Genomic DNA, 110,689 nt, shown 5'->3' with positions numbered 1-110,689 from the left:
CGATGTCCTGGTCGGTCTCGGCTGCGAGCCGGGCGTAGTACGAAAAGGTGAGCGAGCGTCCTTCGACCGGCATCTCGGCGGTGATGCCTCCGTGTCCAAGACTCCGGTGCCGTTGGTCTACCTTCCGCAGGTTGGCACGAGCTACCTCATCAAAGTCGAGACCCAGACCATTCGCCACCACCGTGCACCAGCGCACCAAGCGGCCGACCGCTCGTTCGATGGCACGTGTTCGGCCTGCAGCAGAGAGAGTATTTCGCAGGAACCTCTGCTGCGCATCAAGGATCGCCCCGACATGCGCACCCGTGCCAAGCAAGGGCACGAGCTCGTGAGCTGTGTCGTCGTCGGCCTGAGCGTCCGCGACGACCTGCTGATAGGCGGCGATCTCCACGTTGGTGAGGCTAGCTGTGGGCGCCGACACTTTTGCCGAAATCGGCAACGTCGCGACGCGCGGGGTGTGACGTCTCCTGGCGGACGAGGCGCTCGCTGAGGACTTGATGGACAGTTCCCCGCGCGTGCATCTCTTCAAGACCATCGAGTAAGGGATTCGTTCCCGCGTCCTTGCCGAGCATTCCGCATATTCGTGAAGCGGGTGTCGACCAGACCCGGGGCAGACTCCCCGGGGCTCCAAGACTCTGTGGGCCAGACCGCGGACCTGCGAGCGCCCGCCCGCCGCCTGCCGCCGCAACTGGTTTCCCGCCGATCGCGGAGCAGCCCAATGTTGACGGCCGGCGCAGAGTAGGAGCGGGTGACAGCGAGCGTGCTCAGACGGTGACGTCGAGGCTGACCAATTCAGCGATCTTGGTGGCGATGACGTCCATCGAATCTTCCGCAGTGTCCAGGCCGTTCCGCGAGCCGAGTAGCGGGCTTACCTTCCGAATCTCCTCGTATGTGGTGCCATGAACGACGGGGATAAGGAGGTCGCGAGACAGCAGCTCGGACAGCTCCTTGTCCGACACCCCGCCGCCGTCGACGCGCTTCAGAAAGGACGGCGTGATGAGGGCGAGGCCGACGCGGGAACGCGCCAGGCCACGGTCGATCTCGCGCATGAACGGCTGGCCAAGCAGAATGTCCTTCTCGCTGAACCAGACCGAGACGTCGTTCGCAATGAGGGCATCGTGAAGCTCCATCGCGATACTCTGCCGGTCGTCCCACGCATGGCAGAGGAACAAGTCGCGGAGGTCAGACTTGATCCCTACGGTCTCGACCGTCGTGCGGTAACGGTCAAGGGCCTGTACCTGTTCGGGCGTGTACGCAACGGTCGAGGTACTGGAGGACCAGCGCGGTTTGGTACCACCGCCCCCTCCCGAGCCGCCTCCGCCGGTCGCCCGCCGGGTTGGCGACTGGCTGTAGTAGGTCGCGGGCGAATAATAGGACTGCGATCGGCCGTAACCGTGAACCGGGCAATCGGCACCGCCGCCACGGATGTGGCCGCGGACTGGCGCTGTGCATCCGCCGCTATATCGACTCATGCCCGGAGTCTAGGCCCGACCACCGACAGTCTGGGGTACAAATACCCGTGTGCTCCCAGCTCACGCCTAATAGCGGTGCGGTGCGCATCCGCTTACGTCCGCGATGACCGCCGAGCCCGGATGCGTCATTCCGCCGCGTTTGACGCGGGTGTGTCAGAGCCAGCGCCGCAGGTACGCGCGCAGGGGCTCGTCACAGACGTAGACGTACGTGCCGAGCATGCCGCGGGTCAGCAGCACGCCGTAGATGTTGCGGACGAACTGCAGGATGTCGTCGTCGGTGTAGACGATCCCGAGCGCGCGGTTGTTCGTCGTACCGCGGGGGTCGAAGTACTGCTTCCGGTCGAAGACCGGGCGACCCAGTTCGGGGTCGAAGCGCAGGTCGCGGCCGATGATGACGCCGGCGTAGTTGAGGTCGTAGCCCTGGATGGTGTGGATCGAGCCGACCTCGTCGGGTGAGGTCTTCGAGGACACCCAGTCGACGTCGGTCGAGTTCCAGCGGAGCTTCACGCCGTCGAGCTCGATGTCGAAGCCCTCGGGGTCGTTCTTCGTCTTCCACGGCCACGCGAAGCCAGCGACCATCCGGGCGAGGCCGGCCTCCTTCTCGCGCTTCCGGATCTCGTCCTGCAACTCCCCCGCGTCGTCGATGAGGCGCAGGTCGTACTCGCCGAACTCGCGCCGCTCCGTCACCGTCCCGTCGAGCACGCTGCGGATATAGGCGACGTAGTCGTCATCAGCCTTCACCCGCATCTGCGAGCGAAGTACGTAGTGACGCTCTTCGGCCCGGGCTGACTCGACCAACGCACGCACCGTGTGGGGCGCGAGGTCTGCCGGGCGTACGGACTGCTCGCCGTCGACAAGGAAGATCTGGTGCCGGCTCTTCCTCATGATCCAGTCAACCTGCGTGAGCTGGACGTCGTCCTCGCCGAACAGGGCCTTGTTGATGTCGGCGAACATACGGTTCAGCGGGCCCGCTGCCTGCGCCGCGCGCTGGTTGAGGCGATGCGCCTCGTCGACGATCAGCAGGTCGAAGCCCTCAGCCCGTCCGCCGACCTGGAAGGGGCTCAGCACCTGACTGCGGTGAAGGCCCGGAGTCTTGCTGAAGACCCGCTCGATCGACCGACGCAGCGACTGCTGCGGGACCACCAAGCCCACGCGGAAGCCCTGCAGGAGCTCGCAGTACCCAGGCTGGAAGAAGTCCGACAGGCGCTCGTCTCCCTCGACAACCTCGTCCTCCGAGGAGTTCTGGATGTCGCTGAGCAGCTTCATCAGGTAGATCGCGACGACCGTCTTGCCGGTGCCGGGTGCACCCTGGATGACGATCCGACTGGACGTACCCGCGGCGAGGTCCTCGAAGAGCCCCTCGACGATGACCTCGACGGCGCCCGCCTGGTCCTCGGTCAGCTCCTTGAACGGCGAGAGCTTGAAGAGGTCCGAGTTCTTGATCTCTGGCATCGTCCGCGTGAAGAGGCCCGCCTCCCGCAGCTCCTCGAAGATCGCGTCGAACGTCGCCTGGTAGTCGTCACGGCGGTAGTAGTCGCGGTCGGAGACGCCGATGTTCTTGTTGAGCACGCTGAACGTGCCGTCGCCGGCAAACATCTGGATGAGGAACGACTCAAGGTCCAGGCAGACGGACTTGTTGAACGTCGGGTCGACGACGACGCGGGCTGCACGCAGCGCCGCCTTCTCCTTCGAGTCGAGGTGCTGCCGCAGCCTCGACGCGCCACGCGAGGACTCGCCGACATACACGTGGTTCGGGCCGTCGAGCGCGTAGACGACCGGCCAGTTCAGGTGCTTGGGATCCGTGCCCGCCCAGGCCTCGAGGTTGGCCCGGTCGAAGCGGAACCGGTCAATCCGGAAGCTGGTCATACTTCTCGCTCCGGCCGCGCGCCTTCTCCACCGGGTACTTCACCCGCGTCTCCTCGAGCTTGTCGAGCACGATCTTGTCCGGGTCGAGGTCGAGCTTCATGGCCAGCAGGTAGCAGTACGACAGGACGTCGGCCAGCTCGGCGGCGACGTCATCACGTGGGGCCTCATCGGTCCACTGGAAGAGCTCGAGCAACTCGCCGGACTCGATCACGACGCTCTTGGCGAGGTTGGCGCCCGAGTGGAACTGCGCCCAGTCGCGCTCCTCGACGAAGGCGGCGAGTGCTTCCAGGACGGCGGTCGATGGCATGTTGCAACCGTAGTGAACGGACGCTGGCCGTGCGTGTGTTCGGCCGGGTCAGTTCCGGTTGAGGCCGAACTCGCGGCTCATCAAAGCGCGCTTGAAGTGCGACTCGGCTGCGTCGACCTCGGCCATCGGCGTGGACGGGCCGAATACCCGCAGGATCGACCACTGGAAGTGGCGCGAGTGCTCCGCATCCACGCTCTTCAGGTCGCGGAGCGCCACGTTGCCGCCGTGTCCGTCGCGCCCATACTCAGCCCATCGGCCCAGCAGTCGATCCGAACCGTCGGCCTTGCCGACGTAGTGCTTTCCAGTGCTCGTGTCGGTGATCAGGTAGATCCCCTGCACACTGCCGAGAGCGGTCCGCCAGGCGGCGTAGCGGGAGTCTTCGAGGACCTCCCGCAGTGCGGGGCGATCGAGAAGGACGTTGTCGTACCCGGGGAAGGGCACGACTTCAGGATCGGCGATCTCGACGACCGGGAACGCGGCTGCTACTTCGCCCCTCTTCGCCCAGTTGATCGCGTCCTTGGACCATTCGGTCACGAGGCGATTTGCCAGCGACGACAGTGCCGTCGACGGCCGCAGGTCGAAGAAGCGCCCCTCGTGGGTGCGTTCGTCGACAGATTCACCGAAGTTCTCGAACGCACCCCAGTAACGGCAACGACGCCCCGATTCCGCCAGGAAGTTGAGCCAGATCCGCGGCTGGTCGGCGTTGAACTTGAGGCGCTGTTCTCGCGCATAGGCGAGCACCTTTTCGGGCGTCGTCTCCCCGCGCACCAGACCGTTGACGTTGTAGGTGTGCCGGACAACGAGAACGTCAGCGGGGTCCAGCCCGGCCGCAGCGAACAGGTGGCCGAGATTCAGGTCGCCCGCAGGAGAGATCGTCACGCTCGAAGGGTAGGGAGAAGAGCCGACACTGTCGACGCATTGCGTTGGCGTGGGAGCGTCAGGATCGACCGGTAGCTGAGCCGGCCACGCTGGGCGGGTGCGACGTTGGCCCCTTGTGTCGGGCGCTTCGTCCACCCTTCACCCATGGGCGAGATCGAAGACGGAACGCGATGCGGGTGCCCGCTGTGTAGCTGCGCGTGCGGCAACGATGCCGACCTGCTTGCGGCTGATGGCACTCCCCTGTGCGGCTGCTGCTACGCCGACTGCCCGGACGTCCACGACCAGACCCATGTCGTCGTCGCGCGGGCCGTGCCGTGGGCAGGCGGCTGGGAGCTCCACGTCGACGGCGTCGGCGTCACGCAGGCGGAGGACCTGAGTGACGCTGCTGACCAGGTGCGGGGACTGCTTGTGGCGCTCGAGCATCCGTCAGCCAACGAAGCCAGGGTGAAGGTCCTTCGCACGGCTGGCCCGGCTGGGCTTGGATAAGCCCGTGAACCCCGCACTCTGAATCGTGGCCGGGTTGCTGGCGATCATGCTCGTCGGCATCGGCGCGCGCAACCGCACCAAGCCGAATGCCGACCGGCGCCGAATCACTGGTGGACCGAGGTCGACCGGACGCAGGCCCACCAACCAGCAAGGGAGTCGGCACCATGAACGACATCGACACGGCTCGGGCACAGCACCTCCGCAGGCACCTGATGACGCCGGAAGCGCTCGCGCACGCGGCCGTCATCGGCCAGCGTGCCGACCTCACGCGCCACCACGGGCAGGGCAACGGGATGCGGGTGCACGTCTTCTACTTCGCCGCGGTCTCCCTCGTCGCCCTGGCGATGATGATCGCCGCGGTCGTCGTCGCCAACGCCACGCCGTGACCCGGGCGCTCGTTTGTCCGGCCGTGCCACGGGTACGTCGCGAGCCCTGACACACCGGCTCAGACGACGACAGGCGGGGAGACCATGACGGACCGCTCGGGGACCATGACTGGCGCTGTCGATCGGGCCATGGCGCTGCCCGCGCGCGTCGGTGGCGCAGCGCTGGCGACGGCCGTGCGGGGATTGAAGCTCGCGCGGCCGGACGAGAAGCCGCTGCACCCGCGCGGTGACTACTTCCGGGGCACCGTGACTCGCTTCGGCGGCGGCGACTCCGGCGTTCCCTGGCTCGACGACACCGGCACCGACGAGGTGGTCGTGCGGATGTCGCGGGCCATCGGCCTGCCGCGTCCCTGGCCCGACGTTCGAGGGATCGCGCTCCGCCTGCAGCTCGGCGACCGCGAGTCCGACCTGCTGTTCGCGACGACCGGCTGGGGCCGGCTCACCCGCTTCCTGCTGACCGCCGCGTGGAAGGCAGACCGGCAGCCGTACACCACGTTGCTGCCGTACCGGACTCCGCAGGGGCCCGTCGTGCTCGGCCTCCGGCCCGACGGACAAGGGGTGTTCCACCTGGAGCGCGCCTTCGGCACGGGCGAGTGGAAGCCGTTCGGGCGCCTGGTGCTCGACGGTCGGTACGCCGGCCCGGCGCTGTCGTTCGACCCGATCGCGGCACCCGTCCCCGGCCTCCCTCCGTACGCGTGGGTCGCGGCGCTGCGCCGGCCGTCGTACCGCACGGCCCAGAAGGGACGGAGCGGGGCTGCTCAACCCACGCCCGGCGATCACACGGAGAGGGGCGGCCCCGTCTGACCCGAGGGCGACCCCATGAATCCGGGCGTTCGCCGCGCGCCCTGCCGTCCGTAGGTCGAACATGGACCCACCGCCGACCGACGAGACGAGGCTGACGATGGATCTGCGATGGAGCACCGACGTGGTGCTGCTGTGTGCCGGGCTGATCTTCCTGTGGGCGCTGCTGCTGGGCGTCGTGAAGTACCAGCAGATGGCGACGTCTGAGGACCACCTCGCGCACCCGTACATCGACACGGCCCACCGCGCGGCGCTGCTCTACAGCTTCGCCTCGCTGCTGGTGGCGACCTTCGTGGAGCTGAGCGCGTGGAGCGACGTGGTCGACATGGTGGCTGCCGGCGCGCTGATCGTCTTCTTCGTCGGCGCCATCGCCGGCTACCAGGTCCACGGGATGCGAGCCCGGACGACCAACCAGTTCGCCGACCCCTACCCGAGCGCTGCCCTGCTGCACACCTTCATGTTCCTGTTGATCGCCGCGGAGATCGGCGGCCTCGTCGTCCTCCTTGCCGGGTTCGCGAAGGCGCAACTCTTCTGACGTCGCGCCCTACGATCGGCAGATGGAGCTCTCACCCCTGGGCGTGGTCGCCACCGCCGGGAGCCTCCGGGCTGCCGACGGCGTGCACCTGGCGCATGCCTGGACGGACGCCGGAGTGATCGCGGCACCGGTGACGAACGGCGCGCACGTCCTCCACCTGTCGGTCGCTCTCTGCGTCCTCAACGACACCTATCGCGAGGCGGCGGCGCTCGGCATCACCGTGGACGGAGTGCGGGTCGAGGCGGACGGTGCCTTCGCGGACGACTGGAGCTCGACGGGCATCACCTACCGCGTCACGCTCGACTCCCCCGCCTCCCCCGAGGACCAGCTGCGACTCCTGGACGTCGTGGAGAAGGTCGCCGAGATCCCCCGGGCGATCCGTCGCGGGGCGCCGGTGAGCCGCGTCCCCTGCGCGACGCCGTCTCCTGCTCCGTAGGATCGGGGCGCTTCAGCGCGACCTGCTGGGCACCACCAGGAGGACGCACATGCCGCACCAGCTCGTCGACATCCCGCTCGTCGTGGCCGAACGCCGCGAGGAGAACGCCGACCACCTGACGCTCGTCTTCGAGCGACCGCGCGGCTTCGATTTCGAGGCCGGCGACTGGATGGACCTCGAGTTCCCCGGGCGCGAGCTGGCGGGCGGCCGGACGTACTCGATGTCCTCCTCCCCCGGCGAGCCGGACATCGCGATCACGTTCAAGATCGGGCAGAGCGCGTTCAAGCGGGGCCTGCAGGAGGCGAAGCCCGGCGACACGATGCGGATGACGGCGTACGGCAACGACTACGACTTCTCGCTGCGCCAGCACCGCTCGAGCGTGCTGATCGCGGCGGGCGTGGGCGTCGCGCCGTTCCGCAGCATGATCGCCCAGATGGCCGAGACCGACAGCGCCGAGGAAGCGCACCTGATCTATCTCAACCGGACCGACGACTTCCTCTTCCGCGACGAGCTCGACGCCTGGGCCAGGCAGCTCCCCGGCGTCACGATCGACTACGTCGTCACCGCCGGCATGAAGAGCAAGGAACGCCGCCGCATCCTCGCCGACACCGTCAGCGATGCCGTGCACTACTACTACATCGCCGGGCCGCCGGCGATGATCGAGGCAACCGAGGTCGTGTTGATGGACGCCGGCGCGGACCACGACGACATCCGCATCGACTCGTTCGGCGGCTACTGAGCCGGGCGCCTCACGAGTAGCGGTGGCTCTTGGCGCTGTGGCCGTGCTCCCGCGTGCAGGTGCGGCCGCTCATGTTGCGGTGGCCGCAGAGCTCATCGGACGCCGGCACCGCAGCCTTGGCGACCTTGGCCGCCGGCTCGGCGGGCGTCGTCTTGAGGGGCTGGGGCCGACGGGCCGCCGTCGCCGGGCGCGCGGCCTGCTGCGCATAGCGCGCCTCACGGAGGGCGCGCAGGTCATCGATCTTGCTCATCGTCGCTTCACCCGGAGGACACTAGCGGCGCCCACCGACAGTCGCCCCGCGCCGGCCGCTTCGGGCGCGCAGGGACCGGGCACGCAGGGACCAAGGGCCCGCGCTGGTGTGCCGGTCGCTCCTGCCGGCGGGCGGTTCGTGCCGACGAGACTCGACCCGACGAGAGGAGCGGTCATGAGGCGAGTCATCGAGGTCGCGCTGGTCGCGGCAGTGCTGCTGGGAGCGGGCGCGGCTGCGCCGGCCCACGCGGACGACGCGTTCGGTCAGCACGTCCGCCAGTGCGAGAAGAACATGGGCTTCGACGGCGTGCACAACCCCGGGATGCACCACGGTGCCGCGGGCTGGGACCCGCAGCACGTGTGCTGATCCGTGGAAGCAGGCCACGGCAGCCGTCGGCGTACGGCCGTGACCGTGGACACGGGCGCGGCTATCGTCGACACGAGGAGGGACCACGATGAATCCTCTTGCCGAGGCAGGGCACGCGCTGCAGATGGCGGCGGCCATGGGGTGGGAGATCCTGTGGCCGTTGATCCTGGGCTTCACGCTCTCGGGCGTGATCCAGGCCGTCGTACGCCGCGAGCAGGTCACCCGGCTGCTCGAGGGCGACTCACCGCGCCACCTGGCGTGGGCGACGGGCCTGGGCGCCGCCTCGTCCTCCTGCTCGTACGCCGCGGTGGCACTCGCCCGCTCGCTCTTCCGCAAGGGTGCCTCGCTGAGCGCGGCGATGGCCTTCGAGATCGCCTCGACCAACCTGGTGATCGAGCTCGGGATCATCCTGGCGCTGCTGATGGGGTGGCAGTTCACGCTGGCGGAGTTCGTCGGCGGGCCGATCATGATCGTGCTCGTCGCCCTGGCCTTCCGGCTCTGGATGCGCGGCCGCATCGTCGACGCCGCCCGCGCGCAGGCCGAGCGTGGACTGACCGGCTCGATGGAGGGGCACGCCGCGATGGACATGTCGGTCAAGCGCGAGGGCACCCTGTGGCAACGGCTCTTCTCGGGTGACGGCTTCACCTCGGTGGCGCACTACTACGTCATGGACTGGGCCTCGGTGCTGCGCGACATCGTGCTCGGCCTGCTCATCGCCGGCGCCTTCGCCGCGTGGATCCCGACCAACTGGCTGCAGGCGTTCTTCCTCACCGACGACCCGACGGCGGCGAAGGTCTGGGGCCCGCTGATCGGCCCGCTCGTCGCCGTCGTCAGCTTCGTCTGCTCGATCGGCAACGTCCCGCTCGCGGCCGTCCTCTGGAACGGCGGGATCAGCTTCGGCGGCGTGGTCAGCTTCCTCTTCGCGGACCTGATCATCGTGCCGATCATCCTGATCTACCGGAAGTACTACGGCACCCGGGCCGCCCTGCGAATCACCGGCATCTTCTACCTCGCGATGGTCGGAGCCGGCTACGTCATCGAGCTCGTCTTCGCACCGCTCGGGCTGATCCCGGACGAGCGCAGCGCCAAGGTCGTCGAGGCCTCGTTCACCTGGAACTACACGACGTGGCTCAACATCGCCTTCCTGCTCCTCACCGCGGTGCTGCTCGTGCGGTTCGTCCGCACCGGCGGCGTCGCCATGCTGCGGATGATGGGCGGCAGCCCCGAGGCCCACGCGGGCCACCCGGGCCACCCGGGCCACGAGGGCCACGAGGGCCACCCGGGCCACCGGGGCCACGGGGGCCACGAGGACTAGGACGCCGTCGAGCCTGCGGCCGTGGCATCCGGCCAGGTCCGCGAGCGAGATCTCGACGGATCAGTCCGCACAACGCCTGCGAAGGCCCCCGGAGCCGTGTGACCATGGACGCCGGTGTCTCCGCCCCCTTCGCGTGCGGACACCGGAGAGCGGGGAGGGCTCATGTCACTGCGTCACGTCGTCATCACGGTTGCCGCAACCGCGGCTGCCGTCGCCGGCCTGTCGATGCCGTCGGCACACGCGCCGGCAGCGGCGGCGGTCACCGTCGACGCGAGCCATCCGTACTCCGACCCGGTCTGGTGGCCGCTGCGCGACTGGTCCCAGAACGACTGCTACAACACCAACTGCACCAAGGACGGCAAGCCCCACCACGGCACGTGGGAGATGGACCTCGACGCGATCCGCCAGAAGAACGGCGTCCCCGACACGCACGGCGAGTACCCCACCGACGACCCGGTCCACGCGATGGGCGCCGGCATCGTGCACATCGGTGCCCCGATGCCGTGCGACTCCCGGGGCAGCCACCGCGGCAACTGGGTCTGGGTCGACCACGGCAACGGCGTCACGTCGACGTACGGCCATCTGGGCTCGATCCGCGTCACCGAAGGCGCCTACGTCACCCCGTCGACCCAGCTCGGCACGGTCGGCCAGAGCGGCTCGTGCACGACCAGCACCATCCAGTACCTCTACCTCGCGGTCTCCCGCGGCGGCCAGCTGGTCGAGATCAAGACCATGAACGCGTGCCGCGCCGACACCGGTGCCCGCGTCACCTGGCCCGAGGAGCAGTACCCCGACGCCGTCAGCTACCGCAGCGGCACGACGGCGAAGACCTGGAACAACCTGCTCGTCCCCACGACCCAGCCCCACCAGTACTTCCCGCCCGCCGACGGCACGTGCATCCCCAGCGGAGGTACGCCGGACCAGCCGGCCACGCCGTACGCAAGCCGCCCGGCCTCGCACCAGCTCGCCTTCAGGTGGACCAAGGGCACCCTCGCGACGAGCAGCACCGTCGAGCTCCAGTCCCGGGTCTGCAGCTCCAGCGGCACGTGCAAGTGGATCGCCTCCCGCAAGGCGACCACGACCGGCAGCACCTACACCTTCGGCGCCCTCGACAACGGCCGCCGCTACCGGGCACGCGTCTGGCTCCACAACAGCGTCGGCTACAGCAAGCAGTCGGCCTGGAAGGAAGCCACGCCCAGCGCCTGACCGCTCCGCCCGGACGGTCGGCACGACGAGCTGAGCAGACTCGGCCGGGGCGGCGGCGTCCTCACCCGCGGTGGTACTCCAGCGCCGCGAGGACGCGGCGGTTCACGGTCGGATCGGCGTGGAGCCCCAGCTTGGCGAAGACGGTGCTGATCAGTGGCTCGACCGTCTTCACGCTGAGGTGCAGCTCCTGGCAGATCGCCGCATTGGTCAGTCCGCGCGCCATCAGCTCGAGGACGTCGCGCTCCCGCGGGGTCAGGTGCTCGAGGTGGCCGGCGGTGCGCTCGCGGCGTACGACCTCGGCCAGGGTGAGACGGTCCAGGAGGAGCGCGGCCTGGGCGACGAGGTCCTGCATCATCCGCTCCTCGCGGCGCGTGAGTCCCGCAGCACCCGGTACGACGATCGCACCGACGAGCGCCTCACCTGACCGCACCGGCCACACCCGGTCGGGCAGCCCGACGAGCGGGGCGGGCGCCGGGTCGGCGTCCGGCTCGGGCCACACGCCGACTGCGTGGAGGGCGGCTTCATCACCCATCCACACGCTCGTTGCGCCTGCGTCCAGCGCCTCCGCAGCCGTGCGGGCCAGCGCGGTCGGCAGGCCGACGGAGTCGTCGTGCGCGCCGGTGAGCCAGGACAGGGCGCGGTAGCGCGCGAGCACGTGTCCGTGGACGGCCGCCCACCCCGCAGCCAACGGCACCAGCGAGACCATCACCAGCCCGGGCCGGGGCGAGTGCGTGGCGATCAGCCCGGCGACGAGGACGACGAAGGCAGCCGCCACTCCCAGGAGCAGCCCCAGCAGCGGCGCACGGCTCCGCCCCGACCGCCAGCGCACAGCGACCGCGACGACCCACGAGAGCTGGAGGGTGAGGTAGAGCGGCAGGGCCAGCGCGTGCCAGAGCGTGTCGGCCAACCCGCGGCCGGGCAGGCTGAACGGCGGCGCGAGGGTCAGCCCTGCGGAGTCCCACTCGACGGGCCACAGAGCCGAGAGCAGGGCCGCAACGGCGGCGACGACACAGGCGACGAGCGCGGCCGGACGCCACCGCGGCCCCGGCAAATGTCCGTCGGGGAAGCAGACCACCGCAGCAGTCGTCGCGAGCATCCCGACGACGATCGGCCAGACGCCGAGCCAGCCGAGCCACGACGCCACCGTGCCGGTCGCCGTGTGCCCCACCTGGCGGCCGACGAACATGACCGCCTCGACCAGCCCGGCGGCGAGGAAGAGCACACCCTCGCGGCTCCGCGGACGCTCCGTGGCGAGCCAGGCTCCGACCAGCGAGAGCGTGATCCCGAGGATGCCGTTGTGCAGGTTGCTCCACCAGATCCCGCGCGTGAAGCCGAGCGCGACGAGCACGCAGGAGAGGCTCCCCACGAGCAGGGAGAGCGCCTCGCGCCGCACCTGTGTCGCCACGTCCTGATCGTGGCACAGCGCGGGGCCTCCCACCCCGGGGAAAACCCTGCCTCCCGCTTGCAGGGTCAGCCCCGTACCGGCCAGGCCCTCAGGCGGCGGACGTTGGAGGTCCCCACCCGAGGAGACCCTGATGACCACCACACTCGACTCCCCCACGCGCTCGGGCCGAGCCCTCGACAGCGCGACCATCGCCGCGCTGGTCGGCGCGGCCGTCGCCTTCAACGTCGGCGGCGCGCTGCACCCCAACGACAGCGGCACCGGGAACAAGGTCGCGCAGCTCCACGACATGCTGCTCGACGGCGCCTGGTACCCCTCCCACGTGGGGCTGCTGGTCTCGTTCGCCCTCTTCAGCGTCGCGCTGGCGCGGCTCCACCACCACCCGCTGGCACCGGCCACACGGCGTACGGCGGGGGTGATGGTGGTCGTCTCGGCGGCGACGACGGTCGCGATGGTGCCCCACCTGCTGGCACCGCTCGGAGCTGCGTCGCTCGCGGACGGGCAGCAGAGCGCGCTGAGCGTCTTCATGACGATCGACGAGACGCTGGCCGACGCACCGTGGGCCGTGGGCATCGCCCTGCTCGCCCTCGTCGGCGGTGTCGCGACCGATCTCGGGAACCGCGTGACGGCAGTCCTCGGCGTGGTCGGCGGCCTCTGCTTCGCAGCAGCGGCGGTGACGATCCCGTTCACCGACGCGCTCGACGGGCTCTTCGCGGTCGGTGGCCTGGGCATCACGCTCTGGGCGCTCGGCGTCGCCGCGGTGGGCGCGTGGCGCCGGCGAACTGCGAGGTGACAGCAGCGAGCGACCTGCGCGCCTTCAGCCGAAGAGCGCGTGCACGGCCCGTCGGCCCACCTCGATCGCCTCGGTGACGAGGTCGAGCGAGCCGCCCAGGCGGGCGACGTCGGCGGAGCCGAGCGGCGGACGCACCTGCAGGACCTCGCCGCCCACCTGCGCCGCGTCTGCCGCGGCGTACGTCAGGTGCCGGCGGCCGTGGCTGCGCCCCGCACCCCGTGCGAACGCCGCGAAGTACGGCGCGAGCAGCACTCGCTCCGCACGTGAGGTCGTCACGGTCTGGTCCTCGCGCCGCGTGCGCAGGACGAGGACGTGGGTGGCGCCCTGGCGGAGCGCGGTGAGGTACGGGATCGCCTCCGACAGACCGCCGTCGACGAACGCGCGGCCACCCAGCCGCACCGGCCGGCCCGCGATCATCGGCAGGCACGAGCTCGCCTTGAGCGCGGTCTGGAGCGTGGCCCGGTCGACGATGCAGGGATGGATGTCGACGGCCTCCCCCGTCGCCGCGTCCGTCGCCATCGGGTGGAAGCTGACCGGGTTGGCCAGGATCGCCTCGAAGTCCATCGGCGTGATCTGCTCGTAGACGTGCTCGATGAGCACAGAGAGGTCCACGAGCGGCCCGCCGCGCAGCAGGCGCCGGGGGTTCGTGACACCGGCGCTGGCCACCTCAGGAGCACCCCAGCTCGGCAGCCACTTCTGCGCCTCGCCGGTCAGCAGCCACGCGGCGTTGAGCGCGCCGCCCGACGTGCCGTAGACCGCGTCGAAGCAACCGGTGAGCCCGAGCTCGTCGAGGGCGAGCGCCATCCCCGCGGAGTACGCCGCACGGTTGCCGCCGCCCTCGATGGCGAGGGCGACGCGGTGGCCATCCGGACGCGCGCCGGGACCGCCCGGTCCGGACCGTCGTGCCCGCAGGATGTCCACGAGGTCGCTCATGTGGCGAGCGTGCCAGACCGCCGCCGACGCGGGGGCGCGGGGTGGGGCGTACTGTCACCGGCAGGAGCCATTCAGGCTTCCTCTCAGAGAGAACCCACATGAGCGACAAGTCGCCGCGCCAGAGCATGACCAAGAAGACCGGCAAGTCCATCAAGGAGAAGCGCGCCGACAAGCGCAACCTCGGGCAGCCGGAGACGCTCGCCGACAAGGTCCATCCGGGCAAGAAGAAGTGACGCTCGCGACGCTCGGCGTCATCGGGTCCTCAGCCAAGGAGAACGAGTTCCGGCTGCCGATCCACCCGGACCACCTCCCCCACCTCGACGCGGACCTCCGCGCGCGGATCACCCTCGAGCACGGGTACGCCGCGAAGTTCGGCGTCGCGGACGCCGCCCTGCAGCCGTACGTCGCGGGGTTCGCCTCGCGCGAGCAGCTGCTGGCGGAGTCGGAGGTCGTGCTGCTGCCCAAGCCGCAGCTCTCCGACGTGCAGGCGATGCGATCCGGGCAGGTGCTCTGGGGCTGGCCGCACTGCGTCCAGGACACCGCGCTCACCCAGGCGGCGATCGACAACGAGCTGACCCTGATCGCCTTCGAGGCGATGAACCACTGGACGCGTGACGGCGCCGTCGGGCTGCACGTCTTCCACAAGAACAACGAGCTGGCCGGCTACTGCTCGGTGCTCCAGGCACTCGAGCTCGCCGGGCTCACCGGCGACTACGGCCGCCGGCTGAGCGCGGTCGTCATCGGCTTCGGCGCCACCGCGCGCGGAGCGGTCACCGCGCTCAACGCGCACGGCGTGCACGAGGTCGCGGTGCTGACCAACCGCGACGTCGCGGCGGTCGGCTCACCGATCCACTCGGTGCGGATCCGGCAGTTCGAGCACGACCCGGTCAACGGCAGCGACGTGATCACCGAGCGCGGCCGCGAGCCGCTGCCGGCGTACCTCGCGGAGAACGACATCGTCGTCAACTGCACCTTCCAGGACACCGCGAACCCGCTCGTCTACCTGCAGGACGAGGACCTGGCGGCGTTCCGTCCGGGCAGCCTGATCGTCGACGTGTCGTGCGACCTCGGGATGGGGTTCAGCTTCGCCCGTCCGACGGGCTTCGACGACCCGACGTTCGTGGTGGGCGACAACGTCCTCTACTACGGCGTCGACCACTCGCCGTCGTACCTGTGGAACTCCGCGACCTGGGAGAACAGCAGCGCCCTCATCCCGTTCCTCCGGCGCGTGCTCGCGGGCGGCGCCGCGTGGGACGCCGACGAGACGCTGAGCCGCGCGATCGAGATTCGCGACGGGCACGTCGTCAACCCCGCGATCCTCGCCTTCCAGGGACGATCACCGGAAGCGCCCTACCGCGTGGCGTGAGGGCGCTCCGGTCGCGTCGTACGTCGGGTCAGGCGCTCTCGAACCAGGGCTGGTGCAGGTCGTAGAAGGTGGCCGACTGCATCGCGTAGGCGAGCTCGCGCTGGACGTCGGCGGGCGGAGGGATCTGCTCGCCGCGTCGCGCCTCGGCCTCACTCGTGAAGGCGACGGTCTCGGTGAACGTGCCGTCCGGCTCGAGTGCGAGCGTGGCCCCGATGACATCGGGGCGCGCCTCGTGCAGGGCCCGCGTGTCAGCCATCATCGCCTTGAGCCGCTCCGGGTCGTCGACCTTGCCGCGGATGATCTGGACGAAGCCGGCGTCGTCGGAGCCTCCGTCGAGCATCAGCGTGACGTCGTCGCAGTCGTGGAACTCGAGGGGTCCGTCCATGAGGGCGGTCAGCCGCTGTGCCCACTCACCCTGCTCCGGGCGCTCGGAGTTGGCGGTCGCAGCCTCGCGCGAGTCGAAGCGGACGACGCCGATCAGCTGGCCGTCGTCGGTGAAGCCGTAGGTGCCGCCCAACCAGCCGTCGGCGCCGGGCGCCAGGTCCCGACGCCACTCGTCGAGCAGCTGATGGACCTCGTCCTGCCGTGAACAGGGGCCTTGCACAACCTGGATGAACATCGCTTGCCTCCACGCTCGTCGGGATCGGAGGAACACCGGTCGAGGCGCGGGGCGGGCCCCGGCCGGGCCCATCCGTCAACGTACGCCGGGTGGCTGGCGGGCGCCACGGACCCCAGTGTCAACCCCCGTGCCGAACGGGTGGTGAGCGCCGGGCAGCCGGTGGGCTCCGGCCCGGGTCCGGCACCCCGGGCCACACCGGCCCCTGCCTAGAACGGCACGAACGTCGTCAGCAGGCCGTGGTCGGCGGCGCCCCGCCCGGAGACGACCCGGCAGAACTCCTCGGCATCGAGCGTGAACTGCTCCCCACCCACGCCGGCCGACCAGTGCCCACCGGCGGGGCCGGTCAGCGTCAGCTCGTAGGGCTGGCCGTGGCGCACCGCCCAGTCCTCCACGACGTCGGCCACGAAGACCCCGTCGTGCTCGGCCGTCAGCTGCATCGGGCGCCCGAGGGCGTGGGCGATGTCGCTGCGGTGCATCCACGGGTCGCGGGTGAGGACGGTGTCGATCAGGTAGCCCACCCGCCACCGCTCCGGGGTGGTGCCGTCGGGGCCGCTGTCGGTGATCACCTGGCCCCGCATGAGGCCCGGCCGGCGCCGCCGGCCCGCGACCGCACGAGGCCCGATCCGCTCCATCGCGGCCACCAGCTCGTCGTTGGCCAGGTCCTGGTGCTTGCGGACCTGGAGCTCGGTGAGCGCGTCGATCTGTGGCTTGCCGGTGCGCTTCGCGGTCCGGGAGGCGGCCATCAGCTGCCGTGCCATCTCCGGCAGGGACGCTCCGAGCTCGGCCATGCCGAGCGTGTGGCCGGCCATGTCGCGCACCGTCCAGCCCGGGCAGCTCGTCGGCGCCCGCCAGTCGTCGTCGGAGAGCCCGCCGAGCAGGCCGGCGAAGCGGGCGTACTCCTCCGCGGCGAGCGCCATCGCGGTGTCGCGGTCAAACCTGCTGTCGTACGTCGTGGGGCTGGGTGCGGTGCGCGTGGTCATGCCGGTCTCCTCAGAGTCCGAAGTGGTCGGCGAGCATCCCGACCGCCCGTTCGAGCTGCCGGGCGTAGCGGTCCCCGCCGGGGTCGTTGGCGAGCTGGGCGTCCACGAGGCCGCCCACCACCGCCGCGAGCAGGTCGAGGTCCGCCTCCGCGGTGACCCCGATCGTGGCCAGGTGGTCGCGCGTGAGCTGCCACAGGGCGAGGGAGGGCGCGTAGGCCTCCTCGCTCGGCTGGAAGTCCACGCTGATCCTGGCGTTCATGAGCTGGTTGCGCGCCTGGTCCGCCACGGCGTAGTCGAAGTAGGCCCGGATCATCACGAGCATGGAGGCGCGGGGCTCGTCGGGCAGCCCGCGCTCCCAGGTCGCCCTCATCTCGTCGAGGCAGCCCTGCCAGGCCTGGCCGAACATCGCGTCGTAGACGTGGTTCTTCGACGCGAAGTGCGTGTAGAGCGACGGCGGTCGCATGCCGACGCGCTCGGCGACGTCCTTGAGGGTGAGCGCCGCGATGCCCTTCTCGTGCGCCACGTCCCAGGCCGCGTCGAGGATCTCGCGGCGACTTGCCTCACGTCGTTCGGCAATCCTATCGCGCGTAGGAGTTCCTACCATGCTTAGGACGATGCGCCCGGCGGCCCCCGCTTGTCAAGGGCCGCCTACGATGACCGCGATGTCGACCTCTCCGAACGGCCGCCGGCTCCTGCTCGTCGTCGACGCCCCCTCCCTGCTGCACCGCAACCACCACGCGCGGGCGCACACCGGCATGACCGATCGCGCCGGCCGTCCCGCGTGGGCGCTGCACGGCATGCTGCGCCAGATCCTCGAGGCGATCGACACGTTCGCGCCGGACGCACTGGTCTTCGGGCTCGACGACCGCACCGCGTCGGTGCGCCGCGACTTCTACCCGGACTACAAGGCGGGGCGGGCCGAGAAGGACGCCAGCCTCGTCGACCAGCTCGAGCGGGCCGGCTCGCTGCTCGACGCGCTGGGCCTCGCCACCCTGACTCCCCCGGGCCTCGAGGCGGACGACGTCAACGCCTCGGCCGCCGCCTGGGCGCAGGCCAACGACTGGAACTGCGTCGTCGTCACCTCGGACCGCGACGCCTTCGCCCTGATCAGCGACCACACTCGCGTCCTCCGCCTGATCAACGGCGGCATCAACGGCTCTCCCCTGCTCACCCGCCGCAGCCTCCACGCGATGTACGGCGTCCACGCCGAGCGCTACCTCGAGTACGCCGCCCTCCGCGGCGACGCGAGCGACAACCTGCCCGGCGTGAGCGGCATCGGCGAGAAGACAGCGGCCGCCTTGCTGGCGCAGCTCGGGCCGATGGAGGGCGTCTGGGCGGACATCGACCACAACGGCGGCGCGGCGGTCGTCGCCGTCCTCGACGAGTGGGCAGCCGACACCGGCACCCGCAAGATCGGCAGCCGCGTGGTCAAGGCGCTCACCGCCGACGGCGCCCGCCAGCGCTACGACTTCAACGTGCGGATGATGACCGGGCGCTCCGACATCGAGCTCGGCCTCACCCCCGACGTACCCGGGACGCCGGGGCTGCTGCCGCTCCCGTGGGAGCGGGTCTCGCGCGTCGTCGACTTCCTCGGCGACCCGGCCACGAGCGCCCTCGCGCAACGGATCCTGAGCACCGACCCGGCCTCCGCCGCGCGCTGAGGTCCCGCGCCGCGCGGGCGACAGGTCACCTCGCGGCGGGGCCCAAGGTCCCGCAGGGACGGGAGGTCCGACCGTGGGAGCCGACCCTCCCCGCTTCCTAGCGTGGTCGGAGCCGGGCAACTGCCGGCCCGCCCTCCCGACCCGTGCCAGGAGCCTCCCGTGGACCCGACCGACATCGCGCGGTGGCAGTTCGCCATCACCACCGTCTACCACTTCCTCTTCGTCCCGATCACGATCGGGCTGTCGGCGATCATCGCCGGCTACGAGTTCACCTGGCTGCGCACCGGTGACGAGCGCTGGCTGCGGCTGACCAAGTTCTTCGGGAAGCTCTTCCTCATCAACTTCGCCATCGGCGTGGTGACCGGCATCGTGCAGGAGTTCCAGTTCGGCATGAACTGGAGCGACTACTCGCGCTTCGTCGGCGACGTCTTCGGCGCGCCCCTCGCCATCGAGGGCCTGCTTGCCTTCTTCCTCGAGTCGACCTTCCTCGGCCTGTGGATCTTCGGCTGGGACCGGCTGCCCGCGAAGCTGCACGCGGCCTGCATCGCGCTGGTGCACGTCGGCACCCTGTTCTCGGCGTACTTCATCCTCGCGGCGAACTCCTGGATGCAGCACCCCGTCGGCTACGCCTTCAACGCGAGGACGGGGCGCGCCGAGATGAACGACTTCGCCGCGGTGCTCTTCAACAAGGTCCAGCTGGTGACCTTCCCGCACGTCGTCCTGTCGGCGTACATGACCGGTGCCGCCTTCGTCGTCGGCATCGCGCTGTGGCACCTGCGCCGCGCCCGCACCGACGCGGACCGCACGCTGTACCGCCCCGCGGTGCGCACCGGCGCCTGGATCATGCTCGTGGCGGCCCTGGGCGTCTTCGTCAGCGGTGACCTGCAGGGCAAGATCATGACCGAGGTCCAGCCGATGAAGATGGCGGCCGCCGAGGGCCTCTACAAGACCGAGAAGCCGGCCGCGTTCTCCGTCTTCCAGCTCGGCTCGCTCGACGGCTCGCACGAGACGTTCTCGGTGAAGATCCCGGGCCTGCTCTCGTTCCTCGCCACCGGCTCGCCCAGCGGCGAGGTGAAGGGCATCGACGACCTGCGCGCGACGTACGAGAAGACGTACGGCGCCGACCCGGGCGCGGCGTACTACTCCCCCGGCGACTACACGCCGGTGATCCCGCTGACCTACTGGACCTTCCGGCTGATGATGGGCCTGGGCTTCGCGGGCGCCGCCGTCGGTGCGTGGGTGCTGTGGGCGACGCGCAGGGGGCGCACACCGCAGGGCCGGGCCGTGCTCGGAGCCGCGCTCGCCGTGCCGTTCCTGCCGCTCTTCGCCAACTCCTTCGGCTGGATCTTCACCGAGATGGGGCGCCAGCCCTGGGCCGTCTTCGGCCTGATGACGACCGAGCACTCGGTCTCGCCGGGCCTCACCACCGCCGAGGCCTGGACCTCGCTGCTCACCCTCACCGCGGTGTACGGCGTGCTCGCGGTCGTCGAGATCCGGCTGATGCTCACCTGGATCGCGAAGGGCGCGGAGGAGCTGCCGACCCCCGCCGACCCGGGCCTGAGCCCCGACGACCGTCCCCTCGCGTTCGCCTACTGACTGCCCCGAGAAGAGAAGACCATGGAGCTCACCACCGTCTGGTTCGTCCTGATCGCCGTCCTCTGGATCGGCTACTTCACCCTCGAGGGCTTCGACTTCGGGGTCGGCCTGCTGCTGCCGTTCCTCGCCCGTGACGACGCCGAGCGGCGCGTCATGATCAACACCATCGGTCCGGTCTGGGACGGCAACGAGGTGTGGCTGCTGGTCGCGGGCGGCGCGACGTTCGCGGCGTTCCCGGAGTGGTACGCCACGCTGTTCAGCGGCTTCTACCTGCCGCTGCTGCTGATCCTGGTCGCGCTCATCGTGCGCGGCCTGGCCTTCGAGTACCGCGCGAAGCGCCCCGAGGCGAGCTGGAAGGCCAACTGGGACCGCGCGATCATCATCGGCTCGCTCGTGCCGTCGGTGCTGTGGGGCGTCGCCTTCGCCAACATCCTGCGCGGCGTGCCGATCGACCGCCACCTCGAGTACGTCGGCGGCTTCTTCAACCTGCTGAACCCGTACGCCCTGCTGGGCGGGCTCACCACGCTCGCGCTCTTCGTCACGCACGGAGCGCTCTTCATCGCTCTGAAGACCGACGGCGAGATCCGCCACCGCGCCCGGCGCCTCGCGGTCCCCGCCGTCGCCGTCACCGCGGTGCTCGCCGTGGCCTTCCTGGGCTGGACCCAGCAGCAGACCGGCACCGCTGCGTCCGCACTCACCTTCGTGCTCGCCGCGCTCGCGCTCGTGGGCGCCGGCTTCACGGCCCACCTGGGACGCGAGGGCTGGGCCTTCCTCGGGACCTTCGTCACCATCGCGCTGGCCGTTGCCGGACTCTTCCTCGCGCTCTTCCCCGACGTCATGCCGAGCACCCTCGCCGGCGGCGCGAGCCTGACGACGACCAACGCCGCCGCGACGGCGTACACGTTGAAGATCATGACGGTGACCGCGGTGGTCTTCACCCCGCTCGTGCTGGCCTACCAGGGTTGGACCTACTGGGTCTTCCGCCAGCGCATCGCGACCCACCACATCCCGCAGGCGCCCGTCCCGGCCACCGCGGCGCGATGAGGCCCACCGACCCGCGCCTGCGGGCCCTGCTGACGCCGGCCCGGCTCCCGCTCGCCGGCGTCGTCGGCGCCGGGGTGGCCACCGGTGCCGTCGTGGTCGCGCAGGCGTGGGTCGTCGCCGGTCTCGTGGTCGCCGTCCTCCGCGGGAGCGAGCTGACCTGGTGGGCGGCCGCCGTGCTCGGCGTCCTGGCCCTGCGCGCCGCGTTCGGGGCGGTCGGCGACCTGTGCGCCGCGCGCGCGGCCTCGGTCGTGGGCACCGTGCTGCGGCACCGCCTCGTCCAGGCGTACGTCGCCCGGGCCGGCGCCAGCGACGGGAGCGGCGAGGAGGCCGTGCTCGCGACCCGCGGCGTGGCGGCCGCCGAGCCGTACCTCACCCGGTACCTGCCTGCGGTCGTCGTGGCCGGGGTCCTGCCGCCCCTCACCGTCGTGGCGATCGCCACCCAGGACCTCCTCAGCGCCGTCATCGTGGTCGCCACCCTGCCGCTGGTCCCGCTCTTCGGAGCACTCGTCGGGATGGCCACACGCGACCGTGCCGAGGAGCAGTGGCAGGCGATGGCCTCGCTGTCCGGCCACTTCCTCGACGTGGTGCGCGGCCTCCCGACCCTCGTCGCGCACCGGCGCGCCCGCGCCCAGTCGGCCCGGATCGCCGAGGTCACCGACCGGTACCGCCGCGCGTCCCTCCGCACCCTCCGCATCGCCTTCGCCTCCTCCGCCGTGCTCGAGCTGGTCGCGACCCTGTCGGTCGCCCTGGTCGCGGTCACCGTCGGCGTACGCCTGGCCGGCGGGACGCTCGACCTGCGCACCGCCCTCGTCGTCCTGCTGCTCGCGCCCGAGGCCTACTGGCCGCTCCGTCGCGTAGGGGCGGAGTTCCACGCCGCAGCGGAGGGCGCCGCGACGTTCACCGCCGCCCACGACCTGCTCGCCACCGGGCCCGCCTCGACCGTCGACCAGCCCGCCCCGGCCGGTGCCGACCTCGTGCTCGACCGGATCAGCGTCACCTGGCCGGGGCGCACCCTCCCGGCGGTCCTGGAGGTGTCCGCGGTCCTTCCCGCGCGCGGCCTCACGGCCGTCACCGGCCCCTCCGGCTGCGGCAAGTCGACACTGCTCGCAGCCGTCGCCGGCCTGCTCCCCCTCGATGCCGGCAGCATCTCCGCGGGCGGCTCCGAGATCGGCGGTCCTGCCTGGCAGGCGCAGGTGGCCTGGCTTCCGCAGCAGCCGTTGTTCGTCAGCGGCAGCATCGCCGACAACCTCAGGCTCGCACGCCCCACGGCCGGTGACGACCTGCTCTGGCTCGCCCTGGCGGAGGTCGCCCTCGCGGAGCGGGTGAGGGCCCTGCCCCGCGGGCTCGACACGCCCCTCGGCGAGGACGGCGCGACCCTCTCCGCCGGAGAGCGTGCCCGGCTCGCGCTGGCCCGCGTCGTCGTGGCTGACCGGCCGTGGGTGCTGCTCGACGAGCCCACCGCCCACCTCGACGACCTCACCGAGCAGGTCGTCGCCGACACGCTCGTGACCCTCGCCCGCGACCGCGCGGTGGTGGTCGTCGCCCACCGTCCGCTGCTCGTGGGGCTGGCCAGCCACCACGTCGAGCTGCCCGCTCCGCCCCTCGCCGCCCTGCCCACGACGGGCAGCGCAGCGCCCGATCCCGGCCGGCGCCCCGCAGCGCCGTTGCCTGCCTCGCCGTTGCCCGCGACCTCGGCAGCCCCGACGCCGACCGGCGGACGGGGACGCGGCGGCCTGGCCGGGGCGACCGTCGTGGGCGCCCTCGCCTCGGCCTCGGGCGTCGCCCTGACCGCCACCGCGGGCTGGCTGATCGTCCAGGCATCGACCCGCCCGGCGGTACTGACGCTGATGGTCGCCATCGTGGGTGTCCGGGCGTTCGGCCTCGCCCGTCCGGTCCTCCGGTACGTCGAGCGGCTGTGGTCCCACGACGCGGCCCTGCGCCTGCTGGCCCGCCGCCGGGTCGAGGTGTACGACGCGCTGGTGCCGCTGGTCCCCGGCCGGTTCGGCCGGCGCCGGGGCGACCTGCTGAGCAGCGTCGTCGACGACGTGGACAGCGTGGTCGAACGGCAGCTCCGGGTCCGGATGCCGCTGGCCCAGCTGGTGCTGGTCGGCCTGCTGGCCAGCGGTGTCGCGTGGTTCCTGCTCCCTGCGGCCGGACTGGTCGTGGCGGCCGCGGCTGCGCTCGGCGGCCTCGCCTTCCTGCTCGCGCGCCACGGGGCCCGGGCAGCCGAGGGCCAGCTCGTCGGCATGCGTGCAGAGCTGTCGGAGGCCGTGGTCGAGACCGTCCAGGTCGCGAGCGAGCTGCGGATGTGGCAGCGCTCGGTACCCGCGGCCGACCGCGCCGCCTGGCTCAGCGCGCGGATGGGCGAGCTCTCCACGGGTGCGACCCGCTGGCTGGCCGCGGGCCGGGCAGTGGTCCTCGCGGGCAGCGGCCTCGGCATGGCAGCCATGGCCGCGCTGACCGCCGGCCCGGTAGCGGACGGGACGCTCCCGGGTCCGGTGATGGCGCTCCTCGTGCTGCTCCCGCTCGCCCTCGCCGACGTCGCCGTACCGTGCGCTGATGCCGGCGTGCTCGCGGCGCGGACCGCTGCGGCCGACGAGCGGCTGCGGGTGCTCGAGTCGACGCCGCCGGCCGTCGCGGACGTGCCCAGCCCCCTGCTGCCGGACGGCGCGGCCGTCACCCTCGACCACGTCGCGGCCCGCTGGTCACCTCAGGCGCCGGCCACGAGCCCGGCCACGCTCGACCTCGGCCCCGGCGACCGCGTGGCCCTCGTCGGCCCCTCCGGCTCCGGCAAGAGCACCGTCGCCGCCGTGCTGCTGCGCTTCCTCGACCCGGTCGCGGGCGACGCCCGGCTCGGTGACGCTCCCCTCGCCCGCCTCACCCCCGACGACGTACGCCGGCAGGTGGGGCTGCTCGACGACCATCCGCACGTCTTCGCGACGACCGTCGCCGAGAACGTCCGCCTGGCCCGTCCGGCGGCGAGCGACGCGGAGGTGGAGGAAGCACTCCGCCGTGCGTACCTGGGACCGTGGCTGGACGGGCTCCCCGACGGCCTCGCCACGTGGCTCGGAGCCGGCCACGGCGGCCTCTCGGGTGGTGAGCGTGCCCGGGTGGGAGTGGCGCGCTCACTGCTCGCCGGGCACCCCGTGCTGGTGCTGGACGAGCCCACGGCCCACCTGGACAACCCGACCGCGGAGGCGCTCGCGCACGAGGTGCTGGGCGGGCCGCGCGAGCGCTCGGTGCTCTGGATCACGCACGGCAGCGCCGGTCTGGGCCTCGTCGACCGCACCGTCGACCTGACACCGCGAGCCGAAGGTCCCACCGCCCTCAGGGCGACGGACCGTGGCGGTGCCGCGGAGCCCGGCCGAGGCTGGATCCATGACCACGACTGAAGCCACCGGTGCCTACACCGTCCCTGCCAGCAGCATCGTCGTCGCGACCGACGGCTCCGAGCACGCCGGCCGTGCGGTGCACTGGGCCGCCGACCAGGCCGCCCTCGAGCGGCGCCCCCTGATCATCCTCACGCTGGTCCACGGAGCCGTGATGCCGGCGGCGGGCATCGGCGCCATGAGCGCCGTCTACTCCTACAGCCCGCAGGACCTGCTCGACAGCGGCCAGACCCTCGCCCGCGAGGCGATCGCCGCCGCGCGAGGTCTCCACCCCGGGCTCGAGGTGACGGGGTTCGCGCAGATCGGCGAGCCTCGCCACCTGCTGATCGAGCTCTCGCGCACCGTCCACATGATCGTGCTCGGCTCGCGCGGCCGTGGCCTCTTCTGCAGCAAGCTCCTCGGCTCGGTCAGCGCGGCCGTCAGCCGCGACGCATCCTGCCCGGTCGTCGTCTGTCGTCCCCAGCGCACCCAGCAGCACCCGGCAGCCGGGATCCTGGTCGGTGCCGACGGCACCCCCGAGTCGCTGCCCGTGGTCGAGTTCGCGTTCCGTCAGGCCTCGCTCACCGGCCAGCCGCTCACCGTGGTCCACGCGGTGTGGGACGCGGTGGCGGCCGCCCAGGGACCCGGACCGGTGTCCCCCGCCGAGACCGCCCTCGAGGAGTACCGCGTGCTGCTCGCCGAGAGCGTCGCGGGCATCGCACCGAAGTTCCCCGAGGTGGAGGTCGAGCTCCGGCTGACCCGCGGCATGGCCGAGGACTGCCTGCGCGACACCAGTGGGGAGTGGAGCCTCATCGTCGTCGGGCGGCACCCGGTCGACACGTTCGCGCGGCTGGTCACCGGAGCGGTGGCCACGGCCGTCGTCGAGCGGTCGCACTCGAACGTCGCCGTCGTCCCCGAGACCCGCTCCGACGCCGGGCACTGAGGGCGGGCAGATCCATGACCATCAACCCTCCCGCCATCACCGACCTGATCTCGCTCGCCGGACGGACCGCGATCGTGACCGGCGGCGCCATGGGCATCGGCCGCGGGATCGTCGAACGGCTCGCCGAGGCCGGCGCCTCCGTCGTCATCGCCGACACGGACCTCGCGGCCGCCGAGGCCACCGCCGACGCGCTCCGCGCCCAGGGACGTGACGCCTTCGCGATGTACGCCGACGTCGGCGACGCCGACGACGTGCACCGCCTGGTGGCCGACACGATCGGCTGGCGTGGGCGCCTGGACATCCTCGTCAACGACGCCGGCATCTTCCCGAGCGTGCCCGTGCTCGACATGACTCCGGACGACTTCGACCGGGTCATCCGGACCAACCTGCGCGGCACCTACCTGTGCGCCCGCGAGGCCGCGCTGCGGATGCGCAGCCAGGACTCGGGCGGGCGGATCATCAACGTGACCTCGATCGACGCCCTGCACCCGTCCGGTGTCGGTCTCGCCCACTACGACGCCTCCAAGCACGGCGTCTGGGGCTTCACCAAGAACCTCGCCCTCGAGCTGGCACCCCACGGCATCCAGGTGAACGCCGTCGCCCCCGGCGCGATCGCAACGCCCGGCGTCGCGGCGATGCAGTCCGGAGCGGACGCAGGTGTCGACCAGGCAGCAGTGCTCGAGGCCTTCCTGGCGCAGGTCCCGATGCGCCGCATCGGCGTCCCCGACGACATCGCGCGCGCAGTGCTCTTCCTCGCGAGCGACCTCGCGTCGTACGTCACCGGGACCCAGCTCGTCGTCGACGGCGGTCGCCTCCTCTCCTGAGGTGGCGGCGTCTCCGGCAGGGCCTTCCCCACGGAGACGGAGGCCGGCCCGCCGTCGCTGCCGCTGCATCCGTCGTGACGACGGCGGGTCTGTGGTCAGGGACCACCAGGACTTCGCGGCTGCCGGCGGGCCGGCGTGTGGATCCGACCGCCCGGAAGGACGGGGTTCGCCACGTCCTCCACGATCCTCGGGTCCGGTCGACGGCACCAGGTGCGGAGGTCACCGCTCGACCCACCGAAGGTCCCGGCCCGGCCGAACCGTGACCTTGGTCCCGGTTGTCGCGGAGCCCTCGCCCCTGCCACGGGCGCGGCACGGCGGTGTGCCATGGGAGGAGCAGGAGCAAGGCGGACGACACACCGGAGGTGAGCGCGATGGCGAGGTCCGTGGACGACAACCGGCCAACCGGACCACAGCAGTCCGCCGGCGTCGTACGCCGCGCGGTGCGGGCCCTGGCCCGCCGGACCGGCGTGGCGCAGAACCCCCTGCGCCGGCCCAGCGACCGTCTGGAGGCGGGTGCGCGCGTGGCAGCTCTCCTCCTGTCGGTGCTGGGCCTCTGGGCGGCCGTCGCGGTCGGCGTACTGGTGCTCGGCAGCGAGCACTCGGGAGCCGCGCACACCGCTGCGGCACACCACGCGGTCACGGCGACCATCGTGTCGACACCCCGGGCGATCTCCGTGCCGGGCCGGGCCGTGGCGGTCAGCACCGCCCGGGTCGCGTGGTCCACGCAGGCGGGCGTCGATCGGGTCGGCTCCTCGGTCGTCGCCCCCGGCGCCGAGCGCGGAGACCTGACCACGGTGTGGGTGACCGACAAGGGTGACCTCACCTCCGCGCCGCTGTCCCGCGGCGACGCAGCCGCCGTCGCCGTGCTCAGCGCGACCGCGGTCTTCCTGTCGACGGTGGGCCTGCTCGCGCTGCTCCTCGCCGGACTCCGTCGGCTGCTCGACCAGCGCCGCTACCGCGACTGGGCACGTGACTGGGCCCGTTTCGAGAGCGCCCAGCGGCGCTGAGCCGCAGGGTCACGACGGCGCAGGTGCCAGCCACTCCAGCTCGCCCGACTGGACGTCGATGACCCCCACCGAGTCATCCGAGACGGGTGTCCACCCGTCGGGGTCGATGCCGCTGGAGATCACCTGCGTGCCCTCCGGCGTACGTCGGAAGTCCATCGCGAAGTAGTCGTCGTCCGTGTGCCGGATCGGCTCCGCGGCGATGCCCATGCCGCGGAGGTCCTTGAGCATGGACGGCGGCGTCGCGCGACTGTTGACGTGGACCGCACGGAGCCGCCCGGGCGTCAGCAGCAGGGCGTTGAGGCTGGCGTGGGGGAACTCCGCGGACAGGGTCGTGACGGCCTCACCCAGGCCCGTGGCCTCGTCGCCCGCGGCCTCGATGCACTGCACGACGTAGCGGAAGTACCGCTCGCTGTCGGTGCCACCCAGCAGCTTCGCGCGGCTCGCGGGGGTCAGCAGCGCCTCCAGACGGTCGAGGGGAGCGATCGACCCGTTGTGCGCCATCGCGAGCTGCCCGTCGACGAAGGGGTGGGAGTTCTCCACCCGGATCGGGATGCCCGGCGTCGCCCAGCGCAGGTGCACGATCCCGACCCGCGCGAGCGGCTGCTCGGCCAGCTCGGCGTAGGACCGGTCGTTCTCGGCCGACCGCGCGGAGCGGGCGTGGTGGAGGCGGCCGTCGCCGGCGTCGTACCAGGCCATGCCCCAGCCGTCGTCGTGGACGGAGGTGAGCGCGGTGAAGGCGGCGAAGTCCTCGCGGCCGAGCAGATCGACGAGCGAGGTGGGCTCTGCGGTGACGTAGCCGAGCAGTCGGCACATGGGTGCTCCTGTCGTCGTGACGTTCCTGCTTCGACACTGGCACGCAGCATCACCCTGGACAACCGGGGCACAGTGGAGGCGTGCGAACCGTAGGCGTGGAGGAAGAGTTCCTGGTGGTCGATGCGCACCTCGACGACAGCCGGCCCACGGCCGCCGAGGTGCTCCAGCTCGCCACGCCCCTCGTCGGCAACGCGCCCGACGAGCTGGGCTCGCTGGTCGCCGAGCTCAAGCAGCAGCAGCTCGAGGCCAACACCTCGCCCCACGACACGATGGAGTCCCTGCAGGCCGAGCTCGTCTCCTGGCGTGCCAAGGCCTCCTCCGCGGCCCAGCGCGGCGGTGCGCTCCTGATGGCGAGCGGCACCTCGCCGGTGCCGGTCGTCCCGCTCGCGGTGCACAGCGAGCGCTACGACCGGATGACGCAGCAGTTCGGGATGATGGCCCGCGAGCACCTCACCTGCGGCTGCCACGTGCACGTCGCGGTCGACTCCGACGAGGAGGCGGTCGGCGTCCTCGACCGGATCCGGACCTGGCTGCCCCCACTGCTCGCCCTCAGCGCCAACTCCCCGCTCTGGCAGGGCGCCGACAGCGACTACGCCAGCTACCGCTCCCAGGTGATGGACCGCTGGCCCGCCGCCGGTCCGTACGACGTCTTCGGCAGCGCCGACGGCTACCGCACCGCCGTGGACCGCCTGATCGCGACCGGGGTGCTGATCGACGAGGGGATGGTCTACTTCGACGCCCGCTCCTCCGCCCACCACCCGACGGTCGAGATCCGGGTCGCTGACGTCTGCCTCGACGTCGGTGACACGGTGCTCATCGCTGCCCTGAGCCGGGCGCTCGTGGAGACGGCCGCGCAGGAGTGGGCCGGCGGCGTACCGGCTCCGGAGGCCTCGACCCAGCTGCTGCGCGTGGCGACCTGGCAGGCGGCGCGCTGGGGCACGCAGGGCGACCTGATCGACCCGCTGACCTTCAAGCCGGCCACCGCGCGCGAGGTGGTGGCCACGCTCGTCGACCACGTCCGGCCCGCGCTCCGCGCAGCGGGCGACGAGCGACGTGTCGACAACCGGGTCGAGCGGCTCTTCGCGCTCGGCAACGGCGCGGTCCGCCAGCGCGAGGTCTTCCGCGACTCCGGGCTCAACGCCGTCGTCGACCTGCTGGTGAAGGAGACGGTCGCCGCCCCCTGACCGGCCCTGAGGCCGGGGTCAGCGGCTGCGGCGCTCCTCGAGGCGCTGCTGCGCCGCGTCGACGTACGTCAGGCACGGGGCGTCGGCGCCCGGGTGCTTCTCGACCAGGTGGAAGGTCCAGCGGTCCATGGCGGCCATGTAGCCGTTGTCCTCGCCCCGCCGCCACGCGGACCAGCTCACGCCGTCGCGGACCGTGCACCGGGTGCAGCGGATCTTGTAGACGAACTGGTCGTCGTCCCCGAGGTCGATGCGCACCTGCGCCAGCGGGCCGGCCTCGGCGGCTGCCTTGCGCTCTCGGGCCGATCGGCTCGCCACCATGAAGTTCTCCCTTGTCCGGCACGCGCAGCGTACGCCGTCGGCCGGGGTCACAGCCCGGCAGGATGGCCCCGTGACTCCCCCGCCCGCGCTCCCCACCGTCCTGCCCGGCGAGGACCGCACCTTCAACCCCGCACCCGGCGGCGCGCCGCTCTTCGTCGACCTGGTGCCCGCGTCCTGCTGGTTCACCAACGTCCGGTCCCACATCGCCCCCGGCGACTGGGACCGCGTGCGCCGGATGGTCTACGGCCGGGCCGGCAACCGCTGCGAGGCGTGCGGCTCGCCCAGCGACCGGGCGAAGAAGATCTGGCTCGAGGCGCACGAGCGCTGGGAGTACGACGAGGCCCCGGCCGACGAGCCCTTCGTCAGCTTCGGCATGCCGGTGCAGCGCCTGCGGCGACTGGTCTGCCTGTGCACCCGGTGCCACGAGAGCACGCACCTCGGCCTGGCCGGGCTGCGCGGCCACCACGAGCGTGCGTTCGACCACCTCTGCGCCGTCAACGGCTGGAGTCGCGCGGAGGGGCGCGCGCACGTCGCGGAGGCCAACCGGCTCTTCGAGGAGCGTTCCCGCGTCGAGTGGCTGCTCGACCTCAACATCCTGCTGCTCGCCGGCGTGCAGGTCGTGCCTCCCGCCTGGTGAGCGGCCCCCGCAGGTGCGGGTAGCCTTCCGCGCATGACGGGGCCTGCAGCGGAGTCGGTGGACCAGCCCGAGCGGCCCGCGACCCCGAGCCTCGTGCCCGGCAGCATCGCTGACCGCGCGAGCTGCCTGCTGACCCGGCTGGGCCAGGTCACCTTCCGCCTGCAGGAGCGCGCGCTGCGTCCGCTCGGGGTCCGCGTGCGTCACTTCAGCGTCCTGCAGGCGCTGGCAGACCTGGGACCGACCGGTCAGGTCGATCTCGGCCGGCACCTGCGCATCGACCCCGCGACCATGGCCGGGACGCTCGAGCACCTTGAGTCCCTCGCGGCCGTGGCCCGTGAGCGCGACCCGTCCGACCGCCGGCGCTACGTCGTCGCCCTCACCGACGAGGGGGCGCAGCTGCTGCACCGCATCGTGGCGCGCCTCGTCGACGTCGAGGCCGTGCTGGAGGCCGAGCTCGGCCGGTCCGGCCTCGGCGAGCTGCAGGCGTCGCTCGACTCACTCGCGCGCAGTCATGCGCTCACGGCGGCCCTCGAGGCGCCCGAGGAGTGAATTCGTTCGCACTGCGAATGATATGTTCCGCGCATGATCGTCGCGCGCCAGTACGACCGCCTGTTCCACGACCTGCTCTCCCCCGCTGACGTCCTCGAGGCGCGCGTCCGGGCACGCGAGGTCGCCGACCGCGTCGTCGCGCCGGCGGCGGGCCAGATCGCCAACGGTGACGAGCAGGTCGACGGGTTCCCGCGCGAGGTCTTCGACGCGCTCGCCGCCGAGGGCCTGTACGGCGTCGGCTTCGGCGCCGAGGTCGGCGGGCACGGCCTCGAGCACCCGGCAACCGCGACAGCCGCGACCATCGAGGAGCTCGCCTACCACTCCAGCAGCATCGGCGCGGTCTTCGACGTCCACTGCATCCTGTCCGGCAACGCGCTCAACCAGGGCACGGACGAGCAGAAGCAGCGCTGGCTGACCAGGATCGTCAGCGGTGAGATCGTCGGCGCCTTCGCCACCACGGAGCCCGAGGCATCCACCGACCTCTCCATCGAGGCGCTGAGGACCGAGGCCGTCCGCGACGGCGACGCCTGGGTGCTCAACGGGCACAAGCGGTGGATCTCCAACTCGCCCGTCGCCGCCGAGATCGTCGTGCTCGCGAAGACCGGCGACCGCATGTCGATGTTCATCGTCGACACCTCGCTCCCGGGCGTCACCGTCGGCCTTCCCGACCGCAAGATGGGCAACCGTGGCCAGCTGACCGCCGACGTCCACTTCAAGGACGTCCGCATCGACCACAGGGAGCTGCTCGGCGGTGTCGAGGGCAACGGCCTGCGCCAGGCGCTGCAGACGCTGACCTTCGGCCGCATCGGCATCGCGGCGGCAGGTGTCGGCATGGCCCAGCGCGCCTTCGACCTGATCGTGGCGCAGGTGTCGACCCGCGAGGCCTTCGGCCGCAAGGTCGGCGCCAACCAGCACTGGCAGTTCCTGCTCGCCGACCGTGCCTGCGAGATCGAGAACGCCCGCAACCTCTACCTGAAGGCAGCCCTCCGGCTCGACGCCGGCAACCCGTTCCCCGAGCCCGAGGCGGCGATGGCGAAGCTCTACGGCACGCGCCTCTCCGTGGACATCGCCCGCGACGCGGTCCAGGCGTACGGCGGCTTCGGCTTCGCGCGCGAGCTCGCGGCCGACGGCACGCCGGGTCCGGTGGAGGCGCTCTACCGCGACTCCAAGATCGGGGAGATCTACGAGGGCACCAACGAGATCCAGAAGTGGGTCATCGCGCGCCAGATCCTCGGGCGCGACATCACCGGCTGACCCCGTCCGCCGCGGGTACCGCGGTGAGGTGACCTCGTCCCTGATCCTGCGTGTCGTCGCCGGCGGGCAGACCGGCGTCGACCGGGCGGCACTCGACGTCGCGATCACCCACGGTCTCCCGTACGGCGGCTGGTGCCCGGCCGGCGGCTGGGCGGAGGACCTGCCGGAGCCCCCGGGCGTGCTCGCGCGCTACCCGGGGCTGCGTGCGACGGAGACGGCCGACCCCGCGGAGCGCACCCTGCGCAACGTCCGCGACAGCGACGCCACGCTGGTCATCCGCCGCCCCGGCGTCACCTCCCCCGGCACGGACGTCACGCTCCGTGCCGCCGCGGACCAGGACCGCCCGTGCCTCGAGACCACCGACCCGGGTCAGGCAACGGCGTGGCTCACCGGGCTCCGCTCGCCGGACCTCACCCTCAACGTCGCGGGCCCGCGCACGAGCGAGGACCCCGCGGCGTACGACGTGGCGCGGTCGCTGCTCGAGTTCGTGCTCGAGGCCCTGCTCGACCGACCGGACGCAAACGCACGGATCAGGTAGCGCCCCGCGGGGTACAGCCCCAGCGTGATCGACGACGACGGACTCCGGGGTGGTCGGCGACGGGCGGTGGGGCGCTCCGTCGCCGGCCTCCTCGTCGCTCCCCTCCTGCTGACCACCGGCTGCGGCTTGGTGCCCGCCCGCCCCGACGCCGCCGCCTGGCGGGACACGGCGAGCACGGCGCTGGACGACGCGGTGGCGCTCGTGGGCACCGCGTCGATGGTGCTGCGCGAGGAGGAGCGCCAGCACGTCCTCGGCGGCTACGGCGTCGCCACGCTCGTCCACGCCGAGGACGCGATGGGCAAGGCGGTCGACAGCGTCGACACGCTGCAGCCGCCCGCCTCGATCGAGAAGGAGGCGAGCCACGTCAGCGACCTGCTCGCGGAGGCCGACGACGCCGTCCAGACGGCGCGCGAGGCGCTGGTGAGCGGCGACCAGGCGTCGTACCCGCGCCTGCGGCACCACCTCGACGCGCTCCATGACCAGCTGCAGAAGGCGGGAGGGACGCTGTGAAGAAGTACCTCGCCGTCGCCCTCGGCATCCTGACCGCCATCGGCGGCTTCGTCGACATCGGTGACCTCGTCACCAACGCCGTCGTGGGCTCACGGTTCGGCATGTCGATGGGGCTCGTGGTGGTGGTCGGCGTCCTCGGCATCTGCGTGTACGCCGAGATGTCGGGCCGCGTCGCAGCGGTCTCGCGCCGCGCGACGTTCGACCTGGTGCGCGAGCGGCTCGGCCCGCGCCTGGGCATGCTCAACCTGACCGCGTCGATGCTGGTCACCTTCCTGACCTTCATCGCCGAGATCGGTGGCGTCGCCCTCTCCCTCGAGCTGGTCAGCTCGGTGAGCTACCTGCTGCTGGTGCCGTTCGTCGCGTTCGTGGTCTGGCTGGTGCTGTGGCGGGCGAAGTTCTCCCACATGGAGAACGTGCTCGGCCTCCTCGGCCTCTGCCTGATCGTCTTCTCCGTCGCCCTCTGGCAGCTCGGCCCGGACTGGGGTGACTACGTCAGCCAGGCCGCGCGCTTCGCCAAGCCCGGCGGCGAGAAGTGGACGACGTGGGCCTACTACGCGGTCGCGCTCTTCGGCGCCGCGATGACGCCGTACGAGGTCTTCTTCTTCTCCAGCGGAGGCGTCGAGGAGAAGTGGACGCCGGAGGACCTGGGGGTGATGCGGGCCAACGTCTTCATCGGCTTCCCCCTCGGTGGCCTGCTCTCGCTGTCGATCGCGGGCGTCGCGACGGCGGTGCTGCTGCCCCAGGGCATCGGCGTCGACTCGCTGGGCCAGGTCGGGCTGCCCGTCGCGGTGGCACTGGGCAAGATCGGGCTCGCGATCCTCATCGTGGGCTTCGTCGCGGCCACCTTCGGTGCTGCGTGCGAGACCGGGCTGAGCGTGGGCTACTCGATCGCGCAGTACTTCGGCTGGCAGTGGGGCAAGTACGTCACCACGCGCGAGGCGACCCGGTTCCACGCGATGATCCTGGTCTCCACGCTGGCAGCGGTGGCTGTGCTGCTCACCGCCGTCGACCCGATCCTCGTGACCGAGGCCTCGGTGGTCTTCTCCGCCGTCGCGCTGCCGCTCACCTACTTCCCGATCCTCGTCGTGGCCAACGATCCCGACTACCTCGGCGAGTACGTCAACGGCCGGCTCGCCAACGGGCTCGGCCTCGTCTACCTGGTGCTCCTCACGGTGGTGGCGGTCGCCGCGCTGCCGCTGATGGTGATCACCGGAATGGGGGCCTGATGGCACGCCTGCACGGCCACCTCGACGCCGCCCTCCACCTCCTCGACCGCCAGGTGGTCGACACCGACGGCGCGCTCGTCGGCAAGGTGGACGACCTCGAGCTCACGGAGTACGCCGACGGCCGGCTGGAGGTCACCGGCCTGCTGCTCGGGGCTGCCGCCCTGGTGCCGCGGATGGCCCCGCGCCACGACGACCACGCCCTCGCCTGGTGGCACCGACTGGCGCCGCAGTGGCGGGATCGGGAGCGGCCGGGCTGGATCTCGATCGAGGACGTCAAGCAGCTCGACAGCGAGGTGACCCTGCGGAAGCGCCGCAGCGGCGTGGTGATCCCGCAGCCGGAGGCTGCGGAGGGGCTCGTGCTCCGCCGGGCGTCCACGCTCCTGGAGAGCGAGGTGACCGGGCCCGACGGGCCGCTGCGGGAGCGCGTGCGCGACTTCCGCCTCGAGCCCGGCGAGCACCCCACCGTCCACGCCATCATCGTCAGCCGCGGGCGACCCGGCACCCTGATGGGCTACGACCGCAACCGGGTCACCCGGCCGGTGCTGCTCGCGAAGACCCTGCGCCACTTCAACCGGCACACCGGCGAGCTCTCGCTCGACGACGTCACCATCGACTGGGACGGGCGCAGGGTGGAGGCGCGGACCAGGCCCGGTCCGCTGACGCGGCTCCACGACTGAGCCCGAGCGGCGGGCGGCGGGCATGCTGCTCTGGTCGTGAGCACCGTCCGGAGGCGGGAGAATGGTCACCCGTGACCACCTCGCCGACCGTCCTCCACGCCCTGCGCTCGCCGCGTCTGCTCCGGATCGAGGTCCTGGCCGGGCTGGTGACCGCGCTGGCGCTCATCCCCGAGGCGCTGTCGTTCTCGATCCTGGCCGGCGTCGACCCGTCGGTCGGACTCTTCGCGTCGTTCACGATGGCCGTCGCGATCTCGGTCTTCGGCGGTCGCCCGGCGATGATCTCCGGAGCCGCGGGCTCCGTCGCGCTCGTCATCGCCCCGGTGGTGCGCGACCACGGCATGGAGTACTTCCTCGCGACCGTGCTGCTCGCCGGCGTCTTCCAGGTCGCGCTCGGCCTGACCGGTGCCGCGCGCCTGATGCGGTTCGTGCCGCGCTCGGTCATGGTCGGCTTCGTCAACGCGCTGGCGATCCTGATCTTCCTGGCGCAGGTGCCGCACCTCGTCCACGTGCCGTGGGCGGTCTATCCGCTGGTCGCCGTGGGCATCGCGATCATCGTGCTGCTGCCCCGCCTCACCAGCGTCGTCCCGTCGCCGCTCGTGGCGATCATCGTCCTGACCGGCTTCGTCGTGCTGACCGGCCTCGACCTGCCCACCGTCGGCGACGAGGGCGCCCTCCCGCACGGCCTGCCATCCCTGGTGCTCCCGCACGTGCCGCTGACCTGGGAGACCTTCCGGACCATCGCGCCGTACGCCCTGGGTGTCGCGCTCGTCGGCATCCTCGAGTCGCTGCTGACCGCGAAGCTCGTCGACGACCTCACCGACTCCGGTTCCGACAAGACCCGGGAGACCATCGGCCAGGGAGCGGCGAACCTCGTCACCGGCCTCTTCGGCGGCATCGCGGGCTGCGCGATGATCGGCCAGACGATGGTCAACGTGAAGGCCGCCGGCGCCCGCACCCGGCTGTCGACGTTCCTGACCGGCGTCTTCCTGCTCGTGCTCGTCGTCGTGCTCGGCGAGGCAGTCGGCGCGATGCCGATGGCGGCGCTCGTCGCCGTCATGGTGATGGTCTCGGTGATGACCTTCGACTGGCACAGCCTGGTCAGCCTGCGCCGGATGCCCCGCTCGGAGACGACGGTCATGCTGACGACGGTCGCGGTCGTGGTGGCCACCCACAACCTCGCGATCGGCGTCATCGTCGGCGTGCTGGTCGCGACGGTGCTCTTCGCCCGCCGCGTCGCGCACCTGACCGAGACCCACCGCACGCTCGGCGAGGACGAGCACGGGCCCTACGCCCTCTACCGGGTCACCGGCGAGCTCTTCTTCGCCTCGAGCAACGACCTCTACACGCAGTTCGCGTACGCCGAGGACCCGGCGCGTGTCGTCATCGACCTGGGCGCCAGCCACATCTGGGACGCCTCGACCGTCGCCACCCTCGACGCGATCACGACCAAGTACGCCCGCCGCGGCGCCACCGTCGAGATCACCGGGCTCAACGAGGCCAGCGCCGAGCGCCACGAGCTGCTCAGCGGCCGCCTCGGCTGACCCGCCGGCCCGCGGAGACGAGGGTCCGGGCGGCCCTTGCGGGCTCCGTCGTACGGCGGGAAGGTGGTGGGCATGACCACCATCAGCAAGATCGGCGTTGCCATGTTCAGCGTCGCGGACCAGGACTCCGCGGTCGCCTTCTACACCGACAAGCTCGGCTGGGAGCTCCGCTCCGACGTCTCCTTCGGCGAGGGCGACCAGGCCGGCCGCTGGGTCGAGGTCGCTCCCCCGGGCTCCGATGCGCGCCTCGCCCTCAACCCGCCGATGAACGGCGAGCCGGGCGGCGGCGCGATCGGCGTCGAGACGCCCGACGTCGACGGTGAGCTCGCCCGGATGCAGGGCATCGACGGCCTCCAGGTCGGCGAGCCGATGGGCGGCGACGGCACGGTGCCGCGGATGTTCTCCGTGACGGACCCCGACGGCAACTGGATCTGGGTCGTGGGCGTCGACGCCTGACCTGACGGCGGGCGGAGCTGACGGCAGGCGCAGAAGGGCCGCGCGCGTCCGTGGCGCGCCCTATGCTGCGGAAATCACCCGGTGCCGATCCCCCCAGGAGCCTTCCGTGACTGCCTACGACTACGACGTCCTCGTCATCGGCTCCGGCTTCGGTGGCTCCGTCACCGCACTGCGCCTGACCGAGAAGGGCTACCGGGTCGGGGTGCTGGAGTCCGGCCGCCGCTGGGCGCCGGAGGACATCCCGAAGAGCAACTGGAACGTCCGCAAGTCGATCTGGGCGCCCCGTCTCGGCATGACCGGCCCGCAGCGGATCAGCGTGCTCGGCAAGTGCATGGTCTTCAGCGGGGCCGGCGTCGGCGGCGGCTCGCTGATCTACGGCAACACGCTCTACCAGCCGCTGCCGGCGTTCTACACCGACAAGGCCTGGGCGCACATCACCGACTGGAACGACGAGCTCGCGCCGTACTACGACCAGGCGGAGCGGATGCTCGGCGTCATCGAGAACCCGCGCACCGGACCTGCCGACGACCTGCTTCTGGAGGTGGCCCGCGACCGCGGCGTGGCCGACACCTTCCACCGCACCCGCGTCGGCGTCTTCTTCAACGAGGGCCAGGAGGGCGTCGAGGTCGACGACCCCTACTTCGGCGGTGCGGGGCCGCGCCGCGCCGGCTGCGTGCACTGCTCCGAGTGCATGACCGGCTGCCGGCACAACGCCAAGAACACCACCGTCACGAACTACCTCTACCTGGCCGAGCAGAACGGCGCCGAGGTGCACCCGCTGACGACCGTCACCGAGGTGCGCCCCGACGGCCACGGTGGGTACGTCGTCGAGACCGAGCGCTCCAACGGCAGGCTGCGCAAGGGCAGGCGCAGCTTCACCGCCCGGGAGGTGGTCTTCGCCGCCGCTGCGCTCGGCACGCAGAAGCTGCTGCACAAGCTCAAGGACGAGGGCACGCTGCCCGGGCTGTCGGACCGGCTCGGCGAGCTGACCCGCTCCAACTCGGAGGCGATCATCTGCGTGGCCAGCAAGAGCCGCGAGGACTTCGCGCAGGGCGTGGCGATCACCTCCTCGATCCACCCCGAGACCTCGACCCACATCGAGGTCTGCACCTACGGCAAGGGCCAGGGGGCGATGTACGCCCAGGCGGTGCCGATGATCGACGGCGGGGCCTTCCGGTTCCTGCGCTTCCTGCTCTTCATGCTGCTCCACCCGGGCCAGACGCTCCGCGCGCTCGACCCGCGCAAGGCGGCCGAGCGGACCGTCGTCCTGCTCGTCATGCAGGCGCTGGACAACTCGCTGACCTCCTTCCGCAAGGGCGGCCTGCTGAAGACGAGGCAGGGCACCGGCGAGCCCAACCCCGACTGGATCCCGGTGGCGCACGACATCGCCCGCCAGTACGCCAGGAAGGCGGACGGCGTCACCAGCTCGGTGGCCACCGACGTCTTCAACATCCCCGCGACCGCCCACTACATCGGCGGCTGCGCGATCGGCGACTCGCCGGAGACCGGTGTCGTCGACCCGTGGCAGCGGGTCTACGGCCACCCCGGACTGCACGTCGCGGACGGCTCCGCGGTCACGGCCAACCTGGGCGTCAACCCGTCGCTCACGATCACCGCGCAGGCCGAGCGCGCCATGGCGTTCTGGCCCAACAAGGGCGAGGCCGACCCGCGGCCGGCACTCGGCTCGGCGTACACCCGGATCGCGCCGGTCGCGCCGAAGGCGCCGGCCGTCCCTGCCGGCGCGCCCGGCGAGCTGCGTCTCCCCGTCGCCGGCTAAGGCAGCGCCGAGCGCTCACCTCGCGTCGCGACCGTCGGTCAGGGCCCGCCGTCGGGCGCGGTACTCCTCGGGGTCGAGGTCGCCCCGCGCGAGGCGCTGGTCCAGCACCTCGAACGGATCGGGCGCACGGTGCTCGAGGTGCCGGATCTCGTCCCGCACGGGATGGTCGCGGTCACGCCACGGCCAGCCGGCCGCCAGCTCGACGAACCACAGCGCCGCAGCGATGATCACCAGCACGGACGCCAGCATCATGAAGCCCATCCAGGCCCACCCGTGGGCGGCGTAGTCATGCCACATCGTGGTCTCCTTCCGTCTGCTGCCACGTCCAGACTGCTGCCCGCGGCCACGCGGGCACAGGGCGCGAGGTCCCTGCGGAAGAGGACCTCAGGCCCATGCGTACGCCGCACCCCCCACGCACGCTGGAGCCATGGACACCGAGCTGCGCTACCGCGAGTGCGTGGACCTGCTCGCCCAGGCGAGGGTCGGGCGGTGCGCGTTCAGCACTCCGCACGGGCCGACCATCGTGCCGGTCAACCACGTCGTGCACGACGACGCGATCATCATCCGCACCTCGCCGTACAGCCAGCTGGGCCTCCTCGCCTGGGGTGCCCGCGTGGCCTACGAGGTCGACGAGATCGACCCGCTCAGCAGGTCCGGCTGGAGCGTCGTCGCCACCGGTCGCTGTGATCGGATCGAGGAGCAGGGTGTCCGGGAGTTCCTCCACGCATTCCATGACCCCGACCCGTGGGCCCGGGGCGCCCGCACGCTCTACCTGCGGGTGCGCTGGGACCAGCTGACCGGTCGGCGGATCGGAATGACCCGCATGGATGTCCGTTCAGTGGGGTGAAAATCGCCCCCACGTTGAAAGAGGGTGCCACCATGGGCTCATGCCAGGGAGCGTGGAGGGCCTGAGCAGCGACGCGCGCGCGCTGCTCAACGCCGTGGCGGCGATGAGCTCCGACCTCGAGCTCGACAAGGTGCTGCGGCGCATCGTCGAGTCTGCGTGCGAGCTGACCGGCGCCCAGTTCGGGGCGCTCGGTGTTATCGGCGACCACGACGACCTCTCGGCGTTCATCACGCACGGAGTCGACGACGCCGGCCGCGCCGCCATCGGCGACGCGCCCCGCGGTCGCGGCATCCTCGGCCTGCTGATCCACCACCCCGGCCCGCTCCGCCTCGCCCACCTCCAGGAGCACCCCGCCTCGTTCGGCTTCCCCGCCAACCACCCGCCGATGACCAGCTTCCTCGGCGTGCCCGTGCTCGTCCGCGGCGTCGCCTACGGCAACCTCTACCTCACCGAGAAGGCCGACCGCGCCGAGTTCACCGAGCAGGACCAGATGCTCGTCGAGGCGCTCGCCAGCGCCGCCGGCGTCGTCGTGCAGAACGCCCGCGCCTACGCGCTCTCCGAGCGGCAGCGCACCTGGCTCGAGGCGACCTCCCGGCTCGACCAGGCCCTGCGCCCGGGAGCGTCGGTCCACGAGGCCCTCGACCTCGTCGCCGTGGCCGCGCGCATCGTCTCGCGCTCTCCCACCGTCGCCGTGCTCCACACCGGGCCCGACGGCAAGCCGGCGGTCCTCAGCACCGAGGGACGCGAGGCGGAGCGGGCCGACGAGGTGGTCACGATCGCCGCCGACGCCGTGCGCGCGGCGTTCGCAGGCGATCGTCCGGATCCGGTCCCGCTGGCCGACGAGCGACTCGCCGTCGCCGTGCCGATCCGCGCGGAGCTCTTCGGGCCGACGGTGCTGGTGGTCGAGCTCGACCCGCGCCAGGAGCGCGGCATGCTCAGCTCCGACCTCGACATGCTGGCCTCCTTCGGCGACCAGGCCAGCCTCGCGCTCGACCGTGCGCGGGCGGTCGCCGACCGTGAGCAGCTGGCGATCGTCTCCGATCGCGACCGCATCGCCCGCGACCTCCACGACCTCGTGATCCAGCGGCTCTTCGCGACCGGACTGCAGCTCCAGGGTGTGCGGGGCCAGGTCCTCTCGCCCGTCGTCGCCGAGCGCATCGACAGCACGGTCGCCGACCTCGACACGACGATCCGCGACATCCGGAGCACGATCTTCGCGCTGCAGCAGCGTGGCTCGACCTCGTTGCGCGCCCAGGTCACCGGGCTCGCGCTGGAGTACGAACGGGTCCTCGGCTTCGCCCCCGCCGTGCGCACGTCCGGACCGATCGACACCGGTGTCCCCGACGACATCGGTGACCACCTGCTGGCCGCTTTGCGCGAAGCGCTCTCCAACGCGGCCCGTCACGCGCACCCGGCGACGGTGACGGTCGAGATCTCCTGTGACGCCCGCGAGGTGACGCTGGTCGTCACCGACGACGGGGTCGGCATCCCGGCCGGCTGCCGCGAGAGTGGCCTGCGCAACCTCCGCACGCGTGCCGCGGACCTCGGTGGCCAGCTCGACCTCGTCCCCGCCCAGCCGCGGGGCACGATCCTGCGGCTGGCCGTGCCCGTCGCGCGCTGAGGCCGACGCGCCCTGGGGCCGACGCGCCCTGTCGTGCCCGGTCTCCGTCTGGGCCGGTCAGCGCAGCAGGCGCGCCGCGAGGACCGCAGCCTGGGTACGCCGCTCGACCCCGAGCTTCGCCAGCAGGCTGGAGACGTAGTTCTTCACGGTCTTCTCGGCGAGGAAGAGCTGCTCGCCGATCTGGCGGTTGGTGAGCCCCTCGGCGATCAGCGCGAAGATCTCGCGTTCGCGCTCGGTCAGGGAGTCGAGCTCCGACGGAGTCTCCTCCTTGCCACGCCGCACCCGCTCCAGCACGCGCATCGTCAGCGACGGGTCGATCAGCGACTGGCCGGCCGCCACCCGGCGTACGGCGTCGACCAGGTCGGTGCCGGTGATCTGCTTGAGCACGTAGCCCGAGGCGCCAGCCATGATCGCTGCGAAGAGCGCCTCGTCGTCGTCGTACGACGTGAGGACCAGCGCCCGGATCGAGGGGTCGACCGAGCGCACGTCACGGCAGACGTCGATGCCGCTGCCGTCGGGCAGCCGGCCGTCGAGGACAGCCACGTCGGGACGGAGCGCGGGGATGATGGCGGTCGCGCGGACGGCGGAGCCGCTCTCACCGACGACCTCGATGTCACCCGTCGCCTCGAGCAGCTCGCGGAGGCCGCGGCGCACGACCTCGTGGTCGTCGAGCAGGAAGACCTTGATCGTCATGTGACCGTTCTACCCGATCGACGTGTACGCGCGTGGGCGTTCGGGCTCACGGAAGCAGCCGCCGTCCGTCGATGTCGTCACCCTGGAGGCGCACCCAGATGTCGCGCTTGCCCCCGGCCCACGGCGACGGCCACTCCGAGCGGTGCTCGGGGAGCTCGTCGGACGCGATCCAGCTGACGCGGCCCCTGACGAGCACGCTCCAGCCCACCTGGTGGAAGTCGTCGAAGCCGTCGATCTCGTACGACGCGTGGCCCTCGCGCAGGGCCGTCGCGAGATGCGACCCCTCCCGCACACGGTAGTAGACGTCGGTGCCGTGGGACCGGCCGTTCACGGGCACGACCAGCGGCCCGCCGGCGCTGTTGCACGCCACCCGGCCGATCCGGCTGAGCGCCAGGAGGCGCAGGCAGTCCGGACGGGACACGGTCACGAGCTCGCCCTGGTAGAGCTTCCGCGCTTCGTCGATCGCACGCATGGTGGGGTCCTCTCAGGCTTTCAGTGGATGATGGCGACCGGACAGTGCGACCGGTGCAGGACGGCGTTGGCGACGGAGCCGAGCAGGAGGCCCGTGAAGCCGCCCGCTCCGCGACTCCCCACGACGACGAGGGAGGCGTTCGCGGAGGCGCAGGCGAGCTCGTGGGCGGCCGAGCCGCCCGGCGTACGCACGGTGGCCGGTACGCCGGGGTGCTGGGCGAGCGCCCGCGAGACGGCCTGGCTGACCTCGGCGTCGTGCTCCTCGAGCTCACGGACCAGCTCGGACGACGTGGCGCCCTCGAAGTAGGCCCAGCCCTCGAGCCGCGGCGGCACGTAGAGCACCTCCACCGGCACGCCGCGGGCCTCGCCCTCCCGGACGGCGAACTCCAGGGCACGCAGGCTCAGCGCCGAGCCGTCGACACCGACGACCACGGGGCCGGTGGCCACGCCTCCGGCCCGGACGACCAGCAGCGGGCCGGTCGCGTAACGGGTCAGGTGCTGGCTGGTGGAGCCGAGCAAGCGGCCGAAGAGCGGTCCGTGGCCTCCGGCGCCGACGACCACGCAGGAGGCCGTGGCGCTCTCTGCGATCAGGACCTCGGCCGGCGTCCCCACGAGGATGTCCGGCACGGACTCCGGCCGACCGAGCTCGGCGAGCAGCTTGCGCGCAGACTCGCTCCATTCCTCCGCGAGGCCACGCGTCCACTCGTCGGCCCAGACCGAGACCCGGCCGATGTCACCGCGAGCGATGACCACGCGCAGCTCGACGTCCTCACGCAGCGCACGCTGGTGCGCATGCTGCAGGGCGAGCCGCGCTTCCGCGCTCGCGTCCCAGCCAGCCACCACAGGGCCTGTCATCGACTTCTCCATGGGTCAAGCCTGCTCGACCCCGCGCGGCGCCGACGAGAGGCACCGGACCTCGCCGCGAAGGGACCAAGGTCCCGCCCCCAAGGGCCCTGCGGGCCCTGCCGGTCCGGGCCCCGGTGAGCGAGACTTCAGGGGTACGCAGCACAGGAGCGCACCCGGCGTCCCACCCCTCCAGGGACCGAGCCGACCCTCCTTGGCCCGCACTGCCGCCGCTCCATCCCTCCGCAGCGGCCGCGGTGCGGGCCCGCGTGCGTTCTCGGGTCTGCCCCGTCAGCTCTGCGAGGTTCCCTCAGGCTCGCTCGAGCACGAAGCAGTACGGCGGCGAGTCGCGCAGGTCCATGACGCCCAGGAGCGTGTCGGCGTCGACCTGCCGGAAGACGTCGATGATCGGCAGGTGGTCGTAGACCATCGCGGCCGTCACCACGCCCCGGTGCTCGACGTGCCGCAGCCGTGCCCGTGGCCTGGCCGTCTGCATCGCGATCCTGAGCACGCCCAGCGAGCGCCGCGCCGTCGCCATCGCCCCCAGCGGCAGCGTGCCCGCGAGCCCGAGCGGCACCCGGCGGGGATCCAGGCTGACCAGGTCGCCACCCGGCGTCCGGAAGACCAGCGGGTGCACCTCGTCGACGCCGTCGAACCACTTGCCCCACCAGCCCGACGCCTCGAGCGCGCCGTCCATCGGGTGGCCGGTGCGCAGCTCGCGCCCCTTCCACCGGCCGAGGATCGCGTCGGCGCGGACCGCGTCGAGGGAGTCGAAGAGGGCCAGCGCCTCCTCGAGCGTGCACGCGTCACCGAGGTCGTCGAGTCGTTGCCTGCTCATGCCCGCCATCGTGTCAGAAGGTCGGCTCGATCCCGCTCGACCGCAGCAGGGCGCGGTAGCGCTCCACGTTGCCCAGCTTCACCGACTCGTAGCCCTTCACGACCTCCACGAGCCCCGCCAGCCGCACCGCCTCGTCATAGCCCTCGGCGGTCAGCCCGTCGGTGAGGCCGGCCACGAGCGACCGGTAGTGGTCGCGCAGGGCGCGCTCCATCCGGCGTACGTGGGCACGGCCGAAGGGGTCGAACGGCGTGCCGCGCAGCACCTTGAGCATCGCCAGCAGCCGCAGCAGCCAGTGCCAGCGCGGCCCGAGCCCGATCTTGCGCTCCCCCAGGAACCACGCGAACGCCGGCGGCCGCAGGTTGAACGTGACCCGCGCGCCGCCCGGGACGTCGGCGGCGACCGCCGCGAGCGCCTCGGGCGAGGTCAGCATCCGCGCCACCTCGTACTCGTCCTTGTACGCCGTCACCTGGAACAGGTGGCGGGCGACGGCCTGCGAGAGGCGGGTGTCGTCGGTGACCGCCCGCTCGGCGGCCCAGACCGTGTCGACGAGTGCGACGTAGCCGGCCGCGACCTTCGTGGACTGGAAGTCGACAAGTCGCCCCGCACGGTCCGCCACCAGAGAGCGCACGGCGCCGTCGACCGTCGACTCCCGCAGCCCCGGTACGCCGACCGCGCGCGCCCGGCGCTGCGGCCCCCGCGTCGCCTCGGCGAACGCGTCGGGCTTCGCGACGGCTGCCCTCCCCCAGCGGAAGGCGGCGACGTTGGCCGCGACGGAGACGCCGTTGATGCCGATCGCCTCCTCGATCGCCTCGGCCGGGATCGGCAGCGCGCCGGACTGGTAGGCGGCACCGACGAGCAGGAAGTTGGCGGCCGCCGTGCTGCCGAAGAGCGCCTCCGCAGCGGCGAGCGCATCGAAGGACTCGACCCCGGCGACGGTGCTGTCGACGCGGTCGAGCAGGTCGGCCTCCGCGGGGTAGGCCACCAAGGGGTCGTGGACCATCGGGCCGGTGGGCGTCGGGCTCGTCGAGACGACCGCGCGGGTGCGGGGGCCGGCGTACTGCAGGTTACGGGCCTCCGCGAGGGTCAGCAGGTCGAAGCCGAGCAGCGCATCGGCCGACCCGGGCGTGACCCGGTTGGACGGCTCCACGGCACCCGGGCCGAAGCGCAGGTGGCCCGTGACCGGGCCGGCCTTCTGGCTCATGCCGACCTGGTCGAGCGACTCCACGCCGAAGCCGGCCCGCAGCGCTGCGGTGGCGAGGACCTGGTTGACGGTCACGATGCCCGTGCCGCCGATGCCCGCCATGAAGACGCTCCACGTGCGGTCGAGCGCCCCGTAGCCGGGATCCGCGACGTCCGGGGCGGCCGGCGCCTCGCGCCGGGCGACCCTCGCCGACGGGTCGACCTCGACCGTCACGAAGGACGGGCACTCGCCCGACAGGCAGGTGTAGTCGGTGTTGCAGCCGGTCTGGTCGATGCGGGTCTTGCGCCCGAGCTCCGTCTCGACGGGCTGGACCGAGAGGCAGTTGCTCTTGCGGCCGCAGTCGCCGCAGCCCTCGCAGACCGCCTCGTTGATGATGACCCGCTTCGTGCGCGGGGCGAGCGTGCCCCGCTTCCGCTGGCGGCGCGCGTCGGCGGCACAGTGCTGGTCGTAGACGAGGACGGTCGTGCCCTTGATGTCGCGGAGCACCTTCTGCGCCTCGTCGAGCCGGTCACGGTGCCACAGCTCCACGCCTCGGGGAAGGTCGCGGCGGCGGTAGCGCTCGGGCTCGTCGGCGCAGATGATCACCTTCGCGACGCCCTCGTTGACCAGGTTGTGCGCGAGCTTCGTGATGCCGAAGCGGCCCTGCGGGTCCTGCGCGCCCGTCATCGCGACGACGTCGTTGTGGAGCAGCTTGTAGGTGATGTCGACGCCTGCCGCGACGCACGCCTGGACGGCGAGCTGGGCGGAGTGGAAGAAGGTGCCGTCGCCGACGTTCTGGAAGAGGTGCTCCGCCTTCGCGTATGGCGCCTGGCCGATCCACTGCGCGCCCTCGCCACCCATCTGGGTGACGCCGATGACCTTGCTGTCCTCGCGCTGCGAGATCGTGACCAGCGTGTGGCAGCCGATGCCGCCCCCGCCGATCGACCCCTCGGGCAGCGCGGTGGAGCGGTTGTGCGGGCACCCGCTGCAGAAGTACGGCGTGCGGCTGGTCGGCAGCAGCGGCAGGTCGATCCGCCTCGGCGGCTCCGGCACGAGCACCAGGCGGTCGCGGAGCCCAGCCGTCGTCAGCACGCGGCGCAGCGGGGCGAGGAGCCGGCCGGCGGTGAGCTCACCGTCGTACGGGACGAGCGGAGCCCCGAGCGCGTCGCGCTTGCCGAGGATCCGGGGTGCGCCCTCGCGGCCGTAGAGCAAGTCGCGGATCCCCTGCTCGAGGAAGGCGGTCTTGTCCTCGACGACGAGGAGCTCGTCGAGTCCGTCGGCGAAGGTGTCGATGACGGTCGGCTCGACCGGCCACATCATCCCCATCCGCAGCACGCGGACCCCCGCCCGCTCGAGGTCCTCGACACCCACGCCGAGGTCGGTCAGCGCCTGGCGGAGCGAGTCGTAGCAGCTGCCGGCCGCCACGATGCCGAGCTTCGCGCCCGGAGCCTCGACGTCGATCCGGTTGAGGCCGTTGGCCGCGGCGTACGCCGTGACCGTGGCCATGCGCGGGCCGTAGAGCTTCGCCTCGGCGCCGACGATCCGGTCGGGGTAGAGCTCGATCTTCGTCGGCTCGTAGGTCCACGGGCGGCCCTCCCACGAGATCTCGGGAGCGACGGGATCGACCAGCGAGGTCGAGCCGTCGACGACCCAGGCACCGTCGGCCACGTCGGCGACGACCTTGAGCGCGACCACGCAGCCCGAGGCGCGCGCCATCGCGATGCCGTGCAGGCCGAGCTCGACGATCTCGGAGGCGTTGCGCGGGAAGAGCACCGGTACGCCGAGCGAGGCGAGGGTCCGCTCGCTGACCGCCGGGACGGTCGAGGACTTCGCCGCCGGGTCGTCGCCGACGAGCATGAGCACGCCGCCCTGCGGGTGGCCGCCGTACATGTTGAGGTGGCGGATCGCGTCGCAGGCACGGTCGACACCGGGGCCCTTGCCGAACCACACGCCGGTCACTCCGTCGAAGCGGTCGGTGTCGAGCGTGACCGACGACTGCGTGCCCCAGACCGCGGTGGCGGCGAGCTCCTCGTTGAGTCCGGGCACCACCGTGATCCCGTTGTCGGCCATCCGCTCGGGCATCTGCAGCAGCAGCTGGTCGAGCCCGCCGAGCGGGCTGCCCGGGTAGCCCGAGATGAAGAGCCCCGTGCGCAGGCCGCGCCGGCGGTCGAGGGCGCGCTGCTCGACCAGCATGCGTGCGATCGCCTGGACACCCGTCAGCAGTACCGGACCGGCGCCCGCGCGGTAGCGGTCGCTCAGGTCATACGCTTCGAAGACGGTGCCGGGCTCGAAGACCGCGGTCACCGGCCCATCTCCTGACGGCCGAGCTCGGCGCGACGCGCTGCGAGGCGGGCCTCGACGACAGCGTCGGCGGCAGCCGCGGTGGTGATGCCGAGGTCCTCGGCGGTCGTGAGCACCTCGTCGGTCGTGTGGCCGATCGCCTCGATGCCGCGCTCGACGGTCTCGTGGGAGTGGCCGTAGAGCTCGCCGCCCACCTGCACCACGCCGCCCGCGTTGGCGACGTAGTCGGGGACCCACAGCACGCCGCGGGCGTGCATCAGGTCGGCGACGTCGTGCGTCAGCAGCTGGTTGTTGGCGGCACCGCAGACCACCCGGGCACGCAGTGCGGCAACGCTCTGCGGCGTCAGGGTCGCGCCCAGGGCGCACGGCGCGTAGACGTCGACGTCCGCATCGACCACCGACGGCACGACCTCGACCGCGGCGTAGTTGCCGGCCAGCCGGGCGGTCGCCTCGGCGTTGGGGTCGCTGACCAGGATCCGCTCGACGCCGGCGGCCGCGAGCAGGCCGACCAGGCGCGCACCCACCTTGCCGACACCCTCGACGCCGATCGTGCTGCCGGCCAGGCCACCCTGGCCGAAGCGGTGCCGCGCGGCGGCGCGGAGCGCGCAGAACACGCCGTACGCCGTGGAGTAGCCGCTGTCGCCCGACCCGCCCTTGTTCTTGCCGACGACCCAGCGCGTGGCCTCGGCGACGACGTCGAGGTCGTCGGCGGTCGAGCCGACGTCACCGGCGGTGACGTAGCGACCGCCGAGCGAGTCGACGAAGCGGCCGTAGGCGAGCAGGAGCTCGCGGGTCTTGACCGTGCGCGGGTCGCCGATGATGACGGCCTTGCCGCCGCCGAGCTCCATGCCGGCTGCGGCCGACTTGGCGGTCATGCCCTGCGAGAGCCGGAGGACGTCGGTGAGCGCCTCCGCCTCGGAGGCGTAGGGGTGGATCCGGGTGCCACCCAGCGCGGGGCCGAGGGTGGTGTCGTGGATCGCGATGATCGCGCGGAGGCCGGTGGCGCGGTCGTGGCAGAAGACGACCTGCTCGTGGGCGGCGGTGGCGAGCTCGTCGGTGCGGTCGAAGACCAGCCCGGCGGGACGGCTCGCAGGGGGTGCGGCGGTGGCAGTCCTTGAAGTGGCTACTGCGGACACGGATGGCTCCTCAGGTGAGCCGGACGGTGCGGGTGGTCCGTCCGGGGTGCTGTGGGCTGCCCTCTGGGGCGGCCCGGTGTGCACGGACCGCATGGGTGACGGTCGTGTGATCCACATCATGCACCCCGGTGCCCGCCGTACCCAAGCCACACACGCCCGGGACACCAGCTGCGCCCACCGTGACCGGCTTCACCGCAGATATTCGGTATTTCTGATTCGCCTTTTAGCTACGGTGAGCGCATGCAGCTGAGCGGCTTCACCGACCTGGCCCTCCGCATCGTGATGCGGCTGGCCGTCCTCGACGACGGGGAGCTGGCCTCGACGGCCCGCCTCTCGGAGGAGCTCGCGGTGAGTCCGACCCACGCGGCGAAGGTGGTGACCGCCCTCCACAAGCTCGGGGTGGTGGAGGCACGTCGCGGACGGTCCGGGGGTCTTGCCCTCGCGACCGACGCCGGCGCGATCTCGGTGGGTCACGTGGTGCGCAGCCTCGGCGACGGCAGGGAGGTCGTCGAGTGCGAGGGGAAGAACCCGTGTCCCCTCCGCGGAGGCTGCCGGCTCCGGTCCGCGCTCGGGCGCGCCCAGGAGGCGTTCTACGCGGCCCTCGACCCGGTCACCATCGCCGACGTCGTCTCGTCGCCGACCGGACCTCTGCTGCTGTCCCTGGGCCCGACGAATCCGCGTTGAGCCCTCACCCCCAAGGAGACCCCATGCTCTCGTCCACCTCGACCGAGGTCGTCCGCGCGACGCTCCCCGTCATCGGCGCCGCGATCGGCGACATCACCCCCGTCTTCTACCGGCGGCTCTTCGCCGCACATCCCGGCCTCGAGCGCGACCTCTTCAACCGCGGCAACCAGGCCCAGGGCGACCAGCAGCGTGCTCTCGCCGGCGCCATCGCGGCGTACGCCACGCTGCTGGTCGCGGAGGACGGGCCCGATCCTCGCGAGGTGCTCGGCCGGATCGCGCACAAGCACGCCTCGCTGGGCGTCGTCGCCGAGCAGTACCCGGTCGTGCACGAGCACCTCTTCGCCGCCATCGTCGAGGTCCTCGGCGACGCCGTCACCCCGGAGGTGGCCGCGGCCTGGGACGAGGTCTACTGGCACATGGCGAACACCCTCATCGCTATCGAGAAGGACCTGTACGCCGAGGCCGGCACCACCCCTGGCGACGTCTTCCGCGACCTCGTCGTACGCCGGCGTACGCAGGAGGCGCCCGACACCGTGTCGTTCGTGGTCGCCGCTGCCGACGGCACTCCCCTGCCCGCCGCGAAGCCCGGTCAGTACGTCTCGATCGGCGTCCGGCTGCCCGACGGCGCGCGGCAGATCCGGCAGTACAGCCTGATCGGCACCGAGCCGGGGACGTGGGCCTTCTCCGTCCGGGCCGTGCTCCCCCGCGACGGTGCGGACGGCACGACTGCCCCCGCCGGCGAGGTGTCGAACCACCTGCACGCGGCGGTCTTCGAGGGTGACCACCTGGAGGTCTCGCTGCCGTTCGGCGAGCTCACGCTGACCGACGGCGAGAGCCCGCTGGTCCTGGTCTCGGCGGGCATCGGGATCACCCCGATGCTGGGCTTCCTGCACCACCTGCGCGCCACCGGCTCGGAGCGGCCGGTGACCGTCCTGCACGCCGACCGCACCCCCGCCGCGCACGCGCACCGCGCCGAGCTGAAGGACCTGGTCGCCGGCCTGCCCGGCGCGACCATGGTGCGGTGGTACGAGGACCTCGGCGTCCGCCCCCAGCGGGCGGATCTCACCGAGGGACTGATCGACCTCGCGGACGTCGAGCTCCCCGGCGACGCGGACGTGTACCTGTGCGGACCCGTGCCCTTCATGGCGGCCGTCAACGGCGCCCTGATCGACCGCGGTGTCGCGGCCGACCGGATCCGCTACGAGGTCTTCGGCCCCGCCCGGGAGCTCGCCTCGTGACCGCGGCGGCGGCCGTCGCCACGGCGTTCACCTGGCTCTGGCTCGGGATGGTGCTGGCGATCTCGTTCCTCGAGGCGCCGCTGAAGTTCCGGGCGCCCGGGGTCGACCTGCGCACGGGGCTCGCCATCGGCCGGCTCGTCTTCCGGGCGCTGAACGCCGTCGAGGTCGTCGCCCTCGCGGGGGTGGTCGCGGCACTGGTCGCGGCCTCCCCCGCCCCGCGCGGTACGCCGTTCGCCGCGGCCGCCGTCGGCCTCGCGCTCGCCGCGCAGCTCCTCGCCGTCCGGCCGGCGCTCACCCGTCGCTCGGACGCGGTGCTGGCCGGCCACGAGGGGCCCCGATCGCACGCCCACCTCTGGTACGTCGCCCTCGAGCTCGCCAAGGTCCTCGGTCTCGCCACGCTCGGGGTTCTCCTGCTGCGTGCCTGAGCCGGACTAGCGTGGGCGGCCCCTGACCCAAGGAGCAGCAGATGATCGGCCACGTCGTGATGTGGAGCCTCAAGGACCCCGCGGACGCGCCTGCCTTCAAGGCTGCGCTCGACCGCTGTGCCGGCCTCGTGCCGGGCATGCTGGAGTTCCGGGTCGGCATCCGCGCCGAGGGCCTCGAGGCGTCCGCGGACGTCGTGCTGGTCTCGCGGTTCACCGACGAGGCGGCGCTGGCGGCCTACCAGGAGCACCCGGTGCACCGCGAGGTCGCGGCGCAGATCGGCCCGCTCCGCGCGGAGCGGCACGTGCTCGACTTCTCGGACGACTGAGCGCTGCCATGACCGCGTGGTTCGTGCCGGGGCTCGTGCTGGTCGCAGTCGCGACCGTCGCCCTGGCGCGCGCCTTCCGCGTCGGGATCGGCTGGCAACCGGTCGCCGCCCTCGCCCGCGCGGCAGCCCAGCTGGCGGTGATCGCGATCCTGCTCAAGGGTGTGCTCTCCGCGCCGCTGAGCGCGGTCGGCTTCCTCGCGCTGATGCTGCTCACGGCGACCGTGACCGCCGGCGGCCGGATCCACGCGATCCCGCACGGTCGCCGGATCGCGGCCATCGGTGTGGTCGCCGGGGCCGGCACCGCGCTGGCCCTGGCCCTCAGCCTGCGCCTGGTCCCCTTCGACGCGCGGCACGTCATCGCGCTGAGCGGCATCGTCATCGGCAACGCGATGAGCGCCTCGACGCTGGCGGGGCGCCGCTTCGCCCACGACGCCGCCGTACGCCGGGGCGAGGTGGAGGGCTGGCTCGCACTCGGCGCCCGCCCCCGCCGGGCCTACGACGAGATCCTGCGCACGGCCGTCGCCGAGTCGCTGCTGCCGAACCTCGACCAGACCCGCGCCACCGGCCTCGTGACGCTGCCGGGTGCCTTCGTGGGTGCGCTCTTCGCCGGCGCGCCGCCCGGCGAGGCCGCGCAGTTCCAGCTGGTGGTGCTGTCCTGCATCGGGCTGGCGATGCTGGTCACCGCGCTCACGGTGACGACCCAGGCGGCGCGGAGCCCCTACGTCTTCGTCGAGTGATGGCGCGCGCGGTCAGGCCAGCCGGATCTCGTCTCCCCGCACCGTGATCCGGCGCTGGGCAGCGGTGCGGCAGCGGGACCGCGCAGCACCGATCCGTCGGCGAGCGCGAACTGGCTGCCGTGGCACGGGCAGACCAGCCTTGCGCCTGCGCGCACCGGACAGCCCGCATGCGTGCAGACGGAGCTGAAGCAGTGGAACTCACCAGCCGACGGCTGCGTGACGACGACCTGCTCGGCGGGGACGACCAGTGCCCCGCCGACCGGCACCTGCGCCGTCGTCGCGAGCACGGGCCCGGCAGCCGGGCGCGCCTTCGCCACGTGCGCCTCCGACGTACGCCGAAGCGCGGCCCCCGGTGAGCCCGTCGGCGTGGCGGCGGTCGAGGCGGGTGCCGCCGTCGACTGACCCGGCTGCGCACCGCAGGCGGCGACGACGGGGGCGGTCGCGGCCAGCGCCACGACCGACCGCCGCGAGAGGCCCGAGCCGGTCATCTCAGTCGCCGGGGTCCGCTGCCGGCACGGAGGAGGAGACCTGGTCGCCCCACGCCGCGCGGGCTCCGGAGTCACCGACGCGGTAGACCTGGACACCGGCAGCGAGCGCGGCCACCACGGCCACCGCAGCGACCCCGCCCAGGACGGCGCGACCGGACGTACCGCGCTTGTGGAGGACGACGAGCGCCACGTCGAGGACCAGCAGTGGGAGCGCGAACCAGATCAGCTGGTCGCCGAGGGCTGCGTGGCGCCCCGGGTCGCCGACGTGCTTCTCGAGGGCCTCGCCGCTCGAGGTGGCGACGGGGATCAGCAGGGTGGCGACGGCGGCAACCCCGATGAGGAGCAGGCCGTGGGTGTCGCGCCAGGCCGGCCGCACCGCGAGCGCGATCGTGCCGAGGATGGCCAGGGGCAGCAGGACGACGACGGCGTGGACCACGAGCGGGTGCACCGGGAGGCCGTTGATGAGGTTGAACATGGCCCGAGTCTGGGGAGGCCGGCGTCAGGGGCGCCGCAACGCAACGTCAAGTCCACGTCAAGCACGGTCTGCGCGGCCGCCCGAGTGACTAGCGTGGGCCGCGTGGCACATCTGATGGTCGTCGAGGACGACGACGCGATCCGCCGTGCGCTGACCCGCGGCCTGGGCGAGCTCGGCCACGTCGTCACGTCCGTGGCGAAGGGCGCCGACGCGATCGCCGCCGTCGCCGCCTCGCCCGCCGAGGTCGTCGTGCTCGACCTCGGCCTTCCCGACATGGACGGAGAGGCCGTCCTCGGGGTGATCCGCGCACTCGGCGACACCCCGGTCATCGTCGCCACCGCCCGCGACCACGACAGCGACATCGTCCGGCTCCTCGACGCCGGCGCCGACGACTACCTCGTGAAGCCGTTCTCGGTCGCCCAGATCGATGCGCGGATCCGGGCGGTGCTCCGGCGCACCGCGGCGGCCGTCGACGCGAACCCGACGCTCACCGTCGGCGGACTCTGCCTCGACCCGCGGTCGCGCGAGGCGACGCTCGACGGCACACCCCTCGAGCTCTCCCGCCTCGAGTTCGACCTGCTGCAGGTCCTCATGCAGCGTGCCGGGGAGGTCGTGTCCAAGCCGACGCTGCTGGCCGAGGTCTGGCGCCAGCCGTGGGGCGGTGCGGACCGGACCGTCGACGTGCACCTCTCCTGGCTGCGCCGCAAGCTCGGCGAGACCGCGGCCGCGCCGCGCTACCTCGTCAGCGTGCGCGGCGTCGGCGTGAAGCTGGTCGACCCCGGGACGGCGTCGTGAGGCTCCGCACCCAGATCACGGTCCTCGGTGTCGGCACGGCGGTGCTGGTGACGCTGCTCGCCGCGCTCCCCCTCGCCTTCCTCGTCCACGACCACGCGTGGGACGAGGCCCAGCAGCGCGCGACCTACGCGGCCCAGAGCACCGCCGACTACATGACCGCGGCGGCCTACGACCACACCGAGCTGACGTCGTACGTCGACCGGCTCAACCGGCGTACGCGGACGCCGGTCACCGTGCTGGACCCCGACGGGCATGCCACCGGTGCCACGCTTCCGGCAGGGCGCCTGAGGACGGCCCTGAGGACCCGCGCCCCCCGGCTGGGCGACGGCGATGAGGACAACCTCGGCACGGTCTCCCAGCCCCACGTGACCTCGGTCGCGGGTGGACGGCTCGTCCAGATCTTCTGCCGCACGGGCGCGGGTGAGGCCCGCATCGTCGCCGTCCTCGACAGCGACTCCGTGCGGGCGTCGATCCGCAACCAGCTGGTCGCCATGGCACTGGCCGGCATCCTGCTGGTCGCGCTCGCCTGGGCCGCGGCCGAGCTGCTCGGCGCCCGGATCGTGCGCCCGCTGCGCCGCGCCGCGGCCACCGCGAACGCGCTCAGCACCGGCGACCTCGACGCCCGCGCGCCGGAGTCGGGGCCCGTCGAGGTGGCTGCCGTCGGGCGTGAGCTCAACGCCCTCGCCGCGCGGATCTCGGAGCTGCTCACGATGGAGCGGGAAAACGCCGCGGACCTCTCCCACCGCCTCCGTACGCCGCTCACCGCCGTCCGGCTCGGCGTGGAGGCCTTGCCCGAAGGAGCGGCGCGCACCGATCTCGAGCGGCACATCGCCGGCGTCGAGCGGAGCCTCACCCAGATCATCCGGGCGGCGCGGCGGGGTGACCGCGAGGGCCTGCACCCGGTCAGCGATGCGGCCGGCGTCGTCCGCGACCGGGTGGCGTTCTGGCGCCCGCTCGCCGAGGACCAGTACCGCGCGTGCGACGTCCGGCTCCCGGAGCTGCCGGCGCCGGTGCGCCTCGCTGTCGAGGACCTGGCCGATGCCGTCGACGCGCTCATCGAGAACGCCATCGCGCACACCCCGGAGGGCACCGCGCTCGGCGTACGCGTGCTGCCCGTCGCGGACGGCTGGGCGGTCGACGTCCTCGACCAGGGTCCCGGGCTTCCGGCCGACGCCGTCGCCCGGGGGCGGAGCGACCGCGGCTCGACCGGTCTCGGTCTCGACATCGCACGGCGCGCCGCCGAGGCCTCCGGTGGCCGCCTCGAGCTGGTGGCGGACGGTCCGTGGCGCGGTATCCGGCTCGCGCTCGGCTCGGCGCCCGCGACCTGACCGGCAGGGTCACCGGCCCGGAGTCAGCGCCGCCTGCGACGGACCACCCACGCGCCGACGCCGATAGCGGCGGCAGCCGCCGCGATGGCGCCGGGGCGGTTCTGCCAGCGGGTGTACTCCTCCGACACCTGCGGCCAGGCGCGCCCGATCGCCTCGGCGGCGTCCTCGGGCGTGGCCTCGAGGTCGGCGACCGACACCGGCTCGCCGAAGGTCAGCGTCACCTTGCGCGGCAGCGGCCAGCGGCGCTTCTCGGTGCCCGTGATGGTCGCCGGCACCAGCGGCGCACCCGCCTCGATCGCCAGGCGAGCAGCACCGCGCTTGGGCGAGCCGAGAGAGTCACCGCGCACGCGGGTGCCCTCCGGGAAGAGCGCCAGGGCGTCGCCGCGGGCGAGGATCGCGCGGGCCGTCTCCAGTGCGTCGGCGTCGGACTCACCACGGCGCACGGGGAAGTAGCCGAGCGCGAGGAACGGCTTCGCGAAGCGCCCCTCGGCGTACTCCGCCTTGCCCATGAAGTGCACCGGACGGCGCAGCACGAGCGCCACGAAGAACGGGTCCCAGAAGCTCTTGTGGTTGGGCACGATGACGATCGGCCCCTTCTTCGGGACGTTCTCCTTGCCGTGGACGGTGAAGCCACAGAGCAGGCGGAAGACCAGCCCGACGAGCAGCTTCACGGTCAGGTAGAACGGTCCACTCACGCCCTCTTCGCGGGCGATCCGGTGGGCCTCGGCGTTCGTCATCGGCATGGCGCCGATCATGGCGCACAACCGGCCCCGCGTCCGGCATGCTGCAGAGATGACTTCGCAGACCCAGCCGTCGAGCCAGCCCACGTCCCTGCCGCGCACGCTTGCCCGCCTGCTGCTGGGAGCCTTCCTCGCCTTCGCCGGCATCGGCCACCTGACCTTCCTGCGCAAGGAGTTCCAGGCCCAGGTGCCGTCGTGGTTCCCGGTCGACACCGACCTGGTCGTGCTCGCGTCGGGCGCCGTCGAGATCACCCTCGGCTCCGCCCTGCTGCTGTGGGCGCGGCGGCGCGTGACGATCGGCTTCGTGGTCGCCGCCTTCTTCATCGCGGTCTTCCCCGGCAACATCGCGCAGTACGTCGAGCACAAGGACGCGTTCGGCCTCGACACCGACGGCAAGCGCCTGGCCCGCCTCTTCGGCCAGCCGCTGCTCGTCGCGTGGGCGCTGTGGTCGACGGGTGCGCTGCGCGACCGCCGCCGCTGACCTTTGGGTACGCGGATCGCGCGACGCAACTCACGCCCTTCAAGTACTGCCGCGTTCTCAAAACGCAACTACCCTCCGAAGAGACCCGTGTACGGCGCGCCCGCGCGTCGCGGACCCACTCCCGCCGCACTCCGGAAGGACCTCGATGCTGCACCGCGCGCTCCTCGAAGGACGGTCGCTGGCCGCCATGGCCAAGGCTGGCGTCCTGCCCGTCTCCCGACCGCACCAGATCGTCTCGATGGCGGGAGCGATGCGTCGCTACGGTCCCTTCGGCGGCGCGGTCACGGCGGCTGCGGGGCGCCACGGCGACCAGCCCGCGATCGCCGACGAGCGCGGCTCGATCACCTACGCCGAGCTCGACCGGACGATCAACAAGCTGAGCAACACCCTGCGTGCGTCGTACCAGCCGGGCCAGACCATCGGCATCCTGATGCGCAACCACCGCAGCCCGTTGATCGTGGCCTGGGCCGCGTCGCGCGCCGGCCTCAACACCGTCTGGCTCAACACCGCGTTCTCCGCGCCGCAGACCGCCGAGGTCGCCACCCGGGAGGGCGTCGACGCGCTCTTCATCGACGCCGACCTCGCCTCCCTCGCCGCCGACCTGACCATCCCGGTCGTCACCACCGACATCACCGCAGCGCAGGACGACCTCGACGCGTACCTGGCCGCCGGCTCCCCCGTCGCACCGCCGAGCCCGGCCCGTCCGGGCCGCCTGATCCTGCTCACCTCGGGCACGACCGGCACCCCGAAGGGCGCGCCCCGCACCGAGCCCAAGGGCTACACCCTGCCCGGCGCGATGCTCGACCGCCTGCCGATGCGGACCCGCGAGGCCACGGTCATCGGCCCGCCGCTCTTCCACGGCACCGGCCTGATCATGACGATGATGACGATCGCGCTCGGCTCGACCGTGGTGCTGCGCCGCAGCTTCGACCCCGAGACCTTCCTCGCCGACATCGCCGAGCACAAGGCGACCGCGATCTGCGTCGTCCCCGTGCTCCTGCAGCGCATCATCGCGCTGCCGACCGAGGTCACCGACCGCCACGACACCTCGTCGCTGCGGGCCGCCTTCTGCAGCGGCTCGGCCCTCCCGGCGGCCGTCTCGGCCGAGTTCCAGGACCGCTTCGGCGACGTCATCTACAACCTCTACGGCTCCACCGAGGTCTCGCTGGCGACGATGGCCAACCCCGACGTCGTCCGCGCCCACCCCACCTCCGTCGGCACCCCGATGCTCGGCTGTCGCGTCGAGCTCATCGGCGACGACGGCAAGCCCGTCGCCCCGGGCGAGCGCGGCCGCGTCTTCGTCGGCACCGTGACGCCCTTCGAGGGCTACACCGGCGGCGGCCACAAGGAGATCATCGACGGCATGCTGTCGACCGGCGACGTCGGCCACGTCGAGGACGGCCTGCTCTACATCGACGGCCGCGACGACGACATGATCGTCTCCGGTGGCGAGAACGTCTTCCCGGCCGAGGTTGAGGAGCTCCTGATCGCCCACGCCTCCGTCCGCGAGGCCGCCGTCGTCGGCGTCGAGGACCCCGACTTCGGCATGCGCCTGCGCGCGTTCATCGCCTGCCACGACGGAGCCACGCTCACCGCGGACGACGTCCGGACCCTGGTGCGCGACAACCTGGTCCGCTACAAGGTGCCGCGCGACGTCGTCTTCCTCGACGAGCTCCCCCGCAACCCCACGGGCAAGGTGCTGAAGCGCACCCTGGTCCAGTGGGAGACCCCCGCCGGCTGACCCGGCTCCCTTCCCCGAACTGAGCACCATGAGCACTCTCACCGGCCGCAGCATCTCCACCCTCCGCGTTGCGGGCCAGATGGCCCGCAACGCGTGGGACATCTCCTGGTTCGGCGACGGCGTCGAGCACGAGCGCACCCCCACCGAGCTTCTGTACGACGAGCCCCACGCCCGCGTGGAGCGCGTCGCCCCGGATGCCCCGGTGAGCGGCAACCCCGTGCTGCTGGTGACGCCGCTCGCCGTCCCCGTGACCTGCTGGGACCTGCGCGAGGGGCAGAGCCTCGCTGCTCACCTGACCGGTGCTGACGGGAGCGGCCCGGGCCGTCCGACGTACACGATCGACTACGGCGCGATCCGGTTCAGCGACCGCGGGATGGGCTTCGAGGACTGGATCGACGGCATCCTGCCGACCGCGGTCGAGCGGATCTCCGCAGCCCACGGCGGCGCGAAGGTCCACCTGGTCGGCTGGTCGCACGGCGGCACGATGTCGCTGCTGATGGGCGCCCACCACCCGGACCTGCCGATCGCCTCGATCAGCTGCTTCGGCACGCCGACCGACTACCGGCGCAACCCGGCGTACAAGGGGCTCTTCTGGGTCTACGACCACCTGGGCCCGTCGTTCGTGGTGACCCCGATGGCGATCGCCGGCGGCACGACGGCGCCGCTCACCCGGCTGGGCTACCGCTGGATGGCGCCGGTCCGCGAGATCACCAAGCCCTGGACGCTGCTCCGCAACCTGCACCAGCCCGAGGTGCTGGCCCGGATCAACGCGGTCGACCAGTTCGTCGACGCGATGCCGGGCTACCCGGGGCGCTTCTTCAACCAGGCGATCGTCCGGCTCGTCTGCGAGCAGGAGTTCGTCAAGGGCGCCGTGCACCTGCGTGACGACCTCGTCGTCGAGATGGACCGGCTGGTCACCCCGCTGCTGCTGATCGGCAGCAGCGCCGACGTGCTCGCCAACGCCGCCTCGGTCGAGGCGGGCGTCGAGGCCTACCGCAACGCCGACGTGACCTTCCTCAAGGTGAAGGGCTTCAGCCACCTCGGCCTGATCGCCTCGCCGCGCGCGCAGCAGGAGACCTGGCCGGCGGTGCTGGCGCACCTCGCCGCCCACGACGGCTGACAGCCGGTGTGACCGGAGACACCGCCGGTCCTCATGTACGCCGGACACCGCGTCTCAGTAACGTCGTCGTCATGAGCATCGAGCACCACGACGTCGTCATCGTCGGCGCCGGATTCTCCGGCCTCGGCGTCGCCATCGCCCTGCAGCGGGCGGGCTTCGAGGACGTCCTCCTCGTCGACGACGCCGACGGCGCAGGCGGCGTCTGGCACTGGAACACCTACCCCGGCGTCGCGGTCGACATCCCGTCGTTCAGCTATCAGTTCTCGTTCGCGCAGCGCACGGACTGGACCCGCAGCTACGCCAAGGGCGCCGAGCTGAAGCAGTACGCCGAGCACCTCGTCGAGCGCTTCGGCCTCGCCGACCGGATCCGGTTCGGGACCCGCGTGACCAGCGCGACGTACGACGAGGCCACCTGCGTGTGGGACGTCGCGACGACGACCGGCGACCTCACCGCGACGCACGTGGTGCACGCGGGCGGTCCGCTCAGCCAGCCGAAGTACCCCGAGATCACCGGCCTCGAGTCCTTCGCGGGCGAGGTCATGCACACCGCCCGCTGGGACCACGACGTCGCGCTCGCCGGCAAGCGGGTCGCGATCATCGGCACCGGTGCGTCTGCGGTGCAGATCATCCCCTCCATCGCGCCCGAGGTGGAGCACCTGACCGTCTTCCAGCGGACTCCCATCTGGTGCCTGCCCAAGGCGGACTTCCCGATCGGCGCGCCCGCTCGCGTGGGCCTGCGTCACCTGCCCGGTGTCAACCGCCTCGCGCGGCTCACCAGCGACCTCTTCGTCGAGGCGACGTTCCCGTTCCTCGCCCACTACGGCGGGGCGCTGCAGGCCGGCAAGGTGCTCGAGCCGGTGGCCCGCAGCTACCTGCGGTCGCAGATCGACGACCCCGAGACCCGCGACAAGCTCACGCCGCGCTACGGCCTGGGCTGCAAGCGGCCGAGCTTCCACAACAGCTACCTGTCGACGTTCAACCGCGACAACGTCGCACTGCAGACGGACGGCATCCGCGAGGTCACGCCGCATGGCGTCGTGACGGCCGACGGCACGGAGCACGAGGTCGACGTCCTGCTCCTCGCCACCGGCTTCAAGGTGACCGAGAAGGACGCCCTGCCCGGCTACGACGTCGTCGGACGCGACGGCCTGGTCATCGCCGACTGGTGGGAGACCGAACGGCTGCAGGCCTACCAGGGTGTGTCCGCCCCCGGCTTCCCGAACTTCTTCACGACCTTCGGGCCCTACGGCTACAATGGATCGTCGTACTTCCAGCTCGCCGAGGCGACCGCCGGACACATCGTGCGCGTCCTGAAGGAGGCCCGGCGTCGCGGGGCGGCCGAGGTCGAGGTGACCTCCCGGGCGCACGAGCGGTACATGGCATCGGTGCGGAAGCGGCGCGGACCGCAGGTCTTCTGGCAGCCGTCGTGCGCCGGGGCGAACAGCTACTACTTCACCAAGGACGGCGACGTCCCGCTCCGGCCCGGGCTCACGCCCGAGGTCCGGTGGCGCAACGCGCACTTCCCGCTCGACGACTACGCCTACGCCTGACGTACGCCGGGGCGCACCGCGCACCGGGAGGCCATCTGCGGAACGACGAGCCCCCGACACGCCGTGACGTACGGCGTGCCGGGGGCTCGCAACGTGTCAGGTGGCCGTCAGCCGGCGAGCAGGCCCTTCGCCACGTGGGTCACCTGGATCTCGTTGGAGCCGGCGTAGATCATCAGCGACTTGGCGTCACGGGCGAGCTGCTCGACGCGGTACTCCGCCATGTAGCCGTTGCCACCGAAGAGCTGGACCGCCTCCATCGCGACGTCCGTGGCCGCCTCGGTGGAGTAGAGCTTCATCGCGGACGCCTCGGCGAGGGTCGGCATCTTGCCGGCCTTGATGCCGTCGAGGGCGACGAAGACCATGTTCTGCACGTTGAGGCGCGCGACCTCCATCTTGGCGAGCTTGAGCTGGATCAGCTGGAAGTCGCTGATCGGCTTGCCCCAGAGCTCACGCTTCTTCGCGTAGTCGACCGAGCGGCGGTGGCACTCGTTGATGATGCCGAGCGAGCCGATCGCGCAGGCGACGCGCTCCATGACGAAGCCGTCCCGGGCGCTCTGGCGACCGTCGTTTGCCGAGGACCCCTTCTCGAGGGCCTTCTCGCCGCCGAGGAGGCGGTCCATGCCGAGCCGAACGTCGTCGAAGAAGAGCTCGCCGGTACGGGAGGACATCAGGCCCATCTTCTTGAAGGGCTTGCCCTGGGTGAAGCCCGGGTCGCCCTTCTCCAGGATGAACGCGAGTACCTGGCGGTCGCGGATCGGGGTGCCGTCGCCCTCGTCGAGCTTGGCGTAGACCACGGCGACGTCGGCGTCGGGGCCATTGGTCGCGAAGGTCTTCGAGCCGGTCAGGATGAAGGCGTCGCCGTCGCGCCGAACGGTGGTCTTCATGCCACCGAAGGCGTCGGAACCGGAGTCAGGCTCGGTGATCGACCAGGCGGCGATGTGCTCGAGCGTGGCGATCTTCTCGACGTACTTCTCCTTCTGCTCCAGCGTGCCCTTCTGCAGGATCGTGGCAGCACCCAGGCCGATCGACACACCAACCGAGACCATGGTCCCGAGCGAGACGCCAGCAAGCTCGGAGCCGACGACGGCGCCCATGCCGAGCATGTCGAGCATCGGGTTGGGCTCGGCGGCCCCGTCCTTCTTCTTCTCCGCGCGCGCGGCCTTCGCCGCCTCGCGCTCCTCCGGAGTGCGCTCGGCGCGCTTGCGCTCGGAGGCGAGCATCTTGCGGATTGCGTCGCGTGCCATGTCAGTCACGCCGAAGTCGGCGAAGAACTGGCGGGCCATGTCGTACGGCGGGATCTCGCCGGTCTCGATCGCGTCGCGCTGCGGCTCGGCGTTCTTCGCGATCCAGTCGCGCACGCCCTCGCGGATCGCCTCGTCCATGTCGGACCACTCGTGCATGGGGATTCCTCCTCGCAGGGGCATCCGTCGTCGTCGCGCCTCCATGGCGGAGCGGATGCCGCAATGCGGAGATGATTACATGGACATGCTGTCCACGGTAACCCCCGGCGCGCCGAAAGGGCGGCTCAGGCGGTGACGCCGAAGTCGGTGTCGACGTCGAGCTCGACGCCCGCGAGGCGCGCGGTGGCCTGGATCGTGCCGCAGGTGGCATCGGTCAGGAAGGTGACGAGGTCCTTCTTCGTGCTGCGCGAGCGGCCGGCCAGCAGCCAGCGGTTCACGACGCTGTCGACCTGTCCGATGATCGCGAAGGCGAGGTTCTCGGCGGCGCCACGGGGCAGCTTGCCGTCGATGACGAGCGGGAAGACCCCCTGGATGAGCTCCCGCAGCCCCATCGCGAACGCGGTCTTGCCGCCGGTCGCCTGCGGCGAGCCGTGCATCGGGCGCGCTGCCGATCCGGCCCCGAGGAAGCGGTGCAGGTTCGCGTGGTCGCTGACCCAGTCGACGTACGTGCGAGCGCCGCGGCCGACCATCTCCCGCACGGTGCCCCGGGGCACCAGCAGCGGTGCGAGCGTGGCGTTCATGTCGTTGATGATCCGGAGCCGGATCTGCGCGTCGAGGTCGTCACGGTCACGGAAGAGCTTGTAGACGACCGAGCGCGGGATGCCGGCCTGGGCGGCGATGGCCGCCACGCCGACGTCTCCGCCGTCGCGGTCGATCAGCTCGAGGGCGGCGGCGAGCAGGCTCTCGCGGCGTCCCTGGCGGTGGTCCTCCCACCGCCGGTCACGCCCGTCGACACTGCGGCTGTCCTCCACCAACTGGCTCATGCGAGAAACTCTAACGAAGTTGCTTGACCGGACACGGTGTCCAACATAGTTTTATCTTCGACAGTGTGTCCACGGTAGATCCGAGCCGTGGTCTCCCGAGCAACGAAGGGCTCTTCCATGGGCAGCAACAAGGTCTACGTCATCGGCGTCGGCATGACGAAGTTCGAGAAGCCGGGTTCGAAGGACTGGGACTACCCGGACATGGCGCGCGAGGCCGGCACGAAGGCGCTCGAGGACGCGGGCATCGCGTACGACGCGATCCAGGCCGTCCACGTCGGCTGGGTCTACGGCGACTCCACGTCGGGCCAGCGCGCGGTCTACGAGCTCGGCAAGACCGGCGTGCCGATCACCAACGTCAACAACAACTGCTCCACCGGCTCCACGGCGCTCTACCTCGCCACCCGCGAGATCAAGGGCGGCCTCTACGACTGCGTCCTCGCCCTCGGCTTCGAGAAGATGCAGCCGGGCTCGCTGACGTCGCACTTCGACGACCGCACCAACCCGATGCTCGACCACCTGATGGCGCTCGCCGAGCTCCAGGAGTTCTCCCTGCCCGCAGCGCCGTTCATGTTCGGTGCCGCCGGCCGCGAGCACATGGAGAAGTACGGCACGACGCTCGAGCACTTCGCCAAGATCGGCCACAAGAACCACAAGCACTCGGTCAACAACCCGTACGCGCAGTTCCAGACCGAGTACACCCTGGAGCAGATCCAGGACGCGCCGATGATCTACAGCCCGCTCACCAAGCTGCAGTGCTCCCCCACCTCCGACGGCTCGGGCGCGGTCGTCCTCGCCAGCGAGAAGTTCGTCGAGGAGCACGACCTGTGGGACCAGGCGGTCGAGGTCATCGGCCAGTCGATGGTCACCGACATGGAGTCGACCTTCACCGACAACTCCGCCCAGTCGCTCGTCGGCAAGGAGATGACGCGCCGTGCCGCGCAGGAGGTCTACGCCCAGGCCGGCATCACGCCCGAGGACGTCTCCGTCATCGAGCTGCACGACTGCTTCTCGGCCAACGAGCTGATCACCTACGAGGCGCTCGGTCTCTGCGCCGACGGCGAGGCCGCGAAGCTCATCGACAACGACGACACGACGTACGGGGGTCGTTGGGTCGTCAACCCGTCCGGAGGCCTGATCTCCAAGGGCCACCCGCTCGGCGCCACGGGCCTGGCCCAGTGCTCCGAGCTCACCTGGCAGCTGCGCGGCACCGCCGACAAGCGCCAGGTCGAGCGCGCCGGCCAGCCCGGCGGCGTCGCGCTGCAGCACAACATCGGCCTCGGTGGCGCCGTCGTCGTCACGGCGTACCGCAGGGCCCAGCGCCCGGCCTGACATTCGGGTCCCCCGCACCACCGGTGCCGGGGCGGCGTACGTCGCCCCGGCATCGTCCAGCACGACCTCAACCGCACCACTCACCACCCCACCAAGGAGCCACCATGGCCAGCGTTTCCGTCACCCAGTCCCTGCCCGTCGACGTCGACACCGCGTACGGCGCCCTCGCGAACCTCGAGGGCTACAAGGACTGGCTGAAGATCCACCAGAGCTGGAAGTCCCAGCTGCCGGCCCCCGACGCCATCACCGTTGGCACCCAGATCACCGAGGTCGTCTCCGTCATGGGCATGGCCAACAAGATCGAGTGGACCGTCACCGAGGCCAACGCCCCCAAGTCGATGACCATCGAGGGCACCGGCATGGCCGGCGTGAAGATCAAGTTCACGATGTCCGTGGCCGAGAACGGCGCCGGTTCGGACGCCACGATCGACGCCGAGTTCAACGGCACGATGGTCGTCGGCCCGATCGGCAAGGCGATCGCCAAGAACACCGAGGCCGACCTGACCGAGTCGCTGGCCAAGCTGGCCGAACTCGTCGCCGCCTGATCCACGCAGCCCTGCCAAACCCCACGCAGCGAAAGGCGTACTCCGCGATGAGCACCGACACCCAGGCTCCCCGTGCCACCAAGCCCGTCACCTTCAACGACGACGGCATCGGCGAGTGGACCGAAGACGTCGTCTTCGAGGTCACCAGCGAGCGCATCGCGGAGTACGCCGCCGCGACGAACGACCCCATCGAGGCCCACCTCAAGGGTGAGATCGCCTCCCCCGTCTTCGCGGTGGTCCCCACCTTCTTCTCGATGGCGCCCGCCGCTCTCGAGGTCGCTCCCGTCGAGCTGCTGATGAAGCTGGTCCACGGCGAGCAGGACTTCCACTTCCACGCGCCGATCAAGCCCGGCGACGTCCTCACCTGCCGTGCCCGTTCGACCGGGTACGCCGCGCTGAGCACCGGCTCGACCGTCGTCATCAAGGCCGAGACGGTCAACCAGGACGGCGTGCTGGTCAACGAGCAGTTCATCACCGCGTTCTTCCGCGGCGTCGACGCCGGCAAGAACGTCGGCGAGCTGGCTCCCGGCCACGCGCTGGACCCCGCCCTCACCACCGGTACGCCGGTCGCCGAGGTCACCGCGCACGTCGACGAGGACCAGACGTTCCGCTACTCCCCCGCGTCGGGTGACCCGATGCCGATCCACCTCGACGAGGAGATCGCGCAGATGTCCGGCCTCCCGGGCATCATCAACCACGGCCTCTGCACGATGGCGTTCACCTCGTGGGCCGCCCTGGAGTCCTTCGTCGACGGCGACGTCACGAAGCTGAAGCGCTTCGCCGTCCGCTTCGCCAAGCCGGTCCTGCCCGGCCAGGACATCACCACGCGCTTCTGGGACCTCCCCGCGACCGCCGAGGGCGACCGCGCCGTCGGCTTCGAGACCTCGGTCGGCGACGACCTCGTCATCCGCGACGGCCTCGCCGTCTTCACTGCCTGAACCTCTTCTCCACCCCGACTCGTAAGGAACAGAACCATGGGAACTCTCGACGGACGCGTCGCCATCGTCACCGGCGCCGGTCGCGGCATCGGCCGCGAGCACGCCCTCCTCCTCGCCCGCGAGGGCGCCAAGGTCGTCGTCAACGACCTCGGGGGCGCCAACGACGGAAGCGGCTCGGACGCCGGCCCGGCGCAGCAGGTCGTCAACGAGATCATCGCGGCCGGTGGTGACGCCGTCGCCAACACCGACGACGTCTCGTCGTGGGCGGGCGCTGCGAACCTCGTCAACCAGGCGATCACCGTCTTCGACGGCCTCGACATCCTGGTCAACAACGCCGGCATCCTGCGTGACGCCTTCATCCCCAACATGGAGGAGCACCAGTGGGACGCCGTCCTCGCGGTGGTCCTCAAGGGCACGGCCGCCCCGATCCACCACGCTGCGGCGTACTGGAAGGAGCAGTCGAAGCAGGGCAAGCCGGTCGCGGCCTCGATCATCAACACCGCCTCCGCGTCCGGCACGTTCATGCCGAACGCCGGCCAGGCCAACTACGGCGCCGCCAAGGCCGCCGTCGCGGCGCTCACGATGGTCGCCGCCGAGGAACTGGACCGCTACGGCGTCCGCGCCAACGTGATCGCCCCGATCGCCCGCACCCGCCTCACCCTGGCCACCCCGGGCATGGGCGCGATGTTCGCCGCCGAGGTCGAGGAGGGTGAGTTCGACGCGTTCGCGCCGTCCAACATCTCGCCGATCGTCGCCCGGCTGGCGGCCGAGGACTGCAAGCTCACCGGCAAGTTCTTCGGCGTCCAGGGCGGTGTGATCCAGGAGTTCCAGGGCTGGCACGAGGTCGCGTGCATCGAGTCCGAGGGCCCCTGGCAGATCGGCGACCTCGCCGACCGCCTCGGCTGACCCACCCACGTCCAGCCCGCCCCCCGCACCACCGCCTCCAGGAGATCTGCACATGGCCCGCCAGAACTACGAGCTCGGACTCGGCATCATCGAGGAGCACCTCGACCTCGCCGACGCTGTCGCCGACCTCGCCGAGAACCTCTTCACCGCCGACGCGATCCGCTCGATCGTCGATGCCAAGAAGCCCGAGAAGTTCCCGCCGTTCTGGAAGTCGCTCGTCGAGTACGAGCTGCTCGGCCTGCACATCTCCGAGGAGCTCGGTGGCTCGGGCGGCGGGCTGACCACGCTGGCCGTGGCGCTCGAGGCACTCGGCCGCCACGCGCTGCCCGGCGCGTTCACGCCGACCGTCCTCGCCTCCGCCCTGCTGCAGGCGGCCGGCGGCGCGGCGACCGGGCACATCGCCGGCCTGATCGACGGTACGACGATCGGCGCCGTCGCCCCCGAGGGCGCCACCCTGCCGACCGCGGTCGCCACCGCCGACGGCGGGGTGACCGTCACCGGCACCTGGGACGGCGTGGCCTCCGGCGACGTGGCCGACCTCGTCGTGCTGCCGGTCGACCTCGACGGCGTGGTCCGGTGGATCGTGGTGGGGTCCGACCAGCTGAGCGTCACGCCGCAGGACTCCGTCGACGTGCTCCGCAGGGCAGCGCGGGTCTCCGCCACCGACCTCACCGTCGCCGCGGGCGACGTGCTCAGCGGCCTCGCCGCCGAGCGGGCCCGCTCCATCGCCGCCGTCGTCCTCGGTGCCGAGGCGACCGGCCTCATCTCCTGGTGCGTCGCCGCCGCGTCCGAGTACGCCAAGATCCGGGTCCAGTTCGGCCGCCCGATCGGCCTCTTCCAGGGCATCAAGCACAAGTGCGCCTGGATGGCGATCGCGCTCGAGCAGTCGCGCGCCGCCGTGTGGGACGCCGCCACCGCGATCGACAAGGGTGACGACACCGCCGACTTCGCCGGCAACGTCGCGGCCGTCCTGGTGCCGGACCTCGCGGTGAAGGTGGCCCAGGACTGCATCCAGGCCCACGGCGGCATCGGATTCACCTGGGAGCACGACGCCCACCTCTACTACCGCCGGGCCCTCGCGCTCCGCGCCCTGCTCGGCACCCGTGAGGCCCGCGCGCTGCGCGTCGCCGACGACGCCCTGGCCGGCAACCTCCGTCCGCTCGACATCGAGCTGCCGGCCGAGGCCGAGACGATCCGCGCGCAGATCCGCGCCGAGCTCGACGCAATCCAGGCGATCGAGGACGAGGACGCGCGGCTGGCCGCCCTGGGCGACGGCGGCTGGGTGCTGCCGTACTTCCCCAAGCCGTACGGCCGCGCTGCCGGACCGTTGGAGCAGGTCGTCATCGCGCAGGAGATCAAGGCTGCCGGCGTCCAGGTCCCCAACCTGCTGATGGGCATCTGGGCCCTCGCCTCGATCGTCGGCTACGGCTCCGAGGAGCTCAAGGAGGAGTTCGGCCTGCCGACGCTCCGCGGCGACATCATGTGGTGCCAGCTCTTCTCCGAGCCGGGCTCCGGCTCCGACCTCGCCTCGCTGCAGACCAAGGCGACCAAGGTCGAGGGCGGCTGGAAGATCAACGGCCAGAAGATCTGGACCTCCATGGCGCAGTTCTCCGACTGGGGCATCCTGATCGCGCGCACCGACCCAGCCGCTCCCAAGCACGAGGGCATCACCTACTTCCTTCTCGACATGACGAAGGAGGGCGTCGACGTCCGCCCGCTGCGGGAGATGACCGGCTCGGCCCTCTTCAACGAGGTCTTCTTCGACGACGTCTTCATCGAGGACAAGTACGTCGTCGGCGAGGTCAACGACGGCTGGAAGGTCACCCGCACGGCGCTGGCCAGCGAGCGCGTCGCGCTGTCGGGCAAGATGGCGGCGTACGCCAACGACGGCGACCTGCTCCGCTTCGCCAAGGGCCGGGATCTCTCCGCCGTCGCCCGCCACCAGCTCGGCGACCTGCTCGCGGAGTCGCAGGCGATCGACGTGATGAGCAACCGGATCGTGCTCAAGCAGCTGCTCGGCTCCGACAGCGGCACCACCGCGAGCGTCAACAAGCTCCTCGCGATGAGCATCAGCCAGAAGATCGCCGAGTTCATCACCGCCGAGCTCGACGTCGCGGGCGCGTTCTCCGTGCCTGGCGCGCGCACCGACCACGCCCTCGAGCAGCTGCTCGGCGGCCGGGCCACGACGATCTACGGCGGCACCACCGAGGTGCAGCTCAACCTGATCGGCGAGCGCATGCTGGGCCTGCCGCGCGACGCTGAGCCCAAGGCCTGACCCATGGTCGGATGTGACGGGCGACACCCCGTGGTTTCGGTACACCAGACACTGTGTCTCAGTAACCTCGCGAGGTGACCACGCACTACGACGTCCTCGTCATCGGCTCCGGCTTCGGTGGCTCGGTCACCGCTATGCGGCTGACCGAGAAGGGCTACACGGTCGGTGTCCTCGAGGCGGGGGCCCGCTTCGAGGACGCCGACTTCGCCGCGACCAGCTGGGACGCGAAGCGTTACGTCTTCGCCCCCGCCGCCGGCTGCTACGGCATCATGCGGATCGAGGTGATCAAGGACTGCCTGATCGCCGCAGGAGCGGGCGTCGGCGGCGGCTCGCTGGTCTACGCCAACACGCTCTACGAGCCGCTGCAGCCGTTCTACGACGACCCCGCCTGGTCACACATCACCGACTGGAAGACGGAGCTCGCGCCGTACTACGACCAGGCGAAGCGGATGCTCGGGGTGACCACCTACCCGGGGTTCACACCCGCCGACGCGCTGATGAAGCAGGTCGCTGACGATCTCGGCGTCGGCGACACCTTCCACCCGACGCCCGTCGGGGTGCTCTTCGGGCCCGCAGGCGAGCGCGGCGGGGACGAGGTGTCCGACCCGTTCTTCGGCGGCGAGGGACCGGCCCGGCGTACCTGCACCAACTGCGGCGAGTGCATGACGGGCTGCCGGCACAACGCGAAGAACACCCTGGTCAAGAACTACCTCCACCTGGCCGAGAAGAACGGCGCCGTCGTGCACCCGTTGACCACGGTCACCCGGGTTCGGCCCCGGCCTGAGGGCGGCTACACGGTCGAGGCGCGCTGGACCAAGGCGAAGCTCTCACGGCGCACGGCGGTCAAGACCTTCACCGCCGACCACGTCGTCTTCTCCGCCGCGGCCCTGGGCACGCAGAAGCTGCTCCACCGGCTCAAGGCCGAGGGCGACCTGCCGCGCGTCTCGGACCGGCTCGGCGAGCTGACCCGCACCAACTCCGAGGCGATCCTCGGCGCGCTCGCGCCCGACCTGAGCGTCGACTACTCCGAAGGCGTCGCGATCACCTCGTCGTTCCACCCCGACGCGGTCACCCACGTAGAGCCGTGCCGCTACGGCCACGGCTCCAACTTCATCTCGCTGCTGCAGACCGTCCTCGTGCCCGGCGGGCCGGGCGTGAAGCGCCGGTGGGCCGTCGAGTACGCCAGGCAGATCCCGCAGGCCCACCGCCTGTACGACGTGAAGCACTGGTCCGAGCGGGCCGTCATCGCGCTGGTCATGCAGGCCACCGACAACTCGATCACGGTCTTCCCCCGCAAGACCCCATGGGGCTGGATGCTCACCTCCAAGCAGGGCCACGGCGCGCCCAACCCGACCTGGATCCCCCAGGGCCACGACGTCGTACGCCGCCTCGCGGCGCTGATGGACCGCGACGGCAAGAAGGGCATGGCGGGTGCCAGCGTCGGCGAGCCGTTCGGCCGGCCCGCCACCGCCCACTTCATCGGCGGCTGCACCATCGGCGACTCGCCGGCGACCGGCGTGATCGACGCCTACCAGCGGCTCTACGGCCACCCCGGCCTCCACGTCGTCGACGGGTCCGCGATCACGGCGAACCTCGGCGTGAACCCGTCGCTCACCATCACCGCCCAGGCCGAGCGCGCCATGGCGTTCTGGCCCAACAAGGGCGAGGCCGACCCACGCCCGGAGCTCGGCGCGGACTACGTCTCGGTCCCTCCGGTCGCGCCCCGCTCCCCCGCCGTACCGTCATCGGCACCGGCAGCCCTGCGGCTGCCACTGGTCGACATCACCCACCGGAGGCCCTGACCGATGCTCGCCCACGAAGTGCACGGCAGCGGTGAGCCGCTGGTCCTCGTCCACGGCCTCACCCACCGCCGCCAGGCCTGGTACCCCGTCCTCGACCAGCTCGCCGAGCAGCGCCAGGTGATCCTCTTCGACCTGCCCGGCCACGGCCAGTCGCCGGACCTCGTGGTCCGCGACGGCGACGTCCAGGCCAGCCTCCGCGTGGCCCTCCAGGGGCTCTTCGACGAGATCGACCTGGAGAGCCCCCACATCGCCGGGAACTCCCTGGGCGGGCGGATCGCCCTCGAGGCGGCTGCTGACGGGCTGGTCCGCAGCGCCACGACCCTCTCGCCTGCCGCCTTCTGGTGGGGCGCGCCGGACTTCGTGTACGTGCGCGCCGTCTTCACCTGGCTGACCGCGAGCGCCAACCTGCTGTCGCCGGCGGTCCCCCGGCTGGCCCGCTCGCCGCACGCGCGGCGCGTGATGGGCGCGATGGTCTCGCGGCGCAGCGACCTGATCCCCCACGACGTCTTCGTCGACGACCTGCGGGGCATGCGACGCGCCATTCCCGCGATGAAGCAGATCTTCCCGGCGGCCGAGCCGTTCGCAGCAGCCGTGCCGAGCGACGTACCGGTGACCATCGCGTGGGGCGAGCACGACCGGATCCTGCTGCCGTACCACGCGGCGATCGCCCGCCGCCGGATGCCGCAGGCCCGGCACGTGGTGCTCCGGGGCTGCGGCCACGTGCCGATGGCCGACGATCCTGCCCAGGTCGCGCAGGTGCTCCTGGACGGAAGCGCCCCCGCCCTCGCCGCGCAGGCTGGTTAACGACCGTTAACATGCGGTCATGGACCGCAACATCTTCGAGCCCGAGCACGACGACTTCCGTCGGAGCGTCCGCACCTACCTCGAGCGCGAGGTCGTCCCGGCGTACCCGGAGTGGGAGAAGGCCGGCATCGTGCCGAAGTCCCTCTTCACCGGCCTCGCCGAGCTCGGCCTGACGGCCGCCGTCCCCGAGGAGTATGGCGGGGCCGGCTTCCACGACTTCCGCTACAACGCGATCTTCATCGAGGAGGGCGCGTACGCCGGAGTCGGCCCCGCGATCCTCGGCCCCACGCTCCACTCCGACATCTGCCTCCCCTACCTGCTCGAGCTCACGACCGACGAGCAGAAGGCGCGCTGGCTGCCGAAGGTCGCCTCGGGTGAGTCGATCGTCGCGATCGCGATGACCGAGCCGGGCACCGGCTCGGACCTGTCCGGCATCCGCACCAAGGCGGTCCGCGACGGCGACGACTACGTGGTCAACGGCGCCAAGACGTTCATCACCAACGGCCAGAACGCCGACCTCGTGATCCTGGCCTGCCGCACCGGCGAGCACCCGCACAAGGGCATCTCGCTGATCGTCGTCGAGGAGGGCACGCCGGGCTTCTCGCGCGGCCGCAACCTCGAGAAGGTCGGCATGCACGCGCAGGACACCTCCGAGCTCATCTTCGAGGACTGCCGGGTGCCGGCCGCCAACCTGCTCGGCAAGGAGGGCGAGGGCTTCTTCGGCCTCACCAACAACCTCCCGCAGGAGCGCCTCAACATCGCGATCGGCGCCATTGCCGGCGCCCGCGCCGCGCTCGAGTGGACCAAGCAGTACGTCCGCGACCGCAAGGCGTTCGGCAAGCCGATCGGCGCGCTGCAGACGATCAGCCACCGCCTGGCCCTGCTCGAGACCGAGGTCGAGATCACCCAGACCTACATCGACCGCTGCATCCTCGAGCACAACGACGGCGGTCTCTCCGTCGCCGACGCCGCCAAGGCGAAGCTCTGGTCCACCGAGGTGCAGGGCCGCGTCGTCGACGCCTGCGTCCAGCTCCACGGCGGCTACGGCTACATGCTCGAGTACCCGATCGCGCGCGCCTACATCGACAACCGCGTCCAGCGGATCTACGGCGGCACGAGCGAGATCATGACCGAGATCGTCGGCCGGAGCCTCAACCTGGGCTGAGCTCCCGGACGTGCTGCGCGGGCTCGCGCAGGGGCCGACCAGCCCCTGCGCAGCCTCGCGCAGGGCGGCGCTGTGTGACATTGCTCAAAAGTTCGTCCCAAAGTGCAGGCTCAACTTCGTGAAAGCATTCACATGGCGCCAGAATGGCCCGGTGACCGAGACTAACCAGTCGCAGCAGACCACGACCGACGTCCTCCTCATCGGCGGCGGCATCATGAGTGCCACCCTCGCCACGCTCATCGCGGAGCTGGAGCCGACCTGGAGCATCCGGGTGCTCGAGCGGCTCGACCGCCCGGCGCGCGAGTCCACGGGTCCGTGGAACAACGCGGGCACCGGCCACGCCGCGCTGTGCGAGCTCAACTACACCCCGCAGGCCGAGGACGGCAGCGTCGACATCTCCAAGGCCGTCGTCGTCAACGAGCAGTTCGCGCTCTCGCGCCAGCTGTGGGCGTTCCTGGTCGAGAACGGCCGCCTCCCGGCCGCTGACCGGTTCATCCACGCGACGCCGCACATGTCGTTCGTCTGGGGCGACGAGAACGTCGCCTACCTCCGCGAGCGCCACCGCCTCCTCTCCGCGCACCCCCTCTTCGAGGGCATGCTCTACAGCGAGGACCCCGAGCAGATCCGCGCGTGGGCGCCGCTCCTCCTCGAGGGCCGCACCGCCGAGGACCTCGCCGACGAGCCCATCGCCGCGACGTACGCCGTGCAGGGCACCGACGTCGACTTCGGCGCGCTCACCGAGCTCCTCCTCGACAGCGTGGCCGAGCGCGGCCTCACCGTCGACTACGACGCTGACGTCAAGAAGGTCAAGCGCGCCGACGACGGCACCTGGATCGTCAAGGGCAAGAAGTCCGGCCAGAAGTTCGAGCACCGCGCGAAGTTCGTCTTCGTCGGCGCCGGTGGCCGCGCGCTGACCCTCCTGCAGAAGTCGAAGATCCCCGAGATCAAGGGCTTCGGCGGCTTCCCGGTCAGCGGCGAGTTCCTCCGCACCGACAACCCCGAGCTCGTCGCGCAGCACCACGCGAAGGTCTACGGCAAGGCCGCGGTCGGCGCCCCGCCGATGTCGGTCCCCCACCTCGACACGCGCGTCGTCAACGGCAAGACCAGCCTGATGTTCGGCCCGTACGCCGGCTTCTCGCCGCGCTACCTCAAGCACGGTTCGCTGCTCGACATGTTCCTCGCGATCCGCTGGCACAACCTGATCCCGATGATCAAGTCGGGCCTGGCCAACGTCCCGCTGACGATCTACCTGATCACGCAGCTGATCTCGCGTCCGAAGACCAAGTTCCGCGACCTCCTCGACTTCTTCCCCGACGCCGACCCGAAGGACTGGGAGAAGATCACCGCCGGCCAGCGCGTCCAGGTGATCCGCCCCAACGGCGTCCTGCAGTTCGGCACCGAGGTCATCACCCACGGCGACGGCTCGATCGCCGGCCTGCTCGGCGCCTCGCCGGGCGCCTCGACCGCCGCGCCGATCATGTTCGAGATCCTCGAGCGCTGCTTCCCCGCCCAGTGGGCCGGCTGGCAGCCGCAGCTCAAGCAGATGGTCCCGAGCCACGGCCACAACCTTGTCGACGAGCCGGGCCTGGCGCGCGAGGTGCAGAAGCGCACCGCCGCTGTCCTGGGCCTCGAGGTCCCGGACGTCTCCGACGTCGCCTGACCCCTCTGCGCGAGCGGCCATGAACGAGGAGTTCACCGAGGACGTGCTGCGCCTGGTCCAGGAGATCCCGCCGGGCCGGGTGCTGACGTACGGCGCGATCGCGCGGATCCTCGGCCAGGGCGGCCCGCGCGGCGTCGGCGGCGTCATGAAGCGCGAGGGCGACAGCGTGGCCTGGTGGCGCGTCGTACGCGCGGACGGCACACTGCCCGCGCACCTCGTGATCGACGCCCAGGAGCACTGGCACCTCGAGGGCACTCCCCTGCGTCGTGGTGCCGTCGACGTGGCTGCGGCGTGCTGGGACGCCGAGGCGGACCCGTCCCGCTAGCCTGAGCCCCATGCCCGAGGCGAAGGACCCGATCCAGCAGGCGCGCGCCCAGTGGGTCCGCCACGGTTGGGAAGACGCTGCCGACGGCATGGCGATGGTGACCACGCTGACGCGGGTCCAGCAGCTGTTCCAGGAGCGCATCGACGCGACGCTGCGCCCCTACGCGCTGACCTTCGCGCGGTTCGAGGTGATGCGGCTGATCTCGTTCACCCGCTCGGGCTCGATGACGATGTCGCGGCTCGGCTCGCTCCTCCAGGTGCACGCCACCACGGTGACGAGCGCCGTCGAGCGGCTCGTGCAGCAGGGCTACGTCGAGCGCGCGCGGTCCGAGGAGGACCGCCGGGTCATCCATGCCTCCCTCACGCCCGAGGGCGCGCGCGTGGTCGAGGAGGCCACGGCCGCCCTCAACGCGGAGGTCTTCACGAACCCCGGCCTGGACCCGACCGGCACTCGTCGGCTCTACGACGCCCTGGCCGCGCTGCGCGCCGCACTCGGCGACCTTCCGCGCTGACCCTTCCCGGGTGACCGGCGGCGACACCCGACGACGGCGTCGCCATTATTCCTTGGATGTCCTAGTATTGAAGTGCTAGGACATCCAAGCATCCCCGGGAGCCCCTCTGTGACCGCCTTGCACGTCCCCACCCACCCCGTGCGCCTCGTGACCGCGTCGAGCCTCTTCGACGGCCACGACGCCTCGATCAACATCATGCGGCGGATCCTGCAGTCGCAGGGCTGCGAGGTGATCCACCTGGGCCACAACCGGTCGGTCCGCGAGGTCGTCGAGGCGGCGCTCGAGGAGGACGTGCAGGGCGTGGCGGTCTCGTCGTACCAGGGCGGCCACGTCGAGTACTTCGAGTACCTCGTCGAGTCGCTCCGCGCTGCGGGCGCGGGCCACGTGCAGGTCGTGGGCGGCGGGGGTGGCGTCATCGTCCCCGACGAGATCGCCCGGCTCCGCCAGTCCGGCGTCACGATCTTCTCCCCCGAGGACGGCCAGCGGCTCGGCCTCGCCGGCATGGTCAACACCGTCGTCGAACGCTGTGACACCGACCTGTGGGAGCTCGCCCCGACGACGGCAGACGCGGTGCTGACGGGTGACCGGCCGGCGGTCGCGCGGGCGATCACGGGCGCCGAGGCCGGCCGGCTGACGCCCGAGGTGCTCGAGCAGATCCGGTCCGCCGCGACCGCCCGCACCGTGCCCGTGCTCGGCGTCACCGGCACCGGTGGCTCCGGCAAGTCGAGCCTCACCGACGAGCTCGTACGCCGCTTCCGCACCGACTTCGCCGACAAGCTCCGCATCGCCGTGGTGGCTGTCGACCCCACGCGCCGGCGTGGCGGCGGCGCCCTGCTGGGCGACCGGATCCGGGCCAACGCGGTCGAGGGCGAGCAGGTCTTCTTCCGCTCCCTCGCCACCCGTGGTGCCCACGAGGTGCCCGAGCACCTCGACGACGTGATCACGGTGCTGAAGGCGGCCGGCTTCGACCTCGTCGTCATCGAGACTCCGGGCATCGGGCAGGGCGACGCGGCGATCGTGCCCTTCGTCGACCACGCGCTCTACGTCATGACGCCGGAGTTCGGCGCCGCGTCGCAGCTGGAGAAGATCGACATGCTCGACTTCGCCCACACGGTCGCGATCAACAAGTTCGAACGCCGCGGCGGAGCCGACGCCCTGCGCGACGTCGGCCGCCAGCTGGTCCGCAACCGCGAGGCCTTCGGCTCCTCTCCCAGCGACATGCCGGTCTTCGGCACCAGCGCCGCCACGTTCAACGACGACGGCGTGACCGCGCTCTACCAGCACCTGCGCGACGCCCTGCACGACCACGGCCTGCCCGCAGGCGAGGGCGTGCTCCCCCGCGTCGACGTACGGCACTCGTCGGGACTGCACCAGGTCGTGCCCGCCGACCGGAGCCGCTACCTGGCCGAGATCACCGAGACCGTCCGGCGCTACCACGCGGAGACCGAGGAGCTGGCGGAGCTCGCGGCCGACCACCAGGCGATCCAGCGGGTGCGCGCGCTCGGCTCGCGCGCCGTCCGTGCCGGCCGCGACGTGAAGCCGCTGCCGGACGGGCTGTCCGCGGCGCTGACCGGCTGGCCGGAGGTTCGCGAGCGCGAGGCCGCACAGACCCGCGAGTCGCTCTCGGGCCTGGCCATCCCCCGGGTCGCCGTGCCGCGCGGCACCGACCACGGTGAGCTGGTCCGCTACCTGCGCCGTGAGAACCTGCCCGGCCACTTCCCCTTCACCGCCGGCGTCTTCCCCTACAAGCGCGACAACGAGGACCCGGCCCGCATGTTCGCCGGCGAGGGCGACCCGTTCCGCACCAACCGCCGCTTCAAGCTCCTGTCCGAGGGACAGCCCGCGACGCGGCTCTCGACGGCGTTCGACTCGGTGACGCTCTACGGCCGCGATCCCGACGAGCGGCCCGACGTCTACGGCAAGGTCGGCACCTCCGGCGTCTCGGTGGCGACCCTCGACGACATGAAGGCGCTCTACGACGGCTTCGACCTCTGCTCCCCGACAACGAGCGTGTCGATGACGATCAACGGCCCCGCGCCGACCGTCCTGGCCTTCTTCCTCAACACGGTCATCGACCAGGCCCGCGAACTCGGCCGCGACCCGGAGGAGGCGCTCCGCACCGTCCGTGGCACGGTCCAGGCCGACATCCTCAAGGAGGACCAGGGGCAGAACACCTGCCTCTTCTCCACCGAGTTCAGCCTGCGCTGCATGGCCGACGTGCAGGAGTGGTTCATCGAGCACGGGGTCCGCAACTTCTACTCGGTCTCGATCTCCGGCTATCACATCGCCGAGGCCGGAGCGAACCCCCTGACGCAGCTCGCCTTCACCCTCGCCAACGGCTTCACCTACGTCGAGGCCTACCTCGCGCGCGGCATGGACATCGACGACTTCGCGCCCAACCTGTCGTTCTTCTTCAGCAACGGCATGGACCCGGAGTACTCCGTGCTCGGCCGCGTCGCCCGCCGGATCTGGGCGGTCGCGATGAAGGAGAAGTACGGCGCCAACGAGCGCTCGCAGAAGCTGAAGTACCACGTCCAGACGTCCGGCCGCTCGCTGCACGCGCAGGAGATGGCGTTCAACGACATCCGCACGACGCTCCAGGCTCTCTGCGCGATCTACGACAACGCGAACTCACTCCACACCAACGCGTACGACGAGGCGGTCACCACCCCGACCGACGAGTCGGTGCGGCGCGCGCTCGCCATCCAGCTCGTCATCAACCGGGAGTGGGGCCTGGCGATGAACGAGAACCCGCTCCAGGGCTCGTACATCATCGACGAGCTGACCGACCTCGTGGAGGCGGCCGTGCTCGAGGAGCTCGACCGGATCAACGAGCGCGGCGGCGTCCTCGGCGCGATGGAGACCGGCTACCAGCGCGGCCGGATCCAGGACGAGTCGATGCTCTACGAGCAGCGCAAGCACGACGGCTCGCTGCCGATCATCGGCGTCAACACGTTCCGCGCACCGTCGTCGGACGAGGAGCCGCACGAGGTCCAGCTGGCTCGTGCCACCGAGACCGAGAAGCAGTCGCAGCTGCAGCGGGTCCGCACGTTCCGCGAGGCCCACCGCAGCGAGGCGACCGAGGCCCTCGCCCGCCTCAAGCACGCCGCGACCTCCGGCGAGAACGTCTTCGCCGTCCTCATGGAGGCCGCTCGTACCTGCACCCTCCAGCAGGTCACCGAGGCGTTCTTCGAGGTCGGCGGGGAGTACCGCCGCACCGTCTGATCAGCTGCGCGGGCGCACCTGGTCGGTCCAGCCCGAACCGTCGTGCCAACGCTCGTGCGTCCCGTCGGCCGTGGGGTACCACCCCGCTGCCACGACATCGGGAGCGACGACGGCGGGAGCAGTCACGGCTCCAGGCACCCCACCGGCGGGAGCGGCAGGAGGCATCGCACCGGCGATCCCGGAACGGACGCCTCCCCCTCCACGCAGGACGCGGAGGAAGTCGGCCTTCGCGCGCGACGCGATGTCGTCAGCGCCCGGGGTCGGCGGGTTCGCCTTCACCAGTCGTCCTCCGGAACGCCAGAGCTTCCAGCCGAAGTAGATGCTGCCAGCGCGCAGGCTGACCAGCACCAGCCCGATGAGCGCGAAGAGAAGGCCGACCCCCAGGAAGATCCAGCCGACGATGCCGAAGACCGAGACACCGATGCGGTTCTGGCTGGGGTCTGCGGAGTTGTACTTGACCCCGATCGCCTCGCCCACGGACCGCTTGCACAGGCCGGACGACGACCCTTCCGAGAACGCACGATAGGTCCGGCCGTCGACCTCGAACGTTGCCGTCGCACTGCACGTGCGGTCGGAGTCCGGGGCGCTCACAGAGGTCAGGTGCCCCGTGGCCGTCGCGTCGACGTCAACCCCGCGCGTCATGACGATGGGTCCGAGCACGACGAAGACGAGGCCGAGCCCGAGGAAGACCAGAGCGCCCAGGATGCCCGGGCGCGAGCGACGCCCGAAGGGGTTCTCCAGGCCGACGAGGCCGTCTGCGATCAGCGCCCCTCCGATCACCTGACGCACGCGGCCGGCGATGTACGGGTCCTTCGACTCGTGCTTCTCGACCTCGGCCCTGGCCTGGGCCACGAGATTCGACGCCTTGCTGATGATCGACACGCTCACTCGCCTTCCGGCGCCTGCGACAGGCGCTCCTCATCCAGCCGCACCGCGCTGATGAACGACGCGAACTCGGGCCGGACCGTGGGGAACTGCTCATTGGTGCAGGTGACCGTGTTGACCACGATCGCCTGCTCGTCGGGATTGCTGGTGGCGAACGACATGATCACCTGGATCGCCTTCAACCGGTCCGGGACGCCGGGGAGCTCGCAGTCGAGCAGCTGCATGATGCCCTTGAGGCCGTCCGCGCCAAAGGGCTTCCGCTCGGCCACGGTGGCACTGACGCCATCGGCTCGGAAGCTCTCGAGCGCCTCGTCCGCCAGTCCCTCAGCGGACACACCTGCCGGCCGCACCGCGCCACCGACCGTCAGTGTGGGCGTGTACTCGCCCTCGGGGACCCAGCGCAGGGCGACGAACTCCGCACTGGTCACTCCCACTGACGCGGGTTCGACGGCGCGCCAGTACTTGCTCGGCTCCTCGAGCGTGAGCGGGACCGGAATCGTGTTCATGTTGTTCTCCATCGAGATCACCAGTTCCAGGGGGCGTACTTCGAGTCGGCTACCGCATCGACCGCGTCGCTGCCGGCATCGAGAACGGCGCCGCCAGCATCGCTGACCGCGTCGACGACGGCACCCGGATCGACGGTCACGTCGAAGTCGACCTTGCCACCGAGTCCCAGGCCGGCCCCGAGCTCGCCACCGATGTGGAACTTCCCGTCCGGACCCTTGCCCACGGTCACGTCTGCCTCGGCACCGACTCCGGCCCACCCCTCTACGCCGGCGGTGCCACCGACACCGGCAACGGATGCGCTCAGGTCTGCGCGGGCCCGCGCTCCGGCGAAGGCCTCCACACCCGCATGCAGCCCGTCCTTGCCGATGGACGCGTCGCCGGAGACGCTCGCCTCGACCGACGCCTCAGCGGAGCCCCCGACCTCGGCAACCCCGAGCTTGGCCTTCCCGGACGCCTTCGCTCCCACGGCCACGAGGCCGGCGCTGCCGCCCACCGCCAGCCCGTCCTCGGTCAGGCCCGCGTGATAGTCGGCCTTCGCCTCGCCGACGTGATACTCCGCCTTGCCGGAGAGGTCGACGTCCCCCGCCTTGTGGGTGCCCTCGACCTCGCCGCCGGCGAGCTCCGCAGACGCCTCGCCCTCGTGGAGCTTCACATCGAGGCCGGGCTTGCCCCTCTCGGTGTAGCCGTCCTTGGTGTCCGTGCGGTCGTCGGCGCGGTGCTGCGGGTCATCTCCGTCATGGTCGAAGTCGTGACCGTACTCATCGTGCTTGTACTTGCCGCGGAACTTCTCGCGGACCGTGCCGTCGGCCTGCTCCGGGTCCTCGTACGGCTCGTCGCCATCACCATCGGAGTCTGCCGGGCCACCCGGCCCGGACGGCTTCGTACCGGGCGGGACGGCGCCGGGTGGCAGGGCGCTGCCGGGCCCGCCGGGAATGATGCCGCTGGTCGTCTCCTGCTGGGCGATCTGCTCGACCGCGTCGCTCGACATCTGCTCGAGCTGCTGCGCGCACTGCTGGAGGGTGAGCCGGTGTTGGCCCGACCACGCGTCGGAGAAGTCGACCGTGTCCTGGCCCTCCCATGCCTGGGCAGCCTGGTTGATCAGCCGCTGCACGGCCTCGTTGACCATGGTGAGCTGGTGACTGTTCTGACGGAGCTGCTCCGCGACGCGACGGATCCGCTCCGGATCCATTCCGACAAACGCCATGGGTGCTGCCTTCCTCGCCTGACCGGACCCGAACCGGTCGTCCCCCGAAACCTAAGGTGGCAGCCGTCGGGACGTCGATGGGCAGAACTCCCCACGAGGTCACGGCGCCAGCGGCACCGTATCGCAGACCAGTTGCTGGCTACAGGCGTCAGTCCCAGAAGACCCGGTCCACCACGGCGCGCGCCCGGCGCGTCGCGCGGAGGTAGTCGTTGAGCATCGCGGTCGACTCCCCCGGCGCATAGCCGAGCACCGCGGCGACGGCCGCGCGCTCGCGCGCGTCACTCGGCACCGCGTCACCGGGCCGCCCGCGCACGAGCGTCACCGCATCACGCACGCGCGAGACCAGGCGCCACGCGAGCACGAGGTCCTGCGCGTCGTCCGCGCTCAGCAGCTCGAGGTCGGCGGCTGCCTGCAGCGCGGCGAGGGTACGCGGCGTGCGCAGGGAGGGGTGCCGACCGGCGTGCCGCATCTGGAGGAGCTGGACGGTCCACTCGATGTCGGCGAGGCCGCCGCGCCCGAGCTTCAGGTGGGTGTGCGGGTCGGCTCCACGGGGCAGGCGCTCGGCGTCGACGCGCGCCTTGAGCCGGCGTACCTCCAGGACGGCGTCGTCGTCGATGCCGCCCGGCGGGAACCGCAAGGGGTCGATGAGGGCCGTGAAGCGCTCGCGCAGCTCGGGGTCGCCGACCACCGCATCGGCACGGAGCAGCGCCTGCGCCTCCCACGTGCGCGACCAGCTCGCGTAGTAGGCGGCGTAGGACTCGAGGGTGCGGACCAGCGGCCCCTGCCGCCCCTCCGGCCGGAGGTCGGCGTCGAGGTCCAGTGCAGGGTCAGAGCCGGGGAGAGCGAGAAGGCGGCGCAGCTCCAGCGCCACCCCCTGGGCGTACGCCGTGGCGCGCGACGCGTCCGGGCCGGGAACGGGCTCGTGGACGAACATGACATCGGCGTCGGAGCCGAACGAGAGCTCCGCCCCGCCGTAGCGACCGAGGGCCACGATCGCCATGCGGGTCGGTGGCTCGGTGAAGCCCCGCTGCCGGGCGACGTGGGCCATGACGACCTCCAGCGCTGCCTCGACCGTCGCGTCGGTGAGCGCGGAGAGGCCGGCCCCGACCTCGGCGACGTCGGTGCCGGCGACCAGGCTGCCGGCAGCGATGCGGAGCAGCTCGCGGCGGCGCACGGCCCGGATCGCGCGGACGCCGGAGACCGCGTCGGGCTGGCGTCCCGCGATGCTCCGCATCTCCGCGAGCAACGCCTCCCCCGGCAGGGGCCGGAGCGGCTCGGCGAGGACGCGCACGCCCTGCGGCTCCCTCTGGAGCAGGTCGGTGGCATAGCGCGACGTGGCCAGCAGGCGCGCCATGCGCTCGGCGACCTCGCCCTCGTCGCGGAGCAGTCGGAGGTACCACGTGGTGGTGCCGAGCGCCTCGCTGATCCGCCGGAAGCCGAGCAGGCCCGCGTCGGGATCGGGCGCGTCGGCGAACCACTCGAGCATGACCGGCAGCAGCGTCCGCTGGATGGCGGCTGCCCGACTGACCCCTGAGGTGAGCGCCTCGAGGTGACGTAGCGCGGCGGCCGGGTCCGCGTAGCCGAGGGCGGCCAGCCGGGCCCGCGCGGCCTCGGCGCTCAGCACCGCGCCCTCGCCCGGGAGCCGCGAGGCGGCGCTGAGCAGCGGTCGGTAGAAGAGCTTCTCGTGGAGCCGCCGGACCTCGCGGCGGTGCGCCCTCCACTGCTTCTCGAGCTCGGCGGCGGCGTCGCGCCCGAGCTCCATCGAGCGGCCGAGCCGCCGCAGCGCATCGGGGTCGTCGGGCACCACGTGAGTACGCCGCATCTGCTGCAGCTGGATCCGGTGCTCGAGCCGGCGCAGGAACCGCCACGACTCCTGCAGCGCGCCGCCGTCCTCGCGGCCGACATAGCCGCGCTGGGTGAGGTGCTCCAGCGCCGGGAGCGTGCCCCGGTCACGGATCGCCTCGTCTGCCCGGCCGTGCACCAACTGGAGCAGCTGCACGGCGAACTCCACGTCCCGCAGGCCGCCCGAGCCCAGCTTGAGCTGTCGCTCCGCCTCCTGCGCCGGGATGTGCGCGACCACCCGGCGACGCATCGCCTGGACGTCCGCGACGAAGCCGTCGCGCGTCACCGCACCCCAGACGAACGGCTCCGCCATCTCCACGTACGCCGCACCCAGCGCGCCGTCGCCGGCGACCGGGCGGGCCTTGAGCAGCGCCTGGAACTCCCACGTCTTCGCCCACCGCTCGTAGTAGGCGCGATGGCTGGCGAGGGTGCGGCTCAACGGCCCCTGAGAGCCCTCGGGCCGCAGGTTGGCGTCGACCGGCCAGATGGTGCCCGCCGCGGTGTGCTCCGAGCAGATCCTGATCAGGTGGCCGGCGAGCAGCGCCGCGGTCCGCGCGGCCGCGGCGTCGTCGACCCCGTCAGCGGGCTCGTGGACGAAGACCACGTCGACGTCGCTGACGTAGTTGAGCTCGCGCCCGCCGCACTTGCCCATCGCGACGACGGCGAGGCGCACGTCGCCGGCCGCCTCGCCCACGCGGGTGCGCGCCACCGCCAGTGCCGCCTCGAGGGTCGCGGCTGCGAGGTCGGAGAGCTCGGCGGCGACGTCCTCGACGGCGAGACCGTGGGCGAGGTCGCGGGCGGCGAGGCGGAGCACCAGCCGCCGGTAGCCGAGCCGGAGCGCGTCGACGGCCTCCGCATCGGCGAGCGTCGCGACAGGCGACTCCTCCGCCGGTGAGGCCCCGACCGCGCGCAGCAGGTCCGCCCGGAGTGCGAACGCCGGCGGGCGGGTCGACTCCAGCAGCGGGTCGGCGAGCTCGCGCCACGCACCCGGGACGCGGACCACGTGGTCGGCGAGTGCCGTGCTGGCCCCCAGCACCGCGAGGAGCCGGGCCGCCGTCGGCGGGTCCTCGGCGAGGGCCGGCAGCAACGCCGCCCCGTCGGGCCCGGACGCGAGTGCGACCAGGGCCGCCAGCGCCGCATCGGGGTCGGCGCTGCGGCCGAGCGCCTCGCGCAGGCCGTCGGCGTACGGGCCGAGGGTGGTGAGGCCGGCCAGCGCCGCGTCGACGTCCTGGAAGCCCAGCCGGAGCAGGGTGCTCCGGTCGGTCCTGCGGTCGCTGGGGCTCACACCACCAACCTAGTGAGGGCGTGGATCAGAGGATCGGCAGCATCTGGTCGCGCTCGTACTGCGTGACCTGCGAGCGCCACTCCTCCCACTCCTTGCGCTTGTTGCGCAGGAAGAAGTCGTAGACGTGCTCGCCGAGGGTCTCGGCCAGCAGCTCCGACGACTCGGCGATCTCGATCGCCTCGGAGAGGTTCTTCGGGAGCGGCTTGATGCCGAGCGCGCGACGCTCGCGGTCGGACAGCGCCCACACGTCGTCCTCGGCCTCGCGCGGCAGCTCGTAGCCCTCCTCGATGCCCTTGAGGCCGGCGGCCAGGATCACCGCGAACGCGAGGTAGGGGTTGCAGGCCGGGTCGATCGTGCGGAGCTCGATGCGGGTCGACTGGCCCTTGTTGGGCTTGTACATCGGCACGCGGACCATGGCGGAGCGGTTGTTGTGCCCCCAGCAGATGTACGACGGGGCCTCGCCGCCGCTGACCAGCCGCTTGTAGGAGTTGACCCACTGGTTGGTCACGCAGGTGATCTCGGCGGCGTGGTGCAGGATGCCGGCGATGAAGCGGCGACCGGTCTCGGAGAGCTGGTACTCCGCGCCGGCCTCGTAGAACGCGTTCTGGTCGCCGTCGAAGAGCGACACGTGGGTGTGCATGCCGGAGCCGGGGTGCTCGCTGAACGGCTTGGGCATGAAGCTCGCCCAGATGCCCTGGCCCAGCGCGACCTCACGGATGACGGTGCGGAAGGTCATGATGTTGTCGGCCGTGCTCAGCGCGTCGGCGTAGCGGAGGTCGATCTCCTGCTGGCCGGGGCCGCCCTCGTGGTGGGAGAACTCCACCGAGATGCCCATCGCCTCGAGCATCGTGATCGCCTCGCGGCGGAAGTCGGCGCCGAAGGACTGCGCGGTGTGGTCGAAGTAGCCGCTGCGGTCGACCGGGCTCGGACGCTTGCCCTTCTGGTAGCTGTCCTTGAAGAGGTAGAACTCGATCTCGGGGTGCGTGTAGAAGGTGTAGCCCTTCTCCGCGGCCTTGCTGAGGGTCCGCTTGAGCACGTGCCGCGGGTCGGCGTACGACGGGGAGCCGTCGGGCATCTGGATGTCGCAGAACATGCGGGCGGTCGCGCGACCGTCGTCATGGCCGCGCCACGGCAGGATCTGGAACGTCGACGGGTCGGGCACGGCGAGCATGTCGGACTCGTGCACGCGGGCGAAGCCCTCGATTGCCGAGCCGTCGAACCCGATGCCCTCCTCGAAGGCGCCCTCGAGCTCCGCCGGGGCCACCGCGACGGACTTCAGCGAGCCCAGCACGTCGGTGAACCAGAGGCGCACGAACCGGACGTCGCGCTCTTCGAGTGCGCGGAGAACGAAGTCTTCCTGCTTGCCCATGGGCCACACCCTATTGCCTCGCCCCCACCCTGCGCGGGAGGCGGGTCGAGCAGTCCAGTGAAACGACGTCTGACCTGCAGAAATGCGGACTTTGGTCACCTTGTGACCAGCGCCTCACAGGTCTACCGTCGAAGTGAACCTCCCCAAGACCTGGGGAGCCCTCGAAAGGAACACAGTCATGGCACTCACCCACGCCATGCATGACATGCGCGACGAGATGCACGACCTGGCGCACATCGCCGAGGTCGACGGAGCACGCCAGGGTTACCTCGCCATGTGGGGCACGTTCATCGCGCTCCCGCTGCTCTACGGCCTCGACAAGTTCGCCGGCTTCATGAACGTCGCCTGGGGCGACTTCCTCGCCTCCTGGGTCCACGACGTCCTGCCGGGGAGCGGTGACACGGAGCTCTACACCCTCGGCGTCATCGAGCTCGGCATCGCTGCACTCGTCTTCTTCATGCCGCGCGTCGGTGGCGATGTCGCCGCGCTCTACATGGTCCTCTTCGCGGTCAACTTCTTCGCGATGAGCGGCATGGCGATCTTCGGCATCGGATCGCTCGCGCTGGCCTTCTGTGCCGTCGCGATGGCGCGCATGTCCACCACCTGGCACCACCACGACGGCTGAGCCTCCGGCTCGCTGCCTCCTTCTCGCAACAGTCACGCCGCCGGCCCGGATCCGACCCCGGACCGGCGGCTCGCTGCTGTCAGTCCCGCGGGACGTTCTCCAGCTCGGCGAGCCACGCCGTACGGCTGGCGTCCGACGGCATCCGCCAGTCGCCGCGCGGGCTCATCGTGCCGCCGGCGCTCACCTTCGGGCCGTTGGGCAGCGCCGAGCGCTTGAACTGGCTGGCGAAGAACTTCCGGATGAAGACGTCGAGCCACGTCCGGATCGTCGCCAGGTCGTACGCCGGCCGGTCGGCCGCCCCGAATCCCGGTGGCCACTCCCCTGCGTCGGCGTCCTTCCAGGCGTGCCAGGCCAGGAACGCGATGCGGCTGGGCCGCATGCCGTGGCGGAGCACGTGGAAGAGCGTGAAGTCCTGCAGGGCGTAGGGACCGGTCGAGTCCTCGGTCGCCTGCGGCTTGACGCCCTCCTCGGTGGGGATCAGCTCGGGCGTGATCTCCTGCGCGAGGATCTGGCCGAGCACCTCGTTGGCGTCGGGGGCGAACTCGCCGTGCGCGATGACCCAGCGGATCAGGTGCTGCACGAGGGTCTTCGGCACGCCCGCGTTGACGTTGTAGTGCGACATCTGGTCGCCGACGCCGTAGGTGCACCAGCCGAGGGCGAGCTCGGAGAGGTCACCGGTGCCGAGCACGATGCCACCGCGGTGGTTGGCGAGCCGGAAGAGGTAGTCGGTGCGCAGACCGGCCTGGACGTTCTCGAAGGTGACGTCGTAGACCTTCTCGCCCTCGCTGTAGGGGTGGTCGAGGTCGTCGAGCATCTGGCGCGCGGCCGGCTTGATGTCGATCTCCTGGAAGGTCACCCCGAGCGCGTTGCTCAGCCGCGTGGCGTAGGACTTGGTGGTGTCGCCGGTGGCGAAGCCCGGCATGGTGAAGGCGTGGATGTCGGTGCGGGGCCGGCCCAGCCGGTCCATCGCCTTGGCAGCCACGAGCAGCGCGTGGGTGGAATCGAGGCCGCCGCTGACGCCGATCACGATCTTGCTGTCGTGGCCGATCGCCCTGATCCGCTTCTCGAGCCCGGAGACCTGGATGTTGTAGGCCTCGTAGCAGTCGAGGTCGAGGCGGGCGACGTCGTCGGGCACGAACGGGTAGCGGTCGACCTTGCGGAGCAGCCCGATGTCACCGGTCGGCGGGTCGAGCGTGAACTCGATCGTGCGGAAGCTCGACGTCGTCGAGAGGCCGAGTCCGCGACGGTTGTCGTCGAACGTGCCCTGGCGCAGCCGCTCCTGGCGGAGCCGGTCGAGGTCGACGTCGACGACGGTGGCCCGGGGGCCCTCGGGGAAGCGCTCGGTCTCACCGAGCAGCTCGCCGAGCTCGTAGACCATCGTCTGGCCGTCCCAGCTGAGGTCCGTCGTCGACTCACCCTGGCCCGCCGCGCAGTAGAGGTACGCCGCGTTGCAGCGCGCGCTCGCGCTCTGCACGAGCAGCCGGCGCGACTCCGCGCGGCCGACCGTGATCGGGCTGGCGGAGAGGTTGGCCAGCACCGTCGCACCCGCGAGGGCAGCAGTCGCGCTCGGGGGCACCGGCACCCACATGTCCTCGCAGACCTCGACGTGGAGGACGAGGCCGTGGACGTCGGTGGCGGCGAAGAGCAGGTCGTTGCCGAGCGGCGCCTCCTGGCCCGCCACCCGGATCGTGCCCTTGCGGTCGTCGCCGGGAGCGAACCAGCGGCGCTCGTAGAACTCGCGGTACGTCGGCAGGTAGGACTTCGGCCCGACGCCGAGCACCGTGCCGTCGTGGATGACGACCGCGCAGTTGAGCACGCGGGTGCCGTCGGCGACCGGAGCACCCACCACGAGGACCGGGCGCAGCTCCCGGCTCGCCGCGACGAGGTCGGCCAGCGCGGCGTCGGTCGCCTCGAGCAGCGTGTCCTGCAGGAACAGGTCGTCGACGGCGTAGCCGGTGAGGCTGAGCTCGGGGAAGACCGCGACCCCCACGCCCTGCTCGTGCAGCGCACGCGCCTGCTCGAGGATCACCGCGGTGTTGGCAGCCGGGTCCGCGACGGTCACCGGCACGGTCACCGCCGCGACGCGCGCGAAGCCCTGGGCGTACGACGAGTAGAAGTCCACGGCCCCACTGTAGGGAACGGCGGGATGGCCGTCGCCGCCCTCCACAGGGCGGCGCCGCACCGGTTGCCGGGTCGCCCGTCCGGGCGCAACCTGCCCCCATGACCGGACTCCCCCCGCTGCCCGCCGCGCCGCCGCCCGCTCCTCCCGTCAGTCCTGTCGCGACCGCAGCCCGCACCTGGGTGGCGATGGCACGCGCCGTGAGCTCGGCAGGCGCTCGCACCACGCGCGTGCTCGACACCGCACGGAGCGGCTGGTCCGGCACCGCGGCCGACTCCGCCGCCGCGCGCGCCGACCGGCTCGGGCGGCTCGCTGCACACCGCGCTGACGCCGGCTTCGTCGGAGCCGCGGCCCTCGCCAGCTGGGCGTGTGCGCTGGAGCACCTCGCGACCGAGCGCTCCCGGCTCCTCGTCCGCAGTGACGCGGAGGCCGACGCACTCGCGCAGCTGGTCGCCCTGCCTGACGGCCGGCCGGACGCGCCCGCGATCCGCGCGGGCGCCTGGCGGCGCCACGACGACCTCGCTGCCGCGTGGCGGGGCTGGCAACGGGCGGTCGACCGGGCCGATGACGCGCTGGTCGAGGCGCTCGTCGAGGCACTGGCGGCCCGCCCGGCCCTCACGCACGAGCAGGCCCTCGACGCGGCGTACCGCGCGCTGCTGGCCCTCGACGACTCCGCCTCCGCCGACGCGACGCGTGCCGCCCTCGCGGACGGTGGCACCGACACCTTCCTCCTCGACTTCGACCCGTCCGCCTTCGACGGCGACGGCTCCGCCGTCATCGCGTACGGCGCACCCTCCGCCGCCGACCACGTGGCCGTCGTCGTCCCCGGGATGACGACGGACGCCAGGTCGATCGGCGAGGTCGGGGCGATGGCGCTGGCCGTCCGGGGCGCCACGCAGCTGCGAGCGCCGCACGACCGCACGTCGACCGTGGCCTGGGTCGGCTACGACGCGCCGGCCGACGACGACCTCCACCGCGGGCGGCTCGACCCGCGCGACCTCGCCGACACGATCCGTGTGGCCGGTCCGGGGGCGGCCGAGGAGGGCGGCCACGAGCTGCGGGACTTCGTCGCCGACGCCACCCGGCACGACCAGGACGTCACGGTGATCGGCCACAGCTACGGCTCCACGACCGCCGCCCACGCAGCCTCCGACGGCCTCGACGCCGACCGGCTGGTGCTGCTCGGCAGTCCCGGCGCCGGCGTCGACCGGGCGAGCGGGCTGCGACTGCCCACCTTCGTGGCGGCCAACGACCTCGACCCCGTCACCTGGATCGGCAGCCCCGAGGGCCACCACGCCGGCCCGCTCGGCCACGACCCGGCTGCACGGGACTTCGGCGCCACCCGGCTGCCGACCGACCACGTCGCGGCTCCGCACGTCGACCAGCCGGACGCGTTCGTGGCGATCCACTGCAGCTACCTCCTGCCGGGCTCGAGCACCCTCGCCGCAGTCGGCGACGTCGTCACGGACCACACGCCGCCGACCGTCCCCGCCCGCACGGCGACCGGCGCCGGACTCGCGGCCGACTGGCTGCTCGGGCAGGCGGCGTACGAGCTGACGAGCTGGCGGTGAGGCAGCCGCACGAAGGACACCCGATGACGTGACCGACCAGACATGCCGCCGGATGCCGCCACGGGTCTAGCCTTGCGAGTGCGTCCGGGGACTCCGTCAGGGAGCCTCGAGATTCACCCCAGGAGAGATCGCGATGAGCGAGCAGCAGTCCCCGTCCACCCCGGCAGTCAGCGGCGAGGTCGCCGCGCCGTACGGCACCGGCAGTGCGCCCGCAGCGGCCGCGCCGATCAAGCGGATCCGCACGCACCACCTCGCGGAGATGAAGCAGCGCGGCGAGAAGGTCACGATGCTGACCGCCTACGACATGTACACCGCGGAGATCTTCGACGAGGCCGGCATCGAGCTGCTGCTCGTGGGCGACTCGGCCTCCAACAACGTCCTCGGCAACGAGACCTCGCTCCCGATCACCGTCGACGAGCTGCTCCCCCTCACCCGCGCCGTCAGCAAGACCGCGAAGCGCGCGATGGTCGTCGGCGACCTGCCGTTCGGCAGCTACCAGGCCAGCCCCGAGCAGGCCTACCTGACCGCCGTCCGGTTCATGAAGGAGGGCGGCGCCCACTGCGTGAAGCTCGAGGGTGGCGCCGAGATGGCTCCGGTCATCACCAAGCTGGTCCAGGGCGGCATCCCGGTGATGGCCCACATCGGCTTCACCCCGCAGAGCGAGCACACCCTCGGCGGCTACCGGATCCAGGGCCGTGGCGCGGGCGCCGAGAAGGTCCTCGCCGACGCGCGCGCGGTCCAGGAGGCCGGCGCCTTCGCCGTCGTCATGGAGATGGTCCCGGCGGACGTCGCCGAGCAGGTCTCCAAGGAGCTCGACATCCTCACCATCGGCATCGGCGCCGGCGTCGGCTGCGACGGCCAGGTCCTCGTCTGGACCGACGCCTTCGGCATCCGCTCCGGTCGCATGCCGAAGTTCGTCAAGCAGTACGCCGACGTCCGGTCGGTCCTGCTCGAGGGCGCGAAGGCGTACGCCGCCGACGTCAAGGGCGGCACCTTCCCCGACGCCGAGCACTCGTTCTGAGCTGCGGTGCCTGCCGCTCGGGCGGCCAGGCCGGCACGGTCTAGGCGAGCAGGACGAGCGACGCGAGCGGCACCAGCCAGCTGACGAAGCTGCCGACGAGGAAGTACTCGGTGAGCTGGTGGATCCGCTCCTGCTCGCCCTTCGACTGCAGCTCCGGGAAGCGGAGCAGGCCCTTGGCCGCGATCACGATGCCGGCGGCGGTCAGCTCTCCGACGAGCCCGAGCCCGAAGATGACCAGGCGCTCCATGGGGCCGAGCAGGCGACCACCTTTGAGGCGCATCTCGGGGTCGCCGGACGTGCCGTGCTGCGCGGGCAGCACGGTGCCCGTGGCGGCGAGGACCAGCCGCACGACCACGTTGCCCGTCGAGAGCTGGACCAGCATCAACGCGACGAGCAGCAGGGCACGCTCGGGGCCGACGCCGTCGAGCAGTGGCCACGGCATGGCGTCGAGCCAGCGCTCGACCAGCCCGTCGGTCGGCGGCGAGGGAGCCAACGGCGCAGTCGCCACCGCGGCCGTGACGGTGACGGCGAGCACCGTGAGCGGCACCCAGGCACGCCCGCCCGCGGCGAACCCCCGGCTCACGGAGTAGCCCCACGCGAGCACAGCCACGATCACGAGGACCAGCGCAACGACGTCACGAGTCGAGGTCAGCCCCGCCAGCAGCGCGAGTGCCACGGCGGCGAGCGCGCCGACGCACTGGGGCACCACGTGGCGCTGCAGCACCGAGTGGGCCAGGTCGGTCACGGCCACACCGGTGAGCAGCAGGGCCAGCCAGGTCATCGCACCTCCTCGAGCAGCGCCTCGGCCGCGACCAGCGTCGCCAGGCCGTCGTTGCGCACGCGCTGGGAGACGGCCGATGCCGAGACTCCCTCGGCGGCGGCGATCTCCCCCTGCGTTCGCCCGTCCAGCAGACCACGGACCACCGACAGTGACCGGGGCGAGAGCGCGCCGATCACCTGGTCACGCAGGAGGAGCGCGGCGTTGACGGCCGCCTCCGAGGGGCCGGCCACCCCCTCCGCGCACCGGTACGCCGAGCGGGTCAGTCGCCGCCCCGGCCGCCCGGCCTCGTCGGCGGCTGTCTCGATCGCGGCACGAGCAGCCCACCAGCCCGGGCCGTCCTCGACCCGCGGCGACTCCTCGAGCACCGCGACCGGGCCCCAGCCGATGCCGAACCGCAGGTCGACGTCCGGGAGACCGGCCAGACGCAGCGCACGCACCGCCCGGAGCGCTGCGCCCACCTCGGCGAAGCAGCCCTGGAACTCGTCCCCGACCGTGATCCGCAGCGGCACGAGAGGGGCGGCGGCGTTCGCCTCGGCGAGCAGGCCCACCACGCGCGCGTGCAGTGCCGCCCGGCTGGCGGCGGACCTCGAGCCCACGACGTCGCCGATCACGGTCGCCACGGGCTGCTGGGTCTCCATGTGAAGACAATACCTTCATTTCACGACAATGAAGTCATGCGCTTCAGAAGAGCACTCAAGCGAGGAGCTCGTCCAGCTGCTCGTAGCCCTCGATGATCCCCGACTCCATGCCGGCGGCGATCATCCGGTCGCGTGCCTCGACGCTCTCCCCGACCGAGACCGCGTGCAGCCGGGATCGGCCGCCGTCGAGCTCCTCGAGGGTGAGGATCTCCAGGGAGACGCTGTCGGGCGCGCCCTCCCAGGTGAAGGTCTGGACGATTCGCTCACCGGGCCGCACCTCGTGGAACGAGCCGAAGAACGTCGCGACCTCCTCGCCGTCACGCTCGGCGACGTAGCGCCAGCGCCCTCCGGTCGAGCAGTCCCAGTCGATGACGCGCGTGGCGATCGAGCGCGGCCCGACCCACTGCGCGAAGAGGCGCGGGTCGGCATGGGCCCGGAAGACGGCCTCCGCGGGCGCGTCGAACTCGCGGGTGATCTCGATGGTCGGCAGCCCCTCAGGGGCCTCGATCGCGGTCTCGTGGTGCACGACGGTGCTCATGACACATCTCGCTCTCGGTCGTCGGATCCGGTCAGGTTCCCCAGCACGGCATCGAGGCGGGCGTAGCGCTCCTCCGCCTCGCGGCGGTAGCGCTCGATCCACTTCGTCATCAGGTCGAAGACGTCCGCCTCGAGGTGCACCGGACGCCGGCGCCCCTTCTGCGAACGCGTGACCAGGCCAGCCTCCTCGAGCACCTTCAGGTGCTTGGAGACGGCCTGCAGGCTCATCGCGTACGGCGCGCCCAGCTCGCCGGGGGTCGCGTCGCCGTCCGCGGCAAGACGGGCCACCAGGTCACGCCGGGTGGGGTCTGCCAGGGCCGCGAACGCCTTCGACAGCTGGTCCGTCACAACGCCTCCTCGATCAACCGACTGGTTGATGATCAGTCAACGCCCGACGTGGCCAATTGTCAACCTTCTGGTTGCACAACTTCTGCCGCCCCGGCGGACGGGGTCCGGGGCCCAGCGGTCAGGCGGTCCAGTGGAAGAGGAGTGCGCCGAGGTTCACGAGACCGAACCACAGCAGCACCGACACCACCGGGAGCAGCGCCACGCGGCGCGGGTGCGGCGTCCACCAGCGGAAGCCGAGCAGGAGCAGCCCGCCCCACAGGGCGAGCAGGACGGCGACCGCCCACGGCGGCACGAGCAGGCCGGAGGCAGCGTTCAGGAAGAAGGTGCAGGCCATTCCGGCCATGCCGACGAACGGCCACGGCGAGATCTTCTCCGCGACCGGCTGGCCGCGGCGTGGGGTCGCCTCCCGCGACTCCCCCGCGGCGCTCACCCCTCGTCGTTCCACTCGGGGTCGTTGTCCCATGCCTCGTTGCGCTCGGCGACCTTCTCCAGTGCGCGGGCCGCCTCGGCCTCGGTCGGGTAGGGACCGAGCCGGTCGTTGGCGCGGCAGCCCGCGCCGGGCTCCACCGTGTGGTGCTTGAGGCAGAACCAGTACTCCGCGTCGTTCTCGCTCATAGCGCGAACCTACACTCAGCACATGCCCGTCGCAGCCCCTGTCGCGCCCGGAACGATCTCCCCGCGCCGCCCCGTTCCCGCCTCGATCCCGCGGCCGGAGTACGTCGACAAGCCGGCCCCGGCGAAGTTCACCGGCTCCGAGGTCAAGGACGCCGAGACGATCGAGAAGATGCGCGTCGCCGGCCGCCTCGCCGCCCAGGCGCGCGAGCTCGTGGGCGCCGCGATCGTGCCCGGCGTGACGACCGACGAGCTCGACCGGATCGGGCACGAGTTCCTCTGCGACCACGGCGCCTACCCCTCGACGCTGGGCTACCGCGGCTTCCCCAAGTCGCTCTGCTCGAGCGTCAACGAGGTGATCTGCCACGGCATCCCCGACAGCCGCGTCGTCGAGGACGGCGACATCGTCAACATCGACATCACGGCGTACCTCGACGGGGTCCACGGCGACACCAACGCGACGTTCCTCGCGGGCGACGTCGACGAGGAGTCGCGGCTGCTGGTCGAGCGCACGCGCGAGGCGCTGCAGCGCGGGATCAACGCGGTGAAGCCGGGCCGCCGCACGAGCGTGATCGGCCGGGTCATCGAGTCCTACGCCAAGCGCTTCGGCTACGGCGTCGTCCGTGACTTCACCGGCCACGGCATCGGCACGTCGTTCCACAGCGGGCTGATCATCCCCCACTACGACCAGGACCACTACGACGACCTGATCCAGGTGGGCATGACGTTCACCATCGAGCCGATGCTCAACCTCGGCACGCAGGACTACACGATGTGGCCCGACAACTGGACGGTCGTGACCCGCGACCTCAAGCGCAGCGCGCAGTTCGAGCACACGCTGCTCGTCACCGCCGACGGCGCGGAGATCCTCACCAACCCCTGAGGCCGGGATCGGTCGAGGAATTTCCCTGTAGGACGCAACCTCGAGGGCCTCGAGCGCGTCTCACGGATGACCCCTCATCCTGGAGGCCCACCATGGCGCACCTCGGCTCCACCTTCGTCGTACTCCTGAGCAGCACGCTCGCCCTCGGCGGCTTCGTCGCCACCGCTCCCCCGGCAGCTGCCGCGCGGACCGTGAGCGTCGCGCAGCGGCTCCTGGACGACGCGGGCTGCGACGCCGGCACGGTCGACGGCGCGTTCGGCACACGCACGAAGGCGGCGGTCATCAAGTTCCAGGCCGCCAACTGGCTGGCCCAGACCGGCAGCCTCGACAGTGGCACGTGGACGAAGCTCGAGGCCGCGAAGAAGGTCCGCTGCGACCGCCGGCCCGTCCCTGCCTCGGGCAGCGGGAAGCGGATCGTCGTGTCACGGACGCAGAACTACGTCTGGCTGGTCCGCGCCGACGGCACCGTCCGCTGGCAGGGCGGGATCATCGACAACCCCCGCGTCTTCTCCGCCCGCACCTACCGCAGCGGATCAGACTGCGGACGCCCCGCGCACGTCCGGTGGAACACCGACTACTCCAGGACGCTCTGGCTCGAGCACTACACGCGGATCCAGACCGGACTGTGCGGCGTCGGCTTCCACCGCGTGCCGGAGTACAAGTCCAGCGGCAGCCAGATCCACCCCGACTGGTACCTCGGCACGAACCTCAAGGAGTCGCACGGCTGCATCCGCGTCAGCGGCCGCACGGCGACGGAGATCTGGGACTTCACGCAGAGCTCCGTGCCGGTCGTCTTCAAGCCCTGAGCAGACGATTGCGCGTGGTGCGTCACTGTCCCCTCTGGTAGACACGTCGTTGCAACAGCGCCGAAATCGGGAGGCCCTACGTTGCTCGACATGCAGGGCCCCTTCAGCGGATACACACCAGGCGCGGCGTACGACGAGATGTTCGGCGTCGACGGCGCACGCTTGCCGTACGCCGGCCTCCGGACCGCCTTCGGCGACCTCACCGACGTCGAGCTGAAGGCGCGCGTGGAGGCGCTGCGCACCGGCTACCTCGACCAGGGCGTCACCTTCGACATCGGCGGCGAGGAACGGGCCTTCCCGCTCGACATCCTGCCGCGGGTGATCGAGGCCGACGCCTGGGCGCACGTCGACGCCGGGGTGCAGCAGCGGGTCAAGGTCCTCGAGATGTTCCTCGCCGACGTCTACGACGCCGGGCGGGTGTTCGAGGACGGCGTGATCCCCCGCGCGGTGATCACCACCTCGAGTCACTTCCACCGCGCTGCCGCCGGCATCGAGCCGCCCAACGGCGTACGCGTGCAGGTGTCGGGCATCGACCTGGTCCGCGACGAGGACGGCGAGTTCCGCGTGCTCGAGGACAACGTCCGCGTGCCCTCGGGTGTCTCCTACGTGCTGACCAACCGGCGTGCGATCTCGGCGGCGCTGCCCGAGGCGTTCGGCCGCCACCGGATCCGCTCGGTCGCCTCCTACCCGCAGCGGCTGCTGGCCGCCCTGCGCGCCGCAGCGCCGGCGGGCGTGCCCGACCCGACCGTCGTCGTGCTGACGCCCGGTGTCTACAACGGCGCCTACTTCGAGCACGCCCTCCTGGCCCGGCGCATGGGCGTCGAGCTGGTCGAGGGCCGTGACCTCGTGTGCCTGCGCGGCCGCATCCTGATGCGGACGACGCAGGGCCTCGCGCCGGTGCACGTGATCTACCGCCGCGTCGACGACGAGTTCCTCGACCCGGTGCACTTCCGCGGCGACTCCATGCTCGGCTGCCCGGGGCTGGTCAACGCCGCCCGCGCCGGCAACGTCACCATCGCCAACGCGATCGGCAACGGCGTCGCCGACGACAAGCTCGTCTACACGTACCTGCCCGACCTGATCCGCTACTACCTCCACGAGGAGCCGATCCTGCGCAACGTCGACACGTGGCGGGTCGGCGACGCCGTCGCCCGCGAGGAGGTGCTCGACCGCCTCGACGAGCTGGTGGTCAAGCCGGTCGACGGCTCGGGCGGCAAGGGCATCGTGATCGGGCCTGCGGCCACCCGCCAGGAGCTCGACGAGCTCCGCGAGCGGATCCTCGCCGACCCCCGGTCGTGGATCGCCCAGCCGGTGATCCAGCTCAGCACCGTCCCGACGTACGCCGACGGCCACATGGCCCCGCGTCACGTCGACCTGCGCCCGTTCGCGGTCAACGACGGCGACCAGGTCTGGGTACTCCCCGGCGGCCTGACCCGCGTCGCGATGGCCGAGGGCGAGCTGATCGTGAACTCCTCGCGCGGCGGCGGCTCCAAGGACACCTGGGTGCTGGCCGATCCCGACCAGCCTGCAGTGGTAGCGAGCGCGACGATCGAGCGCTCCGTGGCGCCCGCGGTGCACCAGCCCGACGGCGTACCCCTCGAAGGCGGGCCGGGCACCGGGGTGGGCCTGCACGAACAGCAGCAACAACAACAGCAGCAGAGCGGGGAGGCGAGGACATGCTGAGCCGGATCGCCGAGTCGCTCTTCTGGATCGGCCGCTACATCGAGCGCGCCGAGGACACGGCGCGCATCCTGGACGTGCAGCTCCAGCTGATGCTCGAGGACTCCTCCGTCGACGAGTCCGCCACCTGTCGCACGCTCCTGTCGATCATGGGCGTCGAGGCCCCCGAAGGCCCGGTCACCACCCGCACCGTCCTCGAGATGCTGGCCTGGGACCCGAAGAGCCCCGCATCGATCGCCTCGACGCTCGGTGCCGCTCGTGAGAGCGCACGCCGGGCCCGCGAGACCCTCTCCGAGCCGCTGTGGGAGTCGATCAACACGACCTGGCGGGCGATCCCGTCAGGACGGTTCCGCACCCTGCGACCGGCCGGTGTCTTCGGCTGGGTCCAGGACCGGGCAGCACTGGTCAACGGCATGGCGGACGCGACGATGACCCGCGACGCGGGCTGGCAGTTCCTCGTCCTCGGGCGCTCCATCGAGCGCGCCGACATGACCGCACGGCTGGTCGCCACGGCCGCACTCGCCTCCTCGGGCAGCGGCGCCGCGTGGACCGCGACGCTGCGCGCGTGCGGTGGCTACGAGGCCTTCCTGCGGACCTACCGCGGGCTCGAGACCGACCGTGAGGCGGCGGAGTTCCTGCTCCTCGACCGCCTCTTCCCGCGCTCGATCGTGCATGCGCTGAGCCGTGCCGAGCTCTGCCTGACGAACCTCGAGTCGGGCGGCCAGCGGGCGGGCTTCCAGAACGACGCGCAGCGGCTGATCGGCCGCACACGCGCGAACCTCGAGTACCGCGCGCTCGCCGACCTGGTCGTCGACCTGCCGCACCAGATGGAGCTGCTGCAGCAGACGTGCGCAGCGACCACCCAGGCGGTCGACCGCCGCTACTTCGCAGGAGCCGAGGCCCGCGCCTGGCTGGGAGGGCGGGTCTGATGCAGCTCCGGATCGTGCACACCACCGGCTACCGCTACGACGCGGGCGCCACCGCGTCGTACAACGAGGCCCGGCTGACTCCGGCGACGTCGGCCGAGCAGATCGTCGTCCACGCGCGCCTCGACATCCAGCCGACGCCGTGGACGTGGGCCTACCGCGACTACTTCGGCACGCAGGTGACGTCGTTCGAGGTCACCGACCCCCACGACTCCCTGCGGGTCACCTCGGTGGCCACCGTCCACACCAACCGGGCGCCTTCGCCGCCCCCGGCCCTGGCCTGGTCGGAGATCCTCGACGAGCGGGTCGCCGACGAGCAGTGCGAGTACCTCGCAGGCGACCCCCTCGTCGACCCGCCTGCCGACCTCGTTGCCCGGGTCCGCGCCATCGCCGACCGGGCCGCTCGGCCCGGCAACGCGGCGCGCGAGATCTGCTCGCTCATCCACGACGAGATGACCTACCAGCCGGGCTCGACCGACGTCCTCACGACGGCCGAGGCGGCGTGGGAGCAGCGGGCTGGCGTCTGCCAGGACCTGGCCCACCTCGTCGTCGGCGCGCTGCGCAGCATCGGCATCCCCGCCCGCTACGTCTCCGGCTACCTCCACCCGGACAAGGAGCCGATGATCGGCACCGCCGTCACCGGGGAGTCGCACGCCTGGGTCGAGTGGTGGGACGCCGGGTGGCGCGGCTTCGACCCGACCAACGACGAGCACGTCGGCGACCGGCACGTGATGCTGGCGGCGGGCCGCGACTACCGTGACGTGCGCCCGCTCGGCGGCGTCTACTCCGGCGCCGGCGCCTCGACGATGTTCGTCGACGTGCAGGTCACGCGGCTCTCCTGAGCGCGGACGGTCACAGCCCCATCAGGCGACGCTCGACGCGCAGGACGGCCGCCTCGTGCTCGGGGTCGCCGGTCATCGCGGCGGCCAGGCGCAGGTGCGGCAGCGCATCGTTGAAGCGGCTCTGGCGCTCCAGCGCCCGGCCGAGCGCGTGCCGCGCCCACTCGTCGTCCGGGACCTCCTCCACAAGCCTGCGGAGCTCGGCCTCGGCCTTCTGGAGCTGGGCCCGGAGCAGGTAGGCCCACGCGCGCAGCGAGCGCAGCCCGCGGTTGGCGGGCTCGTCCTCGAGGGCAGCGTCGACGAGCTCCAGCGCCTTCGCCGGCTCGCGCCGGACCAGCAGGTCGTACGCCGCGCCGTACGCGCGCTCGGGGGCCAGCTGCCCCGGGAAGATCAGGGCTGGCGCCTGCATCTCGAACTTGTCGATCTCGAACTGCTCGTCCACGCGGCCTCCAACGCCGTCGGGGTGCGTTCTCATCCCCAGCCTGCCACGGTGGTGGGCGGAAGGGCTGGCTCATAGGCCGGGTTCTGTTCCCCGGCCGGCCTCACGACCGACCGGCTGGCGACCATCCATCTAGGCCTGCCGTTGCCGACAGGCTCGAGCGCTCTACCCGCATGCTCGGGCGGGCCGCCCTCTGCTCGACGCTGCGCGCCTCGCACACATGCTGTTTGAGCTTGCTCCGGGTGGGGTTTACCTAGCTACGCCGGTCACCCGGCGTACTGGTGGTCTCTTGCACCACCGTTTCACCCTTACCCCCGGACCGATCGAGATCGGGCCGGAGGCGGTCTGTTCTCTGTGGCACTGTCCCGCGGGTCACCCCGGGTCGCTGTTGGCGACCACCCTGCCCTGTGGAGCCCGGACCTTCCTCGGCCGCTCCCCGAGGGGAGCGAACGCGGTCGCCCGGCCAGCCCTTCCGCAGGCCCGAGTGTAGGGCACCCGGCCCGCGGGCTCAGGCCGTGAAGGTGACGCGACGCTTGGCGGGGTCGGCCTCGGTCAGCCGGACGCTGACTTCCTGCCCGAGCGGGAGGCTCGCGGTGCCGGTCACGTCGGCCTCGACCGCCGGCTCGGCGAGCGTGACCCGCCCGCGGGTGGGCTGCTTCTCGTCGATGTCGACGACCACGGCGCTGAAGCTCTCCCCCACGTGCGGTGCGAGGACGCCGGCCTCGACGAGGTCGACGACGCCGCGCTCGTAGGCGCTCGCCCGGCGACCCGACTCGCGCATCGTCTCCGGCACGACCTCGAGCTTCTCGATCACCCACTCCGGCACGGGCTGGCCGGCGCACAGCGCCACGCAGCACTCGAGGGCGTAGCGGTCGACGAGACGGCGCAGCGGCGCGGTGACGTGGGCGTACTCCGCTGCGATCGCGCTGTGCCGCGTCTGCTCCGGCTTCGTGCCGTTGAAGCCGACGTAGCCCGCGCCACGGAGCAGGCGCGTGCACGCGTTGGCCATCGCCGCATGGACCGGCTTCGTCGGGTCGAGCGTGCGCACGAACGCCGGGTAGTCGAGACCCTCGGGCCAGTCGACCTTGAGCGCCTGCGCCGTACGCCGGAGCCGCGCGACGTCGCGGGGGTCGGGGTCGGGAAGCGTGCGGAGGATGCCGACGCCGCCGTCGAGCATGATCTTCGCGGCGGCCATGCCGGTGAGGAGCGAGATCTGGGCGTTCCACTGCTCGACCGGTGCCTGGGCGCGGAACTCCAGCCGCCAGGTGTCGCCGTCGATGTCGATCTCCTGCTCTGGGATCGGCAGGGTGACGCCTCCGCGCTTCGCCTCGAGGGCCAGACGCAGCTCGCCGACCTCCTTGAGCAGGCCGAAGACGGGGTCGGCCTTGCCGGCGTCGAGCTCGCCCTGCACGCCGTTGTAGGACAGCTTCGCGCGGGACTTCACGAGCGCGCGCTCGACCTTGGCGTCGGTCTGGTTGCCGTCGGCGTCGAGGGTGACGGTCCAGAGCAGCGCCGGGCGCACCTGGTCGGGGAGCAGGGAGCCGGCTGCCTCGGAGATCGCCGTCGGGTGCAGCGGGACCTTGTCGTCGGCGCCGTAGAGCGTCTCGCCACGGCGGTTCGCCTCGAGGTCGACGGGGTCACCGGCCGTGATGAAGGCAGCCAGGTCCGCGATCGCGTAGTGCACGACGTAGCCGCCGCCTGCGTCGACGCGCTCGATGTGCAGCGCTTGGTCGAGGTCCATCGAGCCCTCGGGGTCGATGGTCACCAGCGGCACGTCGGTGCGGTCGAGCGTGGGCAGCCGCGGGTGCGCGGCCGCCTGCGCGGCCGCCGCGTCGACGTCCGGCGGGAAGGCGGGCGTGACGCCCAGCTCCGCCTGCAGGGCAGCGACTCCCTCGCGGAGCGTGGCCGCGGCCACACCGTCGGAGACTGAATGGACCCGGACCACGCGCTTCGCCATGTCCAGCACCTTAGCCAGTCGGGGTTTCGGGACCCGTGCGGCCTTAGCCTTGGGGCGTGTTGATCCTGCTTCCCCCGAGCGAGGGCAAGGCCGCGCCCCGACGCGGAAAGCCGCTCGACCTCGCCTCCCTCGGCTCCCCCGCGCTGACGCCTGCGCGGTCCCAGGTGCTCGACGCGCTCGTCGAGCTGTGCGACGTCGGGCGCGACCCCTCGGTCCCGACGCAGAACGCCGTGCTCCTCTCGCACGCGGCCGCCACCCTCGGCCTCGGGCCCTCGCAGAGCGACCTGGTGCACGCCAACGCCGCCCTGCGGACGGCCGCCACTGCGCGCGCTGACCGGATCTACACCGGCGTCCTCTACGACGCGCTCGACTTCGCCACGCTCTCCCCCGCCGCCAAGCGCCGCGCCACCGCCCGGGTCGGCATCGCCTCGTCGCTCTTCGGCATGGTCCGGCCGGGCGACGCGATCCCGGCGTACCGGCTTTCCGGCGACGTCACGCTGCCCGGCCTCGGCCCCGTCGCCGGGGTCTGGCGCGAGGCGCTCGAGCCGGTGATGCGCGAGGCCCTCGGCAAGGGACTCCTCGTCGACCTCCGGTCCGGCATGTACGCCGCGTTCTGGCGCCCGCCGGCCGACCTCGCGCCGCAGGTGGCCACCGTCCGGGTGCTCCACGAGCACAACGGCCAGCGGAAGGTCGTGTCGCACTTCAACAAGGCGACGAAGGGGCGGATCGTCCGCGCCGTGCTCGAGCACGGTGGCGCGCCGCGGACGCCGGACGGCTTCGCGGACCTGCTCGTCGAGCTCGGCTGGGACGTCGAGGTGCACGCGCCCACCAAGAAGGGCACCCAGCTCGACGTGGTCGTCTCCGAGCTCTGACCGCCGGGGTCAGAGGGGGAACGCGCCGTCCCAGTGCGCACCGGGCGTCACGTTGAAGAGCCGCATCGACGCCATCGGCTGGTCGCCGTCGGCACCGCCCAGGAACCACGAGAGCATCGTGATCGACGCCGGCTGGAGCTCCATCCGGTAGAGCGAGTCGAGCGGCGCGCCGAGCGCGTGCGCGACCAGGGTCTTGATAGGCGTGACGTGCGAGACCAGCGCGATCGTGCGCCCCGCGTGGGCCGAGATCACCCGCGTCAGCCCGTCGAGCACGCGCGCCTCGACCTGGCGGAAGGACTCGCCCCCACCGGGCGGGTGATCAAGGTCGCCCATCCACTTCTGCAGGTCCTCGGGGTGCTGCTCGGAGACCTCCATGAAGGTGAGCCCGTCCCAGCGGCCGAACTCCATCTCGGCGAACCCGTCGTCGACGAGGACCTCGTCCTTGCCGAGCACCTCGGCGACGATCTCGGCCGACTCGAGCGTGCGGCGTACGGGTGAGGAGATGACGACGTCGATCTGTTCGGCGACGGTGGCCAGCCACTCGGCGGTCTCGCGGACGTGACGGCGCCCGAGGTCGTTGAGCGGCGGGTTGGCCGAGGCGAGGCCGCCGGAGAAGCGCTTGTCGGTGGTGTGGTCGGTCTCGCCGTGGCGGACCAGGATGATCCGCGTGGGTGCCATGCCGGGCTGGCCCCACCCGCGCGCGGGTGCGCTCGAGGTGGAGCCGTCGAGACCAGCCGCGTTGCCGCCGGACATCTGCGTCAGATGCCCGACTCGGAGGTGCGGACCAGGATCCGGTCGCACTCGGGGCAGCGGAGCACCTCGTCAGCGGGCGCCTTCGCGAGGACGGCGAGGTCGCCGGCGTTGAGGTTGAGCTGGCAGCCGCCACACGTGCGGGCACGCAGCGCCGCGGCGCCGATCCCGCGGGACTCGTGGAGCCGGTCGTAGAGCGCGAGCAGCGGCGCGTCGACACCGTTGACGGCCTCCGCACGGCGACGACGGGCCCCGTCGAGCTCGCGCTCGATCGAGACCGACTTCTCCGCGCGACGGGCCTCGAGCTCCTCGCGGCGCGAGACCGAGTCGGCGACCTCGGCCTCCGCCCTGTCGAGCTCCATCTGCGCGGCCTCGAGCATCTCCATGACCTCGAGCTCCTCGTCCTCGAGGACGCCGATGCGGCGCTCGAGCGACTCCAGCTCGTGGGTCATCGCCTGGATCTGCTTCGGGTCGGTGATCACGCCCTGCTCGAGCCGGCTGCGGTCGCGCTCGCGGCGGGTCTTGACCTGCTCGACGTCGGCGTCGGCCTTCTTCTGCTCCTTGGTCAGGTCGTCGACGCGGATCTTCGCGTCGCGCATCCGGTTGGTGCGCTCGCTCTCCTCGTCGGCCAGCGCGGCCAGCGCGGCGATCTCCGGCAGCGACTTCAGCTGGTGGGTCAGCTGCGCGATGCGGGCGTCAAGCTCCGCGACGTCGAGAAGCTGTGCCTGGATGGCGGGGTCGGCCTTCACCGGGTACTCCTGGGTTGAGTTGTCGAGAGATCAGAGGCGCGTCGTCCACGGATCCGTGCGGATCGCGCTGACGCGGGTCTCCACCGTATCGCCCAACGCCTCCTGCACCTTGCCGCTGACCACCGGGAGCCACGTCGACTCCGCTGCCCAGTGCGACACGTCGACCAGCGCCGGTCCCCCGGCCTCGACGAACTCCGACGCGCGGTGGTGCCGCAGGTCCGAGGTGACGTAGACGTCGACGTCGGATCCGGCCAGCTGGTCGAGCAGGAAGTCGCCCGCACCGCCACACACCGCCACGCGCTTCACCTCGCGCTCGGGGTCGCCGGCGACCCGGATCCCGCCGACGGTCTCCGGAAGGGCTGCGACCACGAGCTCCGCGAACGCCGCCAGCGACATCGGCGCGATCGTGCCGCGGCGTCCGGTGCCCGTGCTGGCCACACCGGGGTCGGCCATCTCCACGAGGTTGTACGCCGGCTCCTCGTACGGGTGGGCGGCGATCATCGCCTGCACCACCGCCGTACGCCGCGAGCGCGGGAGCACGACCTCGATCCGCTCCTCCGGCACGACCTCGAGCGTGCCGACCGTGCCGATCGCGGGGTCCGCGCCCTCGAGCGGCCGGAAACGTCCCTCGCCGGAGCTCTGCCACGAGCAGTGGTCGTAGTGGCCGAGCGCACCGGCGCCCGCCTCCGCCATCGCAGCGCGCACCGGCGGAGCTGCGTCGGCCGGAACGTAGACGATCAGGCGGTCGTAGGAGGCGCTCGCGGCGGGGACGATCGGCGCGAGGTCGTCGAGACCGAGGGCCTTCGCCATGGCCTCCGAGACGCCGTCCTCGGCCTGGTCGGCGTTGGTGTGGGCGGTGAGCAGCGCGCAGCCCGCCTTGATCAGCGTCGCTGCCGTGCGGCCCTTCGGGGTGGTGGCCGGGAAGCCGGTGACCGGCTTGAGGAAGAGCGGGTGGTGCACGACGAGCAGGTCCGCGCCCCACTCGGCTGCCTCCTGCGCGACCTCGAGCGTCGGGTCGACGGCGAAGAGGACCTTGCGGACCGGCTGCTCCGGGTCGCCGAGCACGAGGCCCACGGCGTCCCACGAGTCGGCCGTCGCCGGCGGATACCAGGTGTGCAGCAGGGACACGACGTCACCGAGGGTCTGGCTCATGCGCCCAGCCTAGAGACACGTGGTCAGGGCAGGTCCGCCAGCAGGTCGGCCGCCGCCGCCTCGAGTCGTACGGCGAGCTGCCGGGCGTCGGGCTGCACCGCCGGCAGGACGGGCGCGGCCAGCACCCACTGCGCCGCCACCACGAGGTCGTGGTGCGCCCCGAGGACCCGTTGGACCTCGCGGAACTGCCCGGCCGCGTCGTCGTCGCCCACCGCCTCCGCCGCGTAGCGGGCGCGCTTGGCGGCCTTGCGGGCGTCGTGCAGCGCCTCGGGGTCGCCGCCCGCGGCGGCGAGCCGGTGCTCGGCCCGCCGGGCCGCGTGGGCCGCGCGCTTGCGGACGCTCCCATCGCCGGCCGGGGCCGAGAGCACCGCCGCGAAGCGCCGGGGGAGCTCGTCGTGGTCCTCGGCCGCCAGCAGCGCGACCGTCTCGCGCCACCCTGCCTCGAGGTCGGCCTGGAGACGGGCGCTGAGCCAGGCCCGCAGGCCGGCCGGCGTCCCGTCGTCCTCGCGCGCCCACTGGCCGGCCAGGACCTCGACGAGGACCTCGTGGTCGCGCACCGTCCCGAGCCGGCGGGCGTGCGCGACGAGCGCCGCGTCGAGCTGCCGGCGCGCGCCTGTGTCGAAGCAGGGAGCGAACGTGCGCAGCGTGCTGCGGGCCCGGCGTACGGCGACGCGGGAGGGGTGCACGCCGGAGCGGTCGGCGGCGGCGAGCAGCCGCGACCCCTCGAGCAGCGCGTCCTGCTGCTCGGCGAGGTACCTGCGGATCCGGCCTGCTCCCACGGCTCAGTTCACCGCGCGGTCGCGCCCCTCCCAGTACGGCGCGCGCAGCTTGAACTTCTGCAGCTTGCCGGTCGCGGTGCGGTCGAGCGCGTCGCGGAACTCGACGGACGTCGGCGCCTTGTAGCCGGCCAGTCGCTGCTTGCACCACGCGATCAGCTCGGCCTCGTCGGCAGCGCCGTCCGGAGTGCGTACGACGAGTGCCTTGATCGTCTCGCCCCACTTCTCGCTCGGTACGCCGATCACCGCGACCTCGGCGACGTCCGGGTGCGAGAAGAGGCAGTCCTCGACCTCGATCGAGGAGACGTTCTCGCCGCCGGTGATGATCACGTCCTTCTTGCGGTCGCTGATCGTCACGTAGCCCTCGTCGTCGAGCGAGCCGCCGTCGCCCGTGTGGAACCACCCGTCGACCAGCGCGTCCGCGCTCGCCTCCGGCTGCTCCCAGTAACCGTCGAGCACGTGGTTGCCGCGGGCGAGCACCTCGCCCTCGCGGTCGACGCGGACCCGCATGCCGATCACGGGAGCACCGGCGCGGACCAGCTTCGCCGCGCGCTCCTCCGGGGACAGGTCGTCCCACTCGTGGCGGGTGCGGTTGACGGTCATCAGGGGCGAGGTCTCGGTGAGCCCGTAGATCTGGATGAACTCCCACCCGAGCTCGCGCTCCATCCGCGCGATCGTCTTCGTCGGCGGCGGCGCACCGGCGACGACCACCCGAACGCGGTCACGACCCGGCACCTCGCCCTCCCATGCGGGCAGCGCGTCGAGCACGGCGTTGATGACCGCCGGCGCTGCACACATCAGCGACACTCCGTGGTCGCGCACCCTCCGCAGGATCTCCGGGCCGTCGACCTTGCGGAGCACGACCTGCTTGACGCCGAGGCCCGTGCAGATGAACGGCATCGTCCAGCCGTTGGCGTGGAACATCGGCAGCGTGTGGAGGTAGACGTCGCGGTCGCTCAGCCCCATGTGCAGGCCGCTGACGACGGTGTTCGTCCAGATGTTGCGGTGGGTGATCTGGACGCCCTTCGGCCGCGCGGTCGTGCCGGAGGTGTAGTTGATCGTCGCGGTCGCGGACTCGTCAGGCTCCCAGGCCTTGGGCTCCGCCCCCGGCGGCGCGTAGAGCTCCTCGTCACGGCCCAGCACGAAGCGGTGCTCGGCCGTCACGTCGGCGAGCGCCTCGTCGAGCTCGGGGTCGACGAAGAGCACGCGCGCACCCGAGTGCTCGACGATGTAGGCGACCTCGTCGCGCGAGAGCCGGAAGTTGACCGGCACCAGCACGCGTCCCCACCCGGCGACGCCGAAGAACGACGTCAGCAGGCGGGCGCTGTTCTGCGAGACCACGGCCACGCGGTCACCCGGCGCGATGCCCAGCTCGTCGAGCCGGGCCGCCTGGCGGCGGGCCAGGTCGGCGACCTCGCGCCAGGTCAGCTCCCCCAGGGGGGACGCCGGCTGGTCGGGCTCGTCGACCACGCCGACGCGGTCGGCGTACACGGTCTCGGCGCGGTCGAGGAAGTCACGGACGCTGAAGGCGACGTTCATGGTCCGACTCTGGCACGGCCTCCGACAGCCTGGCGAGAGGCACGTCGCCCAACGGCACGTACGCCGCGACGAACGGTGGGCGCGGAGGGGTTCGAACCCCCGACCGTCCGGGTGTAAACCGGACGGTAGACCAGACATCTGAGCGTGGCTACCAATACAACGTTAGCCATACGTTAGCCTAAGCATGAGAAGACGAGACGAGGACCAACATGGCGAACCAGCGACGACCCCGCGGCACCGGCAGCATCTACCAGCGCGCCTCAGACGGCATGTGGTGCGTCACCGTCGAGCTCGACAAGGCCGCTGACGGCAAGCGCCGACGCAAGGTCATCGTCCGCGCCAAGAGGTCTGATGCCGTCCGCGCACTGCGGGAAGCCGCCAAGTCCTCAGCAGCCGGAACGTTGCGCGTCGGCGTCCCCACGCTCAACGACTGGGCGAAGGTCTGGTGGTCCGACTACGCGCCCGAAGAGATCAAGGTGACGCGCTGGTCCGGCTACCGGACCGAGATCAACCGCTACATCCTCCCCCGCCTAGGACGCATGCGCCTGGACAAGATCGGCGCCGACGCCATCACCGACTGGCACCGCTGGCTGACCTCCCCCGCGCCCGACGGGCTGGGTCTGTCGAAGCGCACCGCGCAGGGTGCCCACTCCACCTTGTCGTCGCTGCTGCAATACGCCGTGGTGCGCGAGAAGATCTCCCGCAACCCCGCCCGCGTGCACAAGGCGCCGAAGTCCGCCAAGAAGTCGCGCGCGTACATGACGTCCGCCGAGGCGCGCTCCGTGCTCGACGCACACACACCCGACGACGGCACGGTGCCCCAGACGCTCGCCATGCTCGCCACGTCACTGTGGATCGGCGTTCGGCCCTCCGAGCTGCTGGGCCTCACCCGTGACTGCATCGACCTCGAGTCCGGCGCCATCGAGATCTCGTGGCAGGCACAGACCCTTACTGCCGAGCATGGCTGCGGCGAGTCCGGTGAGGACGAGGTCTATCCGTGCGGCAAGCAGCGGGCTGCATACTGCCCCAAGAAGGTCGTGCAGATCCCGGAGCACACCGAAGCGCGGCACCTCGACGGCATGACCTACCTCGTGCGCCCCAAGACTTCAACGTCGTGGCGTGCATTCACGATGCCCGAGCCCCTGCGCCTCACCTTGCAGATCTTCCTTGCCGCCTGCCCGCCCGGAATCGAAGGACTCATCTTCCATCGCTCGACGGGCGGCATGGGCAAAGGCAAGGATGGTCGCCCGATCAGCCTGTCCGAGTGGGACAAGCGGTGGAAGGCAGCCCTCGCCGCGGTCAACATCGAAGGACCCACGCCCCACAGCGCCCGGAAGACCTGTAACACGATCCTGCGCGACCTCGACGTCCCAGCCGATGTCCGCAAGCTGATCCTCGGTCACGCCTCCGAGGACGTGAACGAGAAGGTCTATACCCACACGTCCGACGCGAGGGTCAACGCCGCCATGACTGCGATCGGGCGCGAGTTGGGTCAGTCGCCGAAGGGGTGATCGCGCACGTACTTCTCCAACGCGCGGCGGATGACTGCCGCTAGTGTCTCGCCGCGATCGGCTGCGACCCGCTGTGCCGCCCGCCAGAGTTCGTCCGGCACCCGCACGACGCGGTTCGGAGTCTTCGGCTGATTGGGCACGCCGCGACGCTAGAGCGAGGTGCATATGCACCCGACCGGGTTACGCCGCCCTAGTCCCTTTGGGTCATACAGCCTGTTACTCCGTGCGCGTGTCGGGCGTCACGCCTAGGGTCCTAGACATGAGGGAGCAGGTAAGCCGCGCAGTCCGGGACGGCATGCGAGTGCACAAGGTCGGCCTTGGCCGCTTGGCGCAGATGATCGGCCTCGCGCCCGCCGCACTGGCCGAATTGCTCCGATGCGAGGCACCGTGGAGCGTGGACGTCATGCACCGAGTGGCGACCGCGCTCGGCACGAGTGTGTGGTCACTGATTCCGGGTGATTCGCTGACCCAACTCGGCCCACAGTCGGCCCGACGACCATCCGAGCAGGCGGGCCACGGCGTCTAGAACGTCGGTGTCGATCGGCCGCACGCCTCCCGTGCGCTCGGACACGAACGCCTGGGATCGACCCATCTCGCGGGCGATCATCATCTGAGTCACGTGACCCTCGTGCATCACGTCGCGGAGGTGACTCGCGAGGGTCCGCGAGAACTCACTAGCGGCGTCCTGTGGCTTGACCATGCCCACGAAAGTATCGGATATCTGAACTTTTTGTCCATAGGTGCTTGCATCGTTATCGGATATCCGATAGAACTACAGCCATGGAAGAGCCCAGTAGCCGGGAAGCGGTCGCCGCCGAAGTGCGCGCCGCGATGGCCCGACAGCAGATGACCCAGGTCGCACTCGCGGGCAAGGTCGACATGTCTCGCGTCGCACTCGCCGACCGACTGTCGGCCCGTCGCCCGTTCGCAGTGGACGAGCTCTACCGCATTGCGGACGCGCTCAACGTCTCCGTCTGGTCACTCGTGCCGGCGGTCGCGGTTTCGGACGGCGCCGCATGATCTCGTTCACCATCGAGTCGGCATCCAAGGCCACCCACATCGGGCAGGACCGGATCCGTGAAGCGATCCAGCAGCACAACCTCATCGCGCACTACGTCGGCACCAAGGCGATCATCCTCGCCGGCGACCTTGCGGAGTGGATCGAGACGCTGCCAACGGAGCGCGCGTCATGAGTGCCGCTCCCCCGGGCCTCGCGCCCACCTTGGAGGCTGCCCCCGAGCACATCGGGCGGGCCGGGAATCTCCCCCGGCAGATCCGCGACGAGGTCGCGCGCCGTTTCATGGCTGACTTCGGCATGACGGGTGCGCAGGCTGTTCGTTGGGCGCGCACGTTCCTCAATGACCAGTGTGTCGCTGATGAGCATGACCGCATCGACATGAGTCGTGAGGCCCTGGCGCGGTTCATGGCTGAGGCGCCGAACAACGTGCGGCGCGGCGAGTGTGGTTACGCGAGGTCGGTTCGCAAGCCGCGTGGTCAGGAAGCGCGATGAGCACGGTGGAAACGGTGACCATCGCCCTTGACCCCGACTGGACTGTCTGCCGAGTGGAGTCCAGCAGAGTGGTGTACGACGTCCTGAGTGAGCGCGTGCCTCCAACGTAGGCGCGGCCACCGGGTGAATCCT

114 protein-coding genes, 1 tRNA gene and 1 other RNA gene (1 of these 116 cut by a window edge) are annotated in these 110,689 nt (G+C 71.6%); 68 read left to right on the top strand and 48 right to left on the bottom strand.

Annotation, left to right across the window (positions count from 1 at the left end; all coding sequences use genetic code 11):
* The 5 genes from IEX47_RS15245 to IEX47_RS15225 all read right to left on the bottom strand — a co-directional run.
* A protein-coding gene (locus tag IEX47_RS15245; RefSeq protein WP_188784875.1) for a MazG C-terminal domain-containing protein crosses the window boundary here: on the bottom strand, nt 1–388 show its beginning. It extends 935 nt beyond the left edge of the window; 388 of the gene's 1,323 nt are visible here — the first part of the coding sequence; it begins with the start codon at nt 386–388; its stop codon lies off the left edge, out of view.
* 373 nt (nt 389–761) lie between these two features.
* On the bottom strand, nt 762–1,469 hold the full coding sequence (locus tag IEX47_RS15240; RefSeq protein WP_188784874.1) for a toll/interleukin-1 receptor domain-containing protein: 708 nt from the start codon (nt 1,467–1,469) through the stop codon (nt 762–764).
* A gap of 153 nt (nt 1,470–1,622) precedes the next feature.
* Entirely contained in the window at nt 1,623–3,335 is a 1,713-nt protein-coding gene (locus IEX47_RS15235) for a DUF2075 domain-containing protein (protein ID WP_188784873.1), read from the bottom strand.
* Nucleotides 3,316–3,642, bottom strand: a complete 327-nt coding sequence (locus IEX47_RS15230; RefSeq protein WP_188784872.1) for a nucleotide pyrophosphohydrolase — start codon at nt 3,640–3,642, stop codon at nt 3,316–3,318. Before IEX47_RS15230 ends, IEX47_RS15235 begins: the two co-directional genes overlap by 20 nt.
* Before the next feature lie 48 nt (nt 3,643–3,690).
* A complete protein-coding gene (locus tag IEX47_RS15225; RefSeq protein WP_188784871.1) occupies nt 3,691–4,521 on the bottom strand; it encodes a GIY-YIG nuclease family protein in 831 nt (276 codons plus the stop codon).
* A 144-nt stretch (nt 4,522–4,665) separates the two neighbouring features.
* Here IEX47_RS15225 and IEX47_RS15220 point away from each other — a divergent pair, with 144 nt between their 5' ends.
* The 6 genes from IEX47_RS15220 to IEX47_RS15195 all read left to right on the top strand — a co-directional run bounded on the left by IEX47_RS15220 (nt 4,666) and on the right by IEX47_RS15195 (nt 7,904).
* Nucleotides 4,666–5,007 (top strand): hypothetical protein, encoded by a 342-nt coding sequence (locus IEX47_RS15220; RefSeq protein WP_188784884.1) that lies wholly within the window; start codon nt 4,666–4,668, stop codon nt 5,005–5,007.
* Nucleotides 5,008–5,171: 164 nt separating this feature from the next.
* Nucleotides 5,172–5,393, top strand: a complete 222-nt coding sequence (locus IEX47_RS15215; RefSeq protein WP_188784870.1) for a hypothetical protein — start codon at nt 5,172–5,174, stop codon at nt 5,391–5,393.
* Nucleotides 5,394–5,522: 129 nt separating this feature from the next.
* Nucleotides 5,523–6,197, top strand: coding sequence for a hypothetical protein (locus IEX47_RS15210; protein ID WP_188784869.1), 675 nt, complete (start codon nt 5,523–5,525; stop codon nt 6,195–6,197).
* A 61-nt stretch (nt 6,198–6,258) separates the two neighbouring features.
* Nucleotides 6,259–6,729 carry a hypothetical protein gene (locus IEX47_RS15205; RefSeq protein ID WP_229662918.1) on the top strand — a complete coding sequence of 157 codons (471 nt, stop codon included), beginning with the start codon at nt 6,259–6,261 and terminating at the stop codon, nt 6,727–6,729.
* A 22-nt stretch (nt 6,730–6,751) separates the two neighbouring features.
* Nucleotides 6,752–7,165 (top strand): OsmC family protein, encoded by a 414-nt coding sequence (locus IEX47_RS15200; RefSeq protein ID WP_188784868.1) that lies wholly within the window; start codon nt 6,752–6,754, stop codon nt 7,163–7,165.
* A 49-nt stretch (nt 7,166–7,214) separates the two neighbouring features.
* Complete coding sequence (locus tag IEX47_RS15195; RefSeq protein ID WP_188784867.1) at nt 7,215–7,904, top strand: FAD-dependent oxidoreductase; 690 nt, start codon at nt 7,215–7,217, stop codon at nt 7,902–7,904.
* Nucleotides 7,905–7,914: 10 nt separating this feature from the next.
* On the opposite strand, the gene IEX47_RS15190 is transcribed toward IEX47_RS15195, so the two are convergent.
* Complete coding sequence (locus IEX47_RS15190) at nt 7,915–8,154, bottom strand: hypothetical protein (protein ID WP_188784866.1); 240 nt, start codon at nt 8,152–8,154, stop codon at nt 7,915–7,917.
* 174 nt (nt 8,155–8,328) lie between these two features.
* Between IEX47_RS15190 and IEX47_RS15185 the strand changes: the two genes are divergently transcribed.
* The 3 genes from IEX47_RS15185 (at nt 8,329) to IEX47_RS15175 (ending at nt 11,041) form a co-directional block, all read left to right on the top strand.
* A complete protein-coding gene (locus IEX47_RS15185; RefSeq protein WP_188784865.1) occupies nt 8,329–8,520 on the top strand; it encodes a hypothetical protein in 192 nt (63 codons plus the stop codon).
* An 88-nt stretch (nt 8,521–8,608) separates the two neighbouring features.
* A complete protein-coding gene (locus tag IEX47_RS15180; RefSeq protein WP_188784864.1) occupies nt 8,609–9,835 on the top strand; it encodes a permease in 1,227 nt (408 codons plus the stop codon).
* 162 nt (nt 9,836–9,997) lie between these two features.
* The gene (locus tag IEX47_RS15175; protein WP_188784863.1) at nt 9,998–11,041 is read left to right on the top strand and encodes a M23 family metallopeptidase; all 1,044 of its coding nucleotides are present in this window, start codon (nt 9,998–10,000) and stop codon (nt 11,039–11,041) included.
* Nucleotides 11,042–11,102: 61 nt separating this feature from the next.
* On the opposite strand, the gene IEX47_RS18005 is transcribed toward IEX47_RS15175, so the two are convergent.
* Nucleotides 11,103–12,446 carry a helix-turn-helix domain-containing protein gene (locus IEX47_RS18005; protein WP_229662917.1) on the bottom strand — a complete coding sequence of 448 codons (1,344 nt, stop codon included), beginning with the start codon at nt 12,444–12,446 and terminating at the stop codon, nt 11,103–11,105.
* Nucleotides 12,447–12,576: 130 nt separating this feature from the next.
* Here IEX47_RS18005 and IEX47_RS15165 point away from each other — a divergent pair, with 130 nt between their 5' ends.
* Nucleotides 12,577–13,236 (top strand): hypothetical protein, encoded by a 660-nt coding sequence (locus IEX47_RS15165; protein ID WP_188784862.1) that lies wholly within the window; start codon nt 12,577–12,579, stop codon nt 13,234–13,236.
* A 24-nt stretch (nt 13,237–13,260) separates the two neighbouring features.
* Here IEX47_RS15165 and IEX47_RS15160 read toward each other — a convergent pair whose 3' ends face one another.
* On the bottom strand, nt 13,261–14,169 hold the full coding sequence (locus tag IEX47_RS15160) for a patatin-like phospholipase family protein (RefSeq protein ID WP_188784861.1): 909 nt from the start codon (nt 14,167–14,169) through the stop codon (nt 13,261–13,263).
* A gap of 98 nt (nt 14,170–14,267) precedes the next feature.
* On the opposite strand from IEX47_RS15160, the gene IEX47_RS18125 reads away from it, so the two are divergent.
* Together IEX47_RS18125 and IEX47_RS15155 are read left to right on the top strand one after the other, a co-directional pair.
* Nucleotides 14,268–14,402 (top strand): hypothetical protein, encoded by a 135-nt coding sequence (locus IEX47_RS18125; protein ID WP_268238990.1) that lies wholly within the window; start codon nt 14,268–14,270, stop codon nt 14,400–14,402.
* Complete coding sequence (locus IEX47_RS15155) at nt 14,399–15,535, top strand: N(5)-(carboxyethyl)ornithine synthase (RefSeq protein ID WP_188784860.1); 1,137 nt, start codon at nt 14,399–14,401, stop codon at nt 15,533–15,535. Before IEX47_RS18125 ends, IEX47_RS15155 begins: the two co-directional genes overlap by 4 nt.
* Before the next feature lie 28 nt (nt 15,536–15,563).
* Here the strand turns inward: IEX47_RS15155 and IEX47_RS15150 are convergent, their stop codons facing one another.
* From IEX47_RS15150 to IEX47_RS15140, 3 genes are all read right to left on the bottom strand, one after another.
* Nucleotides 15,564–16,154, bottom strand: a complete 591-nt coding sequence (locus IEX47_RS15150; RefSeq protein WP_188784859.1) for a hypothetical protein — start codon at nt 16,152–16,154, stop codon at nt 15,564–15,566.
* A 206-nt stretch (nt 16,155–16,360) separates the two neighbouring features.
* Nucleotides 16,361–17,134, bottom strand: coding sequence for a maleylpyruvate isomerase family mycothiol-dependent enzyme (locus IEX47_RS15145; RefSeq protein ID WP_188784858.1), 774 nt, complete (start codon nt 17,132–17,134; stop codon nt 16,361–16,363).
* 10 nt (nt 17,135–17,144) lie between these two features.
* Nucleotides 17,145–17,738 carry a TetR/AcrR family transcriptional regulator gene (locus IEX47_RS15140; RefSeq protein ID WP_188784857.1) on the bottom strand — a complete coding sequence of 198 codons (594 nt, stop codon included), beginning with the start codon at nt 17,736–17,738 and terminating at the stop codon, nt 17,145–17,147.
* 58 nt (nt 17,739–17,796) lie between these two features.
* On the opposite strand from IEX47_RS15140, the gene IEX47_RS15135 reads away from it, so the two are divergent.
* The 7 genes from IEX47_RS15135 to IEX47_RS15105 all read left to right on the top strand — a co-directional run bounded on the left by IEX47_RS15135 (nt 17,797) and on the right by IEX47_RS15105 (nt 27,577).
* The gene (locus IEX47_RS15135; RefSeq protein WP_188784856.1) at nt 17,797–18,795 is read left to right on the top strand and encodes a 5'-3' exonuclease; all 999 of its coding nucleotides are present in this window, start codon (nt 17,797–17,799) and stop codon (nt 18,793–18,795) included.
* A 159-nt stretch (nt 18,796–18,954) separates the two neighbouring features.
* Complete coding sequence (locus IEX47_RS15130) at nt 18,955–20,391, top strand: cytochrome ubiquinol oxidase subunit I (RefSeq protein ID WP_188784855.1); 1,437 nt, start codon at nt 18,955–18,957, stop codon at nt 20,389–20,391.
* Between the two features lie 21 nt (nt 20,392–20,412).
* The gene (cydB, locus tag IEX47_RS15125) at nt 20,413–21,435 is read left to right on the top strand and encodes a cytochrome d ubiquinol oxidase subunit II (protein ID WP_188784854.1); all 1,023 of its coding nucleotides are present in this window, start codon (nt 20,413–20,415) and stop codon (nt 21,433–21,435) included.
* Nucleotides 21,432–24,827, top strand: a complete 3,396-nt coding sequence (gene cydD, locus IEX47_RS15120) for a thiol reductant ABC exporter subunit CydD (protein WP_188784853.1) — start codon at nt 21,432–21,434, stop codon at nt 24,825–24,827. The genes cydB and cydD overlap by 4 nt, the downstream gene beginning before the upstream one ends.
* A complete protein-coding gene (locus IEX47_RS15115) occupies nt 24,814–25,746 on the top strand; it encodes a universal stress protein (RefSeq protein ID WP_188784852.1) in 933 nt (310 codons plus the stop codon). Before cydD ends, IEX47_RS15115 begins: the two co-directional genes overlap by 14 nt.
* A 14-nt stretch (nt 25,747–25,760) precedes the next feature.
* Nucleotides 25,761–26,570: an SDR family NAD(P)-dependent oxidoreductase gene (locus IEX47_RS15110; RefSeq protein ID WP_188784851.1), complete on the top strand. Its 810-nt coding sequence runs from the start codon at nt 25,761–25,763 to the stop codon at nt 26,568–26,570.
* A gap of 371 nt (nt 26,571–26,941) precedes the next feature.
* Nucleotides 26,942–27,577 (top strand): Rv1733c family protein, encoded by a 636-nt coding sequence (locus IEX47_RS15105; RefSeq protein ID WP_188784850.1) that lies wholly within the window; start codon nt 26,942–26,944, stop codon nt 27,575–27,577.
* Between the two features lie 9 nt (nt 27,578–27,586).
* Here IEX47_RS15105 and IEX47_RS15100 read toward each other — a convergent pair whose 3' ends face one another.
* On the bottom strand, nt 27,587–28,390 hold the full coding sequence (locus IEX47_RS15100) for a class II glutamine amidotransferase (protein ID WP_188784849.1): 804 nt from the start codon (nt 28,388–28,390) through the stop codon (nt 27,587–27,589).
* Between the two features lie 80 nt (nt 28,391–28,470).
* Between IEX47_RS15100 and IEX47_RS15095 the strand changes: the two genes are divergently transcribed.
* Complete coding sequence (locus IEX47_RS15095) at nt 28,471–29,574, top strand: carboxylate-amine ligase (RefSeq protein WP_188784848.1); 1,104 nt, start codon at nt 28,471–28,473, stop codon at nt 29,572–29,574.
* 18 nt (nt 29,575–29,592) lie between these two features.
* Here IEX47_RS15095 and IEX47_RS15090 read toward each other — a convergent pair whose 3' ends face one another.
* Complete coding sequence (locus tag IEX47_RS15090; RefSeq protein WP_188784847.1) at nt 29,593–29,892, bottom strand: hypothetical protein; 300 nt, start codon at nt 29,890–29,892, stop codon at nt 29,593–29,595.
* Between the two features lie 70 nt (nt 29,893–29,962).
* Here IEX47_RS15090 and IEX47_RS15085 point away from each other — a divergent pair, with 70 nt between their 5' ends.
* From IEX47_RS15085 to IEX47_RS15040, 10 genes are all read left to right on the top strand, one after another.
* A complete protein-coding gene (locus tag IEX47_RS15085) occupies nt 29,963–30,529 on the top strand; it encodes a DNA primase (RefSeq protein ID WP_188784846.1) in 567 nt (188 codons plus the stop codon).
* 33 nt (nt 30,530–30,562) lie between these two features.
* Nucleotides 30,563–31,078: a MarR family winged helix-turn-helix transcriptional regulator gene (locus tag IEX47_RS15080; RefSeq protein ID WP_188784845.1), complete on the top strand. Its 516-nt coding sequence runs from the start codon at nt 30,563–30,565 to the stop codon at nt 31,076–31,078.
* A 33-nt stretch (nt 31,079–31,111) separates the two neighbouring features.
* Nucleotides 31,112–32,332: an acyl-CoA dehydrogenase family protein gene (locus IEX47_RS15075; RefSeq protein WP_188784844.1), complete on the top strand. Its 1,221-nt coding sequence runs from the start codon at nt 31,112–31,114 to the stop codon at nt 32,330–32,332.
* 28 nt (nt 32,333–32,360) lie between these two features.
* Complete coding sequence (locus IEX47_RS15070; protein ID WP_188784843.1) at nt 32,361–32,870, top strand: YpsA SLOG family protein; 510 nt, start codon at nt 32,361–32,363, stop codon at nt 32,868–32,870.
* Between the two features lie 24 nt (nt 32,871–32,894).
* Complete coding sequence (locus IEX47_RS15065; protein WP_188784842.1) at nt 32,895–33,380, top strand: hypothetical protein; 486 nt, start codon at nt 32,895–32,897, stop codon at nt 33,378–33,380.
* Entirely contained in the window at nt 33,377–34,606 is a 1,230-nt protein-coding gene (locus IEX47_RS15060) for an NRAMP family divalent metal transporter (RefSeq protein WP_188784841.1), read from the top strand. The genes IEX47_RS15065 and IEX47_RS15060 overlap by 4 nt, the downstream gene beginning before the upstream one ends.
* On the top strand, nt 34,606–35,283 hold the full coding sequence (locus IEX47_RS15055) for a hypothetical protein (RefSeq protein WP_188784883.1): 678 nt from the start codon (nt 34,606–34,608) through the stop codon (nt 35,281–35,283). Before IEX47_RS15060 ends, IEX47_RS15055 begins: the two co-directional genes overlap by 1 nt.
* A gap of 71 nt (nt 35,284–35,354) precedes the next feature.
* Nucleotides 35,355–36,824 (top strand): SulP family inorganic anion transporter, encoded by a 1,470-nt coding sequence (locus tag IEX47_RS15050; RefSeq protein WP_188784840.1) that lies wholly within the window; start codon nt 35,355–35,357, stop codon nt 36,822–36,824.
* A 72-nt stretch (nt 36,825–36,896) separates the two neighbouring features.
* Nucleotides 36,897–37,280 carry a VOC family protein gene (locus IEX47_RS15045; protein WP_188784839.1) on the top strand — a complete coding sequence of 128 codons (384 nt, stop codon included), beginning with the start codon at nt 36,897–36,899 and terminating at the stop codon, nt 37,278–37,280.
* A 106-nt stretch (nt 37,281–37,386) separates the two neighbouring features.
* Nucleotides 37,387–39,057, top strand: a complete 1,671-nt coding sequence (locus tag IEX47_RS15040) for a GMC oxidoreductase (protein ID WP_188784838.1) — start codon at nt 37,387–37,389, stop codon at nt 39,055–39,057.
* Between the two features lie 15 nt (nt 39,058–39,072).
* On the opposite strand, the gene IEX47_RS15035 is transcribed toward IEX47_RS15040, so the two are convergent.
* Nucleotides 39,073–39,354, bottom strand: coding sequence for an SHOCT domain-containing protein (locus IEX47_RS15035; protein ID WP_188784837.1), 282 nt, complete (start codon nt 39,352–39,354; stop codon nt 39,073–39,075).
* 130 nt (nt 39,355–39,484) lie between these two features.
* On the opposite strand from IEX47_RS15035, the gene IEX47_RS15030 reads away from it, so the two are divergent.
* Together IEX47_RS15030 and IEX47_RS15025 are read left to right on the top strand one after the other, a co-directional pair.
* Complete coding sequence (locus IEX47_RS15030; protein ID WP_188784836.1) at nt 39,485–39,904, top strand: pyridoxamine 5'-phosphate oxidase family protein; 420 nt, start codon at nt 39,485–39,487, stop codon at nt 39,902–39,904.
* Between the two features lie 40 nt (nt 39,905–39,944).
* Nucleotides 39,945–41,525, top strand: coding sequence for a GAF domain-containing sensor histidine kinase (locus IEX47_RS15025; RefSeq protein ID WP_188784835.1), 1,581 nt, complete (start codon nt 39,945–39,947; stop codon nt 41,523–41,525).
* A gap of 57 nt (nt 41,526–41,582) precedes the next feature.
* Here IEX47_RS15025 and IEX47_RS15020 read toward each other — a convergent pair whose 3' ends face one another.
* From IEX47_RS15020 to IEX47_RS14995, 6 genes are all read right to left on the bottom strand, one after another.
* Nucleotides 41,583–42,218 (bottom strand): response regulator, encoded by a 636-nt coding sequence (locus IEX47_RS15020; RefSeq protein ID WP_188784834.1) that lies wholly within the window; start codon nt 42,216–42,218, stop codon nt 41,583–41,585.
* A gap of 46 nt (nt 42,219–42,264) precedes the next feature.
* Complete coding sequence (locus IEX47_RS15015) at nt 42,265–42,690, bottom strand: pyridoxamine 5'-phosphate oxidase family protein (RefSeq protein ID WP_188784833.1); 426 nt, start codon at nt 42,688–42,690, stop codon at nt 42,265–42,267.
* Between the two features lie 20 nt (nt 42,691–42,710).
* Entirely contained in the window at nt 42,711–43,544 is an 834-nt protein-coding gene (locus tag IEX47_RS15010) for a universal stress protein (RefSeq protein WP_188784832.1), read from the bottom strand.
* 298 nt (nt 43,545–43,842) lie between these two features.
* Nucleotides 43,843–44,370: a DUF4334 domain-containing protein gene (locus IEX47_RS15005; protein ID WP_188784831.1), complete on the bottom strand. Its 528-nt coding sequence runs from the start codon at nt 44,368–44,370 to the stop codon at nt 43,843–43,845.
* Between the two features lie 13 nt (nt 44,371–44,383).
* Nucleotides 44,384–47,854, bottom strand: coding sequence for an indolepyruvate ferredoxin oxidoreductase family protein (locus IEX47_RS15000; protein ID WP_188784830.1), 3,471 nt, complete (start codon nt 47,852–47,854; stop codon nt 44,384–44,386).
* Entirely contained in the window at nt 47,851–48,987 is a 1,137-nt protein-coding gene (locus IEX47_RS14995; protein WP_229662916.1) for a Glu/Leu/Phe/Val dehydrogenase dimerization domain-containing protein, read from the bottom strand. The genes IEX47_RS15000 and IEX47_RS14995 overlap by 4 nt, the downstream gene beginning before the upstream one ends.
* Nucleotides 48,988–49,227: 240 nt before the next feature.
* On the opposite strand from IEX47_RS14995, the gene IEX47_RS14990 reads away from it, so the two are divergent.
* Genes IEX47_RS14990 through IEX47_RS14970 form a run of 5 tightly spaced genes read left to right on the top strand, consistent with a single transcriptional unit; the run spans nt 49,228 to nt 52,397 of the window.
* Nucleotides 49,228–49,671 carry an RrF2 family transcriptional regulator gene (locus IEX47_RS14990; protein ID WP_188784828.1) on the top strand — a complete coding sequence of 148 codons (444 nt, stop codon included), beginning with the start codon at nt 49,228–49,230 and terminating at the stop codon, nt 49,669–49,671.
* 23 nt (nt 49,672–49,694) lie between these two features.
* Nucleotides 49,695–50,909, top strand: coding sequence for a globin domain-containing protein (locus IEX47_RS14985; protein ID WP_188784827.1), 1,215 nt, complete (start codon nt 49,695–49,697; stop codon nt 50,907–50,909).
* Nucleotides 50,906–51,334 carry a hypothetical protein gene (locus IEX47_RS14980; protein WP_188784826.1) on the top strand — a complete coding sequence of 143 codons (429 nt, stop codon included), beginning with the start codon at nt 50,906–50,908 and terminating at the stop codon, nt 51,332–51,334. Before IEX47_RS14985 ends, IEX47_RS14980 begins: the two co-directional genes overlap by 4 nt.
* Before the next feature lie 41 nt (nt 51,335–51,375).
* Nucleotides 51,376–51,660 (top strand): Dabb family protein, encoded by a 285-nt coding sequence (locus IEX47_RS14975; protein ID WP_188784825.1) that lies wholly within the window; start codon nt 51,376–51,378, stop codon nt 51,658–51,660.
* 8 nt (nt 51,661–51,668) lie between these two features.
* A complete protein-coding gene (locus IEX47_RS14970; RefSeq protein ID WP_188784824.1) occupies nt 51,669–52,397 on the top strand; it encodes an ABC transporter permease in 729 nt (242 codons plus the stop codon).
* Here the strand turns inward: IEX47_RS14970 and IEX47_RS14965 are convergent.
* A complete protein-coding gene (locus IEX47_RS14965) occupies nt 52,379–52,885 on the bottom strand; it encodes a Rieske (2Fe-2S) protein (RefSeq protein WP_188784823.1) in 507 nt (168 codons plus the stop codon). The genes IEX47_RS14970 and IEX47_RS14965 overlap by 19 nt on opposite strands.
* Nucleotide 52,886: 1 nt before the next feature.
* Nucleotides 52,887–53,360, bottom strand: coding sequence for a DUF2231 domain-containing protein (locus IEX47_RS14960; RefSeq protein ID WP_229662915.1), 474 nt, complete (start codon nt 53,358–53,360; stop codon nt 52,887–52,889).
* A gap of 102 nt (nt 53,361–53,462) precedes the next feature.
* On the opposite strand from IEX47_RS14960, the gene IEX47_RS14955 reads away from it, so the two are divergent.
* Entirely contained in the window at nt 53,463–54,155 is a 693-nt protein-coding gene (locus IEX47_RS14955) for a response regulator transcription factor (protein ID WP_188784822.1), read from the top strand.
* Nucleotides 54,152–55,483: a HAMP domain-containing sensor histidine kinase gene (locus IEX47_RS14950; RefSeq protein WP_188784821.1), complete on the top strand. Its 1,332-nt coding sequence runs from the start codon at nt 54,152–54,154 to the stop codon at nt 55,481–55,483. Before IEX47_RS14955 ends, IEX47_RS14950 begins: the two co-directional genes overlap by 4 nt.
* 23 nt (nt 55,484–55,506) lie before the next feature.
* On the opposite strand, the gene IEX47_RS14945 is transcribed toward IEX47_RS14950, so the two are convergent.
* On the bottom strand, nt 55,507–56,226 hold the full coding sequence (locus IEX47_RS14945; RefSeq protein WP_188784820.1) for a lysophospholipid acyltransferase family protein: 720 nt from the start codon (nt 56,224–56,226) through the stop codon (nt 55,507–55,509).
* Nucleotides 56,227–56,275: 49 nt separating this feature from the next.
* Between IEX47_RS14945 and IEX47_RS14940 the strand changes: the two genes are divergently transcribed.
* The 4 genes from IEX47_RS14940 to IEX47_RS14925 all read left to right on the top strand — a co-directional run bounded on the left by IEX47_RS14940 (nt 56,276) and on the right by IEX47_RS14925 (nt 61,115).
* Entirely contained in the window at nt 56,276–56,704 is a 429-nt protein-coding gene (locus tag IEX47_RS14940; protein ID WP_188784819.1) for a DoxX family protein, read from the top strand.
* 145 nt (nt 56,705–56,849) lie between these two features.
* Nucleotides 56,850–58,445 (top strand): AMP-binding protein, encoded by a 1,596-nt coding sequence (locus tag IEX47_RS14935; RefSeq protein ID WP_188784818.1) that lies wholly within the window; start codon nt 56,850–56,852, stop codon nt 58,443–58,445.
* A 28-nt stretch (nt 58,446–58,473) separates the two neighbouring features.
* Nucleotides 58,474–59,565 (top strand): alpha/beta fold hydrolase, encoded by a 1,092-nt coding sequence (locus IEX47_RS14930; protein ID WP_188784817.1) that lies wholly within the window; start codon nt 58,474–58,476, stop codon nt 59,563–59,565.
* A 71-nt stretch (nt 59,566–59,636) separates the two neighbouring features.
* Nucleotides 59,637–61,115: a flavin-containing monooxygenase gene (locus IEX47_RS14925; protein WP_188784816.1), complete on the top strand. Its 1,479-nt coding sequence runs from the start codon at nt 59,637–59,639 to the stop codon at nt 61,113–61,115.
* A 107-nt stretch (nt 61,116–61,222) separates the two neighbouring features.
* On the opposite strand, the gene IEX47_RS14920 is transcribed toward IEX47_RS14925, so the two are convergent.
* A complete protein-coding gene (locus tag IEX47_RS14920; RefSeq protein WP_188784815.1) occupies nt 61,223–62,515 on the bottom strand; it encodes an acyl-CoA dehydrogenase family protein in 1,293 nt (430 codons plus the stop codon).
* A gap of 125 nt (nt 62,516–62,640) precedes the next feature.
* A complete protein-coding gene (locus IEX47_RS14915; RefSeq protein ID WP_188784814.1) occupies nt 62,641–63,339 on the bottom strand; it encodes a TetR/AcrR family transcriptional regulator in 699 nt (232 codons plus the stop codon).
* Between the two features lie 117 nt (nt 63,340–63,456).
* Here IEX47_RS14915 and IEX47_RS14910 point away from each other — a divergent pair, with 117 nt between their 5' ends.
* From IEX47_RS14910 to icmF, 12 genes are all read left to right on the top strand, one after another.
* Entirely contained in the window at nt 63,457–64,668 is a 1,212-nt protein-coding gene (locus IEX47_RS14910; RefSeq protein WP_188784813.1) for a lipid-transfer protein, read from the top strand.
* 104 nt (nt 64,669–64,772) lie between these two features.
* The gene (locus IEX47_RS14905; protein WP_188784812.1) at nt 64,773–65,213 is read left to right on the top strand and encodes a type II toxin-antitoxin system Rv0910 family toxin; all 441 of its coding nucleotides are present in this window, start codon (nt 64,773–64,775) and stop codon (nt 65,211–65,213) included.
* 47 nt (nt 65,214–65,260) lie between these two features.
* Nucleotides 65,261–66,151 carry a MaoC/PaaZ C-terminal domain-containing protein gene (locus IEX47_RS14900; RefSeq protein WP_188784811.1) on the top strand — a complete coding sequence of 297 codons (891 nt, stop codon included), beginning with the start codon at nt 65,261–65,263 and terminating at the stop codon, nt 66,149–66,151.
* 36 nt (nt 66,152–66,187) lie between these two features.
* Nucleotides 66,188–67,057 carry an SDR family oxidoreductase gene (locus tag IEX47_RS14895; protein ID WP_188784810.1) on the top strand — a complete coding sequence of 290 codons (870 nt, stop codon included), beginning with the start codon at nt 66,188–66,190 and terminating at the stop codon, nt 67,055–67,057.
* 52 nt (nt 67,058–67,109) lie between these two features.
* On the top strand, nt 67,110–69,332 hold the full coding sequence (locus tag IEX47_RS14890; protein WP_188784809.1) for an acyl-CoA dehydrogenase family protein: 2,223 nt from the start codon (nt 67,110–67,112) through the stop codon (nt 69,330–69,332).
* Nucleotides 69,333–69,406: 74 nt separating this feature from the next.
* Entirely contained in the window at nt 69,407–71,134 is a 1,728-nt protein-coding gene (locus tag IEX47_RS14885; protein WP_188784808.1) for a GMC oxidoreductase, read from the top strand.
* Nucleotides 71,135–71,137: 3 nt separating this feature from the next.
* Nucleotides 71,138–71,938 (top strand): alpha/beta fold hydrolase, encoded by an 801-nt coding sequence (locus tag IEX47_RS14880; RefSeq protein WP_188784807.1) that lies wholly within the window; start codon nt 71,138–71,140, stop codon nt 71,936–71,938.
* Between the two features lie 19 nt (nt 71,939–71,957).
* Entirely contained in the window at nt 71,958–73,103 is a 1,146-nt protein-coding gene (locus IEX47_RS14875) for an acyl-CoA dehydrogenase family protein (RefSeq protein WP_188784806.1), read from the top strand.
* A gap of 151 nt (nt 73,104–73,254) precedes the next feature.
* A complete protein-coding gene (gene mqo / locus IEX47_RS14870) occupies nt 73,255–74,763 on the top strand; it encodes a malate dehydrogenase (quinone) (RefSeq protein WP_188784805.1) in 1,509 nt (502 codons plus the stop codon).
* A 19-nt stretch (nt 74,764–74,782) separates the two neighbouring features.
* A complete protein-coding gene (locus tag IEX47_RS14865; RefSeq protein ID WP_188784804.1) occupies nt 74,783–75,088 on the top strand; it encodes an MGMT family protein in 306 nt (101 codons plus the stop codon).
* A gap of 10 nt (nt 75,089–75,098) precedes the next feature.
* The gene (locus IEX47_RS14860; protein WP_188784803.1) at nt 75,099–75,599 is read left to right on the top strand and encodes a MarR family winged helix-turn-helix transcriptional regulator; all 501 of its coding nucleotides are present in this window, start codon (nt 75,099–75,101) and stop codon (nt 75,597–75,599) included.
* A 108-nt stretch (nt 75,600–75,707) separates the two neighbouring features.
* Entirely contained in the window at nt 75,708–78,824 is a 3,117-nt protein-coding gene (icmF, locus tag IEX47_RS14855; protein WP_188784802.1) for a fused isobutyryl-CoA mutase/GTPase IcmF, read from the top strand.
* Here icmF and IEX47_RS14850 read toward each other — a convergent pair whose 3' ends face one another.
* From IEX47_RS14850 to glnA, 5 genes are all read right to left on the bottom strand, one after another.
* Nucleotides 78,825–79,706, bottom strand: a complete 882-nt coding sequence (locus IEX47_RS14850; protein ID WP_188784801.1) for a DUF2510 domain-containing protein — start codon at nt 79,704–79,706, stop codon at nt 78,825–78,827.
* Between the two features lie 2 nt (nt 79,707–79,708).
* Nucleotides 79,709–80,215: a hypothetical protein gene (locus tag IEX47_RS14845; protein ID WP_188784800.1), complete on the bottom strand. Its 507-nt coding sequence runs from the start codon at nt 80,213–80,215 to the stop codon at nt 79,709–79,711.
* A gap of 17 nt (nt 80,216–80,232) precedes the next feature.
* Complete coding sequence (locus IEX47_RS14840; protein ID WP_188784799.1) at nt 80,233–81,420, bottom strand: WXG100 family type VII secretion target; 1,188 nt, start codon at nt 81,418–81,420, stop codon at nt 80,233–80,235.
* Nucleotides 81,421–81,568: 148 nt separating this feature from the next.
* Nucleotides 81,569–84,547, bottom strand: coding sequence for a bifunctional [glutamine synthetase] adenylyltransferase/[glutamine synthetase]-adenylyl-L-tyrosine phosphorylase (locus IEX47_RS14835; protein WP_188784798.1), 2,979 nt, complete (start codon nt 84,545–84,547; stop codon nt 81,569–81,571).
* Nucleotides 84,548–84,572: 25 nt separating this feature from the next.
* Entirely contained in the window at nt 84,573–85,916 is a 1,344-nt protein-coding gene (glnA, locus tag IEX47_RS14830) for a type I glutamate--ammonia ligase (RefSeq protein WP_188784797.1), read from the bottom strand.
* A 178-nt stretch (nt 85,917–86,094) separates the two neighbouring features.
* Here glnA and IEX47_RS14825 point away from each other — a divergent pair, with 178 nt between their 5' ends.
* Nucleotides 86,095–86,541: a hypothetical protein gene (locus tag IEX47_RS14825; RefSeq protein WP_188784796.1), complete on the top strand. Its 447-nt coding sequence runs from the start codon at nt 86,095–86,097 to the stop codon at nt 86,539–86,541.
* Between the two features lie 79 nt (nt 86,542–86,620).
* Here the strand turns inward: IEX47_RS14825 and IEX47_RS14820 are convergent, their stop codons facing one another.
* A complete protein-coding gene (locus IEX47_RS14820) occupies nt 86,621–88,663 on the bottom strand; it encodes an NAD(+) synthase (protein ID WP_188784795.1) in 2,043 nt (680 codons plus the stop codon).
* 98 nt (nt 88,664–88,761) lie between these two features.
* Here IEX47_RS14820 and IEX47_RS14815 point away from each other — a divergent pair, with 98 nt between their 5' ends.
* On the top strand, nt 88,762–90,231 hold the full coding sequence (locus IEX47_RS14815; RefSeq protein WP_188784794.1) for an alpha/beta hydrolase: 1,470 nt from the start codon (nt 88,762–88,764) through the stop codon (nt 90,229–90,231).
* Between the two features lie 133 nt (nt 90,232–90,364).
* Nucleotides 90,365–91,252, top strand: coding sequence for a 3-methyl-2-oxobutanoate hydroxymethyltransferase (panB, locus tag IEX47_RS14810; protein ID WP_188784793.1), 888 nt, complete (start codon nt 90,365–90,367; stop codon nt 91,250–91,252).
* Between the two features lie 40 nt (nt 91,253–91,292).
* Here panB and IEX47_RS14805 read toward each other — a convergent pair whose 3' ends face one another.
* The 6 genes from IEX47_RS14805 to IEX47_RS14780 all read right to left on the bottom strand — a co-directional run bounded on the left by IEX47_RS14805 (nt 91,293) and on the right by IEX47_RS14780 (nt 94,171).
* Nucleotides 91,293–92,033 (bottom strand): hypothetical protein, encoded by a 741-nt coding sequence (locus IEX47_RS14805; RefSeq protein ID WP_188784792.1) that lies wholly within the window; start codon nt 92,031–92,033, stop codon nt 91,293–91,295.
* Nucleotides 92,030–92,671 (bottom strand): SatD family protein, encoded by a 642-nt coding sequence (locus IEX47_RS14800; RefSeq protein ID WP_188784791.1) that lies wholly within the window; start codon nt 92,669–92,671, stop codon nt 92,030–92,032. Before IEX47_RS14800 ends, IEX47_RS14805 begins: the two co-directional genes overlap by 4 nt.
* 55 nt (nt 92,672–92,726) lie before the next feature.
* Nucleotides 92,727–93,209 carry an SRPBCC family protein gene (locus IEX47_RS14795; protein ID WP_188784790.1) on the bottom strand — a complete coding sequence of 161 codons (483 nt, stop codon included), beginning with the start codon at nt 93,207–93,209 and terminating at the stop codon, nt 92,727–92,729.
* On the bottom strand, nt 93,206–93,556 hold the full coding sequence (locus IEX47_RS14790) for an ArsR/SmtB family transcription factor (RefSeq protein ID WP_188784789.1): 351 nt from the start codon (nt 93,554–93,556) through the stop codon (nt 93,206–93,208). The genes IEX47_RS14795 and IEX47_RS14790 overlap by 4 nt, the downstream gene beginning before the upstream one ends.
* Nucleotides 93,557–93,674: 118 nt before the next feature.
* Nucleotides 93,675–93,986 (bottom strand): hypothetical protein, encoded by a 312-nt coding sequence (locus tag IEX47_RS14785; RefSeq protein WP_188784788.1) that lies wholly within the window; start codon nt 93,984–93,986, stop codon nt 93,675–93,677.
* Nucleotides 93,983–94,171, bottom strand: coding sequence for a hypothetical protein (locus tag IEX47_RS14780; RefSeq protein ID WP_188784787.1), 189 nt, complete (start codon nt 94,169–94,171; stop codon nt 93,983–93,985). Before IEX47_RS14780 ends, IEX47_RS14785 begins: the two co-directional genes overlap by 4 nt.
* A gap of 22 nt (nt 94,172–94,193) precedes the next feature.
* Between IEX47_RS14780 and map the strand changes: the two genes are divergently transcribed.
* The 5 genes from map to IEX47_RS14755 all read left to right on the top strand — a co-directional run bounded on the left by map (nt 94,194) and on the right by IEX47_RS14755 (nt 99,305).
* Complete coding sequence (gene map / locus IEX47_RS14775; RefSeq protein WP_188784786.1) at nt 94,194–95,051, top strand: type I methionyl aminopeptidase; 858 nt, start codon at nt 94,194–94,196, stop codon at nt 95,049–95,051.
* A gap of 92 nt (nt 95,052–95,143) precedes the next feature.
* Complete coding sequence (locus tag IEX47_RS14770; protein ID WP_188784785.1) at nt 95,144–95,857, top strand: L,D-transpeptidase family protein; 714 nt, start codon at nt 95,144–95,146, stop codon at nt 95,855–95,857.
* 90 nt (nt 95,858–95,947) lie between these two features.
* Nucleotides 95,948–97,540: a circularly permuted type 2 ATP-grasp protein gene (locus IEX47_RS14765; protein WP_188784784.1), complete on the top strand. Its 1,593-nt coding sequence runs from the start codon at nt 95,948–95,950 to the stop codon at nt 97,538–97,540.
* On the top strand, nt 97,534–98,466 hold the full coding sequence (locus IEX47_RS14760) for an alpha-E domain-containing protein (protein WP_188784783.1): 933 nt from the start codon (nt 97,534–97,536) through the stop codon (nt 98,464–98,466). The genes IEX47_RS14765 and IEX47_RS14760 overlap by 7 nt, the downstream gene beginning before the upstream one ends.
* Nucleotides 98,466–99,305: a transglutaminase family protein gene (locus tag IEX47_RS14755; protein ID WP_188784782.1), complete on the top strand. Its 840-nt coding sequence runs from the start codon at nt 98,466–98,468 to the stop codon at nt 99,303–99,305. Before IEX47_RS14760 ends, IEX47_RS14755 begins: the two co-directional genes overlap by 1 nt.
* A 10-nt stretch (nt 99,306–99,315) precedes the next feature.
* Here IEX47_RS14755 and IEX47_RS14750 read toward each other — a convergent pair whose 3' ends face one another.
* The 3 genes from IEX47_RS14750 to IEX47_RS14740 all read right to left on the bottom strand — a co-directional run bounded on the left by IEX47_RS14750 (nt 99,316) and on the right by IEX47_RS14740 (nt 101,698).
* Nucleotides 99,316–99,744: a tetratricopeptide repeat protein gene (locus IEX47_RS14750; protein ID WP_229662914.1), complete on the bottom strand. Its 429-nt coding sequence runs from the start codon at nt 99,742–99,744 to the stop codon at nt 99,316–99,318.
* A 56-nt stretch (nt 99,745–99,800) separates the two neighbouring features.
* An RNA gene (rnpB, locus tag IEX47_RS14745) (RNase P RNA component class A) lies at nt 99,801–100,212 on the bottom strand.
* Nucleotides 100,213–100,249: 37 nt separating this feature from the next.
* A complete protein-coding gene (locus IEX47_RS14740) occupies nt 100,250–101,698 on the bottom strand; it encodes an RNB domain-containing ribonuclease (RefSeq protein WP_188784780.1) in 1,449 nt (482 codons plus the stop codon).
* Between the two features lie 56 nt (nt 101,699–101,754).
* Here IEX47_RS14740 and yaaA point away from each other — a divergent pair, with 56 nt between their 5' ends.
* The gene (gene yaaA, locus IEX47_RS14735) at nt 101,755–102,570 is read left to right on the top strand and encodes a peroxide stress protein YaaA (protein WP_188784779.1); all 816 of its coding nucleotides are present in this window, start codon (nt 101,755–101,757) and stop codon (nt 102,568–102,570) included.
* Between the two features lie 9 nt (nt 102,571–102,579).
* Here yaaA and IEX47_RS14730 read toward each other — a convergent pair whose 3' ends face one another.
* The 6 genes from IEX47_RS14730 to IEX47_RS14705 form a co-directional block, all read right to left on the bottom strand.
* A complete protein-coding gene (locus IEX47_RS14730; protein ID WP_188784778.1) occupies nt 102,580–103,323 on the bottom strand; it encodes a histidine phosphatase family protein in 744 nt (247 codons plus the stop codon).
* A gap of 5 nt (nt 103,324–103,328) precedes the next feature.
* Entirely contained in the window at nt 103,329–104,069 is a 741-nt protein-coding gene (locus tag IEX47_RS14725) for a zinc ribbon domain-containing protein (protein WP_229662913.1), read from the bottom strand.
* 30 nt (nt 104,070–104,099) lie between these two features.
* Nucleotides 104,100–105,221, bottom strand: coding sequence for a Nif3-like dinuclear metal center hexameric protein (locus IEX47_RS14720; RefSeq protein ID WP_188784777.1), 1,122 nt, complete (start codon nt 105,219–105,221; stop codon nt 104,100–104,102).
* Between the two features lie 23 nt (nt 105,222–105,244).
* Nucleotides 105,245–106,000: a CHAD domain-containing protein gene (locus tag IEX47_RS14715; RefSeq protein WP_188784776.1), complete on the bottom strand. Its 756-nt coding sequence runs from the start codon at nt 105,998–106,000 to the stop codon at nt 105,245–105,247.
* 3 nt (nt 106,001–106,003) lie between these two features.
* The gene (locus IEX47_RS14710) at nt 106,004–107,536 is read right to left on the bottom strand and encodes an AMP-binding protein (RefSeq protein ID WP_188784775.1); all 1,533 of its coding nucleotides are present in this window, start codon (nt 107,534–107,536) and stop codon (nt 106,004–106,006) included.
* Nucleotides 107,537–107,612: 76 nt separating this feature from the next.
* Nucleotides 107,613–107,676: transfer RNA gene (locus tag IEX47_RS14705), tRNA-Val, on the bottom strand.
* A gap of 69 nt (nt 107,677–107,745) precedes the next feature.
* On the opposite strand from IEX47_RS14705, the gene IEX47_RS14700 reads away from it, so the two are divergent.
* Nucleotides 107,746–109,047: a tyrosine-type recombinase/integrase gene (locus tag IEX47_RS14700; protein WP_188784774.1), complete on the top strand. Its 1,302-nt coding sequence runs from the start codon at nt 107,746–107,748 to the stop codon at nt 109,045–109,047.
* On the opposite strand, the gene IEX47_RS14695 is transcribed toward IEX47_RS14700, so the two are convergent.
* Nucleotides 109,029–109,187 carry a hypothetical protein gene (locus tag IEX47_RS14695; RefSeq protein ID WP_188784773.1) on the bottom strand — a complete coding sequence of 53 codons (159 nt, stop codon included), beginning with the start codon at nt 109,185–109,187 and terminating at the stop codon, nt 109,029–109,031. The two genes, IEX47_RS14700 and IEX47_RS14695, sit on opposite strands and share 19 nt — an antisense overlap.
* 302 nt (nt 109,188–109,489) lie before the next feature.
* Nucleotides 109,490–109,666, bottom strand: a complete 177-nt coding sequence (locus tag IEX47_RS14690) for a hypothetical protein (RefSeq protein ID WP_188784772.1) — start codon at nt 109,664–109,666, stop codon at nt 109,490–109,492.
* A 161-nt stretch (nt 109,667–109,827) separates the two neighbouring features.
* Here IEX47_RS14690 and IEX47_RS14685 point away from each other — a divergent pair, with 161 nt between their 5' ends.
* The 3 genes from IEX47_RS14685 to IEX47_RS14675 are packed head-to-tail and all read left to right on the top strand — an operon-like array spanning nt 109,828 to nt 110,557.
* Nucleotides 109,828–110,067, top strand: a complete 240-nt coding sequence (locus IEX47_RS14685; protein ID WP_188784771.1) for a helix-turn-helix domain-containing protein — start codon at nt 109,828–109,830, stop codon at nt 110,065–110,067.
* On the top strand, nt 110,064–110,240 hold the full coding sequence (locus tag IEX47_RS14680) for a hypothetical protein (protein ID WP_188784770.1): 177 nt from the start codon (nt 110,064–110,066) through the stop codon (nt 110,238–110,240). The genes IEX47_RS14685 and IEX47_RS14680 overlap by 4 nt, the downstream gene beginning before the upstream one ends.
* Nucleotides 110,237–110,557 (top strand): hypothetical protein, encoded by a 321-nt coding sequence (locus IEX47_RS14675; protein ID WP_188784769.1) that lies wholly within the window; start codon nt 110,237–110,239, stop codon nt 110,555–110,557. Before IEX47_RS14680 ends, IEX47_RS14675 begins: the two co-directional genes overlap by 4 nt.
* The last annotated feature ends 132 nt before the right edge of the window (nt 110,558–110,689 follow it).

Source organism: Nocardioides phosphati (genome assembly GCF_014646375.1).
Taxonomy (GTDB): Bacteria; Actinomycetota; Actinomycetes; order Propionibacteriales; family Nocardioidaceae; genus Nocardioides; species Nocardioides phosphati.
The sequence above is the reverse complement of the archived record's forward strand: the minus strand, read 5'-3'. Positions and strand labels throughout refer to the sequence as shown.

What these genes read in the sequence shown, in the direction of transcription:
- IEX47_RS14880 (WP_188784807.1), top strand. Translation starts at nt 71,138, where the DNA reads ATGCTCGCCCACGAAGTGCACGGCAGCGGTGAGCCGCTGGTCCTCGTC.
- IEX47_RS14890 (WP_188784809.1), top strand. Translation starts at nt 67,110, where the DNA reads ATGGCCCGCCAGAACTACGAGCTCGGACTCGGCATCATCGAGGAGCAC.
- IEX47_RS15165 (WP_188784862.1), top strand. Translation starts at nt 12,577, where the DNA reads ATGACCACCACACTCGACTCCCCCACGCGCTCGGGCCGAGCCCTCGAC.
- IEX47_RS14930 (WP_188784817.1), top strand. Translation starts at nt 58,474, where the DNA reads ATGAGCACTCTCACCGGCCGCAGCATCTCCACCCTCCGCGTTGCGGGC.
- panB (WP_188784793.1), top strand. Translation starts at nt 90,365, where the DNA reads ATGAGCGAGCAGCAGTCCCCGTCCACCCCGGCAGTCAGCGGCGAGGTC.
- IEX47_RS15160 (WP_188784861.1), bottom strand. Translation starts at nt 14,169, where the DNA reads ATGAGCGACCTCGTGGACATCCTGCGGGCACGACGGTCCGGACCGGGC.
- IEX47_RS14905 (WP_188784812.1), top strand. Translation starts at nt 64,773, where the DNA reads ATGGCCAGCGTTTCCGTCACCCAGTCCCTGCCCGTCGACGTCGACACC.
- IEX47_RS14825 (WP_188784796.1), top strand. Translation starts at nt 86,095, where the DNA reads ATGGCACTCACCCACGCCATGCATGACATGCGCGACGAGATGCACGAC.
- IEX47_RS15015 (WP_188784833.1), bottom strand. Translation starts at nt 42,690, where the DNA reads ATGCGTGCGATCGACGAAGCGCGGAAGCTCTACCAGGGCGAGCTCGTG.
- IEX47_RS14985 (WP_188784827.1), top strand. Translation starts at nt 49,695, where the DNA reads ATGCTCTCGTCCACCTCGACCGAGGTCGTCCGCGCGACGCTCCCCGTC.
- IEX47_RS15185 (WP_188784865.1), top strand. Translation starts at nt 8,329, where the DNA reads ATGAGGCGAGTCATCGAGGTCGCGCTGGTCGCGGCAGTGCTGCTGGGA.
- map (WP_188784786.1), top strand. Translation starts at nt 94,194, where the DNA reads ATGCCCGTCGCAGCCCCTGTCGCGCCCGGAACGATCTCCCCGCGCCGC.
- IEX47_RS15145 (WP_188784858.1), bottom strand. Translation starts at nt 17,134, where the DNA reads ATGACCACGCGCACCGCACCCAGCCCCACGACGTACGACAGCAGGTTT.
- IEX47_RS15205 (WP_229662918.1), top strand. Translation starts at nt 6,259, where the DNA reads ATGGACCCACCGCCGACCGACGAGACGAGGCTGACGATGGATCTGCGA.
- IEX47_RS14700 (WP_188784774.1), top strand. Translation starts at nt 107,746, where the DNA reads ATGGCGAACCAGCGACGACCCCGCGGCACCGGCAGCATCTACCAGCGC.
- IEX47_RS15175 (WP_188784863.1), top strand. Translation starts at nt 9,998, where the DNA reads ATGTCACTGCGTCACGTCGTCATCACGGTTGCCGCAACCGCGGCTGCC.
- IEX47_RS15195 (WP_188784867.1), top strand. Translation starts at nt 7,215, where the DNA reads ATGCCGCACCAGCTCGTCGACATCCCGCTCGTCGTGGCCGAACGCCGC.
- IEX47_RS14710 (WP_188784775.1), bottom strand. Translation starts at nt 107,536, where the DNA reads ATGAACGTCGCCTTCAGCGTCCGTGACTTCCTCGACCGCGCCGAGACC.
- IEX47_RS15135 (WP_188784856.1), top strand. Translation starts at nt 17,797, where the DNA reads ATGTCGACCTCTCCGAACGGCCGCCGGCTCCTGCTCGTCGTCGACGCC.
- IEX47_RS14760 (WP_188784783.1), top strand. Translation starts at nt 97,534, where the DNA reads ATGCTGAGCCGGATCGCCGAGTCGCTCTTCTGGATCGGCCGCTACATC.
- IEX47_RS14990 (WP_188784828.1), top strand. Translation starts at nt 49,228, where the DNA reads ATGCAGCTGAGCGGCTTCACCGACCTGGCCCTCCGCATCGTGATGCGG.
- IEX47_RS14940 (WP_188784819.1), top strand. Translation starts at nt 56,276, where the DNA reads ATGACTTCGCAGACCCAGCCGTCGAGCCAGCCCACGTCCCTGCCGCGC.
- IEX47_RS14960 (WP_229662915.1), bottom strand. Translation starts at nt 53,360, where the DNA reads ATGTTCAACCTCATCAACGGCCTCCCGGTGCACCCGCTCGTGGTCCAC.
- IEX47_RS18125 (WP_268238990.1), top strand. Translation starts at nt 14,268, where the DNA reads ATGAGCGACAAGTCGCCGCGCCAGAGCATGACCAAGAAGACCGGCAAG.
- IEX47_RS14925 (WP_188784816.1), top strand. Translation starts at nt 59,637, where the DNA reads ATGAGCATCGAGCACCACGACGTCGTCATCGTCGGCGCCGGATTCTCC.
- IEX47_RS15055 (WP_188784883.1), top strand. Translation starts at nt 34,606, where the DNA reads ATGGCACGCCTGCACGGCCACCTCGACGCCGCCCTCCACCTCCTCGAC.
- IEX47_RS15190 (WP_188784866.1), bottom strand. Translation starts at nt 8,154, where the DNA reads ATGAGCAAGATCGATGACCTGCGCGCCCTCCGTGAGGCGCGCTATGCG.
- IEX47_RS15230 (WP_188784872.1), bottom strand. Translation starts at nt 3,642, where the DNA reads ATGCCATCGACCGCCGTCCTGGAAGCACTCGCCGCCTTCGTCGAGGAG.
- IEX47_RS14915 (WP_188784814.1), bottom strand. Translation starts at nt 63,339, where the DNA reads ATGAGCCAGTTGGTGGAGGACAGCCGCAGTGTCGACGGGCGTGACCGG.
- IEX47_RS14895 (WP_188784810.1), top strand. Translation starts at nt 66,188, where the DNA reads ATGGGAACTCTCGACGGACGCGTCGCCATCGTCACCGGCGCCGGTCGC.
- IEX47_RS14675 (WP_188784769.1), top strand. Translation starts at nt 110,237, where the DNA reads ATGAGTGCCGCTCCCCCGGGCCTCGCGCCCACCTTGGAGGCTGCCCCC.
- IEX47_RS15020 (WP_188784834.1), bottom strand. Translation starts at nt 42,218, where the DNA reads ATGACGATCAAGGTCTTCCTGCTCGACGACCACGAGGTCGTGCGCCGC.
- IEX47_RS14765 (WP_188784784.1), top strand. Translation starts at nt 95,948, where the DNA reads ATGCAGGGCCCCTTCAGCGGATACACACCAGGCGCGGCGTACGACGAG.
- cydB (WP_188784854.1), top strand. Translation starts at nt 20,413, where the DNA reads ATGGAGCTCACCACCGTCTGGTTCGTCCTGATCGCCGTCCTCTGGATC.
- IEX47_RS15030 (WP_188784836.1), top strand. Translation starts at nt 39,485, where the DNA reads ATGGACACCGAGCTGCGCTACCGCGAGTGCGTGGACCTGCTCGCCCAG.
- IEX47_RS14965 (WP_188784823.1), bottom strand. Translation starts at nt 52,885, where the DNA reads ATGACCGGCTCGGGCCTCTCGCGGCGGTCGGTCGTGGCGCTGGCCGCG.
- IEX47_RS14805 (WP_188784792.1), bottom strand. Translation starts at nt 92,033, where the DNA reads ATGACCTGGCTGGCCCTGCTGCTCACCGGTGTGGCCGTGACCGACCTG.
- IEX47_RS14900 (WP_188784811.1), top strand. Translation starts at nt 65,261, where the DNA reads ATGAGCACCGACACCCAGGCTCCCCGTGCCACCAAGCCCGTCACCTTC.
- IEX47_RS15215 (WP_188784870.1), top strand. Translation starts at nt 5,172, where the DNA reads ATGAACGACATCGACACGGCTCGGGCACAGCACCTCCGCAGGCACCTG.
- IEX47_RS14755 (WP_188784782.1), top strand. Translation starts at nt 98,466, where the DNA reads ATGCAGCTCCGGATCGTGCACACCACCGGCTACCGCTACGACGCGGGC.
- IEX47_RS15140 (WP_188784857.1), bottom strand. Translation starts at nt 17,738, where the DNA reads ATGGTAGGAACTCCTACGCGCGATAGGATTGCCGAACGACGTGAGGCA.
- IEX47_RS14685 (WP_188784771.1), top strand. Translation starts at nt 109,828, where the DNA reads ATGGAAGAGCCCAGTAGCCGGGAAGCGGTCGCCGCCGAAGTGCGCGCC.
- IEX47_RS15240 (WP_188784874.1), bottom strand. Translation starts at nt 1,469, where the DNA reads ATGAGTCGATATAGCGGCGGATGCACAGCGCCAGTCCGCGGCCACATC.
- IEX47_RS15025 (WP_188784835.1), top strand. Translation starts at nt 39,945, where the DNA reads ATGCCAGGGAGCGTGGAGGGCCTGAGCAGCGACGCGCGCGCGCTGCTC.
- IEX47_RS15235 (WP_188784873.1), bottom strand. Translation starts at nt 3,335, where the DNA reads ATGACCAGCTTCCGGATTGACCGGTTCCGCTTCGACCGGGCCAACCTC.
- IEX47_RS15210 (WP_188784869.1), top strand. Translation starts at nt 5,523, where the DNA reads ATGGCGCTGCCCGCGCGCGTCGGTGGCGCAGCGCTGGCGACGGCCGTG.
- IEX47_RS15110 (WP_188784851.1), top strand. Translation starts at nt 25,761, where the DNA reads ATGACCATCAACCCTCCCGCCATCACCGACCTGATCTCGCTCGCCGGA.
- IEX47_RS15080 (WP_188784845.1), top strand. Translation starts at nt 30,563, where the DNA reads ATGACGGGGCCTGCAGCGGAGTCGGTGGACCAGCCCGAGCGGCCCGCG.
- IEX47_RS14970 (WP_188784824.1), top strand. Translation starts at nt 51,669, where the DNA reads ATGACCGCGTGGTTCGTGCCGGGGCTCGTGCTGGTCGCAGTCGCGACC.
- IEX47_RS14720 (WP_188784777.1), bottom strand. Translation starts at nt 105,221, where the DNA reads ATGAGCCAGACCCTCGGTGACGTCGTGTCCCTGCTGCACACCTGGTAT.
- IEX47_RS14730 (WP_188784778.1), bottom strand. Translation starts at nt 103,323, where the DNA reads ATGTCCGGCGGCAACGCGGCTGGTCTCGACGGCTCCACCTCGAGCGCA.
- IEX47_RS14975 (WP_188784825.1), top strand. Translation starts at nt 51,376, where the DNA reads ATGATCGGCCACGTCGTGATGTGGAGCCTCAAGGACCCCGCGGACGCG.
- IEX47_RS14800 (WP_188784791.1), bottom strand. Translation starts at nt 92,671, where the DNA reads ATGGAGACCCAGCAGCCCGTGGCGACCGTGATCGGCGACGTCGTGGGC.
- IEX47_RS15010 (WP_188784832.1), bottom strand. Translation starts at nt 43,544, where the DNA reads ATGACAGGCCCTGTGGTGGCTGGCTGGGACGCGAGCGCGGAAGCGCGG.
- IEX47_RS14770 (WP_188784785.1), top strand. Translation starts at nt 95,144, where the DNA reads ATGGCGCACCTCGGCTCCACCTTCGTCGTACTCCTGAGCAGCACGCTC.
- IEX47_RS14840 (WP_188784799.1), bottom strand. Translation starts at nt 81,420, where the DNA reads ATGGCGTTTGTCGGAATGGATCCGGAGCGGATCCGTCGCGTCGCGGAG.
- IEX47_RS15200 (WP_188784868.1), top strand. Translation starts at nt 6,752, where the DNA reads ATGGAGCTCTCACCCCTGGGCGTGGTCGCCACCGCCGGGAGCCTCCGG.
- cydD (WP_188784853.1), top strand. Translation starts at nt 21,432, where the DNA reads ATGAGGCCCACCGACCCGCGCCTGCGGGCCCTGCTGACGCCGGCCCGG.
- IEX47_RS15180 (WP_188784864.1), top strand. Translation starts at nt 8,609, where the DNA reads ATGAATCCTCTTGCCGAGGCAGGGCACGCGCTGCAGATGGCGGCGGCC.
- IEX47_RS14780 (WP_188784787.1), bottom strand. Translation starts at nt 94,171, where the DNA reads ATGAGCGAGAACGACGCGGAGTACTGGTTCTGCCTCAAGCACCACACG.
- IEX47_RS14815 (WP_188784794.1), top strand. Translation starts at nt 88,762, where the DNA reads ATGACCGGACTCCCCCCGCTGCCCGCCGCGCCGCCGCCCGCTCCTCCC.
- IEX47_RS15100 (WP_188784849.1), bottom strand. Translation starts at nt 28,390, where the DNA reads ATGTGCCGACTGCTCGGCTACGTCACCGCAGAGCCCACCTCGCTCGTC.
- IEX47_RS14795 (WP_188784790.1), bottom strand. Translation starts at nt 93,209, where the DNA reads ATGAGCACCGTCGTGCACCACGAGACCGCGATCGAGGCCCCTGAGGGG.
- IEX47_RS14865 (WP_188784804.1), top strand. Translation starts at nt 74,783, where the DNA reads ATGAACGAGGAGTTCACCGAGGACGTGCTGCGCCTGGTCCAGGAGATC.
- IEX47_RS14845 (WP_188784800.1), bottom strand. Translation starts at nt 80,215, where the DNA reads ATGAACACGATTCCGGTCCCGCTCACGCTCGAGGAGCCGAGCAAGTAC.
- IEX47_RS15005 (WP_188784831.1), bottom strand. Translation starts at nt 44,370, where the DNA reads ATGAGCAGGCAACGACTCGACGACCTCGGTGACGCGTGCACGCTCGAG.
- glnA (WP_188784797.1), bottom strand. Translation starts at nt 85,916, where the DNA reads ATGGGCAAGCAGGAAGACTTCGTTCTCCGCGCACTCGAAGAGCGCGAC.
- IEX47_RS14910 (WP_188784813.1), top strand. Translation starts at nt 63,457, where the DNA reads ATGGGCAGCAACAAGGTCTACGTCATCGGCGTCGGCATGACGAAGTTC.
- IEX47_RS15045 (WP_188784839.1), top strand. Translation starts at nt 36,897, where the DNA reads ATGACCACCATCAGCAAGATCGGCGTTGCCATGTTCAGCGTCGCGGAC.
- IEX47_RS14875 (WP_188784806.1), top strand. Translation starts at nt 71,958, where the DNA reads ATGGACCGCAACATCTTCGAGCCCGAGCACGACGACTTCCGTCGGAGC.
- IEX47_RS14920 (WP_188784815.1), bottom strand. Translation starts at nt 62,515, where the DNA reads ATGCACGAGTGGTCCGACATGGACGAGGCGATCCGCGAGGGCGTGCGC.
- IEX47_RS15035 (WP_188784837.1), bottom strand. Translation starts at nt 39,354, where the DNA reads ATGTGGCATGACTACGCCGCCCACGGGTGGGCCTGGATGGGCTTCATG.
- IEX47_RS15090 (WP_188784847.1), bottom strand. Translation starts at nt 29,892, where the DNA reads ATGGTGGCGAGCCGATCGGCCCGAGAGCGCAAGGCAGCCGCCGAGGCC.
- IEX47_RS15115 (WP_188784852.1), top strand. Translation starts at nt 24,814, where the DNA reads ATGACCACGACTGAAGCCACCGGTGCCTACACCGTCCCTGCCAGCAGC.
- IEX47_RS14740 (WP_188784780.1), bottom strand. Translation starts at nt 101,698, where the DNA reads ATGGCGAAGCGCGTGGTCCGGGTCCATTCAGTCTCCGACGGTGTGGCC.
- IEX47_RS14860 (WP_188784803.1), top strand. Translation starts at nt 75,099, where the DNA reads ATGCCCGAGGCGAAGGACCCGATCCAGCAGGCGCGCGCCCAGTGGGTC.
- IEX47_RS15075 (WP_188784844.1), top strand. Translation starts at nt 31,112, where the DNA reads ATGATCGTCGCGCGCCAGTACGACCGCCTGTTCCACGACCTGCTCTCC.
- IEX47_RS15220 (WP_188784884.1), top strand. Translation starts at nt 4,666, where the DNA reads ATGGGCGAGATCGAAGACGGAACGCGATGCGGGTGCCCGCTGTGTAGC.
- IEX47_RS14935 (WP_188784818.1), top strand. Translation starts at nt 56,850, where the DNA reads ATGCTGCACCGCGCGCTCCTCGAAGGACGGTCGCTGGCCGCCATGGCC.
- IEX47_RS15150 (WP_188784859.1), bottom strand. Translation starts at nt 16,154, where the DNA reads ATGTTCATCCAGGTTGTGCAAGGCCCCTGTTCACGGCAGGACGAGGTC.
- IEX47_RS15105 (WP_188784850.1), top strand. Translation starts at nt 26,942, where the DNA reads ATGGCGAGGTCCGTGGACGACAACCGGCCAACCGGACCACAGCAGTCC.
- IEX47_RS14945 (WP_188784820.1), bottom strand. Translation starts at nt 56,226, where the DNA reads ATGCCGATGACGAACGCCGAGGCCCACCGGATCGCCCGCGAAGAGGGC.
- IEX47_RS14680 (WP_188784770.1), top strand. Translation starts at nt 110,064, where the DNA reads ATGATCTCGTTCACCATCGAGTCGGCATCCAAGGCCACCCACATCGGG.